The organism is Cellulosimicrobium sp. GQ32 (assembly GCF_059758455.1).
The window spans coordinates 171,393-286,735 of sequence record NZ_JCAXEP010000003.1 but is presented as its reverse complement, the minus strand read 5'-3'; the positions used below and the strand labels follow the sequence as shown (position 1 = coordinate 286,735).

Genomic DNA, 115,343 nt, shown 5'->3' with positions numbered 1-115,343 from the left:
ATCACGCCGGGCGAGTCGCTCGCCGGCATCACCCCGCACACCATCACGGGCAAGGGCCCGGTCGGTCTCGTGTCGAAGTCGGGCACGCTGACCTACCAGATGATGTACGAGCTCAAGGACCTCGGGTTCTCGACCGCCATCGGCATCGGCGGCGACCCGATCGTCGGCACCACGCACATCGACGCGCTCGAGGCGTTCGAGAACGACCCCGAGACCAAGGCGATCGTCATGATCGGCGAGATCGGCGGCGACGCCGAGGAGCGTGCCGCGGCGTACATCAAGGAGCACGTCACGAAGCCGGTCGTCGGCTACGTCGCGGGCTTCACCGCCCCCGAGGGCAAGACGATGGGCCACGCCGGCGCGATCGTCTCCGGCTCCGCGGGCACCGCGCAGGCCAAGAAGGAGGCCCTCGAGGCCGTCGGCGTCAAGGTCGGCAAGACGCCGTCCGAGACCGCCGCGCTCCTGCGCGAGGTCCTCGCCTGACCCTGGCTCCACCGCAGGACCGATGACCCGGGTCCTCGCACCCGAAGCCCCGCGACCGGTCCGCCGGTCGCGGGGCGTCGTGCGTCCGGGCCGGTGCGGAGGTCAGGTGGCCGGGTCACGGTCGCCGCTCGGGACCGTCGGCGCTCCCGAGGCGGCCAGCCACGCGTCGAGGCGCACCCACTGCGCGTAGAGCCACGCGGCGCGCTCCTCGTCGCCCGCCGGGAGCGCCTCGCGGGGCGTCGCCCAGATCTTGAGCGTGAGGCGCTTGTCCATCGGCAGCTCGCGCCAGATGTCGCGCACCGTGACCAGTCGCTCGAGACCCGTGTGCGCGACGACGGCGACGCCCGTCGTCGGCGTCGCGTCGAGAGCGGCGAGGAACCCGCCGACGTGCGGCGCCATGACGTGCGGCATCCCCTCGGCGAGCGCGGCGAGGTCGTCCTCGCCGGAGGAGCGCAGCGCCGCGATGCGCGCGTCGCGGCGGCGCGGCGTGACGTTCCCGCCCTCGGGGAAGAGCAGCACGGCGGAGTCCGGGGCGAGGTCGGTGGCGAGAGCGGCGACCGCCTCGCTGCCCGACGGTGCACCGTGCCGCCGACGCGAGCGCGGCACCACGAAGTACGCGGGGACGCGGTGGAGCAGGACGTCGATCGCCGGGTCCCACTGCAGCGTGTCCTTGAGCACGACGCGCGGCTCGCGGCCCGCCGCGTTGACGATGCGGTCCATGAGGACGAACGAGTCGCCCGGACCGGCGTGCCGGCTCACCACGAGCACCGGTGCCCCGTCGAGCCCGTCGGCCTCGCTGAGGTCGAGGTCGATCCGCAGCCGCAGCGTCCAGCGCACCTGCCAGAACAGCACCGAGAGCATCGTGCCCGCGAGACGGACGTGCGCGCGCCGGAACGCCGGGCGGCGCAGTGCCCACCCGAACCCCGAGCCCACCCAGAGGCCGAACAGCGCGACGATCGCGGCGGCGTCCCACACCACGTAGAAGCTCGCGAGCCACAGCACGCGCGGCGCGCGCAGGCGGCCGGGCAGCGCCCAGCTCACGATGCCGCCGACGAGCAGGACGAGCATGATGCTCGTCGGGACGAGCAGGACCGCGAGGACGACGACGGCCGGCGCGACCAGCAGCCGGCGGACCCACCGAGGCGGGGGCGGGACGTTCACGCCCCACCGCCCAGCTCGTCGAGGTAGCGACGAGACGCGGCGTACGACGACGCGGCGCGGGCGCGCGTCGTGTCGAGGCGCCGCGACGACGAGAGCCGCTCGTCGCCGGGGAGCGGCCCGCCGCTCGGCAGGACGTGGACGGTCACGTCGTCGGGGACCTCGGCGAGCTCGCGCGCGAACCGGTGCCGTCGGGAGATCTCGAACGTCACCTTCGCGACCTCGACCGCGGTCCGCGGAGGTCGCAGCGGCTCCTCGATCCGGCCGACCTGGAGCACCCAGACCGTCCGGGCGCCGCGGCGCACGGCTTCGCCCAGCGGGATCGAGGAGACCACGCCGCCGTCGACGTAGTGCTCGTCCCCGATGCGCGTGGGCGGCAGCGCGCCCGGGACGGAGGCCGAGGCGAGCACGGCCTCGATCAGCGGCCCGTCGCTGAACCAGCGCTCGGCCGCCCGCTCGATCGACGCCGCGGCGACGACGAGCGGCACGGCGAGGTCGGCGAACGTCGTGCGCTCGCCGAGCACCTGTCGCAGGAGCGCGCGCAAGGGTGCGGGGCTGGCGAGGTGGGTGCGCGTCGTCGCGAGCCGATGCACCTGCCGGTACCACGCCTCGCCGTAGACCTGCGCGGCCGCGGGCGACGACCAGGCGGACTCGAGGCGGGGGACGACGGCGGGCGTCGGGTCCGCCGCGAGCGCCGCCCCGTTGATCGCGCCGATCGACGTCCCCACCACCAGGTCGGGCGTGATGCCGCGTTCCAGCAGCGCGCGCAGCATGCCGATCTGGACCGCGCCGCGCACGCCACCGCCACCCAGGACGAACGCGGTGGGGGCGGGCGCCGTCGTCATGGACCGATCGTAGGCGCGGGTAGGCTGGCGCGCCGGGGCGAATGCCACGGACCGACCACTCGATCGACGACGATGGGCACCATGAGCACCACCAGCACGACGCGTGGTGCGCGCACGCGCACCGTGGACGGCAGCCCGGCCCCTGTACCGGTCGTGGTCCGGCGCGGGCCGTCGGGCGTGCTCGCCGCGCTCCAGGCGCTCGCGCTGTCCCTCGCGGTCGTCGTCCTGCCGGGCGTCGTGGCCTTCCTCGCGTCGTCCACCGGCGCCTCCGAGGGCACGGGGTGGGGCCAGTCCGTGACGATCGCCGCGGGCTTCTGGCTCCTCGGCCACGGGGTCCCGCTCGTCGCGAGCGGGACGACCGTCACTCTGGTGCCCCTCGGGCTCACCGCGCTCGCGCTGTTCTGCTGCTTCGCGTCCGCGCGCCGCTCCGCGCACACGACGACGTCCGCCTGGGTCGCGGGCACCGTGACCTACGCGCTCGCGACGCTGGGCGTCGCGCTCCTCGCCGGGTCCACCCCGCCCTGGGGCCTCGCGGTCGCGGTCGTCGGGGGAGGGCTCGTCGGCGGGCTTGGCCTCGGCGCCGGGATCCTCGCGCGGCCGGACGCCCCGTTCGTCGGCGACCTCACGCAGCGGTTCGACGGGTGGCTCCCGCCGTCGGTGCGGCTGGGACTGCGCGGCGGGTTGCTCGGCACCAGCCTGCTGGCCGGCGTCTCGGCCGTCGTCGTCGGGGCGTGGCTCGTCGCCGGGCGCGCGACGTCGGGCGACATCGTGGCCGGGCTCGTGCCCGGGACCGTCGGCGGCATCGTGCTCGCGCTCGCGCAGCTCGCCGTCCTGCCGAACGTCGTCGCCTGGGCGGGAGCCTGGCTCGTCGGGCCGGGCTTCGCCGTGGGCGAGGGCAGCACGTTCGCCCCGACCGGCTCCGAGCCCGGCGCGCTCCCGGCGATCCCGCTGCTCGGCGCGCTGCCCGGGGACGACTGGACCAACCCGCTGACGCCCTGGGTGCCGGCTGTCGTCGTCACGCTCGGCGTCGTGGCCGGGGCCTTCGTGTGGCGCCGCCTGCGCGACGTGACCGGGACGCACCCGGACGACGACGTCCGGTGGCTCGACGTCGGCCTCGCCGTCGGCGGCGTCGCGCTCGGCGCCGGACTGCTCGCCGGCGTCGTGAGCTGGCTCGCGGGCGGGGCGGTCGGGCCCGGGCGGCTCGAGGTCGTCGGCGCCGACGCGCTCGTCGTCGGCGCGCTCGCCGCGGCCGAGATCGGCGGCGGCGCCGCGCTCGCGATCCTCTGGGCGCGGCTCGACGTCCTGGGCCGCCGCCACGGCGACCCCCTCGACGACGAGGCCTGACCTGCCGAGGTAGAGCGTGGTTGGCCGAGGTAGAACCGTGGTCAGGTCTCAGACCCGCCGGGTTGGGTCCGCGGCGCGGGCGGCCTCGGTGCTCGGGGCTGCGGCGCCGTCGCCCCGGTCCTTCGGCCGTGGGTTCGAGGAGCGCCGCTCTGACGCCCCTTCGCATCCGAGCCCACCCCCACCGCTCAGCCGTCGTCTCACCTTGTCCCGGCGGCGAGCCGGCCGAGCGGTCCTGAGGCCGAACAGCGGATCGCGGATCGTCAGACGACCAAGACGAGCTGAGTTCACCTGCTCGGCGTGACCTCGCGACGACTCGGCGCGACGTCGCGGCGACCGGTACGCGTCGCGACCGTGGCGCGACCTACGACGCTCAGTCGCGGTGCGGCGGTGCGGGAAGTGTCGCACCGAGATCGGATGCGGCGAACCGGGCTCGCGAGTCCGACACGCGGGTGGTAGCCCGGGGTGAGCGGCGACCAGGGCGAGACGAGATACGGGCGGGGTGGGTGGTGGTGCCGCGTCGTGGCGGGCCTGGCGGGAGCCGCGAGGAACGAGCGGCGGATGGTAGACGCGGCGCCACCACCCACCCCGCCCACCCCGCCCACCCCGCCCACCCCGCCCACCCCACGCAACCACACGCCGTCGGGCAGAAGAACCGGCGTTCTACCTCGCGCGACCACGGTTCTGTCTCGGCAGACCAGCGTTCTACTTCGGCGGTCTGCGGTTCCCCCTCGGCCGTGCGCGCGTGCTGTCTCGATGGGTTCAGGCGGTCGGCGACGTCATGGTGGGAGCGCCCTCGACGGGGGCCGCGGCGGCGGGGTCGGTGAAGGCCTGGCGCGGGACGACGACGAGCAGGAGGACGGCCGCGACGAGCGCCGTCGTGCCGCACACGACCCAGACGGTGACGTACCCGCCGAACGAGCCGGCCGTGCTCCCGGTGGCGCCGCCCTGGAGTGCCGCGCCCGCGAGCGCGATGCCGAAGACGCAGGACGCGATCGCGCCGCCGACGGTCTTCACGGAGTTGGTGAGGCCGGTCGCGACGCCGGTGAGCGTCGGGGGCGCAGCAGCCGCGGCGGCTGCGGGGAGCGCGGCGACCAGAGCGCCGGAGCCGAGCCCGACGATCACCATGTTGGTGAGTACGTTCGCGTACGTCCCGTGGAACGGCAGGAAGAGCAGGAAGCCCACACCCACGAGGGTGGACGCACCGACCAGGGTGAGGCGCGGCGTCGAGCGGCGGGCGACCCGGGGGTAGGACAGCGCGCCGACGATCATGCCGATCAGGTAGACGCCGATGAGCAGGGACGTCTGGAAGCCGCTCGTGCCGAGCCCGTACCCGTGCTCGGCGGGGTCGGTGCGCGCGAACGTCGACAGCGGGGCCTGGGCACCGAGCACGGAGACGCCGAACAGGCCGGCGGTGAGGAACACCGGGCCGAGCGTGGGGGACCGGAACATGCGCACGTCGACGAGCGGGTCGTCCTGGCGCAGCTCCCACCGGGCGAACGGCCACAGCAGCGCGGCGCCGAGCACGACGAGCGCCCACGGCGCGAACGCGACGACGCCCTCGAGGCGGAGCAGGCTGAGGCCGCCCGTGAGCGCGAGGAGCGCGAGCGAGACGAGCACGAGGCCGACGGTGTCGAAGCGTCCGCCCGCAGGGTCGGGCGACTCCTTCACGCCGAGCAGCACGACGACGAAGCACACGACGACGAGCAGCGCCGGGACGAGGAGCACGACGCGCAGCGGGAGCGCGACGACGAGCGCCCCACCGGCGAGCGCGCCGACGATGGCGCCGACCTCGAGGGCCGCGACGAGGACGCCCGCGGCCCGCGCGGTGACGGCGGCGGGGTTCGCGAGGCGTCGGGCGCGCGACCAGACGAGCGCGATCTCCAGCGGCAGCCACACGACGTAGAACCCCTGCACGGCCCATGCCACGAGGAACACCGCGAACGAGTCCGTGAACGGCAGGGCGAGGGACGCGGCCGCGGTGACCGCCGTCGACCAGAGGAGGATGCGCCGGTGGCCGACCATGTCGCCGAGCTTGGCCAGCGCGGGCACGACGAGGGCGGACAGCATGAGCTGGGAGCCCTCGAGCCAGTTCACGTCGGCGTCGTGCACGCCGAGGTGTCGCGCGATGTCCGTGAGCATCGGCGTGTAGTAGCCCTGGAGGACGCCGCTCGTCAGCTCGACGAAGGCGAGGAACCCGACGACGCCGGCGAGGGTCGAACCCGCGAGGCGCCCGGTGAGCGAGCGAGCCATCGCTGCTCCTTCTGCGTGGGGAGGCGCGCGTCGTCGCGCGCCCCGGAGGTGGGGAGCGTCAGGGTAGCCGCTCGAGGAGCGCGCGGTGGAACCGCTCGCCCCGCTCGAGCTCCGCGACCTCGACGCGCTCGTCGACGCCGTGGATGGTGGCGCGCAGCTCGGCGGACATCGCGAGCGGCGCGAACCGGTACACGGCCGGCGCGAACCGGTGGAAGTGCCGCGCGTCGGTCGCCTGCATCGTGATGTACGGGGCGGGCAGCGCGTCGGGGTGCGAGACGCCGACGCATGCGGCGAGAAGGGCGAACCGCTCGTCGTCGACGGGGGACTCGGGGGAGGGCTCGCTGCCCTCGACGACCTCGATCTGGACCTGCGGGTCGTCGACGCGCCGCCGGACGCGCCCGACGGTGCCCGCGACGGTCTCGCCGAGCGCGATCCGCAGGTTGACGGTCGCGGACGCCTGCGACGGCAGCACGTTCGCGGCCGTGCCGCCGGAGAGCATCGTCGGCGCGACGGTCGTGCGGACGATCGCCGCGGCCTCGCCCCCCATCGCGGCGAAGGCCTGCGCGGACACGGGTGGCGCGGCGGCCAGGGCGCGCAGCGCGGTGCGGGCCGGTCCGGTCGCGCGGTCGGAGAAGAGCCGGAGCATGCGCGAGATCGCGACGGGTGTGCGCGCGGGGAAGGTGCGCGGGCCGAGGCGCTCGACGGCGCGCGCGACCCGCCGGACCGCCGTCGTCGTGGGCGGGGCGGAGGCGTGCCCGCCCTCGCCGCGGGCGGTGAGGCGCAGCGTCAGCACGCCCTTCTCGCCGACGCCGATCATCGCGGCGCTCCCGGGGACGAGGGGGAGCGGGGAGTCCGTGACCGCGCCGCCCTCGTCGAGCACGAGCCACGGGACCACGCCGCGGTCGCGCAGCGTCGTCGCGATCGCGGCGGCCGCCGCGCCGTGCGACTCCTCGTCGCCGCCGAACGACAGGTAGACGTCCCGCGCGGGCGTGAAGCCCGCGGCGAGCAGGTTCTCGACCGCCTCGAGGACGACGACGAGCGGCCCCTTGTCGTCGAGCGCGCCGCGCCCGTGGACCCAGCCGTCGGCGACGCGCCCCTCGAAGGGCGGGTAGGTCCAGTCGTCGCTCTCGTCGACCGGGACGACGTCGTAGTGCGCCATGAGCACCATCGGCGGCTCGTCGGAGCGCCCGCGCCAGCGGTAGAGCAGGCCGAGGTCGGTGATGCGCTCGCGGTCGAGGCGCCCGTGGACCAGAGGGTAGAGCTCGGGCAGGAGGTCGACGAGCTCGTCGAAGGGCGCGAGGCCTCGTTCCTCCAGCTCGGCGGACACCGTGGGGATCCGGATGAGGCGGGCGAGCCGCTCGTCTGCGCCCGGCCGAGGGGTCACGGTCGTGGTCGTCATGAGCACACCCTAGAGACTCGATATCACGAGCGGGCGACAGGGATCTCCGCACCGCGGCTCCATCGTGCCTGTACCGATTTAGCGAGACGGTCGCGATCCTCTGGAGGGAATCTCTGCGGAGAGCGCGCGCCTCACGCCGGGGCGGAGAGACCCTGGCGAATCTGGCGATGCTGCGGGTTCCGGAGGCCCACGTGGCATCTTGACTGCGCTGTCAAGAACCGGTTTACTAACGGCACGTCACCGTCGGCATAGGGGAGGCGCCACCCGTGGGCGCACGGCCGGCGACCTCGCCACAAGGAGGCGAGGCAGGACGTGGCCCGCCTGGCGCCTCGCCCGGCGGCCGAACCGTCCGTCAGAGGCCGGCACGGGCCCGCCTCGCCGTGAGGGAGCACCTGCGCGATGACGCGTCAGAAGTCCGGCACCGCCGTCGGTGCCCGTGCCGAGGGGCGACCTGTCCCGCGCTGCTCTCGACGGACGACGACCGAGGTCGGCCTGCGCCGCCCCGACCGCACCGTGCGTGCGCCACGGACCACCACAAGGGAGCCCCCCATGAGAAGCGTCAGAGCCCTGATCTCCGCCTTCCTGGCACTCGTGCTGAGCGCTGTCGGACTCGTCGTCGCGCCCGCGGGCGCGGCACCGCCCGGCGACGACGTCGACACGATCACGTCACGGCTGCGGGACTACTACCTGGGGCAGGGGGACGACATCATCATCGCGAACGGCATCTACCTGGCGCGCACCTCCGAGGCTCTCGACTACGTCGCGTCACAACGCGCCGACGGCTCGTGGCCGGACGTCGACTACGCCGACCGGACGAGCTCGGCGAACGGCGCGACCTGGTCGGCGTACATCGCGCTCTACCGGATGCTCGCGCTCGCCCAGGCGTACCGAGACCCGGCCGCTGCGGGCTTCGAGGACCCCGCCGTCCTCGCCGCGGTCGAGCGCGCGCTCGTGCACTGGGACGCCGTCGATCCGGGCAACACGAACTGGTGGGAGACCGAGATCGGCGAGTCCATGGCGATGGGGCGCCTCACCGTCTTCCTTGGCGACGACCTGAGTCCCGAGGCGAAGGCGGTGGCGCTCGAGCACAACACCGGCAGGCTCGACCCGGTGGGCGCCAACGGTGCGTGGCGCACGACGAACTACCTCTTCGAGGCGCTCGCGACCCGTGACCACGAGAAGATCGTGTCCGGCTTCGACACCATGGTGCAGACCGTCGCTGTCGACCGCTCCGGGGGGACCAACGAGGCGGTGCAGCCCGACGGGAGCTTCTGGGCGCACGGGGCGCAGCTGTACAGCGAGGGGTACGGCATGGCGCTCTTCACGAACGTGGCGCTGTGGGCCGACGCGGCGCGCGGCACGGGCCTCGCGTTCACCCGGGAGCACCTGGACACGATCGCGTTCTACGTCGTCAACGGCACGCGGTGGATGATCCGCGGCGAGGTCGGCATGCTGTACCTCGGCTACAGGGAGCCGAAGACCGTGGACGGCGTCACGGGGTACGCATCCGAGTTCCTCGAGCCGCTCGCCAAGATGGAACGTACGGACCCGCTCTACGCGACCGACTACCAGGAGCTGATCGACAGCATCAGGGGCACGACCCGGACCAACGGCGTCACCGGGAACAAGTACTTCTGGCGGTCGGAGTTCTCGTCCCACCTGCGCGACGGGTACGGGATCTTCACGCGGCTCAACTCGAGCCGCACCGTCGGCAGCGAGTACCGCTCCACCTTCCGACCGGAGGTCGGCAACGAGATCGTGTGGAACGCAGCGGGCGCCACAGCGATCCAGGTCAACAATCGGGAGTACCTCGACCTCGGTCCGGCGTTCGACTGGTTCCACTACCCCGGCGTCACCGCTCCCTACGTCAAGGAGCAGACGCGCGGGACGGCCGGTCGCACGGGCAACGGAGGCAGCTTCACGGGCGGCGTCTCGGACGGCACCTACGGCGTGAGCGTGCACAGCCTCGACCGTGCCGACACCCAGGGCAGGAAGAGCTACTTCTACCTCGACGACGAGATGGTCGCGCTCGGCGCCGGCATCCGCTCGGGGTCTGACGCGCCGGTGCACACGACGGTGAATCAGGCCGTCGCGAAGGACAACGCCTCGGCAGGTGGCCGACCCGTCGCGCCGGGGACCGTCAGCGCCTCGGTGGAGGGCCCGGCGTGGGCCTACAACGACGAGGTCGGCTACGTCTTCCCGGCCGGTCAGCGCGTGCTCGTCTCGAACACGGCGCAGACGGGGAGCTGGGTCGGTCAGGACCCGGTGAGCCGAAGTGCCTTCACGCTGTACGTCGACCACGGCGTGCGCCCGAGCGACGCCGGCTACGAGTACGTCGTGCTCCCCGCGGCCTCCCCGCAGGAGGTCGAGGCCTATGCCGCGGCACCCGCGGTCCAGGTGCTCCGCAACGACGCCGCGGTGCAGGCGGTGCGGCACGCCGGGCTCGGGCGGACGATGGCGACGTTCTACCAGGCAGGGACCCTCGACCTCGGTGCGGGTCGGACGCTCGAGGTGAGCCAGCCCGCGATCGTCCTCGTGGACGAGTCGGGCGAGGTCCCGGTGGCGAGCGTCGCCAACCCCGACCGGCCGGGCCTCGTCGTCTCCGTCGCGCTCCACGACCCGGACGGCGAGCACCGCGGCACGTTCGCCCTGGGTTCCGGCGCGAGCCTGGGCAAGACCGTCACGGCACCCCTCTCGTCGGACGTCGGGACGGACTCGGACCTCACCGCGAGCAGCGCGCTGGAGGGTCACGGCGCGGTGCTCGCAGGCGACGGGGACGATGCCACCGCCTGGCGCTCCGACGGAGACGGGACGGCCTGGCTGACGAAGCGTCTGGCACCGGGGTCGTTCGTCACCGGCGCAACGGTGTCGTGGGGCGAGCAGCACGCGTCACGCTTCCTGCTGCAGACGTCGCTCGACGGCGCGACCTGGACCGACCACAAGTTCGTGCAGGACGGCGCCGGGGAGCGCACCCGGCTCGGCCTGACACCGACCGCCGCTTCCTTCGTCCGTCTCGTGATGCTGGACGGCCCGGGCGACGACGGATACGCCGTCCGGGAGCTCGACGTCGACTCCAGCGTGAACCTCGCCCTCGGTCGGCCGGTGACCGCCTCCGGCTCGTCGGGCGGGGCCGCCGCGAGCATCACGGACGGCAACATGGACACACGCTGGAGCGGGAACCTCTCGGACAGCGCCTGGGCGCAGGTCGACCTCGGCTCCGTGCAGCGGATCGGCGCCGTGCGGCTGTGGTGGGAAGCATCCTTCGCCCGCCAGTACCGCATCCAGGTCTCCGACGACGGCACGGCCTGGCGCGACGCCTACGCCACGACGGGCGCGGGCAGCGACGGAGGGAGGGACGCCGTCGCGGTCGACGAGCGGGCGCGCTACGTGCGCATGCAGACGGTCCAGCGCAGCACGACCCAGTACGGCGTCTCGCTGTGGGAGCTCGAGGTGTTCGCCGACGACGTGGTCGTCGACGCGCCGACCGTGCCGGCGGGCCGGGAGAACCTGGCCCTCGCCCGACCGGTCCAGGCCGACTCGACCTACAACGCCACCGCCGACGCCCGCAACGCCAACGACGGCAACCTCACGACGCGCTGGTCCTCCCAGCGCCAGGACGCGCCGTACACGATCGAGCGCTGGCTCCAGGTCGACCTCGAGGCAACCCGCAGCATCAACCAGGTCGTCGTCACCTGGGAGGCGGCGACGTCGAACGACTTCCGCGTCGAAGGGTCGCTCGACGGCCGGACCTGGGAGCAGCTGGCCCGGGTCGAGAAGACCTCGGCAGAGCTGCGGAACGTCGTGGACCTGCCCGAGTCCGACGTGCGTTACGTCCGGGTGATCGGCCTGCCCGTCACGAAGTACGGGCTCTCGATCTTCGAGCTCGAGGTGTACGGCGGGTACAACCTGCGGTGCGAGGCGTCGCCCGTGGCCGCGGATCCCGCGTCCAGCGCGGTGGCGACGGCCAGCGTCACGCCCCTCGAACCGGACGACGAGTTCACCGCGTTCTCGCTCGACGAGTCGGTGGCGTCGGTCGTGGGCGACCCTCGCGTCGGCGACGGGCGCGTCGAGCTCGACCTGGCCACCGGCCAGGCCGGGAGGACCGCCGTCCTGGTCACGCACGCGAAGGGTGACGAGATCGCGTGGTGCGACGTGGTCGTCGCGGTCGACACGGCTGAGCTCGACCGGCTCGTGGCGGAGGCCGACGCGCTGGACAGCAGGCAGTACACGCCCGCGAGCTGGGCGCCCCTGCTGCCCGCACTCGAGGCAGCGAAGGCCGCGGCCCGCGCGGAGGGCGCCACGCAGGGTGACGTCGACGAGAAGACGACGGCCCTCGCGGCGGCGCTCGAGGGTCTCGTGGAGCGGGTCCCGGGGACCACGGCGCCGACCGTCGAGGTGACGGCCCGCTGCCTGGCCGGCACGGGCTACGTGGCGGTGCGCGCGACGAACACGGACGAGCAGACAGCGAAGATCGTGCTGTCGACACGGTTCGGCGACCGGACGTACGCCGCGGTCGCGCCGGGAGGGAACGCCTACCAGTCGTTCAGTTCCCGAGCGGCCGTGGTGGAAGCCGGAGCGGTGAGCGTCGTGGCCACCGCACCCGGTCGCGAGCCGGTGACGGTCCAGGCACCGTACGAGGCCAAGCGCTGCGGCTGAGCCGCGGCGGCCGGAGCCGGGCCGTCGTGGCGGTGTCGGAGGACACCGCCGCGACGGCCCGGTCCGCTCCGTCAGAGGTCCCCGACCGCGTCGTCGCGGTCACCCGTCCCGAGAGGAACCACCGATGCTTCCCCATCTGACACGAATCCGTCGCCGAGCCACGGCGGCGGTCACCGGCGCTGCGCTCGTGGCGCTCACCGTCACCCCGGCGGCTGCGGCAGCCGAGCCCTCGCTCCGCCTCGACACCCCGCGGATCACGGCCGACGGGTCCGTGACGATCACCTATGCCGCCGGCACGGCGGTCCACGCGAAGAACTGGCTCGGCGTGTACCGCGACGGCGTGCGGCCGGGCGGGCCACCCTCGCTCGACTGGCGCTACGTGCCGGAGGCGTCCGGCAGCGTGACCTGGGGGCCGGAGCGCCGCGTGGGCTGGACGCGCGGTGCTGCGTCGATCGGTCCGGGCGACTACGACGTCTACCTGCTCGCCGACGACGGGTACGACGTGCTCGCCGGGCCGGTCGACCTCACCGTGGAGGCGGTCAGGCCGGTGGAGCCCGCCGAGCCCAAGCCCGAGGTCGACGGCGTCAGCGAGCTGAACGTGCTCACCTTCAACCTCTGGCACGGTGGCTCGCAGATCCCGGACGGTGCGCGCGAGATCGCCGACGTCCTCCGGGAGACCGATGCGGACGTGACGTTCATGCCGGAACGCAACGACACCCCGGCGGACGTGGCGGCGCTGCTGGGGTACGACCATCTTCTCGCGACCGGCACCGGCATCGTGTCGCGCTACCCGATCCTCGAGACCGGGACGGTCGGTGATCGGTGGTCGAAGGCCGTGCTCGACGTCAACGGCACAGAGGTGGTGGCCTACGGCGGTCACCTCGAGTACCGCTGGTACACGACGTACCTGCCGCGCGGGTACGGCGGGGCGGTCCTCGGCGACTGGCCCGCCGGGTGGGGCACGTGGGACCGGCTCGACGCGCCCGTGACGGACGTCGGCGCGATCCTCGCGGCGAACCTCCAGTCGGGTCGCCCCGCCTCGGCGGCCGCGCTCGTCGAGGACGTCCGGGCGGAGCGCGCGGCCGGTCGCCTGGTCGTCGTGGGCGGCGACTTCAACGAGCCGTCGGCGCAGGACTGGACCGAGGCGACGGCCGACCTGTTCGACCACCACGGCGTCGTCGTCCCGTGGCAGACGACGCAGACCCTGCTCGACGGCGGGCTCGTGGACGTGTTCCGCGAGGTCCACCCCGACCCCGTGTCGAACCCGGGCTTCACGTGGCCGGCGGACAACGCGCTGTTCCCCACGTCGGAGCTGACGTGGGCGCCGGAGGCCGACGAGCGGGACCGGATCGACTACGTCTTCGTGGCACCCGACGACCGGGTGGCGGTTCACGGGGCCCAGGTCGTGGGTCCGCAGTCGACGATCGTGCGCGACGAGCGCGTCGACGACGACAGCGCCGACGTGATCCTCACGCCGGACGCCGTCTGGCCTTCCGACCACAAGGCCGTCCTGGCGTCGCTGCGGGTCTGCGACGAGGCGTGCCTGCCGAGCGGGGCGCCGGAGGTCGAAGCGGTCGTGCGGTGCATGGCCGGAACCGCGCACGTGGCCGTGCGGGCGACGAACACGGGCGACGCCGCGGCGGCCGTCGTGCTGTCGACCGTGTTCGGCGAGCGCACCAGCGCGGACGTCGCGCCGGGACGCCACGCGTACCAGTCGTTCAGCACACGGGCCGCACGGGCCGATGCCGGCACCGCGACGGTCACGGCGACCGTGGCCGGTCGGGCACCGGTGACGGTTCAGGAGGAGTACGCGGCGAAGAGCTGCGGCTGACGCGCGCCCACCGGCGCCCGGCTCAGGACGGGCGCCGGTGCCGCGTCGGCCCGGTGCTGCCCCGCACGACGAACTCGACGGACGGCAACCGGATCTCCGGCGGTTCCTTCCCCTCGACGAGCGCCACCAGCGTCTGGGCCGCGGCCGTGCCCCAGGCGACGACGTTCTGCCGGACCGTCGTCAGCGGCGGCACGATGTACGGGGCGAGCGGGATGTCGTCGAAGCCGACGACCGAGAGGTCCTCCGGGACACGGATGCCGCGGTCGGTGGCCGCGGAGATCCCGGCGATCGCCATGAGGTCGTTGCCGTAGACGATCGCGCTCGGGGGCCGCGGCAGGTCGAGGAGCTCGTGCGTCGCGCGCGCACCGGAGCTGCCCGTGAAGTCGGCGGTCACGACGGGGCCCACGGGCAGGCCGAGCTCGTCGAGCGTGTCCTCCCATGCTCGGCGCCGCGCCTCGGTGTGGACGTAGCCCGGCACACCCATGACGTGGCCGATGTGCCGGTGACCGAGCGAGTGCAGGTGGTGGACCGCGCGGCGGACCCCGGCTGCGTCGTCCATCCCGATGACGACGTCCGCCTCGGTGTCCGCTTCCTCGGGCGCGACGACGACGACGCTCAGCCCGAGCGCGCCGACGTCCCGGGGGCGGGTGTCCCCGGCCCGGACGTCGGTGAGGAACACGCCGTCGACGCGCGACTCGCGCGCGAGCCGCTCGTAGGCGTCGCGCTCGCCGTGCTGGTCCTTGACCACCTGGAGGACCAGCGAGTAGTTCTGCTCGGACAGGCCGATCTCGACGCCCGCCATGAAGAGCGGGAAGAAGGGGTCGGTGCTGAGGAGCTCGGGCTCGCGCCGGATCACGAGGCCCACGGCCTGCGTGCGCGACCGGGAGAGAGCGCGCGCACGGGCGCTGGGCTGCCAGCCGAGGTCGTCGGCGGCGCGCAGGATGCGCTCGCGGGCCGCTGCGCTGACGCCGGGTCGGTTGTTGAACACGAACGAGACGGCGCTCTTCGAGACCCCGGCGCGGGCCGCGACGTCACCGATCGTCACGCGCTTGGCGCCGACTGTCCGGGTGGTCCGGTCGCCGGGGGTGAGGGTCGAGTGCTCCGCTGCGTTCACCTCGTCAGGATAGCGCACGGTTTGACCCGCTGTTTAGTAGTCGTCGCGCGTGCCTCGTCGGGGCGGGTATTGACCGCACCGCGGCCGAGAGGCACTGGGAACGGTGCAACTCCAAGCATCCGTGGGAATCGACCGCGGGCAGCTGCCCGCCGTGCGCGCTTGTCTCGCCTGGATCTCCGCGTGATCTTGACGTGCCTTGTTCAAACCGGTTTAATCGTCGCGTCGGTGCCGTCTGGACGACGGCGTCGACGGGCCGCCGTGCGGGGGACCGAGGGGCGGGGGCCAGAGCGACGAGCGGGTGACGAGCCCGGATGAGGAGTTGGGCGCAATGAAGCGTGGCGCACGGATGACAGCGCTGGCGACGACGGCTGCGGTGGTCCTGCCGCTCGCGGCGTGCGGGTCGGGCGGCGACGGTGGTACCGGCGGGTCCGAAGGTGACCTCACGAGCGGACCGATCGACGTCTGGTACTCGACCAACGAGCAGGAGGTCGCCTGGGGCGAGCAGGTGGTCGAGGCGTGGAACGCTGAGCACCCGGACGAGAAGGTGAGCGCTCAGGCGATCCCCGCGGGGAGCTCGTCCGAGGACGTCATCGCCGCCTCGATCACGGCGGGGAACACGCCGTGCCTCGTGTTCAACACCGCCCCGGCGGCCGTGCCCGCGTTCCAGAAGCAGGGTGGCCTGGTGAACCTGTCGACGACGTTCGAGGACGCGGAGGACTACGTCACGGGTCGTTCGGGCGCCGCTGCGGACGGGTTCCGCAGCGCGGACGGGGACCTGTACCAGCTTCCCTGGAAGACGAACCCCTTCATGCTCTACTACAACAAGGACGTGTTCACCGCCGCCGGCCTCGACCCCGAGGACCCGCAGCTCGAGACGTACGACGACGTGCTCGCGGCGGCCCAGGCGATCAAGGACGCCGGGGCGGCAGACTTCGCGATCTACCCGCCGGCGACCGCGGACTACACGAACGTCAACTTCGACTTCTACCCGTTCTTCCTCGCCAACTCCGGTGGCACGCAGCTCATCGAGGACGGGAAGGCGACGTTCACGAGCGACGAGGGCCTCGAGACCCTGGAGTTCTGGCAGACGCTCTACGCCGAGGGCTTCTCCTCCGCGGAGGCGTACAGCGGGGACATGTGGGCCGGCCCGTTCGCCGACGGCGTCGCCGCGATGGGCGTCGCCGGACCCTGGGGCAAGGGGCAGTTCGACGGCAAGGTGGACTTCGGCGTCGTCCCGCTGCCGACCGCCGACGGCGTGCCCGCCGACGAGACGTCGACCTTCGCCGACTCGAAGAACGTCGGGCTGTACTCCTCGTGCAAGAACCAGCAGACCGCGTGGGACTTCCTCAAGTTCGCGACGAACGACGAGAACGACCTCGCGCTCCTCGAGGTCACCGGCCAGTTCCCGACGCGCACGGACGTGCCCGAGCTCGCCGCCGACTTCCTGACGGAGAACCCCTTCTTCGAGCCGTTCGCGGCGTCCGTGCCGCTCGCGGTCGACGTCCCGACGGTGGACGGGCTCGCCGAGAAGATGCAGGTCTTCCGCGACACGTGGAGCGGGTCCGTGCAGTCGGGGTCCGGCGACCTCGAGACGACGTTCGGCGAGGCCGCGACGACGATCGACGGCCTGTCGGGCTGATCCCAGGACGAGGCGAAGCACTCATGGTCACCCTCCACGACGAGGACGTGCAGCCGTCCGCGCGGGCCACGGTGAGCCGTGGCCCGCGCCAGGACCGGCCGCGTCCCCGCGGCCGGCGACTCCAGCGTTGGCTCGGGGAGAACCCCCTCGGCATCCTTCTCAGCGCCCCGTACGTGGCGTTCGTCGTCGTGGTGTTCCTCGTGCCGTTCGGGTTCGGCGTGTGGATGTCGTTCCACGATTTCTTCTTCACGGCACCCGGCGTACAGGTCCCACACCCTTTCGTCGGGCTCGACAACTTCCGGCAGGTCCTCGCGGACCCGGCGGTACGGCAGGCGTTCGGCAACCTCGCGGTGTTCGGCCTCATCAACGTGCCCCTTACGGTGGTGCTCGGTCTCCTCCTGTCCTCCGGCCTCGATGCCGTCGTGCACTGGAAGGGCTTCTTCCGGGTCTCGTACTACGTCCCGTACGTGACCGCGTCGGTCGCGACGCTCGCGGTGTGGATCTTCATGTTCAACGGCAACGGGGTCGTGAACAGGCTCCTGGGGAGCCTTGCCCCAGAGCCGACCTGGCTCGCGAACCCGAGCCTGATCATGCCCTTGATCGCGGTCTACGTGACCTGGAAGAACCTCGGGTTCTACGTCCTGCTGTACCTCGCCGCGCTGCAGAACGTGCCGAAGGAGCTGCACGAGGCCGCCGCGATGGACGGCGCCGGGCCCTGGCGCCGGTTCCGGGCCGTCACGCTGCCCGCGGTACGGCCGGTCACCTCGCTCGTGGTGCTGCTCTCTGTCATCACCACCGGCCAGATCTTCACCGAGCCGTACCTCCTCACCGGGGGAGGACCGAACGGCGCCTCGATGACCCCGGCGCTGCTCATGTACCAGAAGGGCATCCAGCAGGGGCAGCCGGACATCGCCGCGGCGATCGGCATGATCCTCGTGCTCGCGGTCATGCTCCTGTCGCTGGCCTCGCGACGGCTCACGGAGAGGAAGGGCTGATGACCACGACGACCTCGACCACGCGGCGGGAGGCCACCCGGGCCCGCGGCTCCGGTGAGGGCCGACTGCTGCGCGTGCTGCGCTTCGCGGTGCTGCTCCTCGGTGCGTTCCTCGCGCTCGTGCCGTTCTACTACATGCTCCTCGGGGCGCTGCAGAAGGAGCGGGACACGAGCGTCCTCGGACTGCTCCCGCTGCCACGGAACCTCACCCTCGACAACTTCGTGGGTGTCAACGAGTCCATCGACCTCGCCCGGTCGCTGCTCAACTCGTTGATCATGACGGCGGGCGTCGTGGGCTGCACGCTCGTGTTCGGGCTGCTCGTCGGGTACGCGCTGTCGGTGCTGTCCTTCCGAGGCCAGGGGCTCGTGTTCGCGCTCGTCCTGCTCGTCCAGGCGATCCCGTTCCAGCTGCTCATGATCCCGCTCTACGTCATGGTCGTGCGGTACTTCGACCTCGCGGACAACTACCTCGGCATGATCCTGCCGTTCGCCGTGAACTCGGTCGCCGTCCTGATCTTCCGGCAGTACTTCCTGCAGATCCCGCGCGACGTGTTCGACGCGGCGCGCATCGACGGCGCGAGCGAGCTGCGGATCCTGCGCTCGATCGCCGTGCCACTGGTCCGCCCCGCGGTCCTCACCGCGATGCTCGTGACGTTCATCGGCCCGTGGAACGAGTTCCTGTGGCCGTTCCTCGTGACGAAGGACGCGTCGATGCAGCCGCTCGCGGTGAGCCTCGCCAACTTCTCGCAGGCGAACTCCTCGTTCCAGGCGAACCCGATGGGCGCGGTCCTGGCAGGCGCGTGCGTCCTCGCCGTGCCCGCCGTCGTCCTGTTCCTCCTGTTCCAGCGGCACTTCACGTCCGCGAACCTCGGCTCGGCCGTCAAGGGCTGACCCGTCACCACGCGGGGGCGGCGCGAGCCTGCGCCGCCCCGACCTCCTAAGGCAAGGTAATGACCCAGGTGAACCACTCTCAGTCCCTCAAGACGGTCCCGTACACCCTGCGTCGGCTCGGGACGATCATGTCGCCCCTGCCCGGCGAGCCCCTCGAGGTCGAGGGCGTGCTCAATCCCGGCACCGCATGGGGGCTGGACGACGAGCTGTACCTCTACCCCCGCCTCGTGGCCGAGGGCAACGTCTCGCGCATCGGCCGGGCGCGCGTCGTCCTCGAGGACGGGGTCCCCGTGGGCGTCGAGCGGCTCGGCGTGGTGCTCGCCCCCGACGAGGGCTGGGAGCACGGGCGGCAGAACGCGGGTGTCGAGGACCCCCGCATCACGTTCGTCGAGCCGCTGGACCTGCATGTCATGACCTATGTCGCGTACGGGCCGCTGGGCCCGAAGCCCGCGCTGGCCGTCTCCTCGGACACCGTGTCGTGGCGACGGCTCGGGCCGCTACGGTTCGCCTACCAGCCCGAGCTGGAGACCGACCTCAACCTCTTCCCCAACAAGGACGTCGTGTTCTTCCCCGAGGTCGTCCCCGGCCCCGACGGACGACCCGCACTCGCGCTGCTGCACCGGCCGATGTGGGACCTCGACTGGCTGCGCCCCGGCGAGGGGTCCCGACCGCCAGCAGGGATCGACGACCCGCGACCTTCGATCTGGATCGGCTACGTCGACCTCGAGGCTGTCACGCGCGACCTCGCGGGGCTCACGTACGTCGAGCACTCCGCACCGGTCGCCGCGCCGGAGATGGCGTACGAGTCGTCGAAGATCGGGGGCGGCCCGGCACCCGTGCGCGTCCCGGAGGGCTGGCTCGTCCTCCATCACGGCGTCACGGGCGCCGACTTCTCCGGGTTCGCCCTGGCGCACGGTGCCCGGTACACGGCGGGCGCGATGATCCTGGACCCGGCTGACCCGCGCCGGGTCCTCGCGCGGACGCCCGAGCCGCTGCTCGTCCCGGAGACCGCCGCGGAGCTGGAAGGCACGCTCGGCAACGTCGTGTTCCCCACGGCCGTCGAGGAGATCCATGGACGCCGGTTCGTCTTCTACGGCATGGCAGACTCCCGGATCGGCGTCGCCGAGCTCGTGCGCCACGATGGCTGAGAACCCGTCCGCAGATCCGCGCGAGGCGCTCCGGCGCGTCGTCAAGGCCTACGACGTTCGCGGCGTCGTCCCCGACGAGCTGAGCCCCGACGTCGTTCGCGCTCTGGGCGCGGCGTTCGTCGAGACCGTCGTCCGATCCGACGCCGACGGCCCGGCCCGGGTCGTGGTGGGCCGCGACATGCGTGACAGCGGCCGCGGGCTCGTCGCCGTCTTCGTCGAAGGGGCCCGCGACGCCGGAGCGCACGTGTTCGACGCCGGCCTGTGCTCGACCGACGAGCTCTACCTGGCATCGGGTCACCTCGAAGCCGCGGGCGCGATGTTCACCGCCAGCCACAACCCCGCCCGGTACAACGGCATCAAGCTGTGCCTGCCCGGCGCACGCCCGGTCGGCCAGGACTCGGGCCTGCGCGCCGTCCGGGACCGGGCCATGGAGCTTCTCGCGGGAGATCGCGTCGGGGCAGGGCCGCGCGGCGGTTACGAGACCGTGGATGTCCTGCGCCCCTACGCGGAGCGCCTGCGCTCGCTCGTCGACCTGTCCGGGGGCCGCCGTCTTCGTGTGGTCGTCGACGCTGGCAACGGCATGGCGGGGCTCACGGTCCCCGCCGTCCTGGGGATGGCGGCGGGCCTGCCGGCGCTCCCGCTCGGGATCGTCCCGCTGTTCTTCGAGCTCGACGGGTCGTTCCCGCACCACGAGGCCAACCCGCTCGTGCCTGCGAACACGGCGATGCTCCAGGCAGAGGTCGTGCGCCGGCGCGCGGACCTCGGGCTCGCGTTCGACGGCGACGCCGACCGGTGCTTCGTCGTCGATGAACGGGGCCGGAGGGTGGACCCCTCGGTGCTCACGACGCTCGTCGGGCTCCGAGAGGCACGCCGGGTGCGGGAGGAGGGCGGCGTGCCGGTCGTGCTGCACAACACGATCACGTCGCGCGCGGTACCCGAGATCCTGGGCGCCGAAGGGGTGCGGACGGTTTGCACACGGGTGGGCCATTCGTTCATCAAGGCACTCATGGCGTCCGAGGGTGCCGTCTTCGGGGGCGAGCACAGCGGGCACTTCTACTTCCGTGACTTCCTGGGCGCCGACTCGGGCCTCCTGGCCGCGATGCACGTCCTGGCGGCGCTCTCGGAGCAGGACCGCCCACTCTCGGACCTGGTCGGTGGCCTCGACCCCTACGTGCGCTCGGGCGAGGTCGATGTCCCCGCGGCAGACCCAGCGGCTGCGCGGGCCGCTGTGCTCAAGGCGCTCGGAACCGCCGACGGTGCCGCGTCGCTCGAGGTCGACGAGATGGACGAGCTCGACGGGCTGACCGTCGCCCGCTGGCGCGGCGACGACCCGTGGTGGTTCAACCTGCGGGCCTCGAACACCGAGCCCGTCCTGCGGCTGAACGTCGAGGCCGCCCACGCCGGGACGATGCGCACGCTTCGGGACCGGGTCCTCGACGCGCTCGCGGGGATGCCCGCAGAGGTCGGTGGGCCGCCGAGCGGCGGCGCGACGGCCGGGGGAGGGCGGCGCTGACGATGTACCTCCTCGACAACCCCGTGCGCCGCTACCCGTGGGGCTCGACCACGCTCGTGCAGCAGCTCCTCGGTCGTCCCGTCGACGGTCGTCCCGTCGCCGAGGTCTGGATGGGAGCCCACCCCGACGACCCGTCCACCGCCGACGGTGGTGGACGCCGTGTCGCTCTCGACGCGCTCGTGGCCTCCCAGCCCGAGGCGATGCTGGGACCCCGCGTGCTGGCCGGGGCCGGCCCGCGCCTGCCGTTCCTCGCCAAGATCCTGGCCGCCGCCCGCGCGCTGTCGGTCCAGGTGCATCCGACGACCGCCCAGGCCGAGGCGGGCTTCTCTGCCGAGGACGAGCGCGGCGTCCCGCGCACCGACCCGGTGCGGACGTACCGAGACCGCTCGGCCAAGCCGGAGATCGTGTACGCCCTCACGCCGTTCGAGCTCCTCAGCGGGCTCCGGGAGCCGGAGCAGGCGGCGAAGCTCGTCGCCGAGCTCGAGGTGCCCGCGCTCGACCCCCTCGTCGTGCTGCTGCGTGAGCAGCGCGTCGACGCCCACCGGGGCGCGCTCACGTGGCTCCTCGGCCAGCGGGACAGCGCGGCGCCGTGGGTGGAGACCGTCGCCGAGACCGCGCGTGACGCCGTGGGTGCTCGGCCCGAGCTGGCCGTCGTGCACGACCTCGCGCAGGAGTTCCCCGGCGACCCCGGGCTCCTCGCTCCGCTCCTGCTCAACCACGAGCGGCTCGAGCCCGGCCAGGCCCTCTACACCGCCCCCGGAACGCTGCACGCCTACCTGCGGGGCATGGCCGTCGAGGTGATGGCTGCGTCCGACAACGTCCTGCGCGCCGGCCTGACGACCAAGCACGTGGACGTGGCGGAACTGCTGGCGATCACGGACTTCACACCGCGGCTCACCGGCTTCCTGCGTCCGGTGCGCGTCGCGCCGGGCGTCGTGGACTACGTCGCGCCGGCCGCCGACCTGGGCATGCGCGTCGCCACCCCGCGGGCCGGGGACGAGTTGCCGGGGCCGGAGGACGGCCCGCGGATCGTCCTGTGCGTCGAGGGAGAGGTGCGCGTCGTCGCGGCGGACGCGCGACGCCTCCTGCCCGGCGACTCCGTCTTCGTCCCGCACGTGGACGGACCGCTCGTCGTGTCAGGGCACGGGACGGCCGTCGTGGCGCGGGCGTGAAGTCAGGCCGTCGTCACGACGACGCGGGGGCCGGCGTGGGGAACCAGCGGGCGAACTTCTCCTCGAGCGCCTGGGTCCGTTCGACGTCGCAGCGCTTCTCGGCCGAGACGGTGATCGCGCCGTCGAGGCACTGCTGGTGCGCCAGCGCGACGTCCCACGTGACGAGGGTCGAGACCATCTGGAGCGCGAGCATGGCCGAGAGGCCGACCCCGATGCCCAGCGCCGGGACGAGCGCACCGCGCACCCGTGCCCGCCAGACGGCCACGAGCGCGCGGATGCCCACGACGATCGCCCCGAGCGCGAGCGCGAGGCTCACGGCCTGCCACGGGAACGGCATCGTGCTCACGACGATCACCGCGAGCAGGAGCAGGCCGAAGTGGAGCACGCGTCGTGTCGCCTGCCGCGCGAGCTCCGGGTCCGGCTCCGACGGCTCGGGCGGCGCCGGAGACCGGCGGTCGGCGGCCGCGTGCAGGTCCGGCCACCCCGGCGGGGGAGGGGGGAGCGGGGCACCTGGGCCCGGGCCGGCACCGGGCGGGACCGGCGCGTCCGGACGCGCACCCTCCTCCGGCGGCTGCGGCGGCTCGGGGCGAGGCTGCTGCGGCGCGTCGGGACGGGGCGGTGCGTACGGGTTGCCCACGGGCAGCTCCTCGGTCGGTCGGGCGGCTCGCGGTACATTCTCCCATCGGAGGCCGGGTGCCCGGGAGGGTACCCAGCGCCTCCCGCCGAGCCCGACGCTCGAGCCACCCTGAGCCACCCCGACACCCGCAGGAGCACCGTGCAGACGCCGTCCGGCCACCCCGTCGAGTCCACCTCCGCCGCCCGCGTCGTCGTCCTCGTCTCGGGCGCCGGCAGCAACCTCGCTGCGATCCTCGCCGCGCACGACGACGCCGCCTACGGCGCGCGCGTCGTGGGCGTCGTGTCGGACAAGGCCGACGCGGGCGGCCTCGACCTCGCCCGCGAGGCCGGGATCGCCGCCGTCGTCGTGGCCCCGGGGGACTTCGACGACCGGGCCGCGTGGAACGAGGCGGTCGCGCAGGCGGTCGACGTCTTCCGGCCGGACCTCGTGGTGCTCGCCGGCTTCATGCGCATCCTCGGGCCGGCGTTCGTCGGGCGCTTCGCGGGCCGCACGATCAACACGCACCCGGCGCTCCTGCCGTCCTTCCCCGGGGCGCACGGCGTGCGGGACGCGCTCGCGTACGGGGTGCGGGTGAGCGGGTGCACCGTCCACGTGGTCGACGACGGCGTCGACACCGGGCCGATCATCGCCCAGGTCGCCGTCCCGGTCGAGGACGGCGACGACGAGTCGTCCCTCCACGAGCGCATCAAGGTCGCGGAGCGCGCGCTGCTCGTCGAGACGGTCGGCCGCGTCGCGCGCGAGGGGCTGCGCGTCGAGGGCCGCCGAGCCCTGCTCGGCTAGGCGCCGGGCTCCTCCGTGCCCTCGCCGGTGGCCTCGTCGGCGGGCGGGAGGTCGCGCGGCGCGAGGACGGCGAGGGCCTGGTAGGTCTCACGGCGCTCCTGGGGCGTCGCCCGCCCCTCCTCGAGCGAGCGCGCGGTCCAGCGCTCGAGCAGCTCCGCGAGCTCGCGGGACATCGTCGCCGCCTGCTCGGCGGTGAGCACGAGCGTGCTGAGCGCGAGGATCCGGTCCTCGCGCGCCCCGGTCTCGCTCCCGCGCCGGAACGTCTCCTCGGCCCAGGCCAGGGCCGGACGCACCACGTGGCGCACCGCGTCGGGCGTCCCTGGCTCGACGGCGTAGCTCTGCGCCACGTTCTTCCACACCCGGTCGCGGCGGTCGCGCGCGTGCTCGGGGGCCTCGACGATCATCCCGGCCTTGGCGAGCACGCGGAGGTGGAAGCTCACCGAGTTCGCGGGCTCTCCGGTCGCCTGGGCGAGGTCCGCGGCGCGCGCGTGCCCGCGGACGGCGAGCTCCATGAGGATGCGCTGCCGCAGCGGGTGCGCGATGGCCCGCAGCGCTGCGGGGTCCTGGACGCGGAAGGTCTCGAGCACAGGCCGAGGCTAGCAACGCCCGAGGCGGTGCTCGCGGAGGGCCGCACGAGAAGGTGTGCAACGACTATTGCGCAATGACAGTTGCGCACCTAGGTTCGTCCCATGACGAACCCGCCTGCCGCCTCGGTCGAGGAGCACCCACCCACCGTCCCGCCGTCGCTCCTGCGCAACCGGTCGTACATGCTCCTCATGACGGGGATGACGGCGGAGTCGCTCGGTGCGGGCGTCGCGCTCTTCGCCGTGCCGCTCGTCGCCTACGGGATCACCGGCTCGGTCGTGCAGGCGGGCGTCGTCGCCGCCGTCGGCCAGCTCGGCGCGCTCCTCGCGACGCTGCCGGCCGGGGTCGTCGCGGACCGGGTCGACCGGCGCCGGCTCGTCGTCGCGTCCGCAGGCGTCGGTGCCGTTCTCTGGGCGACCGTCGCGCTCGCCGCGGGGCTCGGGACGCTCACCGCCTGGCACCTCGCGGCCGTGCTCTTCGGGGCCTCGGTCGTCGGGGCGCTCGTCGACCCGGCCACCAGCGGGGCGTTCCGGTCGGTCGTACCCGTGCCGCAGCTGCCGACGGCGCTCGCGGCCGTGCAGGGCCGGGACGCCGTCGCGAGCCTCCTGGCCGGGCCCCTCGGCGGCGTGCTCTACGCCGTCGCGCACGCCGTCCCGCTCGCCGCGGCGGCGGTCGGGCACCTGGCGACCGCGGTCTGCACGGGGTTCGTACGCGAGCCGCTCAACGGCGACGTCGCCGCGGCGCGCGCGACCCGCCCCGCGGAGGCCCTGCGCGAAGGGCTCCGGTTCGTGTGGTCCGTGCCGCTGTTCCGCGCTCTCCTCGGCCTGTTCGTCGTCATCAACGTCGCGTTCGGCGGCCTCATGGTCGGCATCAACCTCGAGCTCGTGCGCACGGGCACGGCGCCGCTCCTCATCGGCCTCGTCGACCTCGCGGTCGGTCTGGGTGTGCTCGTCGGCGCGGTCCTCGCGCCGCGGCTCGTCGCGCGGTTCCGGGCCGGCGTCCTCGTGGTCGGCTCGCTCGGCACGCTGGCGGCGGGCGCCGTCGCGATGGCGGCGCTGAACACGTACGTCGGGTACGTCCTCCTGCTCCCGCCGGCCCTCCTGCTGGTCCCCGCGGCGAACGCCTGCCTGTCCGGGTACGCGGCCGCGATCACGCCGCCGCAGCTCCAGGGGAGGCTCTCGTCCGTCCTGGGGCTCACCGGCCTCGCCGCCGGTCCCCTCGTGCCGCTCGTCGGGAGCGGGCTCCTCGAACGCTTCGGGCTCGGGACGGCGCTCGTGGTGCTCGCGGGGCTCCTCGTCGTCACCGTCGCGGTCCTCAGCACGGTCAGGTCGCTCTGGCGGGTCGGCACCCCCGACACCTGGGCCGACGACGCGACCGCCCTCGCCGCGTCGGGCGTCGTGCCGGGCGAGCCGGTGCCGGCCGGGCCAGGCCGGTAGACTCGTCCCGGCCGCGACTGGCGAGGGTGGGAACGACCACCGGGGAGCGGCCGGATCAACCTGCTGGTGCGTCGACCGCCTGGGCGCCTGGGTTCAGCCACTCGGTACCGGTGCACCGCCGGACCGCGACCGCGACCCAGAGGAGCCCCTCGTCATGTCCCACCCGGCCCCGCACGTGCCCGCCGCCCCCGACGTCCAGCTCGCCGACGACTCCCAGCGCCCCGTGCGGCGCGCGCTCCTGAGCGTCTATGACAAGACCGGCCTCGTCGAGCTCGCCACGGCTCTCCACGCGGCGGGCGTCGAGCTCGTCTCCACGGGCTCCACCGCCTCGACGATCGCCGGCGCGGGCGTGCCCGTGACGAAGGTCGAGGACCTCACCGGGTTCCCGGAGTGCCTCGAGGGCCGGGTCAAGACGCTGCACCCGCGCGTGCACGCCGGCATCCTCGCGGACTCGCGCAAGGCCGACCACCTCGCGCAGCTCGACGAGCTCGGCATCGCGCCGTTCGAGCTCGTCGTCGTCAACCTCTACCCGTTCGCCGCCACCGTCGCGTCGGGTGCCGGGCCGGACGAGGTCGTCGAGCAGATCGACATCGGCGGGCCCTCGATGGTCCGCGCGGCCGCGAAGAACCACCCGAGCGTCGCCGTCGTCGTCGACCCGGCCCGGTACGACGACGTCGTCGCGGCCGTGCAGGCGGGCGGCTTCACCTACGCGCAGCGCAAGGCGCTCGCGGCCGCCGCGTTCGTGCACACCGCGACGTACGACGTCGCCGTCGCGTCGTGGATGGGCAACGTGGTCGCGCCGACGGACGCCGTCCCGGTCGAGGACGGCGCCGACGGCGAGACCGTGAGCACGGGCTTCCCCGCCTGGATCGGCGCCACGTGGGACCGCGCCGACGTGCTGCGCTACGGCGAGAACCCGCACCAGCGTGCCGCGCTCTACACCAACGGCCACGGCGCGAGCGGCCTCGCCCAGGCCACGCAGCTCCACGGCAAGGCGATGAGCTACAACAACTACGTCGACGCCGACGCCGCCTGGCGCGCCGCGCACGACCACGACGCACCCGCCGTCGCGATCATCAAGCACGCCAACCCCTGCGGCATCGCCGTCGGCACCGACATCGCCGAGGCGCACGCCCGCGCCCACGCGACCGACCCCGTCTCGGCCTACGGTGGCGTCATCGCGGCGAACCGCGTCGTCACCAAGGCCGCCGCAGAGCAGATCGCGCCCGTGTTCACCGAGGTCGTCGTCGCGCCCGGCTTCGAGCCCGACGCGCTGGAGGTCCTCCAGGCGAAGAAGAACATCCGGCTCCTCGTCGTCGACACCCCGCCGACGACGACCGTCGAGACCCGCCCCGTGAGCGGCGGGCTGCTCGTGCAGAGCACCGACCGGGTCGACGCCGTCGTGACCGACGCCGACGGGAACGTCACCGGCGGGGACGACCCGCAGCACTGGAACCTCGTCACCGGCGAGGCCGCGGACGACGCGACGATCGCCGACCTCGCGTTCGCGTGGCGCGCGATCCGCGCCGCGAAGTCGAACGCGATCCTCCTCGCGCACGGCGGCGCGGCCGTCGGGGTCGGGATGGGCCAGGTCAACCGCGTCGACTCGTGCCGCCTCGCGGTCGAGCGCGCCAACACCCTCGCCGACGGCGAGGAGCGTGCGCGCGGCGCCGTCGCGGCGTCGGACGCGTTCTTCCCCTTCGCCGACGGCCTCCAGATCCTGCTCGACGCGGGTGTGCGCGCCGTCGTCGCCCCGGGCGGGTCGATCCGCGACGCCGAGGTCGTCGAGGCGGCGCAGGCGGCGGGCGTGACGATGTACTTCACGGGGACGCGCCACTTCGCGCACTGACACGACCCTCGCTCGACGGCCCGGCCGGTCCGAGGACCGGCGGGGCCGTCGCGTGCCGGGTGTCAGGCGAGTGCGTCGCGCAGGCGTTGGGTCGGGTCGAGCGCGACGTCGAGGTGGACGCGCAGGCGTCCGGTGCGGTTCATCGCCTTGCGGACCGGGCCGACGTCGCGCGGCGAGTCGACCAGGAGGACCGCCCGAACCTCGGTGAGCCGACCGTCGGGGCCGTCGTCCGCCGTCGCGCCGACGCGCGAGCCCGGGGCGAGGTAGAACGCGGCCCAGCCCTCGTGGCCGGTGGACCCACCTGACGGGTCGCCGCGGAAGAGCACGTCGTCTGCCTCGTCGGGCACGCCGAACAGGGCGAGGTCGTGGCCGAGCTGCTGGGAGAACACGTACGGCGCGTGCCCCGGGCCCGCGTCGTCGTCGCCGAGCATCGCGGCGACCGTCGCGTCGGGGTCGTGGAGCGCGGCCGACCAGTGGCCGCCGGGGACGGCGCCGAGCACGGGGTGCTCGCGGGTCGCGCAGTCGCCGACGGCCCAGAGGCCGTCCAGCCCGCGCACGGCGCCGGTCGCGTCGACGGGGACGCTGCCGCGCACGTCGCGCGGGACCGCGCCGTCGAGCCAGTCCGTCGCGGGCCGGGCGCCCACGGCCACCAGCACGAGGTCGGCCGGCACCTCGCGCCCGTCGGCGAGCCGGACGCCGTCGGGACGGACCTCCGCGACCGCGGCGCCGGTCACGAGCTCCGAGCCGACGGCGGCGTACCAGGGCGCGAGGCGCGCGCCGACGCCCGGTCCGAGCTGGCGCCGGAGCGGGGTCGGCGCCGCCTCGAGGACCGTGACGCGCGCGCCCCCGCCGGTCGCGACCCCGGCCAGCTCGGCACCGATCCAGCCTGCGCCGACGATCACGAGGCGGAGCCCCGGCCTCAGCGCGCCGCGCAGGTCCTCGGCGTCCCGCGCGGTGTGCAGGACGCGGGCGCGCTCCCAGCCGACGGGCCGCACGGGAGTGGAACCGACCGCGAGCACGACGGCGTCGGCGACGCGGCGCTCGCCGGACGTGGTCGTGACCTCCCACGGGCCGCCCTCGGTCGCGGAGCGGCGCTCGAGCCGTGCCGCCGGGTCGGCGAGGCGGACCTCGTCGGCGAGGGTCTCGACGTCCACGCCGAGGTCCTCGGCGAGCCACGCCGGGCTGGGGCGGCTCAGGAGCTCCTTCGACAGCGGGGGGCGGTCGTAGGGAGGTACACCCTCGGCGCCGAGGAGCGTCACCCGCCCGGCGTACCCCCGACGGCGGAGCGCGCCGACCGTCTGGGCGCCGGCGAGGCCGGCGCCCACGACGACGACCGACGAGGGCGGCGCTGGGGCCGTGGCATGGCGGTCCCCACGGTGCGCAGACGGTGATGGGAGGACCGGCGGCTCGGCGGACGACATGCACGTCACGCTAGGCCACGACGGTAGGCTTCCGGGCGTGGAAGGTGCAGCAGCGTGACAGACGTCACCGCGGACGGGGGGACGCGCCACCGGCCGCCGCCGACGCTCGTTCCGGCGTGGCACCACGTCGAGGACGCGCCGGGCGACGGAGAGCCCCCGGCGGGTGCCCGGCCCGACGGCGAGGCCCGGCCGCCGGTCCCGGAGCCTCCCGCGAGCCTGGCCCCGTCTCGCCAGCCCGCGATGTGGCTCGTGCTCGCGGGGGTCGCGGTATCGACGCTCGTCGCGGTGCTCGTCGGTGCCCGCGCCGGCTGCTTCACGCTCGCCGGGCTGCTCGCGGTGGCCGGGGTGTGCCGCGCGGCCATCCCTGGCCCCGGCCCCGTCGGGATCACCGTGCGCTCGCGCGGCCTGGACGTGTTCTTCTTCCTCGCGCCCGCCGTGGTCATGGCGTTCCTCGCGCTGACCCTCGACCAGGGCGAGATCTGACTCTGCTGACGGCAGACGACGACGGGCCCGGACCGCGGTCGCGGTCCGGGCCCGTCGGGCATCGAGGACGTCAGGCCTTGGGGGCCTCGTCCGTGCCGGGAGCCTCGCTCGCCTCGGGCTCGTCCGCCTCGACGACCTCGACGACCTCCTCGACCGCGACGACGTCGCCGTTCTCGTTCGTGACGACGACCTCCTCCTCGACCACGGCGGCGACGGCACCCGCACCCGCGGCACCCGCGGCGCCGGCCGTCGCGCCGTACGCGGCGGCGGCCTCGTCGTCGGCGTCGGTCAGCGGGACGACGCGGTCCTCGCCGAGCAGGTCGTCCTGCTTCGGGGCGAACGCGAAGGCGCGGTAGAAGAGGCCGGCGATCGCGGCGCCGAGGAGCGGCGCGACCCAGAAGACCCACTGCTGCTTCCACAGGTCGCCGTCGCCCGCGAAGACCGCCGACGCCATCGAGCGGGCCGGGTTGAGCGACGCGTTGGTGATCGGCGCGGCGACGAGGATGAGCGCGGTCAGCGTGAGGCCGATGACGACGGGCGCGTACTGGACGCTCGCGCGCTTGTCGGTGACGCCGAGGATCACGCCCACGAACACGGCGGTGGCGATGGTCTCGATGAGCAGCGCCTGCACGAGGCCGAACTCGGTGCCGCCCTGCGACGCCGTCGCGAGCGAGGAGAAGCTGCCGTACCCGTTGGCGGTCGCGACGAACACGCCGCCCCGACCGTCCTGGCCGAGGAGCTGCGGGAGCGTCGAGGGCACGGTCGCGAGCAGGACGAGCCCGGCGAGGATCGCGCCCACGAGCTGGGCGACCCAGTAGGGGAGGACGTCGCGCCAGGCGGTCCGGCCACCGATCGCGGCGCCGAGCGTCACGGCGGGGTTGAAGTGGCCGCCGGACACGTTGCCCACGGCCGCGGCGCCTGCGATCACCGCGATGCCGCCGGCGAGGCCGACGGCCAGGGCGTTCTGCTGGCTGACGAACGTGTAGAGCGCCACGCCCACGATCGCGAGGACGAGGAAGAACGTGCCGAAGACCTCGGCGCCGAGGCGCGCGAGGAGGCTCGGCTGGACGACGGCGACGGTCTCCGTCGGCGCGAGGCGCGGGTCGTCGACGAAGCCCTCCGGTGCGCCGGGAGCGGTGGTGTCCTGGGACATGATCATCCTGTCTGGTTCGGTGGGTACTTCGGGCAGTCCCGGCCCGGCCGCCACGGTGCGGCACCGGGAGGCGGTCGGGACGACGGCACGATGCCTGACCGAGTGCCCGGCCATTCCGGCATCTGGGGGCATCTTGCCACCACCACCCGGGAGATGCGTGGAAATCTGCGGTGCTCCACCTGAGAACGGACGTCCCGTCTCACGATGCGGTCGGTTCGCCGGGACCCGCGAAAGTATCTTGACGTCGAGAAGTCGAGTACCCTGGACCGCGGTCAGCAACGCCCCTGTGTGCGACGGACCGGGCCCGACGGGCCGCACGGTCGCCGTCCGGCTCCCGGGGGCACCAGTCCCCGACAGTTGGAGCGATCTGCGCATGGGCAAGATCAAGGTCGTCAACCCGGTCGTCGAGCTCGACGGCGACGAGATGACGCGCATCATCTGGCAGTTCATCAAGGACCGCCTCATCCACCCGTACCTCGACGTGGACCTCAAGTACTACGACCTGTCGATCCAGAACCGCGACGCGACGGACGACCAGGTCACCGTCGACGCGGCGAACGCGATCAAGCAGTACAACGTGGGCGTCAAGTGCGCGACGATCACGCCCGACGAGGCGCGCGTCGAGGAGTTCGGCCTCAAGAAGATGTGGGTCTCGCCCAACGGCACGATCCGCAACATCCTCGGCGGCGTCGTCTTCCGCGAGCCGATCATCATCTCGAACATCCCGCGCCTCGTGCCCGGCTGGAACAAGCCGATCATCATCGGCCGTCACGCCCACGGCGACCAGTACAAGTCGACGAACTTCAAGGTCCCGGGCCCCGGCAAGATCACGATGACGTTCGAGCCGGCCGACGGCTCCGAGCCGCAGAAGTTCGAGGTCGTGACCATGCCCGAGGAGGGCGGCGTCGCGATGGGCATGTACAACTTCAACGAGTCGATCCGCGACTTCGCGCGCGCCTCGTTCGCATACGGCCTCCAGCGCGAGTACCCCGTGTACCTCTCGACGAAGAACACGATCCTCAAGGCCTACGACGGCGCCTTCAAGGACATCTTCCAGGAGGTGTTCGACGCCGAGTTCGCCGAGGCGTTCGCCGCGAAGGGCCTCACCTACGAGCACCGCCTCATCGACGACATGGTCGCCTCGGCCATGAAGTGGGAGGGCGGGTACGTCTGGGCCTGCAAGAACTACGACGGCGACGTCCAGTCCGACACCGTCGCGCAGGGCTTCGGCTCGCTCGGCCTCATGACGTCGGTCCTCATGACCCCGGACGGCCAGACCGTCGAGGCCGAGGCCGCGCACGGCACGGTGACGCGCCACTACCGCCAGCACCAGCAGGGCAAGCCGACGTCGACCAACCCGATCGCGTCGATCTTCGCCTGGACGCGTGGCCTCATGCACCGCGGCAAGCTGGACGGCACGCCCGAGGTCACCGAGTTCGCGCAGACGCTCGAGGACGTCGTCATCAAGACCGTCGAGGCCGGCCAGATGACGAAGGACCTCGCGCTCCTCGTCGGCCCGGACCAGGAGTGGCTGACGACCGAGGACTTCCTCGCCGCGCTCGACGAGAACCTCAAGGCGCGCCTGGGCTGATCGCCCCACCCGCACGCCCGACGGCGGCGCCCCGCTTCGCAGGGGCGTCGCCGTCGTCGTCTTCCGGTCGCCGTCGGGCTTCCGAGCGGTTCGCGTTGTGGGAGAGTGAGCGCATGACTTCCCCCGTGAACGTGACGGTGACCGGCGCGGCCGGTCAGATCGGCTACGCACTGCTCTTCCGTATCGCGTCGGGCCAGATGCTCGGCACCGACACCCCCGTGCGCCTGCGCCTCCTGGAGATCCCGCAGGGCGTCAAGGCCGCGGAGGGCACCGCGATGGAGCTCGACGACTGCGCCTTCCCGCTGCTCGCGGGCATCGACATCTTCGACGACCCGACCGCCGCGTTCGAGGGGACGAACGTCGCGCTGCTCGTGGGCGCACGCCCGCGCGGGCCGGGCATGGAGCGCGGCGACCTGCTGGAGGCCAACGGCGGGATCTTCAAGCCGCAGGGCCAGGCGATCAACGCGGGTGCGGCGGACGACGTCCGCGTCCTGGTAGTCGGCAACCCGGCGAACACGAACGCGCTCATCGCCGCGTCGAACGCTCCGGACGTGCCGAAGGACCGGTTCACCGCGATGACGCGGCTCGACCACAACCGCGCGCTCACGCAGGTCGCGAAGCGTGCGGGCGTCCCGGTGTCCGAGGTGCGCAAGGTGACCATCTGGGGCAACCACTCGGCGACGCAGTACCCCGACCTCTTCCACGCGGACGTCGCGGGCACGCCGGGCGCGCGGCTCGCCGAGGACCGCGAGTGGCTGGAGGGCACGTTCATCCCGACGGTCGCCAAGCGCGGCGCGGCGATCATCGACGCGCGCGGCGCGTCGTCCGCGGCGTCGGCGGCGAACGCAGCCATCGACCACGTGCACGACTGGGTCCTCGGCACGCCCGAGGGCGACTGGACGAGCGCGGGCGTCGTGTCGGACGGGTCGTACGGCGTCCCGACCGGCCTCATCTCGTCGTTCCCGGTGGTCTCGCGCGGCGGGTCCTGGGAGATCGTCCAGGGCCTGGAGCTCTCGGACTTCTCGCGCGGGCGCGTCGACGCGTCGGTCGCGGAGCTCCAGGAGGAGCGTCAGGCCGTCGAGGAGCTCGGCCTGGTCTGATCCTCACCGCCGCGGCCCGGGTCCCCGAGGGACCCGGGCCGCGCTGCGTCCCGGGGCGACTCCCGCGCCCGACCGGGCCGGGCAGGGGCTGCGGGGAACGAAAATCCTTGCGTCGGCGGGGGCGGGCCGCCGTAGGGTCGTGGGGCCATGATCGACGCCTCCCTGCCGACCGAGCAGCCCACGAACCCCCCGACCGCCCCCGAGACCACCACGCCGGCCGGTGCCTCACGCGCGCCCGTCGACCCGGCGCGCCGCCTGGACTGGCGACGGCTGCGCGGGCCGCTGGCCGTCGTCGCGCTCCTCGCGCTCACGCTCGGTGCGGTCGGTGCCGCGCTCGGGACCGTCATCGCGGGCTGGCTCGCCGACGACCCGACGACGGCGACCCTCCAGCTCCTCGCGGTGTGCGTCGTCGGCGCGGCGCTGCTCGACACCGCCGGACAGGTCGTGTGGGCAGGGGTCGTGGACCGGGCCGAGGGCCGACTGCGCGGCGACCTGCTCACGGCGGCCCTGCACCAGCCGCTCGCCACGCTCACGGAGCAGGCGGTCGGCGAGGTGCTCGACCGCGTCGACGACGACACGCACGCCGTCGGCACGCTCGTGCGCCGCCAGCTGTGGGGCGCGGGCCGCACGGTCGTGGGCGTGCTGCCGATGTGGGTCGTCGCGGGCCTGACCTGGTGGCCGGCCTGGATCCTGTTCCCGGTCCTCGGGGCCGTCGCGTGGTTCATCGTGCGCCCGATGCTGGGCGAGATCGCGCGTCGCAAGGTCATCGAGGAGATGGCGTGGACGGACCACGCCGCGGCGTTCGAGGAGTCCGTCGCGGCGCGGGACGACCTGCGCACGAGCCTCGGGCAGTCGTTCGCGATCCGCCGCCTCGCCGAGCGCTCCGCCCGGGTGCACCGGAAGTTCGAGGCCGTGCTCGTCGTCGAGGCGCGCATGCTCCGCCGCGCCGGTCTCGTGCTCGCCTCGCTGCTCGCGGGCGTGGCCGTGGCGGGCGCCGCGCTCGCCGCGGACGGCGACCTGGGCGTCGACCGGCTCGTCACCCTGTTCCTCGTCACCGCGCTCTTCGTCGGGCAGGTGGACAACCTGGTCCACCACCTCCCGGACATCCAGGAGGGCCTGGGCGCGCTCACGCGCATCCGGCAGATGCTCGCCGTCGAGCCCGAGCCGACGGGCGGGCGCACGCTGCCCGCCGGGCCGGTCGGGATCGAGGTGCGCGACCTGCACTTCTCCTACGCCGAGGGAACGTTCGCGCTCGACGGGGTAGACCTGCACGTGCCCGCGGGGGAGACGGTCGCGCTCGTCGGGCGCACCGGCTCGGGCAAGTCGACCCTGGCGTCGCTGCTGTCGCGCGCCGTCGAGCCGCCGCGCGGCGCCGTCCTCGTCGGCGGCGTCGACGTGCGCGACCTCGACCTCCAGGCGCTGCGCGCGGCGGTCGGCGTCGTCACGCAGCGCACCGAGATCCTCGCGGGCACGCTCGCGGAGAACGTCGCGCTGTTCGCGGACGTGCCGCGGTCCGACGTCGAGGCGGCCGTGCGTGAGCTACGGCTCGACGACTGGGTCGCGGGCCTGCCCGACGGCCTGGACACGCTGCTCGGGCCCGGCGGGACGTCGCTCTCGGCAGGGGAGGAGCAGCTCGTCGCGTTCGCCCGCCTGCTGGTGCGCGACGTCCAGGTCGTCGTGCTCGACGAGGCGACGGCGCGCATGGACCCGCTCACGGAGGCGCGCGTCGTCGCCGCGTCGGAGCGCCTGCTCGCGGGGCGCACGGGCGTGCTCGTCGCGCACCGGCTCACCACGATCGAGCGCGCCGGGCTGCTGGCGGTCCTCGACCACGGCCGCGTCGTGCAGCAGGGCGAGCGCGCCGCGCTCGCCCAGGCGCCCGGTCCCTACCGCGACCTGCTCGCGGCGAGCGTCGCGCAGGACGGCGGCCCGCGCGCCGACGACGTCGACGACCTCGCTCCCGGCGAGACGGCGCCCGCCCTCGTGCCCGGCCCGTCGGTCCGCGCGACGGAGGGGCACGACGAGGACGGGACCAGGGCGTCCGCGGCCGCCCCGGCCTCGGACGCGGTCGGTGGCCGCCGACGGCGCGGCGAGCCGCCGGTCCTCGACGACCCGGGCGACGGGCCGAGCCTCGCGCGCGGCGTCGCGCACGCCCTGTTCGTCCGTCCGGCGTGGGGCGTGGTCGGCGCGGTCCTGTTCCTCGTCACCAGCCTGGTGTCGGCCCAGGGCGCCGTCACCGGCTTCCTCTGGGGCCAGGCGGTCCAGGACCTCGACTCCGGCTTCCCGGCGCGGCAGCTCGTGCTGCTCGCCGTGCTCCTCGTGGTCGCGCCGCTCTGCCTCGCGTGGGCGCTGTACGTCTACCCGCGCTGGTGGGTCGAGGTGCTGCTGCGCGTACGCATGGCGGTCATGGCTGGCCAGACCCGCCAGCACCGGCTCACGGCCACGCCGCCCGGCGAGGTCGTCGCCCGTGCCATGGACGCCGACCGGTTCGTCCGGTACGCCGACCGCTGGGTCGACTTCGTCAACGGCCTCGTCATCGCGGGCGTCACCGCGCTGCTCAGCCGGTCGTGGCTCGCCGGCGCCGTGCTCCTCGCGGTCATGGTCGTGTCCGCGGCGGCGTCGGCTCTCGGACGGCCGATCGCGGGCCGGTCGGCGACGCGATCGTCGGCCGCGCGCGCCCGGTTCGGACGCGCGCTCGTCTCGGCGCTCGACTCCGCGCGGACGGTGAAGCTCGCCGCCCGCACGCCCCAGGTGCACGCGCACCTGCGCGAGGTGGACGACGGGCGCGTGCGCGCCGCCGTGTTCGAGCACCGCGTGCAGGCCGCGCTCGACGGCGTCCCGCTCGTCATGATCCAGCTCGGCGTCGTCGCGGCCTGGGCCGGGCTGCTCACCGGGACGTGGGACCTCGCGACGGCGCTCCTCGTCGCGAACGCCGTCACCGGCTTCGGCTGGTTCGGCGTCGTCGCGGGCGCCGTCGTGACCGAGGCGCCCGGCACCCGCTCGTGGCAGCGCGCGACGAGCCGGTTCGCCGCCGGGACGGACCTCATGGACCTGCCCCCCGGCGTCGACCTGCTCACGGGCGCCGCCCCCACGCCCGACCCGGGGCCCCGACGGCCGCTCGAGCGGATCGACCTGGACGGCGTGACCGCGCTGCACGACGACGGCACGATCGGCGTCCAGGACGTCGACCTGTCCGTCGCGCGCGGCGAGCTCGTCCTGCTGCTCGGGCAGGTCGGCGCGGGCAAGTCGAGCCTGCTCTCGGCGCTCGCGGGCCTCATGGAGCACACGGGCCGCATCCGCTGGAACGGCGCGGACGTCGTCGACGCCCAGACGTTCCTGCGGCCGGGCCAGGTCGCGCACGTCGCGCAGGTGCCGCGCGTGCTCTCCGGGACGTTCGCCGACAACGTGCGGCTCGGCCACGAGCGCGACGTCCACGGGCCCGTCGCGGCCGCGCGCCTCGAGCGGGACGTCGTCGAGGCCGGCGGGCACGAGGCGCTCGTCGGGCACCGCGGCGTGCGCCTCTCGGGCGGCCAGGTCCAGCGGCTCGCCCTGGCGCGGGCGCTCGCGACCGACGCCGAGCTCCTGCTGGCCGACGACGTCTCCAGCGCGCTCGACGCGGCGACGGAGATCGAGCTGTGGGAGTCGCTGCGCGAACGGGGGACCACCGTCGTCGGCTCGACCTCCAAGCGGGCCGCGCTCGCGCGGGCGGACCGCGTCGTCGTGCTCGACGAGGGCCGGGTCGCCGCCGTCGGGCCGTGGGCCGAGCTCGCCTCGCGCTGGGGTCACCTGGCGGGCTGAGCGCCGCGCCCTCCCGGACCCGGGGCCGTCCTCGTCAGGTCTTCCTGACCGGGACGGTCCCGGGTTCGTCGTGTCCCGGGTGGGTGGGGAGCGGTGTGTCGGCGGGTTGCTTGCCGAACCTTGCTGCAACTTTCTGCAACCAGTACAGTTCGGCTCAGCCGTACGCTGAGAAAGCCGCGGTCGACGTCGCCCGCTGCTGGTCCCGTCGTCCGCGTCCTTGCCGGCACCTGCCTGCTCACGCCTGCGGTCCCGCACCAGCCACCGGACGAGGGAGTCCTCATGACCTCCACGCCGCGACGTCGCCGCGTTCCGCGCACACCGTCGCCCCACCCATCCGACCCGTCGGCCCGTCGCTCGCGCGGGTCCCGCACGACGGCGTCGGTCACCGCCGTCGCGCTCGCCACCTCCGGCCTGGCGGGCGTCACGCTCGCCGCGCTCGCTGCCCCCGCGGCGGGGGCGGACGAGCGCACGGTCGCCCTCGTGGGCGACCTCCAGTCCGAGCTCGGTTGCGCGGCCGACTGGGACCCCGCGTGCGACGCGACCGAGCTCGCACCCACCGACGCCGCGGGCGTGTGGTCCGCCGACTTCGACGTGCCCGCCGGGACGTACCAGTACAAGGTGGCGTTCGACGACGCCTGGGACGAGGCGTACGGGCGCGACGGCGGCCAGGAGAACGCGCCCCTCGTGCTCGGCGGCGACGCGACGGTCCGCGTCACGTTCGACGAGTCGACGCACCGCATCGCCCTCACGCCGCTCGGGCTCGCCGGCGGGTACGACGCGGCGCAGGACGCCGACCTCGTGGTGCCCCCCGTGCGTCAGCCCGGGTCGGACGAGCGCTTCTACTTCGTCATGACCGACCGGTTCGCGAACGGCGACCCGTCGAACGACACGGCGGGGCTCGGCGACGACCCGCTCGTCTCCGGGTTCGACCCGACGGACAAGGGCTTCTACCAGGGCGGCGACATCGCGGGCCTGCGGCAGAACCTCGACTACGTCGAGGGCCTCGGCACGACGGCGATCTGGCTCACGCCGTCGTTCAAGAACCGGCCGGTCCAGGGCACGGGCGCCGACGCCTCGGCGGGCTACCACGGATACTGGATCACGGACTTCACGCAGATCGACCCGCACCTCGGCACCAACGCCGAGCTCGAGGCGCTCATCGACGAGGCGCACGACCGCGGGATCAAGGTCTACTTCGACATCATCACGAACCACACGGCCGACGTGATCGACTACGAGGAGAAGCAGTACTCGTACGTCGACCAGGCCACGTCGCCGTACCGCGACGCCGAGGGCACCGTGTTCGACCCGGCGGACCACGCGGGCACCGGCGACTTCCCGGCGCTGGACGCCGCGACGTCGTTCCCCTACACGCCGGTCGTCCCCGCGGGCAAGGAGAACCTCAAGGTTCCCGCCTGGCTCAACGACCCGACGCTCTACCACAACCGCGGCAACTCGACGTGGACCGGGGAGTCCGTGACGTACGGGGACTTCGACGGCCTCGACGACCTCATGACGGAGCACCCGACGGTCGTCGACGGGTTCGTCGACGTCTACCAGGACTGGATCGACCTCGGCATCGACGGCTTCCGCATCGACACCGTCAAGCACGTGAACTTCGAGTTCTGGGAGACGTGGACCACCGAGGTCCTCGACTACGCGCACGCGCAGGGCAAGGACGACTTCTTCATGTTCGGCGAGGTGTACGACGCCGACGCGGCGAAGCTCTCGCCCTACGTGCGCAAGACCGACATGAGCTCGACGCTCGACTTCACGTTCCAGTCCGCCGCGACGAGCTTCGCGAGCGGCAACAGCGCCAAGGGCCTCGCGTCGCTTTTCGCGAGCGACGACATGTACACGACGCCCACGACGAACGCGCAGGCGCTGCCGACGTTCCTCGGCAACCACGACATGGGCCGCGTCGGGTACATGCTCGCGAGCACCGACGACCCGCTCGCGCGCGACGAGCTCGCGCACGACCTCATGTACCTGACCCGCGGGCAGCCGGTCGTGTACTACGGCGACGAGCAGGGCTTCGCCGGGAAGGGCGGCGACAAGGACGCGCGCCAGACCCTGTTCGCGACCCAGGTCGACGAGTACGCCGACCAGCCGCTCGTGACGGGGGAGCAGGCGGGCAGCGTCGACCGCTTCGGCACCGACGCTCCGCTCTACGCGCACATCGCCGAGCTCGCCGCGCTGCGCGAGGCGCACCCGGCGCTGGCCGACGGCGCCCAGGTGGAGCGCTACGTCGAGAACGGCGCAGGCGTGTACGCCTTCAGCCGCGTCGACCGCACGGAGAAGGTCGAGCACCTCGTCGCGCTGAACAACGCGACGGAGGACCGGACGGCGACGTTCACGACCCTCACGCCCGGCGCCTCGTACGAGGTGCTCTACGGCGAGCCGGCCGCGCCCGTCACCGCCGACGCCGACGGCGTCGTCACGTTGACCGTCCCCGCGACGGGCACCGTCGTGCTGCGGGCCGACCGCCAGGTCGGCGCGGACTCGTCGGGCGAGATCGCCCTCGCGGCGCCGCGCGCCGGGGGAGCGGTCACGGGCGTCGCGCCCGTGACGGCCACGGTCGACGCGGACGCGTGGGCGGAGACGTCCTTCGCATGGCGCGAGGTCGGGAGCACCGAGTGGCACCCGCTCGGTACCGCCGAGGACACGGCGCCGCGCGTCTTCCACGACGTCGCGGGCCTGGCCGAGGGCACGCTCGTCGAGTACCGCGCCGTGACGACCGACGCCGACGGCGACCGTGCCGCCGCGTCCACGTTCGCGAGCGTCGGGGTCGACGTGAGCGGGGTCGTGGGCGAGGAGCCCGAGCCCGAGATCGACCTCGTGACCGTGCCCGGGAGCCACAACGCGGCCATGGGCTGCGCGGGCGACTGGGCCCCGGGCTGTGAGGCCGCGAAGCTCACGAAGCGCGCGGACGGCGTCTACGCGGGGACGTTCGACGTCCCGGCCGGGACGTACGAGTACAAGGTCGCGATCAACGGGTCGTGGACCGTGAACTACGGCGTCGGTGGTGTACAGGACGGCGGCAACGCGACGTACACAACCTCCGGCGGGCCCGTGACGTTCTACTGGGACCCGGTGAGCAAGGACTTCTCGAGCACCGCGCAGGGCCCGATCGTCACCCTGCCGGGCTCGTTCCAGGACCAGGTCGGCTGCCCCGCCTCGTGGGCGCCCGACTGCCTCGCGTCCTGGCTCAAGGACCCCGACGGCGACGGCACCTACACCTGGTCGACCGACCGCCTCGCGGCCGGCGCGTACGAGGGCAAGGTCGCGCACGGCCTGAGCTGGGCCGAGAACTACGGCGTGGGCGGCGCGCCCGACGGGGCGAACTACCAGTTCTCCGTGGGCGACGGCGAGAACGTCACGTTCTCCTACGACCTCGCGACGCACGTCCTGACCATCGAGGTGGCGAACCCGCCGCTCCCCGGCACCGGCCAGCAGGCCGCGCACTGGGTCCGCGAGGACCTGGTCGCCTGGCCGGGCGACCTCGGCACGGGCGACGAGTGGACCCTGTGGGCTGCGCCGGACGGCGGGATCTCCGTCGCCCCGGGCAGCGCGGAGGGTGAGGTGCAGGCTCCGGAGGGCACGGCGTCGTACACGCTCGAGGTGGACCCGACGGGCCTGCCCGACGACGTCGCCGCGGAGCTCCCGGCGCTCGCCGGGCACACCGCGCTGCGCGTGCTCGACGACGGCGAGCCGCTCGACCGTGCCGCGGCCGAGGCCGCGCTCACCGGCCAGCTCCTCGTGACCCGGGCCGACGACGGCGTCCTCACGGCCGCGACCGGCGTGCAGGTGCCGGGCGTCGTCGACGACCTGTTCGCGCAGGACGCGGCCGAGCGCGAGCTCGGCGTCTCGTGGCACGCCAACGGCAAGTGGGCGTCGTTCGCGCTGTGGGCGCCGACGGCGAAGGCCGTCTCGGTGCTCGCCTGGCCGGCGGGGGCGTCGCTCGACGACGACCCGCGCCGGTTCGAGGCCGCGCGCCAGTCCGACGGCACGTGGACGCTCGACGGCAAGGCGGCCGACAAGAAGCTCGGCGGCGCGGACGTCGGGTGGAAGGGCGCGCGCTACCTCTACGAGGTGCGCGTCTACGTCCCGAGCACCGGAAAGGTCGAGACGAACGTCGTCACCGACCCCTACTCGGTGGGACTCACGCTCGACTCCACGCACTCGGTGGCCGTCGACCTCGACGACCCCGCGTTCCGCCCGAGCGTCTGGGAGGGCACTCCGGCGCCGGTCGTCGAGCGGGCGGTGGACCAGACGATCTACGAGCTCCACGTGCGCGACTTCTCGATCTCCGACGAGACGGTCCCGGCGGAGCGGCGCGGCACCTACCTCGCCTTCGCCGAGGAGGACTCGGCCGGGATGACGCACCTGCGCGAGCTCGCGGACGCGGGCCTCACCACGGTGCACCTGCTCCCGACGTTCGACATCGCGTCGATCCCGGAGGACCGTGCCGCTCAGAAGACGACGGCGGACCTCTCGGGGTTCGCTCCCGACTCGACCGAGCAGCAGGCCGCGGTCGCAGCGGTGCAGGCGCAGGACGGCTTCAACTGGGGCTACGACCCGTGGCACTTCAGCACCCCGGAGGGGTCGTACGCCCTCGACGCGGACGGTGGCGCGCGCGTGGCCGAGTTCCGCACCATGGTCGGGTCGCTCCACGGCGCCGGGCTCCAGGTCGTGCTCGACCAGGTGTTCAACCACACCGCGGCGAGCGGGCAGGACGCGAAGTCGGTCCTCGACAAGGTCGTGCCGGGCTACTACCACCGGCAGAACCCGACCACGGGCTCCGTCGAGACGAGCACGTGCTGCCAGAACGTCGCGACCGAGCACGCGATGGCGGGCAAGCTCATGGTCGACTCGGTCGTGACGTGGGCGAAGGACTACCGCGTCGACGGGTTCCGGTTCGACCTCATGGGTCACCACTCGAAGCAGAACATGCTCGACGTCCGGGCCGCGCTCGACGAGCTCACGCTCGCCGAGGACGGCGTCGACGGGAAGTCCGTCTACCTGTACGGCGAAGGCTGGGACTTCGGCGAGGTCGCGGGCAACGCGCTGTTCGAGCAGGCCACGCAGGGCCAGCTCGGCGGCACGGGCATCGGGACCTTCTCGGACCGGCTGCGCGACGCCGTGCACGGCGGCTCGCCCGTCGACGGCGCGTCCACGTTCACGCAGGGCTTCGGCACCGGCCTGGCCACCGACCCGAACGGGCAGCCCGCCCGGGCGGGGGAGCCGGGCACCGTCAACGACGGCTCCGCGGACGAGCTCGCCGACCTCGGTCACCAGACGGACCTCGTGCGACTCGGCCTCGCGGGCAACCTGCGCGATTACACGCTCGTCACGTCGACGGGCGAGGAGAAGCGCGGCGACGAGATCGACTATCGCGGTGCGCCGGCGGGGTACGCCGACTCGCCCGAGGAGGTCGTGACCTACGTCGACGCGCACGACAACGAGACGCTGTTCGACCTGCTCACGCTCAAGCTCCCGGCCGACACGCCGATGGACGAGCGCGTGCGCATGAACACGGTCTCGCTCGCGACCGCGGCGCTCTCCCAGACGCCGTCGTTCTGGCACGCGGGCACGGACCTGTTGCGGTCGAAGTCGCTCGACCGCAACAGCTACGACTCGGGCGACTGGTTCAACGCGATCGACTGGACCGGTCAGGACAACGGGTTCGGCAAGGGCCTGCCGATGGCGGCGGACAACGAGGACAAGTGGCCGCTCATGGCCCCGCTCCTCGCGGACCCGGCGCTCAAGCCGTCGCCCGACGACATCGCCATCGCGTCGGCGCAGGCGCAGGACCTCCTGCGGCTGCGGCACTCGACCGAGCTCTTCCGGCTCGGCGACGCGGACCTCATCCGGGAGAAGGTCACCTTCCCGGGCGCCGGGACGGACCAGGTCCCGGGGGTCGTCGCGATGTCGGTGGACGACACGGTGGGCACGGACGTCGACCCCGCGCTCGACGGCCTGCTCGCGGTGTTCAACGCCTCGCCGGACGAGGTCACCGTCCCGCTGTCCGCGCTCGCGGGCCGCGAGTACGTGCTCTCGCCGGTCCAGGCCGAGGGGAGCGACGCCGTCGTGCAGGGCACCACGTGGGACGCGGCCTCCGGGACCGTCACGGTCCCGGCGCGCACCGTCGCGGTGCTCGTCGAGCCGCAGGCGGGCGGCGAGCTGCCCGTCACGGTCGAGGTCCAGCCCCGCTGCCTCGCGGGCAAGGCCTACGTCGCCGTCCGCGCGACGAACGACGGCGCCGTCCCGGTCGACCTGACGCTCTCCACGCCGTTCGGCGAGAAGGCGTTCTCGAAGGTCGCGGCCGGGAAGAACGCCTACCAGTCGTTCGCGACGCGCCAGAAGGCGCTCGCGGCCGGCGAGGCCACGGTGACCGCGACCGCGGTGGTCGACGGCGAGGAGGTCACCTCGACCGTCACCGTCGCCCACGAGGAGCTCACCTGTTCCTGACCCGACCGTCGAGGTAGAACCCTGGTCCGCCGAGGTAGAGCCCTGGTCTTCACCAGGGCTCTACCTCGGCAGACCCCGGCTCTACCTCGGCAGGACCTGGTTCTGCCTCGGCAGGCGAGGTGCTACGGTCGCTGGCCGTGACCACCTCGTCCTCGCCCGCCGTCGGCCCGACGGCGGGCCTCGCGTTCCGCACGGCGGTCGCCGCCGACCTGCCGCAGGTCGTCGCGCTCATCGCGGACGACGCCATCGCCCGGTCCCGGACGGGGGAGGTCGGGCCCGCGCACGAGGCGGCGTTCGCCGCTGTCGACGCCGACCCGAACAACGCGCTCGTCGTCGTCGAGCTCGACGGCGAGGTCGTCGGCACGATGCAGCTCACCGTGATCCCGGGGATCTCCCGGAACGGCGCGTCGCGGCTCCTCGTCGAGGCGGTGCGCGTGGACCGCCGGCTCCGTGGGCAGGGCGTCGGCCGCGCCATGATGGCGTGGGCGCACGCCTGGGGTGTCGTGCGAGGCTGCACGCTCGCCCAGCTCACGTCCGACAAGCAGAGGACCGACGCCCACAGGTTCTACCGGTCGCTCGGCTACGAGCAGTCGCACGAGGGCTTCAAGCGCCCGCTCCCGCCCCGCTAGTCCCGGGTTCGTCCGGCACCCCGGGGGCCGGCGACCCCATGCTCGACCGGGGTGCCTACGGCAAACCCTTGGAGCGCTCTCACGTCTTCAGATCCTGATCGATTGGGAGCGTTCTCGCGTGTTGACGCTCACATCGCCGGTCCAATGTCTGCGCTGTCATGGGACCAAGGTCGCTGTTTGGTCACGGTTCTGCCGATCCTTGCGTTCAGGAGTTGACGCCAAGAACGCGACCGGCATAACGTCAGGCCCGCTCGGACGGCGCTGAGGGTGTCCGGGTCCGCGGCGCGTCGGTGCGCTGCGAGCTGTCCTCGGCAGGAGGAGGTCCGATGGCGGACGAGCGCGTGATCCTCGAGATGCGAGGTATCACCAAGGAGTTCCCGGGCGTGCGCGCCCTCGACGACGTGAACCTGCGGGTGCGTGCGGGAGAGATCCACGCGATCTGCGGGGAGAACGGCGCCGGCAAGTCGACGCTCATGAAGGTGCTCTCGGGCGTGTACCCGCACGGGACGTACTCGGGAGACATCTACTACGACGGCGCGGAGGTCCAGTTCAAGGACATCCGGTCGAGCGAGCACGCGGGGATCGTCATCATCCACCAGGAGCTCGCCCTCATCCCCGAGCTCTCGATCACCGAGAACATCTTCCTCGGCAACGAGGTCAAGGGTGCGTTCGGCATCGACTGGGACGCGGCCCGCCGTCGGGCCGAGGAGCTCATGGCGCGTGTCGGACTTCAGGAATCACCCGACGCGCAGATCAAGAGCATCGGCGTCGGCAAGCAGCAGCTCGTCGAGATCGCCCGCGCGCTCGCCAAGGACGTCCGCCTGCTCATCCTCGACGAGCCGACGTCCGCGCTCAACGAGGAGGACTCGGAGCACCTGCTCGACCTGCTGCGCGGCCTGCGGTCCAAGGGCCTGACGAGCATCATGATCTCCCACAAGCTCAACGAGATCGAGGAGATCGCCGACTCGATCACGATCATCCGCGACGGCCGCTCGATCGAGACGCTCGACGTCCAGGGCGACGCCGTCGACGAGGACCGCATCATCCGCGGCATGGTCGGCCGCTCGCTCGAGTCGCGGTTCCCGGCCCACACGCCGTCCATCGGCGAGACGTTCTTCGAGGTCGAGGGCTGGACCGTGGAGCACCCCGAGGTGCCGGGCCGGTACGTGTGCAAGGGCTCGACGTTCCACGTCCGCCGCGGCGAGATCGTCGGCTTCGCCGGGATCATGGGCGCAGGGCGCACCGAGCTCGCGCGGTCGATCTTCGGCCGCTCGTACGGACGCTACAAGTCCGGCGTCGTGCGCATCGACGGCCGCGAGGTGTCCATGCCGACCGTGCTCTCGGCGATCGAGAACCGGATCGCGTACGTCCCCGAGGACCGCAAGTCGCTCGGCCTGAACCTGCTCGACACCATCCTCGGCACGATCCAGGCGGCCAACCTGCCGCGCATCGCGAAGGCGGGCGTCATCGACCAGGACGCGGCGTTCGTCGCGGCGGAGTCCTACCGCAAGGCGTTCTCGATCAAGGCCCCGAGCGTGCACGAGGGCGTCGCGAAGCTCTCGGGCGGCAACCAGCAGAAGGTCCTGCTCGCCAAGTGGATGTACACCGAGCCGGAGCTTCTCATCCTTGACGAGCCGACACGCGGCATCGACGTGGGCGCCAAGTACGAGATCTACGGCCTCGTCCAGAAGCTCGCGGACGCGGGCCGCGGCGTCGTGGTCATCTCGTCCGAGCTGCCCGAGCTCCTCGGTCTGTGCGACCGCATCTACACCGTCTTCGAGGGGCGGATCACGGGCGAGGTCCCCGGGTCGGAGGCGACCCAGGAGGGGCTCATGCGCCTCATGACCGGAACGCCCGGCGACGCACCCTCCGACGCCGCCGCCTGAGCGCGTCCCCCACCCCAGCCACCGCATCTCGACCGAGAAGGAACCACCGACGATGTCGTCCATCAAGCAGCTGCTGAGCGGGGGAGCGCGCCAGTTCGGCATGCTCTTCGCGCTCCTCGCCCTGGTCATCTTCTTCCAGATCGCCACGGGCGGACGGGTCCTCACGCCGAGCAACGCGCAGAACCTGCTCAACGGCAACTCCTACATCCTCATCCTCGCCATCGGCATGGTGCTCGTCATCATCGCGGGCCACATCGACCTGTCCGTGGGCTCCGTGGCCGCCGTGACCGGCATTATCGTGGCCCTCGCGATCCGCGACTGGGGCATCCCGTGGTGGCTCGGGATCCTGCTCGGGCTGAGCGTCGGCGCGATCATCGGCGCGTGGCAGGGTTTCTGGGTCGCGTACGTCGGCATCCCCGGCTTCATCACGACGCTCGCCGGCATGATGCTGTTCCGCGGCCTCAACCAGTTCATCGGTGACTCGAACACGGTCCCTGTTCCGCAGGAGCTCCAGACGCTCGGCGGTGGCTACCTGCCCGAGTGGGGTCCGAACACGGGCCTCAACAACTCGACGCTGCTGCTCGGGATCGTCGCGATCGCGTTCGTCGTGTGGTCCGAGTTCCGCCGCCGCGCGAGCGCCCGCAAGCTCGGCGCCGAGCCGGTCCCGACCTCGGTCGCCGTGACGCGCGTCGTCCTCTTCAGCGCCGTGATCGCCTACCTCACGTACCTCTACGGGTCGGGCCGCGTCGGCACGTCGTTCCCGGTGCCCGCGCTCGTCCTGGTGCTCCTCGTCGTCGTCTACCAGTTCGTCGCGTCGCGGACCATCACCGGTCGCCACGTGTACGCAGTGGGCGGCAACCGGGCCGCGGCGGCGCTGTCCGGCGTGAACATCAAGCGCACCAACTTCTTCGTGATGATGAACATGTCGATCCTCGCGTCGCTCGCCGGGATGATCTTCATCGGCCGCTCGACCGCGTCCGGCCCCTTCGACGGCAACATGTGGGAGCTCGACGCGATCGCGGCCGTCTTCATCGGCGGGGCTGCCGTCTCCGGCGGTGTCGGCACGGTCGTCGGGTCCGTCATCGGTGGTCTGGTCATGGCCGTCCTCAACAACGGCCTCCAGCTCATGGGCGTCGGTTCCGACCTCACCCAGATCATCAAGGGCCTTGTGCTGCTCGCCGCCGTGGCGTTCGACGTCTACAACAAGGTGCAGGGCCGCCCGTCGATCATCGCCCTGATCTTCCCGTCACGGCGCGACAAGGGCACCGGGGCCGTCACGGGCGCCGACGACGCGCGGCCCGAGGTCCCCGTCGAGGCCGGGGCCACGGCCGCCAAGGGCTGACCCGAGCACCTCTCACGTCCCATCCACCGCACGACCCCCCTGACCGCATCCGACGACGGATGCCCGACAAGAAAGTGGTACCCATGAAGAAGCTCACCACGACGCTCCTGGCGCTCACCGCCGCGAGTGCGCTCGTGCTCAGCGGCTGCTCCTCCGACCGCGGGGGCGACGCCGGTGGCGACTCCACCGGTGGAGGCGAGTCCGCCGCGGCCGGCTTCGAGGAGGGCGCGACGATCGGCGTGGCGCTCCCGCAGAAGACGTCGGAGAACTGGGTGCTCGCCGAGCAGCTGTTCAACGACGGCCTGACCGAGGCCGGCTTCAAGCCGATCGTGCAGTTCGCCAACGGTGGCGTCTCGGAGCAGCAGAGCCAGATCGACGCCATGGTCGAGCAGGGCGCGAAGGTCATCATCGTCGGCGCCGTCGACGGCTCGCAGCTCGGCAGCCAGCTCAAGAACGCCAAGGACAACGGCGCGACCGTGATCGCCTACGACCGTCTCGTGAAGAACACGGACGCCGTCGACGAGTACATCGCGTTCGACAACTTCCAGGTCGGCGTCCTGCAGGGCGAGGCGCTGCTCCAGGGGCTCGCCGAGCGCAAGGGCGAGGGCCCCTACAACATCGAGCTCATCGCCGGCTCGTCCGACGACGCGAACTCGACGCCGTTCTTCGAGGGCGCCATGAGCGTGCTCGACCCGAAGATCGAGGACGGCACGCTCGTCATCCCGTCCGGCCAGACCTCGTTCGAGCAGGTGTCGACGCAGGGCTGGAAGGCCGAGAACGCGCAGAAGCGCATGGACACCGTCCTCTCGGGCAGCTACTCCGACAAGGAGCTCGACGGCGTCCTGTCGCCGAACGACACCCTCGCCCGCGCGGCGCTCACGTCGGCCAAGCAGGCTGGTAAGGAGACCCCGGTCATCACCGGCCAGGACTCCGAGGTCGAGTCGGTCAAGTCGATCGTCGCGGGCGAGCAGTACTCGACGATCTACAAGGACACCCGCAAGCTCGTCGAGGAGTCGATCAACGCGGTGAAGGCGCTCCAGGCGGGCGAGGAGCCGGAGATCAACGACACCGAGTCCTACGACAACGGCGTGATCACGGTGCCGGCCTTCCTGCTCGAGCCGATCATCGTCACGCAGGAGAACGCGGCCGAGGTCTACGCGGGTGACCCCACCCTCGAGGAGCTCACCAAGTGACCCGTTCGCTCTGAGCGACCGGGAGGCGGCGGCGTACCGGCACGCCGCCGCACGACGGCCCCCGTCACGTCCTCGGACGTGGCGGGGGCCGCCGTCGTGCAGGGGGAGTCGCCGGCGCCGGAGCCAGCCGGCGGGAGCCGCGGCTCAGCGGAAGACGACGGTGCGGTGCCCGTCCAGGAGCACGCGGTGCTCCGCGTGCCAGCGCACGGCGCGCGCGAGCGTCTGGCGCTCCACGTCCTCGCCGATCGCGACGAGGTCCTCGACGCGGCGCGAGTGGTCGACGCGCTCGACGTCCTGCTCGATGATCGGGCCCTCGTCGAGGTCGCCCGTCACGTAGTGCGACGTCGCGCCGATGAGCTTGACGCCGCGGTCGTGCGCCTGGGCGTACGGGCGGGCGCCCTTGAAGCTCGGCAGGAACGAATGGTGGATGTTGATGATGCGCCCGGGCATCTCGCGGCACAGCTCGTCCGAGAGGATCTGCATGTAGCGCGCGAGGACGACGAGCTCGACGTCGAGCTCGGCGACGAGCCCGCGCAGGCGCGCCTCGGCGTCGGCCTTGGTGTCGCGCGTGACGGGCACGTGGTGGAACGGCTTTCCGTAGAACGTCGCGATGTCCTCGAGGTCGCGGTGGTTGCCGACGACGCCGACGACCTCGATCGGCATGCCCTGGGAGCGCTCGCGGTACAGCAGGTCGACGAGGCAGTGCGGCGCCTTGGACACCATGAGCAGCGTGCGGACCCGGCGCCCGACGACGTCGAGCTGCCACGTCATGGCGAACCGGGCCGCGACCTCCTCGACCGCGCGCTCCAGCTCGGCGCGCTCCGCGGCCGCCGTGACCTGCACACGCATGAAGAACAGCCCCGAGAGCGGGTCGCCGAACTGCTGCGACTCCGTGATGTTGCCGCCGAGCCGCGCGAGGGCCCCGGCGACGGCGTGCACGATCCCCGGCCCGTCCGGGCACGAGAGCGTGAGGACCCAGTGCGTGGGGTCGCCTGTCGAGGGCTGCGCGGTGCGGAGCGCCGAGGTGTCGGGGACGTCGGCGCCACGGGGATCTGTCGTGGACACCCCTCAGAGGGTAGCCGCGTCCCGGCGGTGCCGAGGCCGCCGTCCGGCAGCCTGACATCACCCGGACACGCGCGGTCGCGCCGCGCGATGTCTGACACGATGTCTTCATGAACGACGCGCAGATCACGACCCGCCTCGTCGACGACGCCGAGGCCGGTGAGCTCCTGACCCTGCGGCGGGCGGCGTTCGTCACCGAGGCGCAGCTCTACCAGGACCCCAACATCCCTCCGCTGACCCAGACCCTCCACGAGCTGCGCGAGGACCTCGCGCGCGAGGACGTCGTGACGATCGGCGCGTGGCTCGGCCCGCGCCTGGTCGGCTCGGTGCGGGTCGAGATCGAGGACAGCAAGGCGACGCTCGGCCGGCTCGCGGTCGCGCCGGACATGCAGGGCCGCGGCATCGGGACGCAGATGCTCTTCGAGGTGCTGCCGTACCTGCCGGAGCAGACCACCGAGATCTGGGTGTTCACCGGCAAGGACTCCAAGCAGAACCTCGCGATGTACACCAAGCACGGCTACGAGGAGCAGTACGACAAGGCCGCCGGCGACCTCACCTACACCTACCTGCGCCGCATCCTCGGCGAGGCCGAGGCGCGCAACGAGACCGACGCCGTCGGGCAGGAGTAGCAGGGCGACGGGTCCCCGGGCGACGGCCCGGGACCCGCCGACGGGCCGTGCGCTAGGATCGACGCGTCGCGACTGGCGCCGCCCGGTGGATCTCCGCCCGGGCAGGGTGGATCACCACCGGGGAGCGACACGCTGTGCAGACGACGGGTCGTTCGCCTGGGCCCCGGGTCACCCCCTGGTGGGGCGTACCCGGCGAGCCGGGAACGTGACCACCGACGACACACTGCCAAGCACCCGCGGAGGAGACGCCATGAGCGCCCAGCCAGCCGACAACGTCCTCGACACCCCGCTCGCCGAGCTCGACCCCGAGATCGCGGCCGTCCTCGACGGGGAGCTCGCGCGCCAGCGCGACACCCTCGAGATGATCGCGTCCGAGAACTTCGTCCCGCGCGCCGTCCTGCAGGCGCAGGGCTCCGTGCTCACCAACAAGTACGCCGAGGGCTACCCGGGCCGCCGCTACTACGGCGGCTGCGAGCAGGTCGACGTCGCGGAGAACCTCGCGATCGCCCGCGCCAAGGACCTGTTCGGCGCCGAGCACGCCAACGTCCAGCCGCACTCGGGCGCCACGGCCAACGCCGCCGTGCTGCACGCGCTCATCAACAAGGGCGACAAGATCCTCGGCCTCGAGCTGGCGCACGGCGGCCACCTCACGCACGGCATGAAGATCAACTTCTCCGGCAAGCTGTACGACGTCGCCGCGTACGGCGTGGACCCGCAGTCGTACCGCATCGAGATGGACGAGGTGCGCAAGCAGGCCCTCGAGACGCGCCCCGACGTCATCATCGGCGGCTGGTCCGCCTACCCGCGCCACCTCGACTTCGCCGCGTTCCGCGAGATCGCGGACGAGGTCGGCGCGAAGCTCTGGGTGGACATGGCGCACTTCGCGGGCCTCGTGGCCGCGGGCCTGCACCCGTCCCCGGTGCCCTACGCGGACGTCGTGTCCTCCACGGTGCACAAGACGATCGGCGGCCCGCGCTCCGGCTTCATCCTGAGCAAGGAGGAGTACGCCAAGAAGATCGACTCCGCCGTGTTCCCCGGCCAGCAGGGCGGCCCGCTCATGCACGTCGTGGCTGCCAAGGCCGTGTCGTTCAAGATCGCGGGCTCGGACGACTTCCGCGACCGCCAGGAGCGCACGCTGCGCGGCGCCAGCATCATCGCCGACCGCCTCGCCCAGGCCGATGTGGCCGAGGCCGGCGTCTCCGTCCTCACGGGCGGCACCGACGTCCACCTCGTGCTCGTCGACCTGCGCCACTCCGCGCTCGACGGCCAGCAGGCCGAGGACCTCCTGCACGAGGTCGGCATCACCGTGAACCGCAACGCGGTGCCGTTCGACCCGCGCCCCCCGCGCGTCACGTCCGGCCTGCGCATCGGCACGCCCGCGCTCGCGACGCGGGGCTTCGGCGACGCAGAGTTCACCGAGGTCGCCGAGATCATCGCGACCGCGCTGCGCGAGGGCGCCGCGACCGACGCCGACGCGCTGCGCGCCCGCGTGCAGAAGCTCACGGCCGACTTCCCGCTGTACCCGGGCCTCCAGCAGTGACCGCCCGGATCCTCGACGGCAAGGCCACCGCCGCCGCCATCAAGGCCGAGCTCAAGGACCGCCTCGCGGTCCTCGCGGAGAAGGGCGTCGTGCCCGGGCTGGGCACGCTCCTCGTCGGCGACGACCCGGGCTCGCAGTGGTACGTCGCGGGCAAGCACCGCGACTGCGCCGAGGTCGGGCTGTCCTCGATCCGCGAGGACCTGCCCGGCGACGCGACGCAGGAGGAGATCGAGGCCGCCGTCCGCCGCCTGAACGAGGACCCGGCCTGCACGGGGTACATCGTGCAGCTCCCGCTCCCGAAGGGCATCGACACCAACCGCGTGCTCGAGCTCATCGACCCGGCCAAGGACGCCGACGGCCTGCACCCGACGAACCTCGGGCGCCTCGTGCTGCGCGTCAACGAGGAGGTCACCTCGCCGCTCCCGTGCACGCCGCGCGGGATCATCGAGCTCATCGAGCGGCACGGCATCTCCCTCGCGGGCAAGGAGGTCGTGGTCGTGGGCCGCGGCGTGACGGTCGGCCGCTCGATCGGCCTGCTGCTCACGCGCCGCGCGGTCAACGCGACCGTGACGCTCACGCACACCGGGACGACGGACCTCGCGGAGCTCGTGCGCCGCGCGGACGTCGTCGTCGCGGCCGCGGGCGTCCAGGGCATCATCACGCGCGACATGGTCAAGCCGGGCGCCGTCGTCATCGACGTCGGCGTCTCGCGCGAGGTCGACCCCGAGACCGGCAAGAGCCGCGTCGTGGGGGACGCCGCGCCCGACGTCGCCGAGGTCGCGGGCTGGATCTCGCCCAACCCCGGCGGGGTCGGGCCCATGACGCGCGCGATGCTCCTCGCGAACGTCGTCGACGCGGCGGAGCGCGCCTCCGCCTGACCTCGTCCCAGGGCGCGGCCGTGGATCACCACGGCCGCGCCCTGCGGCGTTCCCGGAGCGTTGCGCAGGCGCTAGTCTGCGCGGGTGACGAGGGCGCGCATCGCGACGACGGCGGCGTACGCCGTGCAGGGCTTCGGGTTCGCCGTGGTGCTCACCAGCATCCCCGGGTACAAGGACCGGCTCGGCATGGGCGACGACGTCGTCACCCTCGTCGTGCTGGGCGTGTGCGTCCTCGCGGGGCTCGGCAGCGCGCTCTCCGGCGTCGTGGCGGCTCTCCGCGGCGCGCGCGTCGTGGTCGTGGGCGGCCTGCTGCTCGCGGCGCTCGCGGTCGCGGGCATCGGGCTCGCGCCGTCGTGGCCGGTCTTCTTCGTGGCGATCGGGCTCTACGGGCTCGCGCTCGGCGCGGTCGACGCCGCGATGAACATGCTGGGGATCGACGTCGAGCGCGCGCACGGCCGCAGCCTGCTCGCGTCGTTCTACGCGGCCAACGCCGCCGGTGGCGTGCTGGGCGCGCTCGCCGTCTCGGGCAGCGCGCTCGTCGGGCTCGGCCAGCCGGTCGCGCTCCCGCTCGTGGCGCTGCTCGTGGCCGCGGGCGCCGTCGGGCTCTCACTGCGGCTGCCCGACGGCGGCACGACCGTCCCGGGTGTCGTGGCCCCGGGCGGGGCTCCGGGCACGGCGCGGCCGACCGAGGCGGACCCGGTGGGGGTGGGGCTGACGGGCGACGGTCGGGGGGCGGCGCCGCTCGGGACCGTGACCTGGGTCGCGGCGGGCACGATCGCGCTGCTCGGCGCGGGGATGCTCGCGTTCCCCGTCGCGGACTCCGCCGTGTCCAGCTGGAGCGCGACGTTCCTGCGCGACGTCCTCGCGGCGAGCGCCGCGGCCGCACCCCTGGGGTACGCGGCCTACCAGGCGGCCCTCATCGTGTCGCGGCTCGTCGGGGACGGACTCGTCGAGCGTCTCGGCCGGGTGCGGGTCGTGCGCTGGGGCGGCACGCTCGGCGCCCTCGGGTTCGTCGCGGTGGCCACGGCCCCCGCCTGGCCCGTCGCGGTGCTCGGGCTGGCGGCGACCGGGCTCGGGCTCGGCGTCGTCGCGCCGCTCGCGTTCTCCGCGATCGGGGACCGCGCCCGCGAGGCGGTGGCGGCAGGTACGGGCACGGGGTCGGCGGAGCCGCCGGGCGAGATCGTCGCGACCGTCACGGACCGCGCGGTCGCGCGCCTCAACGTCTTCACCTACGCGGGCGCCGTGCTCGGCGGCGTGCTCACGGGCGTGTTCGCGACCGCCCACCACCTCCGGGTCGGGTTCGTCGTCCTCGCCGTGCTCGCCGCCGTGTCGGCGGTGCTCGCCGGCGCGTTCCGCCCCGCTCGCGTCGCCCTCGTGAGCGTGAGCGAGGCCACGCCGCCCGTGTGACGCCGAGGACCCGTCCTGTCGGTGGCGTGTGATGGGATGGCCGGCGTGCCGCGACCGTCTGGCGGCCACGCGCGACCGTCATCGAGGGAGGACGAGCCCACTTGCTCACCATCGCCACCGCCAACGTCAACGGCATCCGCGCCGCGTATCGCCGCGGGATGGACGCCTGGATCGCGTCCCGCACGCCCGACGTCCTGCTGCTCCAGGAGGTCCGTGCCCCCGACGCGGTCGTGAACGACCTCCTCGACGGGTGGCACGTCGCGCACCAGGCGTGCGACCTCAAGGGCCGCGCCGGCGTCGCCGTCGCGTCCCGGCTGCCCGTCTCGGCCGTGCGCGTCGGGCTGGGCGCCGGCGAGCCGGAGCCGCCCGTCGACACGGGCCGCTGGGTGGAGGCGGACCTCGAGCTGCCCGACGGCGGCCGCGTCACCGTGGTCTCCGCGTACATCCACTCCGGCACCGTGAGCCAGCCGGAGACGATGGTCGCGAAGTACGCCTACCTCGAGAAGGTCACCGCGCGCCTGCGCGAGCTCGCGGCCACGGGGGAGAAGGTCGTGCTCGCGGGCGACCTCAACATCGCCCACCACAACGTCGACATCAAGAACTGGAAGGGCAACCTCAAGAGCGCCGGCTTCCTGCCCGAGGAGCGCGCGTACGTCGACGTCTGGCTCGACCAGGTCGGCCTCGTCGACCTCGGCCGCGTCCACGGCGGTGAGGGCCCCGGCCCGTTCACGTGGTGGTCGTGGCGCGGGCGCGCGTTCGACAACGACTCGGGCTGGCGCATCGACTACCAGCTCGCCACGCCGTCGCTCGCGGAGCGCGCCGTCAAGGTCGAGGTCGACCGCGCGCCGACGCACGACGAGCGCTGGAGCGACCACGCGCCGCTCGTCGTCACGTACGACGTCTGAGACGGTCCGCCCCCGCCGAGCACGACACGAGGGTCGCCATGTGCGGCACAGCGACCCTCGTGTCGTGTTCGGCGGCGTGTGAGGTCGTGCTCGGGTCAGGCGACGCGCGCTGCCGGTGCGGACGGGGTCGCGAGGAGGAAGCCGGGGGCGCCGAGGCCCTCGCGCTCGAACGCCGCGCGGACGGCGTCGGCGACGGCCTCCACCTGGTCGGCGCGGACGAGCGCGATCGCGGAGCCGCCGAACCCGCCGCCGGTCATCCGCGCGCCGAGGGCGCCGGCGACGCGCGCGGCGTCCACGGCGACGTCGAGCTCGACGCTCGACACCTCGTAGTCGTCGCGCAGCGACGCGTGCGAGGCGTTCATGAGCGGCCCGACCGCGTCGGGCCGGCCGGCGCGCAGGAGCGCGACGAGGTCGCGCACCCGACCGATCTCCGTGACGACGTGACGCACGCGTCGGCGCGCGACGTCGTCGGGCAGCTTCTCCAGCGCGACGGCGAGCGCTCCGGCAGGGTCGTCGCTCGCGGCGACGTCGTCCGCGAGCTCGCGCAGGGAGTCCAGCCCGAGCGTGCGGGCGGCGTCCTCGCACGTGGCGCGCCGTGCCGCGTACTGGCCGTCGACGAGCCGGTGCTCGGCGCGCGTGTCGACGACGAGCAGGGACAGTCCCGCGGCGTCGAGGTCGAACGGTACCTGCTCGGCGGACTCGACGGGGTCGAGACCGGGGCGGCAGTCGAGGAGCAGCGCGTGGCCGGCGTGCGCGCGCAGGGACGCGGACTGGTCCATCCCGCCCGTCGGGGCGCCCGCGATCTCGTTCTCGGCGCGGATGCTCGCGGCGGCCAGGGCGGCGCGGCCGGCGTCGGTCGCGGCCAGGCCCAGCCCGGCGACGTCGTCGAGCGCGACCGCGACCGCGCACTCGAGCGCGGCCGAGGAGGAGAGCCCGGCACCGAACGGGACGCTCGAGTCGACCGCCGCGTCGAAGCCCGTGACGGCGCCGGGGTCGGCGCCCTGCGCGGCGAGGTGCTCGCGCAGCGCCCACGCGACGCCGGCGACGTACGACCCCCACCCGGAGACCGTGCCCGGGGCGACGTCCTCCAGCGTCGTCGTCCACGTCTCGCCCGGTGCCTGGGCCGACGCGAGCCGCACGATGGAGTCCGCGCGCGGGCGCAGCGCGACGTACGTGCGGTGGGGGAGGGCGATCGGCAGGCACAGTCCCGCGTTGTAGTCGGTGTGCTCGCCGATGAGGTTGACGCGGCCGGGCGCCGCCCAGACGTGGACCTCGCCCTCGGGGACGTCGTCACCCTCGTCGCCGGACCCCTGACCGAACGCCGCGGCAAGGACCGCGCGCGCCCGGGCCGCGCCGTCGGCGTCGGCCCACGAACGGACCCAGCCGCGCGCGACGCTCGACGGGGCGAGCTCCTGGAGGCGCGCCGCGATCCGCTCGGGCGTCGTGTCGCTGATCCACGCGCCCATGCCGGACTCCGAGCCGGCGAGGTACTTGAGCTTGCCCGGTGCGCGCAGCACGGAGAAGACCTGGAGGTGGAGCCGGGCGAGGGTGACGTCGTCCGTGCCGCCGTCCGCGACGGAGCGGCCCTCGCGCGCCGGGGCCTGGTGCCACGCGGCGATGTAGGGGAGCGGGATGGGGTCGCCGTCGGCCGTCTCGAAGAACCGGTCGAGGCGGCGCAGGAGCTCGAGGTAGGCCGTGGCGAGGTCGTCGCGCTCGGCGTCCGTGAGCGCGGGGAGGTCGGGGACGTCGCGTCGCGGCGCGAGGTGGACCTCGACGGGCCAGCGCGCCGCGAACGGCACGTACGCGACCCAGTGCTCGGTCTCGAGCACGACGCGGCGCCCGTCCGCCAGCTCGGAGTCGAGCACGTCGCGCAGCAGGTTGCGGCCCGTGCGGCGGTGGTGCTCGCGCGCCTCGTCGAGCAGCGCGCGCGTGCGCGGCGTGACGTAGGGGTAGCCGTAGATCTGTCCGTGCGGGTGGTGCAGCGTGACGCCGATCTCCTGACCGCGGTTCTCGAAGCAGAAGACCTGCTCCACGCCCGGCTCCGCCCCGAGGGCGGCGGTGCGGTCGGCCCACGCGTCGATGATCGTGCGGACACGCTGCGGCGAGAGCGCGCCGAACGACGTGCGGTGGTCGCTCGAGAAGCACACGACCTCGCACCGGCCCGCGGCCGGTGCGTGGAGCTGGAGCGGCGCGTCCTCGACGACGGCGTCGGGAACGCCGGGTACCCGTTGGAGCGACGGGAAGCGGTTCTCGAACACGACCACGTCGTAGTCGGTGTCGGGGACCTCGCCGTCCGAGTAGGCGGCGCCAGGACGCGCGGGGCACAGCGGGCACGAGTCCGCCGCCGGGAGGAACGTGCGGTTCATCCGGTGCGCGGCGAGCGGGACCCAGTCACCCGTGAGCGGGTCGCGGCGCATCTCCGGCCCGACGTACGGGTGCGGCGTCCCGTCGGGGCCGGGCACCGGGGCGAACCGGTCGGGCAGCGGGCGCGGGTCGTCGAGCCGACGTGAGCGCTCACCCGAGACGTACGCGGGCGAGTCGTCGAAGTAGACGAGCTCGCGGCCGTCGGCGAGGCGGGTCGAGGTGCGGCGCAGGTGCGGGTTCATGCGTGCGGTGTTCCGATCGCGGTGCGGTGGGAGGCGACGGCTGCGGTCCGCCGTCAGGCGACGACGAGCTGCTCGACGAGGTCCTGGACCCGGGCGCGCTCGTCCTCCGCGAGCCCGGCGTCGGTGACGAGGACGTCCACGTCCGCGAACGTCGCGAAGACGCGCAGACCGGTCGTGTGCCACTTCGTGTGGTCGGCGAGGACGACGGTGCGGCCCGCGGACTCGATGAGCGCGCGGTTGGTCGCGGCCTCGTCCAGGTTCGGGGTCGTGAGCCCGATCTCCGGGTCCACGCCGTGCGCGCCGACGAACGCGAGGTCGACGCGCAGGCCCGCGAGCGCGGCCTCCGCGAGCGGCCCGACGAGCGCGTCGGACGGGGTGCGGCTGCCGCCGGTGAGGATCGTCTCCAGGCGCGGGTCGTTCGCGCGGTGCAGGACCTCGGCGACCGGGAGGGAGTTCGTGACGACCGTCAGCGGGCGCAGCGCGGGGTCCGCGGCGATGCGGGCGGCGAGCAGGTGGGTCGTCGTCCCGGCGCTCAGCGCGACCGACGCGTTCGCGGTGATGAGGCGGGCGGCGGCCGTCGCGATGGCCTCCTTCTCCGCGGCCTCGCGCGAGCTCTTGGCGGCGAAGCCCGGCTCGTGCGCGGTCGTGTGCGGCGCGACGGCGCCCCCGTGGACCTTGCGGACGAGGCCCTGGTCGGCGAGCTCGACGAGGTCGCGCCGGATCGTCATGTCCGAGACGCCGAGCTCCCGGGTCAGGTCCCCGATGCGGACCGCACCGTGGTCCCGGATCTCCGCGAGGATGCGCTCCTGGCGCTGTGAGGCGAGCATGCGAACAGTATTGTCCACATCGCCGAGAAATCCAACATGATCGAACATGACCGAACATCGACGGTGGTGACCGGCCCGGCGGGTGCCGGACCGACCACCAGGGTCAGTAGCGGATCGCGTCGATGACCTTGACCCGGACGGCGACGAGCGCCGGGAGGAGGCCGGCGAGGGCTCCGATCCCGACGGCGGCGAGCATGCCCGTCACCGCGGCGGAGAACGGGAAGCCGGGGGCGTCCTGGACCGCAGAGCCCATGAGCGCGTCGAGCGGGACGTTGTGCAGGGCGACGACCGCGACGGTCACGCCCAGCACGCCCGCGACGGTCGTCGCCACGACGCTCTCCATCATCACGGAGAAGAAGACGCGTCCCGAGCTCGCGCCGAAGCTCCTGCGGATCCCGATCTCGCGGATGCGGTACCGCACGGTGACGAGCGCGATGTTGACGAGCCCGAGCCCGCCGAGCAGGAGCGCGATCACGCTGACGCCGAGCACGACCCAGCGGATCGCGCCGTCGACGACGGCGTAGCTCGCGGAGTCCGACCGGTAGACGTCGGCCTGGGTACCGCTGAGCGCCCCGGCGACGTCGCGCTGGATCGCCTCGACGAGCCCGTCGGCGAGGTCGTCGGGGACCCACAGCTCCAGTCGTGGAGGGCCGGTCATCTCCAGCGACTCGGGCGTGACCCAGGCCGACTGGGCGTCCACGAGGACGTAGGCCTGCGGCTCGGCCTGCGGCCAGTCGTCCGGGAACGCCCCGACGACGGTCGCGACCACCGGGTTGTCGCCCCCGATCGTCACGGTCGGGTGCTCGGCCACGCTCACGCCGCCGAGCGCGTCGAGGAACGCCTGGTTGACGACGAGCGCGGGGGCGAGGCGGTCGGCGTCGGCGTCGGTGAACCAGCGGCCCGACGTCACCTCGAAGCGGTGCATCGTGGCCCAGTCGGCCTCGACGCCGGTCGTGTAGACCTCGCGCGTGCCGTCGGGGAAGCGGACGGGAGCGGGCGCGTCGCGCAGCATCGACGAGTAGCCGATCGCGTAGCGCTCGACGACCTCGTCGAACACGCGCTCGTACTCCTCGGGTGCGGGCATGACGCTCCCGCCCTCGCCCGTCGGCCAGGCCGACACCTGGAGCGTCGCCGCGCGCCCGTTCCACCGGTCGTTCTGCTCGGCGGAGACCTGGCGCAGCATCTCGCCGGCCGCGGAGATCGCGGTGATCGCGCAGACCGCGACGGCGACGCCGACGAGCGCGAGCAGGACGCGCACCTTGTGGACGCGGAGCTCGTCCCACGCCTCGAGGACGGCGCCGACGATCCCGGTCATGCGGCGTCCCCCGCCCGCGGGGAGGCACCCTGCGAGGCGACCAGCGGGCGGGCGACGTGCTCCGCCTGGTCGTCGCCGGCCTCGAGACCGTGCGGCGCGGTGTCGTCGTGCGGCGCCGGACCGTAGGGCCCGACGCCACCTGCGCCCGGGCTCGCGCCGTCCCCGCTCGTCGCCTCGAGCGCGGCGAGCGACCCCGCGCTGCGCGCGCTGATGGCGATCGGTGCCAGCACGCCGTCGGCGAGCCGGAACTGCCGGGCCGCGCGCGACGCGACGGCGAGGTCGTGCGTGATGGCGATGAGCGCCGACCCGTTCTCGCGCGCGATCGTGTCGAGCAGGTCCATGACCTCGCTGCCGGTGTCGACGTCGAGCGCGCCCGTGGGCTCGTCGGCGAGGATCACGCGGGGCACGCGCACGAGTGCGCGCGCGATGGCGACGCGCTGCTGCTCCCCGCCCGAGAGCTTCTCCGGCCGCGTATCGAGGCGGTCGCCGAGGCCGACCCGTTCCAGCATCTGCGCGGCGAGCGTCCGGCGCTGCCAGAACTGCCGTCCGCGCGCGTACAGCAGCGGCGCGACGACGTTCTCGAGCGCCGTGCGGCCCTGGAGGAGGTTGAACTGCTGGAACACGAACCCGAAGTCCGTGCCGCGGCGCCGCGCCCGGGCGCGGCCGGAGAGCCGGCCGATGGGGACGCCGTCGAGCAGGTACTCCCCGCCCGTCGGGGTGTCGAGGAGGCCGAGGATGTTGAGGAGGGTGGACTTGCCGGTGCCCGACCGCCCGACGATCGAGACGTGCTCTCCGGCGGCGACCGTGAGGTCGATGCCGCGCAGGATCTCGAGCTCCCGATCGTCCGGGAGGAGAACCGAGCGAGCGACCCCGTTGAGCTCCAGGAGGCTCATCAGTAGCCGGCCTCTCCGCTGTCGTCCGTGCCCACCATGCCGTCCATGACCGGCACGACGTCCTGGCCCGGCACGAACTCGAGGACCTCGTCGCCCTCGGCGAGCCCCTCGGTGACCTGGACGACGCTGCCGTCCGTGAGGCCGAGCGTGACGGCGCGCTCCTCGGGCTCGCCGTCCGCGCCGACGACCCACACCTTGCCCTGCTCGACCCGGCCCAGGACCGCGGTCACGGGGACGACGAGGGCGCCCTCGACCGAGCCTGCGGTGATCTCGAGCTCGGCCGCGAGGCCGGCGAAGACGGTGACCTCACCCGGCACCGCGCACGTGACGCTCGCGGACGAGGCTCCGGCAGGGTCGGGCGCGCCCTCCTCGGGCGTCCCGGTGGGAGCAGCGGCCGTGCCCATGCGCAGGTTGGTGCAGGTGAACGGGGCCGGCCCGCCGGTCACCGTGACGGTCGCCTCGGTCGGGATCTGGAGCAGGCGGAACTGCTGCTCGGCGACCATGCTGCCCGTGACGGAGAGCGTCCCGGGGGAGATCGACGCGAAGTCCTCCCCGACCGCCACCTCCTGGTCCTGGAGAGCCGTGAACGTCGCGATCGTGCCCGCGGTGGTGGCTTCCACCGTCTCCCTCGTCACCTTCGGCCGGCGCTCCGTGACCGTGACCTCGCCAGTCTCCGGGTCGGTCTCGGTCAGGGGCTCGCGGGGCTCCTCGAGGGTGACCTCGAGGAGGGGCGCTCCCGCCTCGACGACGTCGCCCGGCGTGGCGTGCACCGCCGTGACGACGCCGCGCTGCGTGACCTTCTGCGGCGCCGCCGGGTCGGCGACGATCTGCCCGGTCAGGGTCACGGTGTTCGTGACGTCGCCCGTGGTCACGGCCACGCGGGGCTCGACGAGCTCCGCGGAGGGGACCGCCGGGTCGGCGGGCGGCTCGGGAGCGGAGCGGAAGGCGATCACGGCGAGCGCGGTGGCGATGACCCCCCAGATGACGATGCGGAGGGCGGGGAAGACGATCCGGCGGGTGATACCCACGTGCGGGCTCCTGGGACGACGGTGGCGGACGGCGAGCGGGCGGGCGCTGCGCGGCGGGCGGGACGCCCGGCCCCGAGGCTAGGGGGACGGGCGTGCGGGCGTCGTCATCCCTGGGGAGGAGTTCTACCGTGATCTCTCCACCGAGCAGTCACCGTCCGGTAACGGGTGGAGGCGCCCCGGCGCGAGGGCCGGGCGCGTTCGAGGCGCACGAGGGCAGGGCGGAGCAGCAACGACGCCACAGCTCGATCCCCCTCACCGGCCCGACGGCCGTCCCCCTGACGAGACGCGGGCGAGACTATACCGTGGCACGAGGAAAAGACAGGGGCGTCGCCAGGAGCCCCGCAGGAGCCCGGTGGCGGCCTCCGCGCCGACGGCCCGCGGGCCAGGTCCACCGGGCTCGGTCAGACCACCGTGACGCCGAGCGAGCGGCCCGCGAGACCGCGCGGCCGACGCGCGAGGCCGAGCGCGACGTCGTGCAGCGCCAGTGCCGCGGGGGAGCCGGGGTCGGCGAGCACCACCGGGGTGCCGCCGTCGCCGGCCTCGCGCAGCGACACGTCGAGCGGGACCTGGCCGAGGAGCGGGACGGTGGTGCCCGTGGCGCGCGACAGGTTCGCGGCGACGCGCTCGCCGCCGCCGGACCCGAACACCTCCAGCCGCGACCCGTCCGGCTGCTCGAGCCACGACATGTTCTCGACGACGCCGACCACGCCCTGCTGCGTCTGCGTGGCGACCGACCCCGCGCGCTCCGCGACCTCGGCGGCCGCGACCTGCGGCGTCGTGACCACGACGATCTCGCTGCCAGGGAGGAGCTGCGCCACGGAGATCGCGATGTCGCCCGTCCCCGGCGGCAGGTCGAGCAGCAGCACGTCGAGGTCGCCCCAGAAGACGTCCGCGAGGAACTGCTGGAGGGCGCGGTGCAGCATCGGGCCTCGCCACACGACCGGCTGCCCGGGCGGGACGAACATGCCGATCGAGACGACCTTCACGCCGTGCGCGATCGGGGGCAGGAGCATGTTGTCGACCCGCGTGGGCTGCCGGTCGACCCCGAGCATGCGCGGGATGGAGAACCCGTAGATGTCCGCGTCGACGACGCCGACCTCGAGACCCTGGGCTGCGAGCGCGACGGCGAGGTTCGCCGTGACGGACGACTTGCCCACCCCGCCCTTGCCCGACGCGATCGCGTAGACCTTCGTCAGCGACTCCGGCTTCGCGAACGGGATCTCGGGCTCGCCCACGCCGCCGCGCAGCATCGTGCGCAGCTCTGCGCGCTGCTCCGCGCTCATGACGCCCAGGTCCACCCGCACGTCCGCGACGCCGTCGACCGCGCGGACGGCGGCGTCGACGTCGCGCGTGAGGGTGTCGCGCATGGGGCACGTCGCGACCGTGAGGTCGACGCCCACCGTCACGACCGCGCCGGGCGCACCGGGCTCGACCGCGACCGAGCGGATCATGCCGAGGTCCGTGACGGGACGGCGGATCTCCGGGTCGAGGACCGCGGTGAGGGCCTGCCGGACGGCGTGCTCGAGCTGGTCTGCGGCGGGGTCGGGCATGGACCCATCGTAGGCGTGCATGCGGCACCGTCCGCCGGGCCCTAGGTCCCGGGGCGGACGTGAGCCGCATCGCAGGCCGTGGTGCGTCGAACGGGTCTACCGTGCACGGATGGACGTCCTGGCCTCCCTCGCGCGGGACAGCGAGCTGTTCGGCGACGCCGTGCGGAGCGCGCCCCCGGACGCGCGCGTCCCGTCGTGCCCCGACTGGACGGGGGCCGACCTGCTCTACCACCTCGCGGAGGTGCAGGACTTCTGGGCGCGCGTCGTCGGGCCGGGGCCCGGGCAGGGCCGCGACGGCGACGACGTCGACCCGCTCGCCCGCCCGTCGTCGGACGCCGAGCTGCCCGCGCTGCTCCAGCGCTCGACGAGCCGCCTCGTCGCCGCGCTCACCGGCCGCGACCCCGAGGAGCCCTGCTGGTCGTGGCACGAGGAGGGCCGGCACGTCGGCTGGGTCCTGCGCCGACAGGCGCACGAGGCGCTGATCCACCGCGCGGACGCGGAGCTCACGGCCGGACGGGACGTGACGCCCGCCGACCCGGACGTCGCGGCGGACGGCGTCGACGAGGTGCTGTCGGTCATGGTCGACGGCGTCCCCGGCTGGGGCGTGTTCACGCCCGACGGCGCGACCGTGTCGGTCGTCGTGGACGGGTTCGGGGAGCGACCCCGGAGCTGGGAGCTCGCGTTCGGGCGCTTCACGGGGACGGGCCCGGAGTCGGGCACCCGGTACGACCTCGACGTCGCACAGCTCGTCGACCTGCCCGGCTCGACCACGACCCAGGTCGCCGGTCCCGCGTGGGCGCTCGACCTGTGGCTGTGGGGCCGGGGCCCGGCCGACGGCCTGGCAGTCGACGGTGACCCGGCGCTCGCCGAGCGCCTGCGCCGCGTGGCGGCCGAGGGGACGCAGTAGCGGCTCTCGAGATCGACCCGAGCGGCCGAGATCGGCCCTCGGGAGGCCGGTCTGGAGACGGGCGGGTCGATCCCGTGTCAGCGGTCGACGGTCTCGTCGTCGGCCGGGCGGGCCGACTTCTCCTCCAGCTCCTCCAGCAGGTTGCGGATCTCCGAGCGGACGAAGTCGCGCGTGGCCACCTCGCTCAGCGCGATGCGCAGGGCCGCCATCTCGCGCGCGAGGTACTCGGTGTCGGCGAGGTTGCGCTCCGCGCGCTGGCGGTCCTGCTCGGCGGTGACGCGGTCGCGGTCGTCCTGGCGGTTCTGCGCGAGCAGGATGAGCGGCGCGGCGTACGACGCCTGGAGCGAGAGCATGAGCGTGAGCGCGGTGAACCCGAACTCCGCGGAGTCGAACCGCAGGCCCTCCGGCCCCCACGAGTTCCAGATGATCCACACCGCGCAGAACACGGTCAGGTAGACGAGGAACCGGGGCGTGCCGAGGAACCGGGCGATGCCCTCGGTCGCGCGGCCGACCGCGTCCTGGTCGACCTTGACCCGCGGGATGAGGGAGCGCCGCGCGCTCTTCGGCGTGTCGAGGCGGTCAGCCACGGGTCACCCCCGTCGCGCCGCCGCGACCGGCGGGGCGGGCCGGCAACGACCCGGGCGCGAGCGCGGCGCGCGCCTGGTCCGTGTCCACGTCGTCGTCGGTCTCGCGCCAGTCGTCCGGGAGCATGTGGTCGAGCACGTCGTCGACGCTGATCGCGCCGAGCAGGCGCTTCTCCGCGTCGAGCACGGGCACGCACAGGAGGTCGTACGTCGCGAGGATGCGCGTGACGCGGCCCAGCGGGGCGTCGGGCGCGACGCCCTCGACGTCGGAGTCGAGCACCGAGCCGACGGCGGCGTGCGGGGGCTCGCGCAGCAGCCGCTGGAAGTGCGCGACGCCGAGGAACCGGCCTGTCGGCGTCTCGAGCGGGGGGCGCGCGACGAACACCATCGACGCGAGCGCGGGGGCGAGGTCCTTGCGCCGGATCTGCGCGAGCGCCGTGGCGATCGTCGTCTCCGGGCCGAGCACGACCGGCTCGGAGGTCATGAGACCGCCTGCGGTGTCCTCCGCGTAGGCGAGCAGGCGGCGCACGTCGCGCGCCTCCTCCGGCTCCATGAGCTCGAGGAGCTGGGCCGCCTGCGCCTCGGGGAGCTCGTGCAGCAGGTCCGCCGCGTCGTCGGGCTGCATGGCCTCGAGGACGTCCGCGGCGCGGTCGGTGTCGAGGCCGGAGAGGATCGCGACCTGGTCGTCCTCGGGCAGCTCCTCCAGGACGTCGGCGAGCCGCTCGTTGTCGAGCGCGCCCGCGACCTCGAGCCGGCGCGTGTCGCCCAGGTCGTGGATGACGTCCGCGAGGTCGGCAGGCTTGAGGTCGTCGTAGGCGGCGAGCAGCATCGCGGCGCCCTGGGCCTCGGTGCCGCCCGCGAGACCCGTGACCGCGTCGACGTCCACGACGATCGCGTCGCCCCGCCGACGCAGCCCGAGCGTGCCCTTGTGCTGGGACCGGCGCCGCACGTACAGCTTGGTGACGAGCCAGTCCCCGGTGCGCTGCCGCTCGATGGCGAGGTCCTCGATCGTCGCCGAGCCCGAGCCGTCGACGAGCTCGACCGTGCGCTCCAGCAGCTCGCTCACCGCGAGCGTCTCCATCGCGCGCTGCTCGAACCGCCGCATGTTCACCAGGCCCGTGGAGATCACCTGCCCGGCGTCGATGCTCGTCACACGCGTGAGCGGGAGGAAGACCCGCCGCCGCCCCGGCACCTCGACGACGAGCCCCACGGCGCGGGGCGCGCCCTTGGGCCGGATGAGCACGACGACGTCCCGCACCCGTCCGACCTGGTCGCCGATGGGGTCGAACACGCTGGTCCCGGCCAGGCGCGCGACGAAGACGGTGGTGGCTGCGCTCACGCGGCCAGCCTACGCACGCGCCCGGGTCGCCGCGCGTTCCTCCGGTGGGTGGCGCCCCCGGGCGGCCCCGAGCCGCCGGCGCGCACGAGCGCGGGCCTCGCGCCGGCAGCACGAGTAGGACAGACTGGGCGAATGAGCATGTCACGCCCGGGTGCCGTCCCCCGTGTCCCCACCCCGCCCCGTGGTGAGGAGATCGCGTCGTACGCGACCTACCTCGAGGCGCAGAAGGCGGTCGACTTCCTCTCGGACAACAAGTTCGCGGTCGAGCTCGTGACGATCGTCGGCACCGACCTCAAGATGGTCGAGCGCGTGACGGGCCGGCTCACCTACGGGCGCGTCGCGATCGCCGGCGCGGCGTCGGGCGCGTGGTTCGGCCTCTTCGTCGGCCTGCTGCTCTTCATGTTCTCCGGGCAGGGGGGCTTCGTCCTCACGGCCATCGGGATCGGCGCCGGGTTCGGGCTGCTCTTCTCGGTGCTGTCGTACGCGCTCACGCAGGGCAAGCGCGACTTCACGTCGCAGAGCCAGATCGTCGCGTCGTCGTACGGGATCCTCTGCGCGCCCGAGCGTGCGGGCGATGCGCGCCAGCTCCTGTCGCGGATGCCGGAGGGCGCGGGCGGGGTCCGCGCGCCGGCCGCCCCCGCGAACCCGACGTGGGGCACGCCCGGAGCGACCCCGCCTCCCGCGCCGTCCGCGCCGGCACCCGAGCCGCCGACGGGCGCCGCGCCCACGCCCCCGGTCGCGCCGCCGGCCCGGACCCCCGACCCTCGCTGGACCACGCCGACCGGGGAGCCGCGCTACGGCGCCATGCGCCCGGCGTCGGACCAGCCTGCCGACGCGCAGCCCGACGCCCAGCCCGCACCCGGACCGCAGCAGCCCGACCAGCCCGAACGCCCCGCCTGACGGACGGCGCCGCCCGCAGGCTCAGCCGCGCAGGCGCGCCATCCAGGCCTCGACGTCCTCGGGGCGGCGGGGGAGCGCGGCCGAGAGGTTCTCGTTGCCGTCGGCGGTCACGAGCACGTCGTCCTCGATGCGGACGCCGATGCCTCGGTACTCCTCCGGGACGGCCAGGTCGTCCGCCTTGAAGTACAGCCCCGGCTCGATCGTGAAGACCATCCCGGGCTCCAGGATGCCGTCGAGGTAGAGCTCGCGGCGCGCCTGGGCGCAGTCGTGCACGTCCAGGCCGAGGTGGTGGCTCGTCCCGTGCACCATCCAGCGGCGGTGCTGCTGTCCCTCGGGCGAGAGCGACTCGGCCGCGCTCACGGGGAGCAGCCCCCACTCCTCGAGGCGGGCGGCGATGACCTCCATCGCGGCGGCGTGCACGTCGCGGAAGCGCGCGCCCGGCACGGCGACGGCGAACGCGGCGTCCGCGGCGTCGAGCACCGCCTGGTACACGCGCCGCTGGACCTCGGTGTACTCGCCGTCCACGGGCAACGTGCGCGTGACGTCCGCGGTGTAGAGCGAGTCGACCTCGACGCCCGCGTCGAGCAGCACGAGCTCGCCCGTGCGCACGACGCCGTCGTTGCGGATCCAGTGCAGCGTCGTGGCGTGCTCGCCCGCCGCGGCGATCGTCTCGTAGCCGACCGTGTTGCCCTCGAGGCGCGCGTGCGCGTCGAACGTCGTCTCGATGACGCGCTCGCCGCGCCAGTGCTCGACGGCGCGCGGGAGGTTCCGCACGACCTCCTCGAAGCCCGCGATCGTCGCGGCGACGGCCTCGCGCATCTGCTCGACCTCGTGCGCGTCCTTGACGAGCCGCAGCTCGGAGACGGCCTCGACGAGCGCGGCGTCCGTGCGCCGGTAGGCGGCCTGCGCGCGCGCGAGCCACTCGGCCTCGGTGAGCTGCTCGTCCTGGGCGGCCCCGGCCGCCTCGGCGTCGTCCAGCCCGGCCTCGGCGCGGATCGCCTCGACGAGCGCCTCGACGGCCTCGTCGGCGCCCGCGACGACGAGCAGCGTCACCCCGCCCGGGCCGACGTCCTTCGCGAGCGCGTCGCGCAGCTCGTCCACGTGACGAGCCTCGACGCCGGTGGCGGTCGTGACGTCGTCGAGCGACGGGCGTGCGCCCACCCAGAACTCGCCGTAGCGCGAGTCCGCGTAGAACTCCTCGGTGTCGCGCGCGGCGAGCGGGCGCACGTAGAGCACGGCGTGATGGTCGGAACCGCCGTCGCCGGTGCCCGGCTCCACGGGGTGCAGCACGAGCACCGCGTCGGGCTCCTGGTCCGTGCCGTAGCCCGTGAGGTGCGCGAACGCCGAGTGCGGGCGGAACCGGTAGTCGGTGTCGTTCGAGCGCGTCTTCAGCGGGCCGGCGGGCACCACGAGACGCGCGCCCGGGAACCGGGCGGACAACGCGGCGCGGCGGGCGACGGTGAACGGGGCCGCCGGGAGGGGCTCGACGGCGAGCTCCGTGCGCGGCGCCCAGCCGCTCGTGATGAAGGCCTTGAACGCGTCGGAGTCGGGGCGCTGCGAGCGGTTGCTCCCGCGCGCGGCCAGGTCCTGGCCGTCGCCGGCGTTCTCGGGGGCCTGGTCGGGCGTCTCGGAGGTGGGCTCGGGCGTGACGGGGGTGGCGTCGGTCATGCCCCCAGTCTCGCACCGCGTACGCGGCCGAAGTCCGCGAGCGCGCGTCCGAGCACGCGGTTGAACGCCTCGGGGGCCTCGCTGTTGACGTCGTGACCCGCGCGCGGCACGACGACGAGCGCGGCGTCCGCGGCCGCGGCGAGGTAGCGCTGCTCGTCGAGCCGCATGTGGTCGCGGGCGCCGTTGACGAGCCAGACCGGCACGTCGACGTCGCGCACGTGGGCCAGCCACGAGCGGCCCGCGAGCTGGGTGAGGGCGTCGGTGACGACGTGCCAGCCGGGCGCGGCCGGGGTCGGGGCGCCCGCGTCGGCCGGGCCGGCGAGCGCGTGGGACGACGCCGCACCGCCCGGGAGCGAGCGCCCGCCCCGGACGATCGTGCCCCACGCGGCCGCGCTCGTGCGCGCGGCCCAGCGGGCGCCGCGCCCGACGGCGCCCCCGCCCGCGACGACGAGGCGCGCGACGTCGCGGTAGAGCGCGACGGGCTTGCCCTTGGGGTCGGACGTGCAGGCCGCGGCGACGACGCCCGCGAGGTGGGTCGGGCGGCGGGCCGCCCAGGCGAGCGACGTGTAGCCGCCGAGCGAGAGCCCGACCAGGACGATCCGGCGGTCCGGGCCGAACGAGGCGGCGGCCTCGTCGATCACCTCGAAGGACCGGTCGAGCGTGAAGCGCTCGTGCGCGCGGGCGCCGTGCGCGGGCAGGTCCACGGCGACGGCGTCGTGCCCCAGCGCGCTCACGTGCTCGACCTGGCGGTCCCAGATCGCGCCGGACGTGCGCATGCCGTGCACGAAGACGACGGCGGGCGGGTGCTCCGTGCCGTCGGCGGACGCGTCGGTACGGCGGCCGGGCGGGGTGCGGGGGGCGGTGGGGGCGGGGGCGTGCGTCGTGAGGGTCATCGCTCCCGACTGTGGCACCACAGCCTGGGACGGCCGTGGGGAGTGGCCGCGCCCCGTGTGCACATCCTGTGGGGGTCCCGTGCCGCCGACCCGGTGTCCCGTCACTATCCTGGGTCCCGTGCGCATCGACCTCCACACCCACTCGACCGCGTCGGACGGCACGGACGCGCCGGGGGAGGTCGTCGGGGCCGCGGCCGCGGCCGGGCTCGACGTCGTCGCGCTCACGGACCACGACACGACCGCCGGCTGGGCGCAGGCCACGGACGCCGCGCTGCGCCACGGCGTCGCCCTCGTGCGTGGCGCGGAGATCTCCGCCCGCTCGGGCGGCATCAGCGTGCACCTGCTCTCCTACCTGCACGACCCGGCGCACGCGGCGCTCCTCGCGGAGCTCGACCGCACGCGCGACGCCCGCACCAGCCGGGCCCGGCGGATGGTCGACCTCATCGCCGAGGACTACCCGATCACGTGGGATGATGTGCTCGCGCAGACCGTCGAGGGCACGACGATCGGGCGGCCGCACATCGCGGACGCGCTCGTCGCCGCAGGGCTCTCGCCCGACCGCTCGGCGGCGTTCGCGACGATCCTCGCCACCGACACCCCGTACTACGTGCCCCACTACGCGCCCGACGCCGTCGCGGCGGTGCGGGGGATCCGTGCCGCGGGGGGCGTCCCCGTCTTCGCCCACCCGGGCGCGGACGGTCGAGGGCGCGTCGTGTCCGACGCGGTGATCGAGGAGATGACCGCGGCGGGCCTCGCCGGGCTCGAGGTGTTCCACCGCGACCACGACGAGCGTCAGCGCGCACGGCTCGAGGACCTGGCCCGCACCCTGGGCCTGTTCGTCACCGGGTCGAGCGACTACCACGGGGCCGGCAAACCGAACCGGCTCGGGGAGAACACGACAGCACGGACCGTGCTGGAGCAGATCGAGGAGCTGGGACAGTTGGACGTGATCCGATGATCGGACGATGAACGAGCTCTTCGACGTCCGGCTCTTCACGGAGGTCTTCGTCACCCTGTTCGTCATCATGGACCCGCCCGGCACGGTGCCGGTGTTCCTGGGCCTGACGAGCGCGATGGGTGCCAAGCAGCGCAACCAGGCGGCGCGCACCGCCATCCTCGTCGCCTTCGGCGTGATCGTGGCGTTCGCGGCGTTCGGCCAGCAGATCCTCAGCTACATGCACATCTCGCTGCCCGCGCTCCAGACCGCTGGCGGTCTGCTGCTGCTCCTCGTCGCGATGGAGCTCCTCACGGGCAAGATGGAGGAGCCGCAGCCGTCGGGCAACAAGGGCGTCAACGTCGCGCTCGTGCCGCTCGGGACCCCCCTGCTCGCGGGCCCCGGTGCCATCGTCGCGACCATGGTCTTCGTCCAGCGCGCGGGGGAGCGCGGGGGCGGCGTCGCGGAGTGGGTCGCCATCGTCGCGGGGGTCGTCGCGGTGCACGTGTGCCTCTGGCTCTCCATGCGCTTCGCGAACGTCATCAACCGCGTGCTCGGCGACTCCGGGACCATCCTCGTCACGCGCATCGCCGGGCTCCTGCTCGCCGCCATCGCGGTCCAGCTCGTGGCCGACGCCGTCACGCAGTTCGTCCAGGCGGCCTGACGCCCGCTGCGCCGCGGGTCGTGCCGGGGCGCGGCTCCTGACGCGGCGCCCCGGAGCGCTGCGCAAGGCCTCGCGGAGGCCGGCGGGGGAGCGCTAGGGTCGGCAGCGGTGCGGACGACGGCCGTCCGCGCGACGAGTTCGGCAGGGGTCCTCATGAACGCTGGCACGCCCTCGACGCGCCGCACGCTCGGCGTGCTCACCGTGGTCGGGGTGAGCGGGGTCGTGGTGCTCTCCGGCTGCACGTCCGCCCCCGGCGGGGCGCCGACCGCGCAGGAGCTCGGGCTCGTCCCCCTCCCGGCGTCGGTCGAGGTCTCGGACGCCGCGCCCTTCGTGCTCGACGACGCGACCCGGGTCGTCGTCGACGCGGCGGCGGGCAGCGTCGTCGGGCAGGAGGGCGCGGTCCGCGTGGGTGAGATGCTGGCCGAGGAGCTGCGGACGCCCACGGCGCTCGACCTCCCGGTCGAGCCGGTCGTCCGGGCCACCGGAGACGAGCCTGCCGACGAGGCGTCGTCCGTGGTGCTCCGGCTCGAGCCGGGCGGCGGGTCCTGGGACCCCCACGGCCTGCTCGACGACCCCGCGGCCGAGGCGTACACCCTGGAGACCGGGGAGGACGGCGTCGTGCTCGCCAGCACGACGCCCGCGGGCCTGTACCGCGGCACGCGCACGCTGCTCCAGCTCCTGCCCCCCGAGGTCGAGGCGTCCGCGCCCGTCGACGGCGTCGCGTGGGAGGTGCCGGCGGTCGAGATCGCGGACGAGCCGCGCTACGCGTACCGCGGCGCGATGCTCGACGTCGCGCGGCGCTTCGCCCCGGTCGAGGACGTCCAGCGGTTCGTCGACCACCTCGCGGACTACCGCCTCAACGTGCTGCACCTGCACCTGTCCGACGACCAGGGCTGGCGGCTCACGGTCGACGGCCTGCCGGGGCTCACCGAGGTGGGCGGCCGGACGCAGGAGGGCTGGCCGCCGGGGACCGGCGGTCCGTGGTTCTACACGCCCGAGGAGTACGCGGAGATCGTCGCGTACGCGGCCGATCGGTACGTGACCGTCGTCCCCGAGATCGACGGGCCGGGGCACACGCTCGCCGCGCAGTCCGTCCTGGGGTCGCTGCGCTGCGACGGGACGACCGGGGAGCCGTACTGGGGGCCGGAGGTGAACAACCCCATGATCTGCTCGAGCGACGAGAACTTGTCGGCGGTCCAGGAGTACCTCGACACCGTCCTCGCCGCCGTGGTCGCGCAGAACCCCGGTCCGTACGTGCACCTGGGCGGGGACGAGGCCCCCAGCCCCGCGGAGGGCTGGTACGAGAACTACACCGCGGCGGCGAACGAGATCGTCGCGGGGCACGGGCGCACGGTCGTGGGCTGGCACCAGTGGGCACAGGGCACGACCCTGCCGGAAGGCAGCCTGATCCAGTACTGGGGCGTGGGCGAGCGCAACCGGGGCCTCATCGGGACCGAGCGGGAGACCGCGGACGTCCAGGAGGTGCGCGCGGCGCTCGCCGCGGGCGCCGACCTGGTCATGTCTCCCGCGGACCGCACGTACCTGGACATGAAGTACGACGACCTCACCCCGTACGGGCTCGAGTGGGCCGCACGGATCGACCTCGAGCGCGCGTACTCGTGGGACCCCGAGACCGAGCTCACGTCGACCCTCGACCCGGAGCGGAAGGTCGACGTCGCGGGACGCGTCGCCGGGGTCGAGGCCCCGCTGTGGTCGGACCGCTCCTACCCGGACAGCCTCACACACCTGCCGACGAGCACCGACGAGTTCGTCGACGTCGATGTCTACGTGGACTCCATGACCTTCCCTCGCCTGCCCGCGCTCGCCGAGGTGGCGTGGACCGCCCAGGCCGATCGCGACTACGAGGACTTCGAGGCGCGGATCGTGCGGCAGGCCCCCCGCTGGGACGCCGCCGGCATCGGGTGGAACCGCGTGCACGACGTGCGCTGGGACGACTGAGGCGGACGACCGGCGTCCGGGGGCCGCGGTCCCCGGACGCCGGTCCGTCATGGTCGGTTCGTCGCGGCTGGTTCGTCGCGTCCGGTCGTCACGGCCAGTAGGCGTCGAAGTTCCGGGAGAACTCCCAGCCGTTGTAGCGGTCCCAGTTGATCGACCACGTCATGAGGCCGCGCAGCCCGGGCCAACGCCCGTGGGTCTGGTAGGACCCGCAGCCCGTGCCCTTCGTGAGGCAGTCCAGGGCCTGGTTGACCTGGGCGGGCGCGGTGTGGCCGTTGCCCGCGTGCGTGCTCGCCGGCAGGCCGATCGCGACCTGGTCCGGGCGCAGCGCGGGGAACGCCTTGGTCGTGTCGCGCGCGACCGGGAAGCCGGTGAGCAGCATGTCCGTCATGGCGATGTGGAAGTCCGCGCCGCCCATGGTGTGGTACTGGTCGTCGAGCCCCATGATCGGGCCCGAGTTGTAGTCCTGGACGTGCAGGAGCGTCAGGTCGTCGCGCAGCGCATGGATCACGGGCAGGTACGCGCCGCACCGCGGGTCCTGACCGCCCCACGGGCCGGAGCCGTAGAACTGGTAGCCGTTCTGGACGAAGAACGTCTCCGGCGCCATGGTGAGCACGAAGTCGTCGCCGTAGCGCGCCGCGAGCGTCTTGAGCGCGGAGATGAGGTTGACGATCACCGGCGTGGTCGGGTTGCGGAAGTCCGTGTCGCCCGTGTTCAGGTAGAGCGAGTGACCCTCGAAGTCGATGTCGACCCCGTCCAGCCCGTAGGTGTCGATGATCGAGCTCACCGACGTGACGAACGCGTCGCGCGCGGCCGTCGTAGTCAGCTGCACCTGACCGTTCTGCCCGCCGATCGACAGGAGCACCTTCTTGCCCTCCGCGCGCTTCGCGGCGACGGCGGCCTTGAACTCCGCGACCGGCTCGACGTTCGGGCACTCGGTCTGCGGGCACAGGCTGAACCGGATGTCCCCGGACGTGACGGACGTCGGCTCGCCGAACGCGAGGTTGATGACGTCCCACGAGTCCGGGACGTCCGCCATGCGGGTGTAGCCCGAGCCGTTGGCGAACGACGCGTGCAGGTAGCCCACGAGCGCGTGCGGCGGGAGGTCGCCCCCGGTGCCGCCGCCGTCGGCCGTCGTGACCGTGACGGCGGTGGAGCGGGCGGACTCGCCGGCGCTGCTGGTGGCGGTGACCTGGAAGGAGTAGGCGGTGGCGGCGGTCAGCCCGGTCACGGTCGCGGACGGGGTCGTGGTGGTCGCGACCTTCGTGCCGTCGCGGTAGACGGCGTAGCCGGTGGCTCCGGTCACGGCACCCCAGGTGAGGGGCACGCTGCTCGCGGTGGGGGTTCCGGCCGTGAGTCCGGTGGGGGTGGCGGGCGGCTGCGTCGTGCCGCCGCCCGGGCCGACGAGGCTGACGTCGTCGACGACGTAGGCCGGCTGGCCGTACCAGCCGTGCAGGTAGATCGTCGCCGAGGTGGCCGTCGCCGACGTGGTGAACGTCAGGCTGAGACGCTGCCAGGTCGAGGCCGAGGGCGTCCAGGTGGAGACGTCCTGCGCGGTCGCGCCGCTCGCCCCGAGGTACACGTACGCACCCTGGACCCATGCGCTGAGCGTGTACGTCGAGGAGGGTCGCACGGTCACGGGCTGCGCGCAGCGCGCGTTGTCCGCGCCCGCGGGGGCGGCCCGCAGCGCACCGCTGCCGGTGCGGACCGGGCTCGCGGTCGCCTGACCCGTCGAGCCCGAGCAGGTCCAGCCGGACAGCCCCGACTCGAACCCGCCGTTGACGGCGAGCTCGGTGTCCGCGGCGGTGGCGGTCCCGGTGAGCAGCGTCCCGACGAGCGTCGCCGAGGCGACGAGCGCGAGGAGCCTGCGCAGCCGTCGGCGTCGTGGGGTGGTGGGGTCCATGGCGGATCTCGCTTTCGTCGTCGAGGAGCGGTCCCGCGCAAGGTCCTCCTGGCGCCGCGCGCTGGTCAATCCCCGTACGAGAGACCCCGTACCGCCTGCCGTGATCGCTGCGACCAAACAGGGGATGTTAGGTTCTTTCGGTGAACCAGCCGATCGTCCCGCCCCGCAAGGTGTCCGAGCTCGTCGTCGAACGGCTCAGCGAGCGCATCGCTCGGGGGGAGTGGCCGGTGGGCTCCCGGATCCCGCCGGAGCCGGAGCTCGTGGCCGAGCTGGGCGTGGGCCGCAACACCGTGCGCGAGGCGGTGCGGGCCCTCGAGCACGCCGGCGTCCTCGAGCCCCGGCGCGGCGACGGCACCTACGTCCGCGCGGCCGACGGCCTCGACGCCGCCCTGGCCCGCCGCGCGCGGACCGCCGACGCCTTCCACGTGCTCGACGTGCGCGGCGTCCTCGAGCGGGGTGCGGCGCGGGCGGCGGCGGGGCGGCACGACGCGGGCGCGCTCGCCCGGCTCGACGCCGCGCTCGCGGCGCAGGTCGCGGCCCGCGACGCCGACGAGGACACGTTCCAGGCCGCCGACGTCGCGTTCCACGCCGAGGTCGTGCGCGCGGCCGGCAACCCGCTGCTCGCCGACCTCTACGACGGCCTCGACCACGCGCTCGTCCGGACCTTCCCGTCGGGGGAGCGGCGCCGCCACCACCGCGACGTCCCCGGTCACGAGGAGGTCGTGGCCGCGATCCGGGCCGGCGACGCCGACGCGGCCGAGGGCGCGGTGACCGCGACGATCGACGCCGTGCGCGCGCAGCTCGTGGAGGCTGCCGGGGACCGCCCCGGTCGTGCGGGAGCCGGGGAGGTCCCCGCGTGAGCGGGCTGCGCCGCCCGCTGGGGGTGGGGGCGGTCGTCGCGATCGTCCTCGCCTCGCTCAACCTGCGCCCCGCCGTCGTCTCGATCTCGCCCGTGCTCGGCGAGATCCGCGCCGACCTGGGGCTCAGCGCGACGGCGGCGGGCGTGCTCACGACGCTGCCCGTCCTGTGCTTCGGCCTCCTCGCGCCGCTCGCCCCCGTCCTTGCGCGGCGGTGGGGGCTGGAGCGTGCGCTCTTCGTGAGCCTCGTCGTGCTGTGCGTCGGCTTCGCGCTCCGGCTCGTCCCCGAGACCTGGGGGCTCTTCGCCGGGACCGTGGTCGCCGGGTGCGCGATCGGCCTCGGGAACGTCCTGCTGCCCGCACTCATCAAGCGCGACTTCGCCGACCGCATCGGCCTCATGACCGGGCTGTACTCGATGGCGCTGTCCGGCGGCGCCGCGCTCGCGGCCGGGCTGACGCTCCCGGTCGCGACCGCGGCCGGTCTCGACTGGCGCGGCGCGCTCGCGACGTGGGGCCTGCTCGCCGTCCTCGGCGTGCTCGTGTGGGTGCCGCGCGCGCTGCGGCCCGACCCGGCCGGCGCGACGGCGTTCGGCCCCGGCGCCGGAGCCGGGGTCGCCCGCTCCGCGGTGTGGCGCAGCCCGCTCGCCTGGGCGGTCACCGTCGTCATGGGCATGCAGTCGCTGTCCTTCTACGCCGTCAACGCCTGGCTCCCGGAGATCATGGTCGCGCTCGGCAGGACGCCGGAGGCGGGCGGCTGGCTCCTCGCGCTGTGCAACCTCGCGGGCATCCTCGGGTCGTTCGTGACCCCGGTCCTCGCCGGCCGCATGCGCCGCCAGCGGGGCATCGGCATCGTGCTCGTCGTGCTCGTCGGGTCCGGGCTGCTCGGGCTCGCGCTCGCCCCCGGCGCCGCGGCGCTCTGGGTCGTGCTCGTGGGCCTCGGCCAGGGCGGCGGCATCAGCCTCGCGCTCACCCTCATGGCCCTGCGGGCCCGCGACGCCGCCCACACGTCCGAGCTCTCCGGCATGGCGCAGAGCGCCGGGTACCTGCTCGCCGCGACCGGACCGCTCGGCCTCGGGCTCGCGCACGACGCCACCGGCGCGTGGACGCTGCCGCTCTTCCTCCTCGTCGCCGCGGCCGCCGTCCAGGGCGTCGCCGTGTGGTTCGCGGGTCGGGACGCGCACGTGCACTGACCGGGCCCCGGACGCGACGAACCCCGGGTCTCTCCCGCGGCGTGGTGACCGTGAGGAGGGACCCGGGGTTCGTCGTCGGGCTGCGGAACGCTCCGGGCTACTCCGCGGGCTGGGCCGTCGCGTCGGCGCCGCCCTGCTGCTCGACGGGGCGGCCGCCGCGCGTGCGGCGACGGTTCCGGGACCGACGACGGCGCTCGCCTCCCTCGGACGGCGCGTCGCCGGACGGCGTGCCCGCGGTGGCGTCGGTCTGCTCGCCCTCGGGACGGCTGCCCGAGCGCTCGCCCTCGGCGCGACGCCCGCCCGAACGGCCCTGGCCGCCGGACCGGCCCCGCTCGCCCTCGGAGCGGCCACGGCCGCCGTCGGCCCGGCCGCCCTGGCGCCCGCGCGACCCGCCCGCGGGCGTGTGCCGCTTGCCGGTCTCGCCGAGGTCCTCGATCTCCTCCGCGTCGAGCCCGGCGAGCGTCCGCCGGTCCTTGGGGAGGCGGCCCTTGGTGCCCTCGGGGATGTGCAGGTCCGTGTACAGGTGCGGGGAGCTCGAGTACGTCTCGACCGGCTCGGGGATGCCGAGGTCGAGGGCCTTGTCGATGAGCGACCAGCGGGGGATGTCGTCCCAGTCGACGAACGTCACCGCGGTGCCCTTGTTGCCCGCGCGGCCGGTGCGGCCGGTGCGGTGCAGGTACGTCTTCTCGTCCTCGGGGCACTGGTAGTTCACGACGTGCGTGACGTCCTCGACGTCGATGCCGCGCGCGGCGACGTCGGTCGCGACGAGCACGTCGATCTTGCCGTTGCGGAACGCGCGCAGCGCCTGCTCGCGCGCGCCCTGGCCCAGGTCGCCGTGGATCGAGCCGGCCGCGAAGCCGCGGTCGACGAGCTCGTCCGCGACCTTCGCCGCGGTCCGCTTGGTCCGCGCGAACACGATCGTGCGCCCGCGGCCCTCGGCCTGGAGGATGCGCGCGAGCATCTCGACCTTGTCGAGCGCGTGCGCGCGGTAGACGACCTGCTCGATGTTCTTGACCGTCTGGCCGCCGTCGTCCGGGTCGTTCGCGCGGATGTGCGTCGGCTGCTTCATGTAGCGGCGCGCCATCGAGACGACGGCGCCCGGCATGGTCGCCGAGAAGAGCATCGTGTGCCGCTGCGCGGGCGTGCGCGCCAGGATCTTCTCGACGTCCGGCAGGAACCCGAGGTCGAGCATCTCGTCCGCCTCGTCGAGGACCACGGTCGCGGCGCGCGTGAGGTTGAGGTGACCCTGGTTCATGAGGTCGATCATGCGGCCGGGGGTGCCGACGACGACCTCGACACCGCGCGTCAGCGCCTCGACCTGCGGCTCGTAGGCGCGGCCGCCGTAGAGCTGGACGATGCGCACCGAGCGGCGCTTCGAGGCCGTGGTGAGGTCGTTCGCGACCTGGACGGCGAGCTCGCGCGTCGGGACGACGACGAGCGCCTGCGGCTTGCCGGGGGAGGGCAGCTCGTCGAAGCCGGGCTCGCCCGGGGCGACGACGCGGTGCAGCAGCGGCACGCCGAACCCGAGGGTCTTGCCCGTGCCGGTCTTGGCCTGGCCGATGATGTCGTGCCCCGACATGGCGACCGGCAGGGTCATCGCCTGGATGGGGAAGGGCTGGACGATCCCCGCGTCGGAGAGCGCGTCGACGATCTCCTGGCGCACGCCGAAGTCGGCGAAGGTGGTGTTGTCCGCGTGGACGCTCGCCGCGACGGTCGTCGCGTCGGCGCTCACGTCAGGGGTCGCGTCGGTGCTGGTCGCGTCTGTGGTGGTCACTGGTGCCTCTGTCTCGTTCGGGCACGCGCGACCGTCCGCGGGCCCTGTCGTGGGCCCGGCACCGGGAAGGGCTCCCGGTCGCGGTCGTACGCGCCTCGTGGCCGGCAGCCGATCGTGAATGTCGTGGCAGGCCCGCGCTGCGGACCGTGCCGTGCCGTCGTCGTTCGCGTGACGAGCGTGAGGTCTGGACGACCGGGCAACCGATGTACGCCCGCCATGATATCGGAGAACTATCCTGGCCCGATGAGCGACGCCGAGCACGCGAGCCCCCTGACCTTGCCCACGGCGGACCACGCGGACGCGGTCGAGCTGCTCGGCCTCGTCGCCTACACCGAGCTCGCGAGCTTCGGCCGCCTCGCGGGCGACGCCGCGCACGCGCCCACGCTCCGCCAGCGGCAGGCCCTCTCGCGGCTCGCGGCGGCCATGCTCGACCGGCAGGAGCGCGTCCTCGTCCGCGTGGACGAGCTGGGCGGGGACCCCGCCGACTGCATGACCGCCTTCGACGGCCTGTTCGACGACTTCGACGCGCGCACCCGTCCCAGCACGTGGTGGGAGGGGATCCTCAAGGGGTACGTGGGCCAGGGCGTCGCCGACGACTTCTGCCTGCTCGCCGCACAGGGCCTCGACGAGCGCTCGCGCGACGTCGTCGTGGAGGCGCTCACGCAGGACACGCCGTCGCAGCGCTACGCCCCGGTCATCGCGGACGCCGCCGCCGCGGACCCGGTGCTCGCGTCCCGGCTCGCGCTGTGGGGTCGGCGCCTCGTCGGCGAGGCGCTGGGCGTCGTCGGCGTCGTCCTCGCCCAGCGGCCCGCGCTCGCACGCCTCGTCGCCGCGGGGACCGACGGGACGGCCGAGGTCGGGGCGACCGGTCCGGCGCCCGCGACCCAGTCGTGGGTCTTCTCGCGCCTCACGGCGGAGCACTCCCGGCGCATGGACCGCCTGGGTCTGGCGGCATGACGAAGCCGCCGCCGCGCCCGGGGCGCGACGGCGGTAGGTGACCGTCAGGTCGTGGCGGTCAGAGCGAGCCGAAACCGACCTTGCGCTGCTCCTCCGTGCCGATCTCGACGTAGCCGAGCGACGCCGTCGGGATGATCACGCGGCGACCGCGCGAGTCGGTCAGCTCGAGGGCGGGGGCGCCGCCGAGCGCGTCCGCGACCGCGGTCGCCACGGCCTCGGCGGACAGGTCCGTGTCGACGACGAGCTCACGGGCCAGGTTCTGCACACCGATCGTGACTTCCACTCACATCTCCTCACAGCGGCTGCGCAGGCGCAGCGACGACGGGCCTCGGTCCGCCTGTGGGCGTCCCACCGGCGACAACGCGTCCGATAGTAGTCAGATTCCCGCGGTCGAGCCGTCGAGCGCCGCGTCCGGTCCGGGAGCGACGTCGGCGGACGGCGCCCCCGCGGCGCCCGTCGCTCCGGCCCGCGGACGGCGCAGCATCCCGTGCACGCCGCGCCAGACGAGGCGCGGGACGAGCCGGGTGACGTCGTCGGCCGACGCGGTCCCGTCCGGACGGACGGCCTCGGTCGCCGCCGCCCGACCCACGGCCGTGCAGGTCCGTGAGACGACGAGCGCCTCGTCGGCGTCGAGGTCGGTGATCCGGACGAGCACGTCGGCGAACGCCCCCGCGATGCGGGCGTCGGGGGCGAGCACGCGCGCCCGCACCACCGGGTCGCGCATGACGTCGGACTCGAAGAGCAGCGCCGCGGACCTGCCGGCCGTGCGCGCGTAGGCGACGTACGCCCGGACGATGCCCTCGATGACGGCGAGACCGTCGACCGCGAGGGCGTCGAGGTCGCTCGCGGAGATCCCGGGGGCCGGCTCGCGGAACGGGTCGAGCGTGACGTGGACGGCGCGGACGAGGCGGTCGCCCTGGTCGTCGATGAGCGCGAGGTAGAGGTCGAGCTTCGAGGGGAAGTGCCGGTAGAGCACGGGCTTGCCGACCCCGGCGCGGTCCGCGATGTCGTCCATCGAGATGTGGTGGTAGCCGTGGGAGGCGAAGAGCTCCTCGGCGATCGTCAGGAGCTGCGTCCGCCGCTCGTCCCGGGGCATCCGGGTGCGCGCGGCGACGGGCGGCCCGGTCGTGCCGCGCCCGCGTCCCTCGCTGGCTCCGGTCATGGGGGGAGGATACGGAAACGGCGCCTCGTGTCGACCGGGCGTCGCGAGGAGTGGGACGATGGGCGGGTGCCCGACAGACATACCCCCCCGAACCGGCCGTCGACAGCGCGCGTGAAGCGCTCCTCGCGGGGCGTGCGGCACGGTGCGGCGGTCGCCGCCTGCCTCGTGGTCGGGTTCGGCGGCGGCGCCGCGACGGCGGAGGTGTGGGACGTCCCGCGCGTGACCGCGCCCGTCGCGGCGGACCGGGAGGACCCGCCTGCTCCGGCCCGCGACGAGGCCGACGCGGCGAGCCGGTCCGGCGCGGAGCGCGCGGGCGACGTGGTGCAGGGGCCGGAGCTCCGCGAGCGCGTCGCGCCGCGCCCGGACGTGGTCGTGCCGCTCGCGCCTGCGGACCCGCCGCCGCCGGCGGCCGAGGCGGAGCCGGTGCCCGAACCCACGCCGACGACGCCCGCGGCGCCTGTCGCGGAGCAGGGCTCCGGGCTCGTGGGCGAGGTCGTCGTCGCGCCCGACCTCGGGGGCACGCTCGACGTCGTCCCGGGCGAGGCCCCGGCCCCCGGGACCGGCACCGTGCGGTCCGTGCGGGTCGAGGTCGAGCAGGGCCTGCCCGTGGACGGCGAGGTCCTTGCGACGGCGGTGCTCGCCACCCTCAACGACCCGCGCGGGTGGTCCGGCCCCGACGGCGTGACGTTCTCCCGGACGGCTGCCGACGACGCGTCGATCCGCGTCGTGCTCGCGAGCCCCGCGACGACCGACCGGATGTGCGCCCCGCTCGCGACCGAGGGGAAGTACTCGTGCGGCAACTCCGTGTCCGGCGTCGCGGTGCTCAACTTCGAGCGCTGGGTGCTCGGCGCCCCCGACTTCGGTGACGACGTCGCGACGTACCGCCAGTACCTGGTGAACCACGAGGTGGGTCACGTGCTCGGGCACGGCCACGAGGACTGCCCGGCCCCGGGTGCCGTCGCGCCGGTGATGGTGCAGCAGTCGATCTCCGCCCAGGGGTGCCTGACCAACGGGTGGCCCGTGCCCTAGCGGCGTCCTCGCCGCGCCGTGGGGGATGCCGGCGCTGTGGGTGGCACGTGATGGGATCGGGTCCGTGCCCCGGACGACCGCCCCTCGCCTCGTCGCGCGGCCTCGCGACCACGAGGCCGACGTCACGCTCGACGACTCCCAGCGCGCGGCGCTCGCCGCGGCGGCCGGGCCGGGCGCGACGCTCGTCGTCGGGGCGCCCGGCACCGGGAAGACGCTCGTGGCGCAGGAGGTCGTGCTGGCGGCGCTCGCCGACGGCCTCGCCCCGGAGCGCGTGCTGCTCCTCGCCTCGTCCCGGCGTGCCGCCGCGTCGCTCCGCGACCGCCTGTCGGCCCGCGCCCGCCGCACGGTCGGGGCGCCGATGGTGCGCACCGCCGCCTCGGCGGCCTTCGCGGTGCTGCGCGAGCGCGCGGCCGCGCTGGGAGAACCCGTCCCGACGCTCATCTCCGGACCGGAGCAGGACCTCGTCCTCTCCGAGCTGCTGGAGGGCCACCTGGAGGGCGACCTCGCGCACCTGGGCTCGCCCCTGGTCCTGCCGCCCGGCCTGCCCGAGGAGGCGCTCGGGCTCCGGGGCCTGCGCCAGGAGCTCCGCGACCTCCTCATGCGTGCGGCGGAGCGCGGCCTGACGCCCGCGGACCTCGCCGCGCTGGGCGACCGCTACGAGCGGCCGGAGTGGTCGCTGGGCGCCCAGCTCTTCGCGGAGTACCTCGACGTGACCGCGCTGCGCGCGGGGACGCCGGACGCGGGCGCCCGGTTCGACCCCGCGATCGTGGTCGACGAGGCGGCCGAGGCCCTGCTCGCGTGGGACGACGAGGTGCCCGACGCCTCCCGGCCGCGCTGGGACCTCGTCGTCGTCGACGACTACCAGGAGGCCACGGTCGCGACGGCGCGGCTCCTGCACGTGCTGCACGACGACGGGGCGCGCCTCGTGCTGCTCGGCGACCCCGACGCCGCCGTCCAGACGTTCCGCGGGGCGAGCCCGGGCCTCGTGGGCCGCGCGTCCGCGCCCGTCCGCAGGGACGGGGCCCGGCGCGGTGAGCTGGGCGCGCGGGTGGCCGTGCTCGCTACGGCGTGGCGGCAGCCCGGCCCCCTGCGCGAGGTCACGCGGCGTGTCGCCGCGCAGGTGGGGACCGTGGCCGGCGCCGTGCACCGTGGTGCCGTGCCCCGGCACGCGCCGGCCGCCGCGCCAGGGGCGGACGACGCGGCGGGTGCGGGCGGCGCCTCTGGCGCGGACGACGCGCCGGAGGGAGCAGGCTCGGGAGGCGGGGTGGGCTCCGGTGCGCCGCCCGTGCAGGTCGTCGTGCTGTCCGCCGTGGCGCAGGAGGCCGCGTTCGTGGCGCGCGAGCTGCGGGCCGAGCACCTGCTGCACGGCACCCCGTGGCACCGGATGGCGGTCGTCGCCCGCACCGGGACCCGCCTCGCGGCGCTCCGCCGCGAGCTCGTGGCCGCCTCCGTACCGGTCACGCTGCTCGGCTCCGACGTCCCGCTGCGCGACGAGCCGGCCGTCGCGCCGCTGCTCGCCGCGGTCCGTGTGTGCGTCGCGGACGCGGACGACGTCGAGGCCCTCGACCCGTTCACCGCCGCAGCCCTGCTCACGTCCCCGGTCGGCGCACTGGACGTCGTCGCGCTCCGCCGGCTGCGGCGCGCGCTGCGAGCGGAGGAGCTCGAGGGCGGGGGCGGGCGCTCGTCGGACGCGTTGCTCGTCGAGCTGCTGCTGGACCCGGCACGCGCGGCGACGCTGCCGCCCACCGTGCGCCGCGGGCCGGTCGCCGTCGCGCGGGCGCTCGCCGCGGGCCGGGCGGCGGCGGCCGAGCCCGGCGCGACGGCGCAGACCGTGCTGTGGGCGGTGTGGGCGGCGACCGGGCTCGCGGAGCGGTGGCGGGCGGCGGCGCTCGACGGCGGCCCGGCCGGGGCGCGCGCGGACCGCGACCTCGACGCGGTGCTCGCCCTGTTCCGCGCCGCGGAGACCTTCGTCGACCGCATGCCCGGCGCGCCGGCCGAGGCGTTCGTCGAGTACCTCGCGTCGCAGGACCTGCCGGCCGACTCGCTCGCGGCGAGCGCGAGCGGCGCCGATGCCGTTGCGGCGCTGACGCCCGCGGGCGCCGCGGGGCGCGAATGGGACGTCGTCGTGGTCGCGGGCGTGCAGGACGGCGTGTGGCCGGACCTGCGCCTGCGCGACTCGCTGCTCGGGTCGCAGGCGCTCGTCGAGCTCCTCGCGGGCCGCGCGCACGACGCGCACGGCGTCGGGGCCCAGGCGCGCGCCCAGGTGCTCGCCGACGAGCTGCGGGCGTTCGTCGTCGCGACGTCGCGGGCGAGCCGGCGGCTCGTGGTGACGGCGGTCCAGGACGCGGAGGAGGCGCCGTCGGTGTTCTGCGACCTCGTCGTCCCGCCCGCCGCTCCCGAGGGGCCGGACGCAGGCCCGGGCGGCACCGACGGACCCGACGACGGGTCCCCGCGGCCGACGGCGACGGGCGGGCCGGGCGCCGCCGCCCCGGCACTCGGCGCGGACCCCGACGCGCGCCGGACCGTGCGCGTCGGTGCCCCGCTCGACCTGCGCGGGCTCGTCGCCGCCGCGCGCGGCGTGCTCGTCGAGGCGGCGGCTCGCGAGCCCCGCGCGGGCGGGCTCGCCGAGGAGGGCTCGCCGGACGCGCGCGCGGTCGCCGCGGCCACGCTCCTGGCCGACCTGGGCGAGCTCGGTGTCGCGGAGGCGCGGCCCGAGACCTGGTACGGCGTCGCGGGCGTGTCGAGCGCCGCACCCCTGCGCGGCGCGGAGGAGATCGTCACGGTGTCGCCGTCGAAGGTCGAGACCGTCTCGACCTGCCCGCTGCGGTGGTCGCTCGAGGCCGCGGGCGGCACGGCGCCGGACGCGACGCACCAGAGCCTCGGCACGCTCGTGCACTCGATCGCGGAGACCCACCCGTCGGGCTCGCTCGCCGAGCTGCGCGCGGAGCTCGACCGCCGCTGGGCGGAGCTCGCGCTGCCGGAGGGCTGGCCGACGCGCCAGCTCCGCCGTCGCGCGGAGCGCATGATCGAGAAGCTCGCGGCCTACGTGGCGCAGGCGGGCGAGCCGCTCCTCGTCGAGCCGACGTTCGACGTCACCGTCGGACGCGCGTGCCTGCGCGGGACGATCGACCGGGTCGAGGCCGCGGGGGACGGCGAGGTCCGGGTCGTCGACCTCAAGACGGGGCGCCGTACGGCGACCAAGGCGGAGGGCGCGGAGCACCCCCAGCTCGGCGCCTACCAGCTCGCGGTCGAGGCGGGCGCGCTCGACGTGCCCGAGGGGACGCGGAGCGCGGGGGCGCAGCTCGTCTACGTGGGGAGCACGCACGTCGGCCCTGCCGTCGTCCCGCAGCCCGCCCTCGACCCGGCGCCGGACGGCTCGAGCTGGGCGCGCGACCTCGTCGAGGAGGCCGCCGGGACGATGTCGGCGGCGACGTTCACGGCCCGCCAGAACGGGCTGTGCGAGATGTGCCCGGTGCGGCGCGCGTGCCCGGTGCAGCCCGAGGGCAGGAGGGTGGTCGCGTGAGCAGCGAGCTGTTCGAGCTCCCGGAGCCGACGCCGTCGGTCCGGCTGGTCGCCGCCGACGGCGTCGTGGTCGCGCCGCCCGAGGCCGCGGCACCCGCGGTCGAGCCGCCACCCCCGACGCTGTCCGCGACCCGGATCGCGGACCTGCTGGGGCGGCCCCGCCCGACCCCGGAGCAGGTCGAGGTGATCGAGGCACCGCTCGAGCCGACGCTCGTCGTCGCCGGGGCGGGCTCGGGCAAGACGGAGACCATGGCGGCGCGCGTCGTCTGGCTCATCGCGAACGAGCTCGTCGCGCCGGACGCGGTGCTCGGCCTGACCTTCACGCGCAAGGCGGCGGGCGAGCTGTCCGAGCGCGTCCAGGTGCGGCTCGCGCAGCTCGCGCGCGCCCGCGGCGGCGCGTCGTCCGCCCTCTCGCTGCTCGACCGGCCGACGGTCGCCACCTACAACGCGTACGCCGCCTCGCTCGTCGGCGACCACGGCCTGCGCGTGGGCGTCGAGCCCGGCGCGCGGCTCCTCGGCGAGGCGCAGCAGTGGCAGCTCGCGTCCGAGGTCGTGGAGGGGTGGGACGACGACCTCGGCACCGACCGCGCGCTCAGCACGGTCGTCGCGGCCGTCCTCGGCCTGTCCGGCGCGCTCGGCGAGCACCTCCTCGAGCCGGGCGAGGCCCGGGACCGTCTCGCCGACATCGTCGAGCAGCTCGACGCGCTGCCGCTCGGGCCGCGGCAGAAGTCCCGGACCAAGGAGGTCGAGAAGCTCGTCGGCGACGTCGCCGAGCGCGTCCGGCTGCTCGACGTGGTCGCGGAGTACCGGCGTCGCAAGCGCGCCACGGACTCCCTCGACTTCGGCGACCAGGTGGCGCTCGCGGCCCGCCTCGCCCGCGAGGTCCCGGTCGTGGGGGAGACGGAACGGGCGCGGTTCCGCGTCGTCCTTCTCGACGAGTACCAGGACACGTCGCACGCGCAGGTCGAGCTCCTCGCAGGCCTGTTCGGCGGCGGGCACCCGGTGACGGCCGTCGGCGACCCGCACCAGTCGATCTACGGCTGGCGCGGTGCGAGCGCGGGCGGCCTCGCCCGGTTCCCCGAGCGGTTCCCGCGGGCGGCGGGCGACCGGTCGGCCGTGCGCTTCCTGTCGACGTCCTGGCGCAACGACGCCGCCGTGCTCGCCGCAGCGAACGTCACCGCCGGCCCGCTGCGTGGAGCCGGGGGCGCGGGCGCTGGTGACCGCGTCGAGGTGCCGCCGCTCGCGCTGCGGCCCGACGCCGGGACCGGCACGGTGTCCGCGCACGTCGCGGCCACCGCGGAGGAGGAGGCCGCCGCGGTCGCGGAGCTCGTCGCGGCTCGGTGGCGGCCGGCGGGTGCGCCGGGCGGGCGGGTCACCGCCGCGGTCCTGTGCCGCAAGCGCAGCCAGTTCGCGGCGATCGAGGTCGCGCTGCGACGGAGGGGACTGCCCGTGGAGGTCGTCGGCCTCGGCGGTCTGCTCACGACGCCGGAGGTCGTCGACGTCGTCGCGCTCCTCGAGGCGGTGCACGACCCGTCACGCGGCGACGCGCTCGTCCGGCTCCTCACGGGACCTCGGCTCAACCTCGGGTCGGCGGACCTGCACGCCCTGGGGAGCCGCGCCGCGGACCTCGCGCGCCACGAGGGCGCGCTCGGGTCGCGCCGGCGCGCGGCGGCGCCGGCTGGCGACGACGGCACCGACCTCGTGGTCGTGGAAGGCGACGTCGCCGACCACCGCTCGATCGTCGACGCCCTGGACGACCTGCCGGACCCGGGCGAGCCCGCCGCCGACGGCCGCACGCTCACGGCGGCGGGGCACGCTCGCCTCGCGGCGCTGTCGCGCACCCTGCGGGCACTGCGCGGGCTGACCTACCTGTCCCTGCCGGAGCTCGTGGTCGAGGCGGAGCGCGCGCTCGGTCTCGACGTCGAGGCCGTGACGAACGAGGCGCTGCTCGCGTCACGCCGGCTCGTGGACCCCGAGGCCGTGAGCGACCGGGCGCGCGAGCACCTCGACGCCTTCCGCGACGTCGCCGCGACGTTCACCCAGACGGCGGACGTCGTGACCCTCGGCGCGTTCCTCGCGTGGCTCGGGGTCGCCTCGACGCGCGAGAACGGGCTGGACCTGCCCGTGCGCGAGCCGGACCCGGACGCCGTGCAGGTCATCACCGCGCACGCCGCGAAGGGGCTCGAGTGGGACGTCGTCGTCGTCCCCGGGCTCGTCGACGGCGTGTTCCCGACGACGGCGCAGTCGTCCTCGGGAGTGCGCGCAGACAGCGGGTGGCTCACCGACGTGAGCCAGCTCCCGTACCCGCTGCGCGGCGACGCCGCCGACCTGCCGGAGTTCCGGTTCGACCTCGCGTCGGACACCAAGGAGCTCGTGGCGCGGCGCGACGAGTTCCGCGCGGCGAGCGGCGAGCACCAGCTCGCGGAGGAGCGCCGGCTCGCCTACGTCGCGTTCACCCGGGCGCGCCGCGAGCTGTACCTCACGGCGTCGTGGTGGCAGACGGGCTCGCGCCCGCGCGTGCTCTCGCCGTTCCTCCTCGAGCTCGTGGAGTCCGGTGTCGTGGCGGCGGACGGCTGGTCGGCACCGCCCGGACCCGACGACACCAACCCGCTCGAGGACGTCGAGGTGACCGGCGAGTGGCCGGTACCCGACGATGCCCCCGTCGGCTCGGCCCGCGCGGTCCTGCGTCGCACCGCCGCTGCCGTCGAGCGCGCCCGCGAGGCGCGCGCGCGACGTCCCGACGGCGAGACGCGCGGTGGCTCCGATCCCGACCTCGGTGCGGCCGGCCCGACGTCGGCCGCGCCCGCTCCTGTCTCCGCGTCCGACCCCGCGGCCGACGAGGCCGAGAAGGGCCCGGCCGGGCTCACCGCCCCCACGGGCGTCCTCGTCGACGCCGAGGGGCGCGATCTCGTCGCGCTCGCCCGGGTCCTGCTCGCCGAGCGGGCCGAGCGCTCCGGCCGCGAGGTCGCGCTCCCGGCGCATGTGTCGGCGTCGAGCCTGGTCAGGCTCGCGGCCGACCGCGACGAGTACGCGCTGCACCTGCGGCGCCCCGTCCCGGTCGAGCCCACCGTGCACGCCCGCCGGGGCACGCGGTTCCACCTGTGGGCCGAGCGCTACTTCACGACGTCGTCGCTCCTGGACGTCGAGGACCTCCCCGGCGCGGACGACGACGACCTCGACCCGGACGCGGACCTCGAGACCTTGCAGCGGACGTTCCTCTCGTCCGAGTGGGCCACCAGGACCCCCGTCGCCGTCGAGGTCGACGTCGAGACCCCGGTCGGCGACACGGTGCTGCGCTCGCGCATCGACGCGGTGTTCCCCGAGCGGCCGGAGCACGCCGGAGGCGCGCGCGACGCCGTCGTGGTCGTCGACTGGAAGACGGGACGGGCGCCGAAGGACGCCGCCGCGCGCAGCGTGCGCGAGGTGCAGCTCGCGGTCTACCGGCTCGCGTGGTCGCGGTGGACGGGGCTGCCGCTGGAGAAGGTGAATGCCGCGTTCTACTACGTCGCGTCCGACGAGACCGTGCGCCCGCGCCGGCTTCTCGGCGAGGCGGAGATCGAGGCGCTGCTCGCGGGCTGACCCGCGGACCGGACCCGTGCGCGGGCGACCCGGGACCTCTCGCGACGGGGACGCCGAGCCGGGGGTCAGTCGTCGGCGTCCTGCGTGGCCTCGTCGAGGTCGGCCAGCATGTCGAGCGCGTCGGCGACGACGTCGTCGAGCCCGTGCCGCACCCCGTGCAGGAGCCAGCGCGCGAGCGCGAGCTCGCCGACGAGGAGCGCGCGGTCCACGAGGTGCGTGTCGGTGAGCTCGGTGCGGCGCAGCTGGTACGCCTCCATGATCGAGTCGATCGCCTCGGGTGGCGCGGAGACGAGCAGCCACGCGAGGTCGTCCGCGGGGTCGGCGACGCGCGCGCTCGCCCAGTCCGTCACGGCGACGACGCGGCCGCGCGCGACGAGCACCTGCTCCGGGCCGAGGTCCCCGTGCACGACGACCGGCTGGAACCGCCACAGCGACACGTTCTCGAGCGCGGTCTCCCAGCGGCGCAGGAGGGCCGTCGGCACCCTCCCGGTCGCGGCGGCCTCGTCGAGCTCCGCCATCCGACGGGTGCGGTACTCCTCGACGTCGTACCCGGGCAGTCCGGCGTCGTCGACGATCGTGCGGGGCAGCTCGTGGATCGACGCCAGCACGCGGCCGAGGTCGGCGGCGAGCCCGGGCCCGGGGCGCAGCGCGTCGACGTCGAGCGTCGTCCCGTCGAGCGCGGGGTGCACGACCGCGCGCCCACCCTCGGGCAGGAGCGCGGTGCCGCTGATCCGGGGCACCGCGAAGGACAGCACGCCGGTGTCGGCGTAGAGCTGGAGCGAGGTGAGGAGCTCCGCCTCGGCCTCGAGCGCCGCCCCCGCCTGGAGGCTGCGCGGGGCGCGCACGGTCCACCGGGCGCCCTCGGCGTCGGTCACGACGGCGGTGTCGTAGTCGCCCGGGTCCTCGACGGCCAGCGCGCTGCGGGCGTCGAGACCCGGCACGGCGGCGGTCGCGAGCGCGGCGAGGGTCAGCGGTGAGCGAGGCACCCGACCACGGTAGTCGGTCCCCGCCCGCCGCCAGGGGCACCCACGCCGGTCGCGTGGCCTACGGTCGGAGGGTGACCACCCCCGCCCCCCGACCGTCGTCGGGCACGCTTCCCAGGACCACCCTCCGCGACCTCCCGCTGCCGCTCGACGCGCCGGTCCTGGACCGCGCGGCTCACCGCCGCGGCGAGCCCGACCTCGTGGGGAGGCTCCGCGGCGAGGCCACCACCCGCGTCGTCCTCGTCCACCGCGGCCGCCTCGCGCTCGCCGGGCCGAGCCCGGCGGACGGCGTGGCGCTGCTCGACCCGGCGACCCTGGCCGACGTCGGTGCCGCCGCCGACGAGGACCAGCCGCGCTGGCTCTTCCTCGGGGAGGGGGACGGCATCGCGTACGTGGCACTCGTCCTGCCCGACGACGCGGACGCGGAGGAGGTCGACATCGAGGGCGTCGACGCCTCCGACCCGTTCGCGGTGCTCGCGCGCGAGCGGTCGTGGTCGGGGCTGCGCGAGCTCGTCGGCGGGCTCGAGGGGTCGCTGGCGGGGCTCGCGACCGAGGCCGTCGCCCTCGCGGCGTGGCACGCGAACCACACCCGGTGCCCGCGCTGCGGGGGCCGGACGACGGTCGAGAACGGGGGCTGGACGCGGCGCTGCGTCGCGCAGGGCGTGGAGCTGTACCCGCGCACGGACCCGGCGGTCATCATGACGGTCGTGCACGGCCAGGGTGACGACGAGCGGCTGCTGCTCGGCCACGCCGCGCACTGGCCCGAGCGGCGCTTCTCGACGCTCGCCGGGTACGTCGAGCCGGGCGAGTCCCTCGAGAGCGCGGTCCGGCGGGAGGTCGCGGAGGAGGCGGGCGTCGTCGTCGGCGAGGTCGCCTACCGCGGCAGCCAGCCGTGGCCCTTCCCGGCGTCGCTCATGCTCGGGTTCGCCGCGCGGGCGCTGACGACCGAGCTGCACGTCGACGGCGTCGAGCTCACCGACGCACGCTGGTTCACGCGCCCTGAGCTCGCCGCCGCGGTCCGGGCGGGCGACGTGCTGCTCCCGGGCCGCGCGTCCATCGCGCGCTCGCTCGTCGAGGACTGGTTCGGCGACCGCCTCCCCGACGCCTGAGCCCCCCGAGACGTTTGTGGGCATGAGATGGGCCCGGTTCGGGCGTCCGAACCGGGCCCATCTCATGCCCACGACCGGGGGGTCAGACGGCGAGGCGCTGCTTGACCTCGGCGAGCGACGGGTTGGTCGCCGCGGAGCCGTCGGGGAAGACGACGGTCGGGACCGTCTGGTTGCCGCCGTTGACCGACTCCACGAACTCCGCGGTCCCCGGGGTCTCCTCGATGTTCACCTCGGTGTAGCCGATGCCCTCGGAGTCGAGCTGCGTCTTGAGGCGGCGGCAGTACCCGCACCAGCTCGTCGAGTACATGACGATCGAGCCGGCGTCGGGAAGGGTCGGGGCGGTGCTCATCGAGGGCTCTCCAGGTGCGGGTCCGGGCGGCGCGTGCCGCGGGCGATCGGTCGTGACGGTAACACCGGCGGCCGGTGCGCTGTTCCCGCCGGGCTCCCGTGCCGCGCACCTCCCGCGCCGGCTCCGTGCCCGGTCCTGCGGTCTCGGACGCGTCCGGGACCGCAGGCACCCCCGTGTCACCGGCGCCTGAGAGAATCGCGGGTGATGTCCACGCCACCGGTCTCACGTCCGCCGTCCCTGCGTACCGCCGACGAGATCCTCGACGCGCTCGACCCCGACCAGCGCGACGTCGCGGTCGCGCTGCGCGGTCCGGTGTGCGTGCTCGCCGGTGCCGGGACGGGCAAGACGCGCGCGATCACGCACCGCATCGCCTACGGCGTCCGCACCGGCGTGTACGCGCCGACGAGCGTGCTGGCCGTGACGTTCACGGCACGGGCCGCGGGCGAGATGCGCACGCGCCTGCGCGAGCTGGGCGCGACGGGCGTCCAGGCACGCACCTTCCACGCCGCGGCGCTGCGGCAGCTCGGCTACTTCTGGCCCAAGGTGGTCGGCGGGGCGCCGCCGCGCATCCTCGAGCACAAGGCCCCGGTCATCGCCGAGTCCGCGCGCCGCCTCGGGGTCGGCGTCGACCGCGTCGCGGTGCGCGACCTGTCGTCCGAGGTCGAGTGGGCCAAGGTCTCGCTCGTCACCGCCGACGACTACGTCCGGGCGTGCGAGGCGATCGACCGCGAGCCTCCCGCGGGGTACGACCACCAGACGGTCGCGCGCCTCATCACGGCGTACGAGGACGTCAAGACCGAGCGGTCGGTGATCGACTTCGAGGACGTGCTCCTCATGCTGGGGGACATGCTCGCGACGCAGGGCGGGGTCGCGGACGAGGTGCGACGCCAGTACCGGCACTTCGTCGTCGACGAGTACCAGGACGTCTCACCGCTCCAGCAGTTCGTCCTCGACCAGTGGCTCGGGGGACGCGAGGAGCTGTGCGTCGTCGGGGACCCGTCGCAGACGATCTACTCGTTCACGGGCGCGACGCCGCACCACCTCCTCACGTTCTCCCGCACGCACCCGGGCGCACAGGTCATCCGGCTCGTGCGCGACTACCGCTCGACGCCGCAGGTCGTGAACCTCGCGAACCAGCTTCTCGCGCGCGCAGGGCGCGCGGGCGGTGCGCACCAGGCGCTCGAGCTCGTCGCCCAGCGGCCCGCGGGCCCACCGGTCGCGTTCACCGCGTACGACGACGACGAGGCGGAGGCCACCGGCATCGCCCAGCGGATCTCGCGGCTCCTCGCTGCGGGGACGCGCGCGAGCGAGATCGCGGTCCTGTACCGGACCAACGCCCAGTCGGAGGCGTTCGAGTCGGCGCTCGCCGACGCGGGCATCGGGTACCTCGTGCGAGGCGGCGAGCGCTTCTTCCAGCGCAAGGAGGTGCGCGACGCGATCGTGCTCCTGCGCGGCGCCGCCCGGTCTGCAGATCCGGACGTCGCGATGCCGGAGACGGTGCGCGACGTCCTCGCCGCCGCCGGGTGGGCGCCTGAGCCTCCCGCCGCGCGTGGTGCGGCGCGTGAGCGGTGGGAGTCCACGCAGGCGCTCGTCGCGCTCGCCGACGACGTCGCGGCGCTCGCGGAGGCGGCCGAGGGGCCGGCCCCGACGGTCGCGACGTTCGTCGCCGAGCTCGACGAGCGCGCCGCCGCGCAGCACGCACCGACCGTGGAGGGCGTGACGCTGGCGTCGCTGCACGCGGCCAAGGGCCTCGAGTGGGACGCGGTGTTCCTCGCCGGTGTGAGCGAGGGCCTCATGCCGATCTCGCTCGCGGAGACGGACGAGGCGATCGCGGAGGAGCGCCGGCTGCTCTACGTGGGGATCACGCGCGCGCGCGAGCACCTCGAGCTGTCGTTCGCGCGGTCGCGCAACCCGGGTGGTCGTGCGACACGCCGCCGGACCCGCTTCCTCGACGGGCTGTGGCCCGACGAGCCGGGAGCCCAGCGGACGCGTCGTCCGCGCGCCGGGCAGGCGCGGCCGCTGCTGACGGGGGAGTACGACCGCGAGCTGTTCGACAATCTGCGCGAGTGGCGGCGCCAGGTCGCGCAGGAGACCGACAAGCCGGCGTTCACGGTGCTCGTGGACACGACGCTCGCAGCGATCGCGGAGACGCGTCCCACCAGCACGGCCGCGCTGGCCCGCATCGACGGGCTCGGTCCGGCGAAGATCGAGCGGTACGGCGCGACGATCCTGGACATCGTGAGCCGCGCGGAGCGGTGACACGGAGCCGTTCTCGGGCTCCGAGGAGGGTTCGAAAAACTCGTCGAGGAAATTCCCGTAAATAAGTTGTGCGTCCCGCGACGCGCGACATATGGTCGACGAGTCCTGTTGGAGAGGGGCGCGCCGGGAGGCGGGCCTCGAACGGAGAGAGGGGGTGGGAAAGCTGATGAAGAACCAGATCGCCATGGCGAACCTGCTGGATAACGCGTCCGTCTACACGGGCACGCCAGGAGGACTCCGTCCGCGTGCAACCGCGCACCGCGGCGGCACCTTCGTCACCCGCCCCGCTCCCGACTCCGCCTCCAGGACACGTCTGGTCTGACCGACCAGAACCTTCCAGGCCGCGGAGTCCGTCTCGGACCCGTGGCCTTCGTGTTCTCCAGAGCACGTCTGCCGATGAGGATCACCGGTCTGTCCCGTCATTCCCATGACGGGGACCGCTGTCCTCGGGTCCTGTGACGACGACGTTCACACCCACGACAGGACATCACTGGAGGACATCGTGCGGCTCACCGCGCTGCTCGACAACATCACTGCCCAGGGCGGATCCGGCCCCTGGGTCCCCCACCAACCGCTGGCCACGCCCCTCGGCGAGAAGGACTCCGCGGAGTTCGACCGTCTCCTCGCGGGTCTGCTGCCCTGCCGCACCAACGACCCGGAGCTCTGGTTCGCCGAGCGGTCCGCCGAGGTCGAGGAGGCCAAGGCCCTGTGCCGCACATGCCCCCTCGTCGAGGGCTGCCTCGCCGGCGCGATCGAGCGTCGCGAGCCCTGGGGCGTCTGGGGTGGCGAGGTCTTCGTGGACGGCGTCGTCGTCGCGCGCAAGCGCGGCCGCGGCCGTCCGAGCAAGGCCGAGGTGCTCGCCCGCGAGGCCGAGCGCCAGGCGCAGGAGGCCGGTCGCGTCGAGGCCGGGGCGTCAGTCGGCGCCTCGACGGCGGCCTGACATGGTGAGCGACGCCCCGTCCGGGGGCGTGCGCGCCAGCTCGTCGCACCCGCAGCGCGGGTGGCGACCCGTCTCGCGCAGCCGCGGCACCGCATCGGGAGCAGGGATCTCGATGCGGGCCGTGGCTGCGCGGGGCACCAGCCCGTCGAGGGCTGCCAGGACCTGACCGAGCGTGACCGCGGCCGCCGACGCCGCGAGCGACGACTCCTCGACCGCGCGCACGGCACGGGCGCGCAGCTGCCGCGCGAGCTGAGGCCAGCACGGGTCAGCGTCCGCGTGGTGCAGGTCCGCGCACGTCAGGCACGGGTCGAGCCCCGGCCGGACGAACGGTCCGACGACGACGTCGGCCTCACGGACCACGACCGACAGGTGCGCCACTCCCTCTCCCACGATCCTCCCGACCCGTTCCGGGTCCGCCGCGCCGTGCTCGACCACGACCACGACGTCCGGTAGCGGGCCCGGTGGCCCCGCCGCCGCGGCGACGTCGGCCGACACGCGCGCGTCCGTGCCCGAGGTGACGACGACGCCGGGGGCTACCTCCTCGACGAGCCGCCGGACCGCGGCGTCGCGGGGCGCGCCGACGTCGCGCAGCCGGTACGCGCCCACCCCGACGTCCGTGGTGAGGACCGTGCCACGGTCCTCGAGGACGAGCGTGCCCACGCCGGCCGTCGCCAGGTGCACGGCGAGCGAGGCCCCGACCCGCCCCAGCCCGACGACGGCGACGGTCGCCCGGGCGCGGGCCGCGAGCACGCGGTGCCCGGCGCCGTCGGGCCGCAGCGCCGAGAGCACGCCCACGTCCGCCTCGCCGTGGCCCGGAGCGAGCGAGACCGTGCGTCGTCGGCGGGCGGGGACGAGCAGGTGCGCCTCCTCGAGGAGCCGGACGAGCGCGGCCCGGCGACCGGGCGACGGCGACCCGGTCTCGACGCCCTCGCCGCGCCGGGCCGACGGCGCGGCGAGCGAGCGCAGCCACTCCTCCTCGGCGGGCTCGAGCCCGGTGAGCCGGACCGACCAGCGTGGGTCGGTGCCGACCTGCACCTCGCCCGGGGCGCGCCGGAGCAGCGGAGCCTCGGGTCGCAGCACGCGTCGTCGCTGCACGTGTCCTCCGCGGGTCGTGGGACGGCGGCACGGTCGGCCGCCCGCCACGAGCGTGGCACGACGGGGCACTCCGACCCGAGTTGTCCACAGGCAGACCTCGACGACGGTTCGCGGGCGGTTCCTTGACCGGGAGCACAGCTCCCCGCGACGTCCGCTCGACCGGCTGGCGCGGAAATCCCCACCACGCGGCGTGGGGCCCTGCCTTTTCGTGGCCAGAACCACTACGGTCTGAGCGTGGTCCGGGAGACGATCGTGGAGGTTCGGCGCAGCCGCCGACGCAAGAGCACGGTGAGCGCCTACCGCGACGGCGAGCGCACCATCGTGGCGATCCCGGCGCGCTTCACCCGCGCCCAGGAGCGCGAGTGGGTCCAGCGCATGCTCGACCGCCTGGCCGACTCCGAGCGTCGGCGACGCCCCTCCGACGACGAGCTCGAGCGTCGCGCCGTCGAGCTGTCCGAGAAGTACCTCGACGGCCGCGCGCACCCGACGAGCGTGCGCTGGTCCGGGAACCAGGACCGGCGGTGGGGATCGTGCACCCTCATCGACGGGACGATCCGGATCTCGACCCGGGTGCGGGGGATGCCCCCGTGGGTGCTCGACTACGTGCTGCTCCACGAGCTGGCCCACCTGCTCCACGCCGGTCACGGCCCGGGGTTCTGGAAGCTGCTCGAGTCGTACCCGCGGACGGACCGGGCGCGTGGCTTCCTGGAGGGCGTCTCGTTCGCGCGCGACGCGGACCTGGAGCCCGACGGCGACGAGCCCGGCGCCCCCGTGGAGGACGCCGGGCTCGCCGCCGACGCGAGGTCGGAAGGTCCCTGAGCGGCGGGACGCCCGGGCTCAGCGCGCGGTGCCGCCCGCGTCCGTCGGTCCGTCGTCGGTGGCGTCGTCCGTCGTCCCGGTCGGGGGCTCCGTGCTGCCCGACCCCTCGGCGGCGCGGAAGATCTCCTCGAGCGCGCGGTCGACGTCGGCCTCCTCGATGCGGGTCACGGCCCTCCTGCTCTCGTAGCCCGCGGGGTCGTCGAGGTCCGTGGCGTCGGGCAGGAGGTCGGGGTGGTCCCAGACGCCGTCGCGCGCGCTCGCGCCGGACTGCCCGGCGATGAGCGCCCACAGCGCCGCCGCGTCGCGCGAGCGTCGGGGACGCAGCTCCAGGCCGACCAGGGTGGCGAAGGTGTGCTCGGCGGGGCCGCCCGCGGCACGACGGCGGCGCAGCATCTCGCGCAGCGGGACCGCGTGGGGCAGGTGGGGGAGGGCGGCGGTGGCCGTCACCTCGTCCACCCAGCCCTCGACGAGCGCGAGCGTCGTCTCGAGCCGCAGGAGCGTGGCCTGCTGCTCGGGAGTGTTCTGGAGCCCGAAGACGCCGCCGGACAGGGCACGCTGGAGGGCGTCCGTGTCGGTGAGGTCGACGTCCGAGAGCTGCGACTCGAGCGCCGACAGGTCGATGGTGATGCCGCGTGCGTACGCGTCGACGAGGCCGCGCAGGTGGCCGCGCAGCCACGCCACGTGCGTGAAGAGGCGTGCGTGGGCCGCCTCGCGGAGCGCGAGGAACAGGCGGACCTCGTCGGCGGGAGCGTCCAGACCCTCGGCGAACGCCTCGACGTTCGTCGGCAGGAGGACCGTCCCGGGCTGGTCGAGCAGGGGCAGCCCCACGTCGGTGGCACCGAAGACCTCGCGCGACAGCGTGCCCGCCGCCTGGCCCACCTGCATGCCGAAGACGGCCGCGCCGAGGCGACGCATGAGCGCCGCGGGGTCGCCCGGCATCCCGAGCGCGCCGGCGGGGAGCCCGGGCACCTGGCCCGGGAGCGTGAACCCGACGCCGGGCAGCGCCGACGGGTCGTCGCCGAGGCCCTCCGGGAGCTGGTCGCGCAGGACCGTCGCGAGCGCGTCGGCGACGGACGCCGCGACGGGCGCGACGAGCTCGTTCCAGGCCGGGAGCGTGTGCTCGACCCACTCCGAGCGGCTCCAGGCCTGGGCGCGCCCGCCCGAGGGCGGGAGGTCGGTGACGGCGTCGAGCCACAGCTCGGCGACGGACAGCGCCTCGGTCACCGCCCGCTGCTGCGCCGTCGTGACGGAGGGGTCGCCCTCGGCGACCGCGACCTGGCGCGCGACGTCGTGCGAGACGTCCGTGTTCACCGGGCCGTCGCTCGGCGTCGACAGCAGCCGCTGGACCTGCGCGAGGACGTGCTGGAAGAGCTGGGGGTCCGCCGCGCCCCCGGCGGCGAGCGACTGGGGGTCGAGGCCGCGGGCACGGAGCTCGCGCAGCGCCTCGTCCGCGTCGGGTCCGAGCATCGAGCGGAGGAGCTCCTCGAACCGCGGGTCGAAGGGCGTGTCGTCGTCCGGTCCGGGCGTGCGGTCGGGGGGAAGGCTGCTCATGGCGACTCCTCACGGTAGCGTCGGTGATCACCGTAACCACGATCGACCGCCGAGAACGGGGGCTGGGCCATGTCCGAGGGCCGGGTTCGCTCACGGCGCAGCGAGGCGGTCCCCGCCGGGGGACAGCCCCCGGGCGAGCCGGGGGAAGACCCCGTGGTCGGGCCCGTCACGCCTCCGCGCGACCCCGTCGTGGTCGTCGGGGTCGGTCAGGTCGCGGACGCGGTCCGCCGGGGGCTGGGCGCCGCCGAGGCGTCGCCCGTGGACGCGGACGGGTGGCCCGACGGCGCGCGCCGGCTCGTCGTGGTCGCTCCGGCAGGGGAGTTCGGGGCGCCGCGAGCGAAGACCGACGCCGAGCAGCGCGCCCGGCTCGCGCTCCTCGGCCGGCGCGCGGGCGAGGCCGCGGTCGCCGCGGGGATCGAGCACGTCGTCGCGGTGACCACTGCCGCCGTGCACGGCGCGACGCCGGGCCGCGCGGTGATCGAGGACGACGACCCGGTCGCCGTCGACGACGGACCCGGCTTCGCGGGGGACGTGGCCGCGTTCGAGGACGCGCTGCGCGACGCGCTCCACGGGGTGCCGCTCGCGCTCGTGCGGCCGGCGGTCGTCGTCGGTCCCGGGATCGACACGCTCCTCACGCGGCACTTCGAGGCCCCGCGCCTGCTCACGGTCCGCGGCGGGGAGCGCACGTGGCACCTCGTGCACGTCGAGGACGTCGTCGCGGCGGTCGGCGTCGCGCTCGACGGCGGCCTCGTCGGCGGGCTGACGGCCGGTCCGCTGCGCGACGGGCTCCCGGACGCGCTCGACTCCGAGACGGTGGCCGCGGCGGCGGGCCTGCGCACGGTCCAGCTCCCGTCGGCGACGGCGTTCGGCGCGGCCGAGCGGCTGCACCGGGTCGGGGTGCTGCCGTCCCCGGCGAGCGACCTGGCGTTCGTCGTGCACCCGTGGTCGGTCGCGGCCGAGCGCCTGCACGACGCGGGGTGGTCGCCGACGTGGTCGGGCGCCGCGGCGCTGGAGGTGCTGCTCGCGGAGGTCCGCGGCCGGGTGGGCGTCGTGGGGCTGCGGTTCGGCGGTCGTGACGCCGCGGCGCTCGGTGCCGCGGGAGCGGCCGTCGCGGTGCTCGGGACCGCGGCCGTGTGGCGGCAGGCGCGGTCGCGACGCCCCTGACCGCTGGTAGGTCGGGAGCGTCAGCGGCGCGCGGGCGCGGTCGGCAGGGAGATCCCAGCATCCTCGGGGATGATGTCCCGGTGAGCGACGCCCCCTCCTTCGACGCCCTCCTCGCCGAGGACGAGCACGTCCCGCCGCCCGTGACCCGGCGGTCCCTGACGTTCGGCATCTCCCTCCTCGCGACGACGCTGCTCGTCGCGGGCCTCGCGATCCTGCCCGCGCCGTACGCGGTGCGGTCGCCGGGGCCGACGGAGGACACGCTCGGCGAGCAGGACGGCACGCCGCTCATCTCCATCACGGGGGCCGAGACCTTCGACTCGACAGGCGAGCTGCGCCTGACCACCGTCTCCGTCGCGGGGGGCCCCGGCTACCCCGTCAACCTCGCCCAGGTCGTGCAGGGGTGGCTCGACCGGTCGCGCAGCGTGCGCCCCGTCGAGGAGGTCTTCCCGACCGGCCGCACCAAGGAGGAGACGGAGCAGCAGGGCCAGGCCGAGATGATCTCCTCGCAGGAGAACGCCACGGTCGCGGCCCTCACCGAGCTCGGGTACGAGGTCCCGGCCACGCTCACGGTCGAGGCCGCGGTCCCGGACAGCGGGTCGGACGGCGTCGTCGAGCCGGGCGACGTCATCGTCGCGCTCGACGGCGCGCCGGTCCCGACGTACCAGGACCTCATCGACGGCCTCGAGGCGGTCGAACCGGGCGCGGACGTGACCCTGGGCGTCCTGCGGGACGGTGCCGAGACCGACCTCACGGTGACGACGACGGACGGCGGCGACACGGCGCTGCTCGGGGTGTTCATCGACCCGACGTTCGACTTCCCGGTCGACGTGTCGATCCAGATCGAGGACATCGGCGGCCCGAGCGCGGGCACGATGTTCGCGCTCGGCATCGTCGACCAGCTCACGCCCGAGGACGAGGCGAACGGCGTCGTCATCGCGGGGACGGGCACCATGAGCGTCGAGGGCGACGTCGGCCCGATCGGCGGCATCCAGCAGAAGCTGTACGGTGCCCTGCGCGACGGCGCCACGTGGTTCCTCGCGCCGCAGGCCAACTGCCCGGAGGTCGTGGGCAACGTGCCCGAGGGCCTGCACGTCGCCGCGGTCTCGACGCTGGCCGACGCCCGCGCGGCCATGGAGGCGATCGGCGCGGGCGAGGGCGACTCGCTCGCGACGTGCGAGGCGCGCTGACGACGGCCGCTCGCGTCAGTCCTCGAGCGTCGCGCGCAGCGCGGTGACGAGGCCGGGGACGAGGTCGGGTCCGCCCGCGACGTCGCTGGCCGCGTCGTGCGCGCGCGACCGGACGGCGCACCAGGCGGGACCGTCGCGCAGCACGCCGACGGCGAGGCGGACGTCCTGCCGGTCGGGGTGGGACGTGAGGTAGTCGAGCGCCGCGTCAGGGTCGTCGGGCACGCCCTCCTCGGCGGCCGGGGGCAGGACGATCCGCTCGACGACGAGCGCGGCGCCGTCGACCGTCGCGGGCCAGGCGACGCGCGCGAGCCCGTCCTCGAGGTCGCCGTCCACGGCGAAGCCCTCCTGCTCGATCGAGAGGAGGTGGTGCGGGTCCGCCGTGGCCGCCGCGACGACGTCGGGCGGCAGGCGGTCCGCGAGCGTCGGGTCGGCCGCGAGCGCCCCGGCCGTCGCGACGAGCGCGAAGAGCCGCGGCGGGGCGTCCCAGCCGGCGTCCGCCGCGTGCGCCTCGATCTCGTGGACGGCGAGCGCGAGCGCGTGCTGCGGCGTCGGGCCGCCGGGCGCCACCGGGTCGGGGCCGGAGCCGGAGCCGGAGCCGGGTGCGGGAGCGGGGGAGGGAGCGGCGTCGTCAGGCTGGGGCATGCCCCCATGGTCCCCCATCGCGCGCCGGCCGGCGGCGGACGGGCGACGACCTGGTCGTGACGTCCCCCACGAGGCCGCGGGCCGTGGGAACCTTGGGGGAGGACCGGGCGTTGACCCCGGTGCACGCCCGAGCCACGACCGAAGAGGTATACCCACCGTGTCATTCGCCGCAGCGCCCCGCCGGCCGTCCTCCGGGGGGCGGCCCGCCCGGCGCCGGAGCCCGATCGGGATCGCGATCGCCGTCGTCGGCGCCCTCGTGGTCCTCCTGCTCCTGCTCGCCCAGTTCTGGACCGAGGTGCTGTGGTTCCGGCAGCTCGACTTCGCGAACGTCCTGTGGACGCAGTGGGGCGCGCGCATCGCCCTGTTCGTCGGCGGGTTCCTCGTGATGGGCGGGCTCGTCTTCCTGTCGTTCTCGATCGCGTACCGGTCCCGGCCGATCTACGCGCCGTCGACGCCCGAGCAGGCGACGCTCGACCAGTACCGCGAGGCGATCGAGCCGCTGCGCAAGGTCGTCATGATCGTCGCGCCCGCGCTCGTCGGCTTCTTCGCCGGCGCGGCGGCGGCGTCGCAGTGGCAGACCGTCCTGCTGGCGATGAACTCGGTGCCGTTCGGCACGACGGACCCGCAGTGGGGCATCGACCTGTCGTTCTACGTCTTCACGCTGCCCGCCCTGCGGTTCGTCGTGAGCTTCCTCATGGCGGTCGTCATCATCGCGGGCATCGCCGCGGTCGCGACGCACTACCTGTACGGCGGGCTGCGCATCGGCGGCGGCTCCGACGCGGGCCCGCGCACCACGACGGCGGCGCGCGTCCAGCTCTCGGTGACTGCCGCGCTCCTCCTGGTCCTCATCGGGGCCAACTACTGGCTCGACCGGTACTCGATCCTCACCTCGGGCGGCGCGAAGTTCGACGGTGCGTCCTACGCGGACGTGCACGCGGTCATCCCTTCGAAGGCGATCCTCACGCTCGTCGCGCTGTTCGTCGCGGCGCTCTTCGTCGTCACGGCGGTGCGCGGCAACTGGCGCCTGCCCGCGATCGGCGTGGGGCTCATGGTCGTCTCGGCCATCGCCATCGGCGGCATCTACCCGAGCGTCGTGCAGCGCTTCCAGGTCACGCCGAACGCGCAGGACTTCGAGGAGGAGTACATCCAGCGCAACATCGACGCGACGAAGGCCGCGTACGGGATCGACGACGTGCAGACGGAGCAGTACAACGCGAAGACCGAGGCGGAGGCCGGCGCGCTGCGCGAGGACGCCGACACCACCGCGTCGATCCGCCTGCTCGACCCGGAGATCGTCAGCCCCTCGTTCAGCCAGCTCCAGCAGAACAAGCAGTACTACCAGTTCTCGCCGTCGCTGTCGGTCGACCGGTACACGATCGACGACGAGAGCCGCGACACCGTCATCGCGGTCCGCGAGCTCAACCAGGACGGCCTGGGCGCCGACCAGCGCAACTGGGTCAACGACCACACGGTCTACACGCACGGGTTCGGCGTCGTCGCCGCGTACGGCAACCAGATCGGCCCGGACGGCCGCCCCGCGTTCTACGAGGGCTCGATCCCGTCGACGGGCGCGTTCACCGACGCGGGCGGCTACGAGCCGCGCATCTACTTCTCGCCCGAGGCGCCGCAGTACTCGATCGTCGGCGCGCCCGAGGGCCGTGACCCGTGGGAGCTCGACTACCCCGTCGACGACGAGGGCGGCCAGGTCAACAACACGTTCCCCACGCAGGAGATCGAGGGCGGCCCGAGCGTCGGGTCGTTCATGAACAAGGTGCTCTACGCGCTGAAGTTCGGCTCCGAGCAGATCCTCTTCTCCGACCGTGTCACCGAGGAGTCGCAGATCCTCTACGACCGCAGCCCGCGCGACCGCGTCGCGAAGGTCGCGCCGTACCTGACGCTCGACGGGCGCGTGTACCCGGCGGTCGTGGACGGCCGGGTCAAGTGGATCGTCGACGGCTACACGACCTCGAACGCGTACCCGTACTCGACGTCCGAGTCGCTCGAGGACTCGACGCGGGACTCGCTCGTCGCGGCGAACTCCGTCGAGGCGCTCGCGCCGCAGCAGGTGAACTACATCCGCAACTCGGTCAAGGCGACCGTGGACGCGTACGACGGATCCGTGGACCTGTACGCGTGGGACGCCGAGGACCCGGTGCTCAAGGCGTGGACCCAGGTGTTTCCGAGCTCGGTCCAGCCGATCTCGGAGATCTCCGGCGACCTCATGAGCCACCTGCGCTACCCCGAGGACCTGTTCAAGGTGCAGCGCACGCTGCTCGCGAGCTACCACGTGGACGACGCGAACGAGTTCTTCTCGGGTCAGGACTTCTGGCGCAGCCCGGAGGACCCGACGGCGAGCGGGCAGGTCAAGCCGCTGCAGCCGCCGTACTACCTCACGCTGCAGATGCCGAGCCAGGAGGCGCCGACGTTCTCGCTCATGTCGACGTACATCCCGGGCGGTGGCTCGGACCGCAACATCCTCACCGGGTTCCTCGCGGTCGACGCGGAGCCGGGCAACGAGGCGGGCGTGCGGTCGGAGGACTACGGCACGCTGCGGCTGCTCGAGCTGCCGCGCAACGCGACGGTCCCCGGACCGGGTCAGGTGCAGAACAACTTCAACACCGACCCGACCGCCGCGGACGGCCTCCTCGCGCTGCGTCGTGGTGACTCGACGGTCATCAACGGCAACCTCCTCACGCTCCCGGTGGGCGGCGGCCTGCTGTACGTCCAGCCGGTCTACGTGCAGTCGACGGAGGGCACGCGGTTCCCGCTGCTGCGCAAGGTGCTCGTGTCGTTCGGCGACGAGATCGGCTTCGCGGACACGCTCGACGAGGCGCTGGACCAGGTGTTCGGCGGCGACTCGGGCGCGAACGCGGGCGACGCCGACGGCGGGGTCGAGACCGAGGTCCCGGACCAGCCGGCCGACGGCGAGACCGCCGACCCCGGGACGACGGACCCCGGCACCGAGCCGCCCGCCACCGAGGAGCCGGCGCCGCCGGCCGACGGCGGCACGGTCGACGGCGGCGCCCGCGCCGAGCTCGACCAGGCGCTGCGCCAGGCGCAGCAGGCCATCGAGGACGGCCAGGCGGCGCTCGCGGAGGGCGACTTCGCCGCCTACGGCGAGGCGCAGGACCGGCTCCAGCAGGCGCTCGAGGCGGCGCTGGCGGCCGAGCAGTCGCTCGACACGGAGTCCTCGGCCGGCTGACGGCCGCAGCAGGACGAACGCACGCCACGGACGGGCGGGGACACCAGCAGGTGTCCCCGCCCGTCGGGCGTCCTACCGGAGTTGTCTTTTCGTCCGCCGGGCGGGAGGATCGCTCCTCGTGACTTCTGCAACGGTTTGCAGCAACGCTTTCAGCGCGGCGAGCGAGGCGACGCCGGCCGTCCCCGCCGCGCGCCTGCACCACCCGTCCGGGGCCGAGCTCGTCGTGGCGCTGCGCGGTGCCGCCGTGCTCGCCTGGCGTGCGCCGTGGCGCGGGGCGGACGGGGTCGAGCGCGTCGAGGACCTCGTCGACGGGTACGCGGACGAGGCGGAGGTCGCCGCGCACGACGCCGCGCGGTCCGCGCTCATGGCACCGTTCGTCAACCGTCTCGCGGGCGGGCAGTACGTGTTCGACGGCGTCCGGCACCAGGTGCCGCCCGTCCTGCCGTGGGAGCCCCTCACCATGCACGGGTTCGCCCGCACGCTCGACTGGACGGTCGTCGAGGGCGCGGGGGAGGGCGGTGGCGCCGCGCGCGCCACGGCGGCCGCCGACGGAGAAGGGCGCGAGTCCGTGACGCTCCGGACGGTCGTCCACGCCGACGCGCACGCCGGCTACCCGTTCGCGCTCGTCCTGGAGGTCCGGTACGCCCTCGGCGCGGGCTCCCTCGACGCGACGCTGCGCGCCCGTAACGTCGGGACGTCCGCGGCCCCTGTCTCGCTCGGCTGGCACCCCTACCTCCGGGTCCCCGGGCACGGCACGGTCGACGCGCTGGAGCTCACGGTGCCGGCCCGCCGCGCCGTCGTGACCGACGCCGGGATGCTCCCGCTCGCGGGTGAGGCCGCGTTCGGGGCGATCGACGGCGTCGGGCCGCTGCCGCTCGCCGGCGTGCGGCTCGACCACGCGTTCGGCGACCTGCGCACCGACGCCGACGGCCGCGCGCGGACGCTCGTGCGCGACCCCGCGACGGGGCAGGGGCTCGCCGTGTGGCAGGACCGCGGGCTCGTCCACGTCTACACGGGCGACGGTCTGGCGCGGCGCGAGCGGGCCGCCGTCGCGATCGAGCCCGTGGAGACGCTGACCGACGCGTTCAACCGCGCCGACTGCGCTGCGGACGTGCGGCTCGAGCCCGGGGCCGCGCGCGAGTTCGCGTTCGGGGTCGAGGTCCTGGCGTGACCCACGTCTCGTCCACCCGATTTGGCCTGGTCCGGAACCTCACGTAGAGTAGTGATCACCGACGCGGGGTGGAGCAGCTCGGTAGCTCGCTGGGCTCATAACCCAGAGGTCGCAGGTTCAAATCCTGCCCCCGCTACTCAGAAGGCGAAGGCCCTCGATCTGATGATCGAGGGCCTTCGTCGTGTCCGGGGGCGTCCGCCTCGGTGGCGTCGTCGCGCAGCAACCGTGTCTCCGCTGTGACGCGCCCCACCCGGCCGAGGTGCGGCCGGGGGAAGCCACGGCCCACGGCCCGGCGTTATCGTCAGTGGCCGGCGCCCACCACTCCCGCGGGCGCCCGACACCCGGAAGGTCACCATGCGCCGTCTGCGTCCCCGTCCCGCCCTCCTCACCGCTGTCACGGCGGTCGCCGCGCTCACGCTGACGGCCTGCTCGTCGGGAGGCGCCGGCGACGACACCGCGAGCCCGAGCGGCAGCGCCTCGGGCGACGCCGCGCAGTGCGAGCCCGGCGCGCTCCCGACGCTCACCGACGGCGTGCTGACCGTCGGCGCGGGCGAGGCGTACGCTCCGTGGTACATCGGCGAGCACGACTCGGGCGAGGGCTTCGAGTCGGCGCTGATCTACGCCGTCGCGGACCGCCTCGGCTACGCGGCCGACGACGTGGTGTGGGAGACCGTGACGTTCGAGCAGATCATCAGCCCGGCCGTGAAGCCGTTCGACGTCGCCGCCTACCAGACGTCGATCACCGACGAGCGCAAGCAGGCCGTCGACTTCTCCAGCCCGTACCTCACGACGCGCCAGGGCGTCATCGTCATGGAGGACGGCCCCTACGCGGGTGCGACGACGCTCGCCGAGCTCGACGGCGCGCGCATCGGCGTGACGGCCGCGCAGACGAGCCTCACGCTCGCGGAGGCGGCGTGGGGCGAGGACGCGGACATCTCCCCGTACAACGCGGCGGGCGACGGCATGCAGGCGCTCCAGTCCGGCACGATCGACGCGATGGTCATGGACGTGGACCAGGGCGTCGCGGCCTCGACCGAGTACTTCCCCGACTCCGTCGTCATCGGGACGCTGCCCGACCAGGGCGTCGTCGAGCAGTACGGGCTCGTGCTCGACCTGGACTCCGCGCTGACCGACTGCGTGACGCAGGCCGTCGACGAGCTCGAGGCCGACGGCACGCTCGCCGAGCTCCGCACGACGTGGCTCAAGTCGGACGACATCCCCGTCCTCGAGTGACCCGGCCGTGAGCGTGCCCGACGACGCGCGCCCGCCCGGGCGCAGCGACGAGCCCGACGGAGCCCCGACCACCGCGTGGTCGCCGTCGCCGCTCGCGCTCGACCGCGCGGCGTTCCGGCGTGCGCAGCGTCGCCGCTCGCTGCTGGTCGCGCTCGTGAGCACGGTCCTCGTCGTCGCGGCGGTCGTGCTCGTCGTCGTCAACGCGCCCGGCTGGGAGCGTGCGCGGACCGCGTTCTTCGACCCGGCGATGGCGTGGGAGTCGCTGCCCGCGATCCTCGAGGGGCTGTGGCTCAACCTGCGCGTGTGGGTCGTGGCGGGCGTCGTCGGGACGCTGCTCGGTCTCGGGCTGGCGATCGCGCGCACGAGCCGTATCCCGGCGCTCTTCCCGCTGCGTGCGTTCGCGACCGCGTACGTCGACCTCTTCCGCGGGGTGCCGCTCCTGCTCGTCCTGCTGCTCGTCGGCTTCGGGCTGCCCGCGCTGCGCCTGGAGTGGCTGCCGACGTCGGGCGCCTTCCTCGGAGCGCTCGCGATCGTCCTCACGTACACCGCGTACCTGGCCGAGGTGTTCCGCGCGGGCATCGAGTCGGTGCACCCGTCGCAGGTCGCCGCCGCGCGCTCGCTCGGGCTCACGCGCGCCCAGACGACCCGCCGCGTCGTGCTGCCGCAGGCCGTGCGCAACGTCACCGCCCCGCTCGCGAACAACCTCGTCTCGCTCCAGAAAGACTCGGGTCTCATCTCCGTGCTCGGCGCGGTCGACGCGATCCGCGCCGCGCAGATCGCGACCACGGGGAGCTACAACTTCACGCCGTACGTCGTCGCGGGGATCCTGTTCTTCCTCGTGTCGTTCCCGCTGACCCGCGCGGTCGACGCGTACCAGGCGCGCCGCGGCTGGGGCCGGTCGCTGGCGACCGTGAGCGGGGCGGGGGACATCCGATGAGCGCGTCCGTCGTCCCCTCCGGCGCGACCCCGCGGGCTGCGGGCGCGGACCACCTGCTCTCGCTGCGCGGCGTCCGCAAGACCTTCCCTGCACCCGGCGTCCCGGGTGGGCGGCGGGTCGTGCTCGACGGCATCGACCTCGACGTCGACGCGCACCGGTGCGTCGTCCTCGTCGGGTCGTCCGGCTCGGGCAAGTCCACGCTCCTGCGCGTGGTCAACCTCCTCGACGAGGTCGACGACGGGCAGATCCTGCTCGACGGCGAGGACGTCGCGGACCCACGGCTCGACGCCGACCGGGTCCGCGCCCGCATGGGCATGGTCTTCCAGGCGTACAACCTGTTCCCGCACCTCACCGTGCTCGACAACGTGACGCTCGCGCCGCGCCTCGTCCACCGGCGGGCGCGTGCGGAGGCGGAGGCGGCGGCCGTCGAGATGCTGGGCCGGGTCGGCCTGGGTCACAAGGTGAGGGCGTACCCCGACCAGCTCTCGGGCGGCGAGCAGCAGCGCGCCGCGATCGCGCGCGCCCTCGTCAACGGGCCTGAGCTGCTCCTGCTCGACGAGGTGACATCCGCGCTCGACCCGGAGCTCGTCGGCGAGGTGCTCGACCTGCTCGCCGAGCTGCGTGCCGAGGGCCGCACGATGCTCGTCGCGACGCACGAGATGGGCTTCGCCCGCCGCATCGCCGACGAGGTCTGCTTCCTCCACGAGGGCCGCGTCCACGAGCGCGGCACCCCCGAACAGGTTCTCGGCGACCCGCAGCAAGAGCGCACGCGCACGTTCCTCCGCCGCCTCCACGCCTGACCCCCGTCCCCCGGGACTGCGCCGAACACGACATGAGCGTCGTTCTGAGCCGTTTCGCGGCGCTCAGGTCGTGTTCGACGGCGCGTGGAACCCCCGGAGCGGGCTGGTAGGGTCGCGCGCAGCGTCGCGTGCCGGTGGCGGACCACGTCAGGCATGGAGGCGCCGAACCCGGAAGGGGGAGCCGTGACCTCACGGGCCCTTTCCTCGCTCCTCACCGATGAGTGAGGGCGAGAAGGCCAGGCTCGCGGCCTGGTACGACGAGATGCAGGCGGTGCACGGCCGGCTGCGACGCGCGCTGGAGCTGGTGCGGGACGCCGTGCGCGACGACGATCCGGACCCCAGCGATCCGGTCACCGATCTGCTGGTGTACTGCCGGGGCTTCTGCACTGCCCTGACCCGGCACCACACCGCCGAGGACGCGGTGCTCTTCCCCGAGCTCGAGCGGCGTCACCCCGACCTCGCCGACGTCCTGCGGCGGCTGCGCCAGGACCACGGGATGATCGCGTACCTCGTCGCCGACCTCGAGCGCGCGCTCGACCGGGCGGCGGATCCCGAGGCGTCGCGCGACGCCGTCGGGCGTCACCTGGACGGGGTGGGGGCGATCATGGAGTCGCACTTCCGGTACGAGGAGCGAGCGCTCGCCGGCGTCCTGGCCGCGCTCGATCTCGTGGCGCCGCGCGACGACGTGCTCGGCCCGCTCTGAGGGCACGGTCGGGCGGCACCGCGCGGTGCGGCCCGACGGCCGCCCGACGGCAGCCCGACGGTTGCCGGCGGCATCCGGTCGGGTCGCCATCGACCGCCGCTCAGCCGCGCAGGACGAGCACCACCGTGGCGATGACGGACGCGGACGCGAGGAGCGTGTACGGCCAGACCCACGTCCGCCGCCCGGCGACGCGTAGCACCACGGCCACCGCGAGCGCCGCCAGGGCGAGCACGGGGCCGTCCACGAGCGGAGCCAGGTCGACCGAGACGCGCAGGGTCTCCAGGAGCTGCGGCGGCAGCGGGACGAACGGCTCGCTCTGCCGGGCCGCGCCGTCGGGCACGAGCCACAGCGTGCGCAGCACGGCCAGGACCGCGAGCAGGCGCGGCAGCGCGCGCAGGAACGCGCCCCCGACCCGGGACCGGTCCACGGGTGATGACGCCGCTGACCGTGACGACGCCCCGGCCGTCGGCGCCGCGGGCTGCTGCGGGGGCGCGGGGAACGCGGGGGCGGTCTGCTGCGCGATGGAGGGCTGCGGGGCCGGGGCGCTCGTGACGGCCGCGCCGGTGATCCGCGGCCGAGCCGACCGCGGTGTGGGCCCCAGGTGCTGGACCGGGCTCCGGCGCGGCGGGACGGACGGCGGGACCGGGCGCCCGACCTGGGTGGCGACGAGGTCGGGGGAGTCGAGCACCCGGGTCCCCGCGACGGCCGCGGGCGCAGGCTCCGCGGGGCCCGCCCCCGACGGCGGTCGGCCCAGCGTGGAGACCCGCCGTACGGCTCCCGGCCAGGTACGCCCGCCCGGCGTGCCGCGCGCCGGGACGCCGTCGGGCTCGTCGGTGCGCAGCCGGGCGACGCGGACCACGGGCTCGGGCCGGGCGGGCGTCACGTGCGGCGGGCGACGGTACGCCCGCCACCCGCGCAGGGTGTCCGCGTGCCCGGCCGGCGGGGTGGCGGCCTGCCACTGCATCGCCTGCCAGAGCCAGTCCTTGAGCTCGGCGGGGGTGCGGCCGTCGGCGACGTGCGCCCCGATGCTCGCCACGTGGTCGGCGATGACCTCGGAGGCCGCGCCGTCGAACCCGTCGCCGTGCACCTCGGAGAGCACGCTCATGAGCGTGGCGTCGTACACGAGGGCGTGCCACGGCTCCCGGGCGCGGGTGGTGTCCCGCCCGGCGACCGCGCCGGGGTCTGCCCCGGGGTCCGTGCCGACCGCGACGGCGTCGGCCGGCCGCGCGCCCCGGACGGGAGCCCCGGTCGCGGCGCCCAGTCCGGCGACGGGTCCGAGGGCCCGCTCGGCCGCCGTGGCGCCGTCGGCCACGATCCGGTGCGTGAGGAGCAGGGTGTCGTCGGCGGCCTCCCCGGCGAGCCGTGCGCGCAGCACCGTGACGACGCTCTCGAGCGCGGGGCGGTGGTTCGGCTGGTAGCGGGTCATCGACAGGATCAGGTCCTGCAGGTGGGGGTCGATCTCCGGCAGCTCGGCGGGGGACGGGGCCGGCTCCATCCCGGCCGGCACCCCGACCAGGTCGTCCGGCGCCTCTCGGACGAGATCGTCGGCCTCGAGGTCGCGACCGAGGAAGTTGAGGTCCGCCGGGACGACTCCCGTGGTGGCGAAGATCAGGAGCAGGCCGAGGGCGTACACGTCCGAGCGGGGGTGCACGCGGCGGGCGAACAGCTCCGGCGCCATGTACGCGAGCGTCCCGACCGGCTGCGTGGACGTCGCGGTGTCGAACAGCTTGGCGATGCCGAGGTCGATGAGGACCGCGCGGTCGTCGTCGACCATGATGTTGGCGGGCTTCAGGTCGCGGTGCACGCAGTGCTGCTCCTGCAGCACGAGCAGCGCCTCCGCGACCTGCGAGGCCAGACGGAGCGCCTGCCGCCCGTCCAGCGGGCCCGACGCGCGGACCTGCTCGCGCAGCGTCGTGCCCGGCACGAGCTCCATGGCGAACCAGGGCTGCTCGTCGTCCAGACCCGAGCGCACGAACGCGGGGAAGCCGCGCCCGTCGACGGCCTCCAGCAGCCGCGCCTCCTGCGTGAAGCGCTCGCGGGAGCCCTCCTGCAGGCCCGTGAGCACCTTCACGGCCACCTCCGCGCCGTCCGCGTCCGTCGCGCGGTAGACGTGCGCGAACCCGCCGTGCCCGAGCACCTCGCCCAGGGTGAACGGGCCTCGGCGGTCACCGCTCGCGGGCACCTGACGGACGGGTCGCCGGGGCAGCGGTGCGGGCTTCGGCGGGCTCGGGTGGGTGTCGTCGTCGGTCGCCGCCGGGAGGACGGACTGCTCGGGGCCGGGCATGGGCGCAACGTTACAAGCGCGCACGTCCTGGACGTAGCAGACAAACCCGTTCTGGACTCCGGTCGCCGCGGCGCCGCCACCTGGCAGGCTGGGACGCATGGTCAACCGCCTCGCCGACGCCGTGAGCCCGTACCTGCGGCAGCACGCAGGCAACCCCGTCGACTGGTACCCGTGGGGCGCCGAGGCGTTCGCCGAGGCACGGCGACGTGCCGTGCCGGTCATGGTGTCGGTCGGGTACGCGACGTGCCACTGGTGCCACGTCATGGCGCGCGAGAGCTTCTCCGACCCCGAGATCGGCGCGCGGCTCGCGCGCGGGTTCGTCGCGGTGAAGGTCGACCGTGAGGAGCACCCCGACGTCGACGCGAGCCTGCTCGCCGCCGCGAGCGCGTTCACACCCGACCTCGGCTGGCCGCTCACGGTGTTCACGACGCCGGACGGCGCCCCGTTCTACGCCGGCACGTACTGGCCGCCGGTCCCCGTGGCGGGGCGGCCCGCGTTCCGGGACGTGCTCGACGCCGTCGCCCAGGCCTGGGAGCAACGGCGCGACCAGGTGGTCGACACCGGGGAGACGATCCGCGCGGCGCTGCGCGACGCGGCGGCGGGGCGGCGGACGGGGGTCCCGCGCGCCGCGGCGACGACGGTCGCCGCCCCCGGGGAGCCGGGCGCTCCCGGTGCGACCGACGACGGGCCGGTCGGCCGGCTCGCCGACCATGCGCGGACCGTCGTCGACCGGCTGGAGGCGGCGGAGGACCGCGTGCACGGCGGGTTCGGCGGCGCGCCGAAGTTCCCCGTCGCGCCCACTCTCGAGCTCCTGCTCGACGTCGCCGCGTCGTCGGTCGTGGACCCCGAGGTCGCGCGGCGCGCGCTCGTCCTCGCCGGGCGCACGGTCGACGCCATGTCGGCGAGCCCCCTGCGCGACGTCGACGGCGGGTTCTTCCGCTACGCGACCCGGCCCGACTGGTCGGAGCCGCACTACGAGCGGATGCTCTACGACAACGCCCAGCTCCTCTCCGCCGCGACGACCCTCGCCGTGCTGCGGCGCACCGGGCCGGTGGACGGCCCGCTCCGCACGCCGGCGCCTGCCCCCGGGGACCCGGGCGAGGGCGCCGCGCGGGTCGCGGCCGACGTCGGGCGCTTCCTCCTGCGCGTGCTGCGCCTCGCCGACGGCGCGTTCGCGAGCGCGCAGGACTCGGAGTCCGTCGTCGGCGGCGAGCGTGTCGAGGGCGGCTACTACCTGCTCCCGCCCGCCGAGCGCGCGCACCACGAGCCGCCCCCGCTCGACACCAAGGTGCTCACCGGCTGGAACGGCCTCGCGATCGAGGCTCTGGCGCGTGCCGGCCACCACCTCGGCCTCCCCGACCTCACCGACGCCGCGCGCGCGGCTGCCGACCGGCTGCTGACCACGCACGTGCGGTCCGACGGGACGCTCGTGCGCGCGTCGGAGGGCGGCGTCGCCTCGGACGCCGTCGCCACGCTCGAGGACCACGGCGCCCTCGCGACCGCCCTCCTCGTGCTCGGTGGGCTGACGGGAGAGGCCCGGTACGTGCGCGAGGGCCTGCGGCTCGTCGACGCGACCGTCGGCGCGGACGGCGAGCTGCGGCCCCCGCAGGGCACCGACCCCGTGCTCACCGACCTCGGGCTCGCGGCCGGTGCCGCCACGGACGCGTCGGAGGGCGCCGTGCCGTCGGGCACGACGGCGGCCGCGCGGGCGGCGCTGCTGGCCCACCTGGCGACGGGCGAGCCGCGCTACCGGGACGCCGCCCGCGCGCACGTCGCCGCGTCCCCGACGGCGAGCGAGCACCCGCTCGGCGCGGCCGGGGTGCTCCGCGTCGCCGTCGGGCTCGCCGAGCCGCCCCACCAGCTCGTGCTCGTGGCCGACCCGGACCTGCGCGAGGCGTTCCGGGAGGCCGCGCGCGACTGGTACCACCCGGACGGCCTGCTGCTCGGCGCGACGCCCCGCGACGCCGCCGCGCTCGCGGTCGACGGCGTCGGCCTGCTCGCCGGTCGCGGCCCGGGCGCGTACTTGTGCGCCGACTTCGTGTGCCGGCTCCCGGCGCACGACCCCGAGGCGCTGCGGGCCCAGCTCGACGCGTAGCCCATGCCCGGCCCGGGGGTGCACGGCGCACGCGCCGGTCGCATGATGGAAGAGCGGTGCGGCACGAGGAGGAGCCATGAGGGCATCGGTCGGGGACAGGATCGTGACCGCCTCGGGGGTCGTCGGCGGAGCGGTGCGCGACGGGGTGGTGGTCGAGCTGCGGCACGAGGACGGGTCGCCCCCGTACCTCGTGGAGTGGGCGGACACCGGCGAGCGCACGCTCGTCTACCCGGGGTCGGACAGCTACGTCGAGCACGTGCCGGGGGCGGAGAGAGGCGGTGGGACCGACACGACGAAGGTGTGGCGTGTACAGGTCAGCGTCGTCGAGTCTCAGGGCCGCACGACGGCGGAGGCGGTGCTCGTCGCGGAGACGCCGGAGCACCTGCGGACCGTAGGGCGCGCGCGCCGCGACCCGCACGACCTGGACGTCCCGCTCATCGGCGACGAGATCGCCGTCGGGCGCGCGCTGCGGCGGCTCGCGGACCGGCTGCTCGACGACGCCGAGTCGGACATCGAGTCGTCCACGGGCGTCCCGGCGCACGTGCACCTGTGACGGAGTCTCCCGACGCGCCGGTCGCCCTGCGGGCCGTCGTGCACGGGCGTGTGCAGGGCGTCGGCTTCCGCTGGGCGACGCGCGAGCGGCTCGTCGCGCTGGGGCTCGACGGCGCCGCGACGAACCGTCCCGACGGCACCGTCGAGGTGGTCGCGACCGGGCCGCGGAGCGCGGTCGACCGGCTCGTGGCGTGGTTGCGCGACGGCCCGACGCCGGGGCACGTCACCCGGGTGGACGTCGACCTGGGCGCGGGCCCGGGGGCATGGTCTCCCTGAGTCCCGCCCCCGGCTCAGTCGTCCGCGCGGGCCAGCACGGACTCCCAGTGCCACGGCTCGGGCACGCGCCCGTCGGGCTCGGCGAAGTCGGGATGGGTCCAGCCGTAGGTCTCGGCGTTCTGCTTGAGCCACTCGTACTGCGGCGTGCCGAACGCCTGCACGCCCCCGCCCAGGTCGACGGCGAACCCCAGGCCGTGGTTCGAGCAGCCGGGAGGGGCCGCGATCGGCGACGACGGGTCGTAGAGGCCCGCCTGCTCCTCGTACGTGCGGTAGGAGGAGTTGATCGTCAGGTGCACGCCGAACCGCTCCAGGTAGGCGGCGTCCAGGGCGACGAGCCCGTCGAGCACGTCGGCGCGCACGCGGTCCGACGGCGACCACGGGATCGCGGCCAGGGCGGAGTCGGGCACGCGACCGCCGTCGGGGTCCCACACCTGGTCCGGAGCGGGGCAGGAGACGGCGTCCTGCGCGGTCGACATCTCCTCCGTCGACGTGGCGACGGTCGCCAGTCCTGCCTCCAGGTCGACCACGGCCTGCTCGAGCGCGGCGAGGTCGTCCGCGGACGCACCGCTCCCGGCGCTCTCCGACGTCGTCGCGGCCGCGTCGAGAGCCTCCCGGAGCCGGGCGCGCACCGCCTCGTCGGCGCCCAGGCCCTCCGTGGCGGCGTAGATCTTCTCGCCCTGCTCCTGGACGGGCGCGAGGCTCGTCCGGGCCGCCTCGACCTCGGCACGCGCGTGGTCAAGCATCGA

84 protein-coding genes, 1 tRNA gene, 2 pseudogenes and 2 riboswitches (2 of these 89 cut by a window edge) are annotated in these 115,343 nt (G+C 74.4%); of the genes and pseudogenes, 55 read left to right on the top strand and 32 right to left on the bottom strand.

The window, feature by feature from the left end:
• On the top strand, positions 1 to 483 hold the 3' portion of the coding sequence (sucD, locus tag AC6CH9_RS07355; protein ID WP_047233084.1) for a succinate--CoA ligase subunit alpha. Its footprint begins 408 nt before the window's first position; 483 of the gene's 891 nt are visible here — the last part of the coding sequence; the start codon falls outside the window, past its left edge; the stop codon is at positions 481 to 483.
• Between the two features lie 102 nt (positions 484 to 585).
• Here sucD and AC6CH9_RS07350 read toward each other — a convergent pair whose 3' ends face one another.
• Positions 586 to 1,644: a 1-acyl-sn-glycerol-3-phosphate acyltransferase gene (locus tag AC6CH9_RS07350; protein ID WP_498154322.1), complete on the bottom strand. Its 1,059-nt coding sequence runs from the start codon at positions 1,642 to 1,644 to the stop codon at positions 586 to 588.
• Positions 1,641 to 2,486, bottom strand: coding sequence for a patatin-like phospholipase family protein (locus AC6CH9_RS07345; protein WP_498154321.1), 846 nt, complete (start codon positions 2,484 to 2,486; stop codon positions 1,641 to 1,643). The genes AC6CH9_RS07350 and AC6CH9_RS07345 overlap by 4 nt, the downstream gene beginning before the upstream one ends.
• An 81-nt stretch (positions 2,487 to 2,567) precedes the next feature.
• Between AC6CH9_RS07345 and AC6CH9_RS07340 the strand changes: the two genes are divergently transcribed.
• On the top strand, positions 2,568 to 3,830 hold the full coding sequence (locus AC6CH9_RS07340) for a cell division protein PerM (RefSeq protein WP_498154320.1): 1,263 nt from the start codon (positions 2,568 to 2,570) through the stop codon (positions 3,828 to 3,830).
• A 759-nt stretch (positions 3,831 to 4,589) separates the two neighbouring features.
• Here AC6CH9_RS07340 and AC6CH9_RS07335 read toward each other — a convergent pair.
• Both AC6CH9_RS07335 and AC6CH9_RS07330 read right to left on the bottom strand, forming a co-directional pair.
• On the bottom strand, positions 4,590 to 6,080 hold the full coding sequence (locus tag AC6CH9_RS07335) for an MFS transporter (protein WP_498154319.1): 1,491 nt from the start codon (positions 6,078 to 6,080) through the stop codon (positions 4,590 to 4,592).
• A 58-nt stretch (positions 6,081 to 6,138) separates the two neighbouring features.
• Entirely contained in the window at positions 6,139 to 7,479 is a 1,341-nt protein-coding gene (locus AC6CH9_RS07330; protein WP_400554830.1) for a M20/M25/M40 family metallo-hydrolase, read from the bottom strand.
• A 549-nt stretch (positions 7,480 to 8,028) separates the two neighbouring features.
• Between AC6CH9_RS07330 and AC6CH9_RS07325 the strand changes: the two genes are divergently transcribed.
• Together AC6CH9_RS07325 and AC6CH9_RS07320 are read left to right on the top strand one after the other, a co-directional pair.
• On the top strand, positions 8,029 to 12,135 hold the full coding sequence (locus tag AC6CH9_RS07325; RefSeq protein ID WP_498154318.1) for a polysaccharide lyase family 8 super-sandwich domain-containing protein: 4,107 nt from the start codon (positions 8,029 to 8,031) through the stop codon (positions 12,133 to 12,135).
• 187 nt (positions 12,136 to 12,322) lie between these two features.
• A complete protein-coding gene (locus AC6CH9_RS07320; RefSeq protein WP_260665637.1) occupies positions 12,323 to 13,966 on the top strand; it encodes an endonuclease/exonuclease/phosphatase family protein in 1,644 nt (547 codons plus the stop codon).
• 22 nt (positions 13,967 to 13,988) lie between these two features.
• Here the strand turns inward: AC6CH9_RS07320 and AC6CH9_RS07315 are convergent, their stop codons facing one another.
• Positions 13,989 to 15,080 carry a LacI family DNA-binding transcriptional regulator gene (locus tag AC6CH9_RS07315; protein WP_144425449.1) on the bottom strand — a complete coding sequence of 364 codons (1,092 nt, stop codon included), beginning with the start codon at positions 15,078 to 15,080 and terminating at the stop codon, positions 13,989 to 13,991.
• A 346-nt stretch (positions 15,081 to 15,426) separates the two neighbouring features.
• Between AC6CH9_RS07315 and AC6CH9_RS07310 the strand changes: the two genes are divergently transcribed.
• The 6 genes from AC6CH9_RS07310 to manA all read left to right on the top strand — a co-directional run bounded on the left by AC6CH9_RS07310 (position 15,427) and on the right by manA (position 22,437).
• Complete coding sequence (locus AC6CH9_RS07310; RefSeq protein ID WP_260665638.1) at positions 15,427 to 16,719, top strand: ABC transporter substrate-binding protein; 1,293 nt, start codon at positions 15,427 to 15,429, stop codon at positions 16,717 to 16,719.
• A gap of 23 nt (positions 16,720 to 16,742) precedes the next feature.
• Entirely contained in the window at positions 16,743 to 17,714 is a 972-nt protein-coding gene (locus AC6CH9_RS07305; RefSeq protein ID WP_498154317.1) for a carbohydrate ABC transporter permease, read from the top strand.
• Positions 17,714 to 18,604: a carbohydrate ABC transporter permease gene (locus AC6CH9_RS07300; RefSeq protein WP_082379580.1), complete on the top strand. Its 891-nt coding sequence runs from the start codon at positions 17,714 to 17,716 to the stop codon at positions 18,602 to 18,604. Before AC6CH9_RS07305 ends, AC6CH9_RS07300 begins: the two co-directional genes overlap by 1 nt.
• Before the next feature lie 68 nt (positions 18,605 to 18,672).
• The gene (locus AC6CH9_RS07295; RefSeq protein ID WP_375809984.1) at positions 18,673 to 19,752 is read left to right on the top strand and encodes a glycoside hydrolase family 130 protein; all 1,080 of its coding nucleotides are present in this window, start codon (positions 18,673 to 18,675) and stop codon (positions 19,750 to 19,752) included.
• Positions 19,745 to 21,265, top strand: a complete 1,521-nt coding sequence (locus AC6CH9_RS07290; protein ID WP_498154316.1) for a phosphohexomutase domain-containing protein — start codon at positions 19,745 to 19,747, stop codon at positions 21,263 to 21,265. Before AC6CH9_RS07295 ends, AC6CH9_RS07290 begins: the two co-directional genes overlap by 8 nt.
• Positions 21,266 to 21,267: 2 nt before the next feature.
• Entirely contained in the window at positions 21,268 to 22,437 is a 1,170-nt protein-coding gene (gene manA, locus AC6CH9_RS07285) for a mannose-6-phosphate isomerase, class I (RefSeq protein ID WP_053369682.1), read from the top strand.
• A 13-nt stretch (positions 22,438 to 22,450) separates the two neighbouring features.
• On the opposite strand, the gene AC6CH9_RS07280 is transcribed toward manA, so the two are convergent.
• Positions 22,451 to 23,074 (bottom strand): hypothetical protein, encoded by a 624-nt coding sequence (locus AC6CH9_RS07280; protein ID WP_498154315.1) that lies wholly within the window; start codon positions 23,072 to 23,074, stop codon positions 22,451 to 22,453.
• Between the two features lie 138 nt (positions 23,075 to 23,212).
• Here AC6CH9_RS07280 and purN point away from each other — a divergent pair, with 138 nt between their 5' ends.
• Positions 23,213 to 23,854 carry a phosphoribosylglycinamide formyltransferase gene (purN, locus tag AC6CH9_RS07275; protein WP_313663483.1) on the top strand — a complete coding sequence of 214 codons (642 nt, stop codon included), beginning with the start codon at positions 23,213 to 23,215 and terminating at the stop codon, positions 23,852 to 23,854.
• On the opposite strand, the gene AC6CH9_RS07270 is transcribed toward purN, so the two are convergent.
• Positions 23,851 to 24,441, bottom strand: coding sequence for an ArsR/SmtB family transcription factor (locus AC6CH9_RS07270; protein WP_498154314.1), 591 nt, complete (start codon positions 24,439 to 24,441; stop codon positions 23,851 to 23,853). The genes purN and AC6CH9_RS07270 overlap by 4 nt on opposite strands.
• A 102-nt stretch (positions 24,442 to 24,543) precedes the next feature.
• On the opposite strand from AC6CH9_RS07270, the gene AC6CH9_RS07265 reads away from it, so the two are divergent.
• Both AC6CH9_RS07265 and purH read left to right on the top strand, forming a co-directional pair.
• A complete protein-coding gene (locus AC6CH9_RS07265; protein ID WP_498154313.1) occupies positions 24,544 to 25,875 on the top strand; it encodes an MFS transporter in 1,332 nt (443 codons plus the stop codon).
• A gap of 3 nt (positions 25,876 to 25,878) precedes the next feature.
• A riboswitch (ZMP/ZTP riboswitch) is annotated at positions 25,879 to 25,967 on the top strand.
• 62 nt (positions 25,968 to 26,029) lie between these two features.
• Positions 26,030 to 27,724, top strand: a complete 1,695-nt coding sequence (gene purH / locus AC6CH9_RS07260; protein WP_498154312.1) for a bifunctional phosphoribosylaminoimidazolecarboxamide formyltransferase/IMP cyclohydrolase — start codon at positions 26,030 to 26,032, stop codon at positions 27,722 to 27,724.
• A 62-nt stretch (positions 27,725 to 27,786) separates the two neighbouring features.
• On the opposite strand, the gene AC6CH9_RS07255 is transcribed toward purH, so the two are convergent.
• Positions 27,787 to 29,145, bottom strand: coding sequence for an NAD(P)/FAD-dependent oxidoreductase (locus AC6CH9_RS07255; protein ID WP_498154311.1), 1,359 nt, complete (start codon positions 29,143 to 29,145; stop codon positions 27,787 to 27,789).
• 54 nt (positions 29,146 to 29,199) lie between these two features.
• Here AC6CH9_RS07255 and AC6CH9_RS07250 point away from each other — a divergent pair, with 54 nt between their 5' ends.
• Complete coding sequence (locus AC6CH9_RS07250) at positions 29,200 to 29,628, top strand: DUF3017 domain-containing protein (RefSeq protein WP_498154310.1); 429 nt, start codon at positions 29,200 to 29,202, stop codon at positions 29,626 to 29,628.
• A gap of 70 nt (positions 29,629 to 29,698) precedes the next feature.
• On the opposite strand, the gene AC6CH9_RS07245 is transcribed toward AC6CH9_RS07250, so the two are convergent.
• The gene (locus AC6CH9_RS07245) at positions 29,699 to 30,781 is read right to left on the bottom strand and encodes an MIP/aquaporin family protein (RefSeq protein ID WP_498154309.1); all 1,083 of its coding nucleotides are present in this window, start codon (positions 30,779 to 30,781) and stop codon (positions 29,699 to 29,701) included.
• 373 nt (positions 30,782 to 31,154) lie between these two features.
• Here AC6CH9_RS07245 and AC6CH9_RS07240 point away from each other — a divergent pair, with 373 nt between their 5' ends.
• From AC6CH9_RS07240 to AC6CH9_RS07205, 8 genes are all read left to right on the top strand, one after another.
• Positions 31,155 to 32,372 (top strand): NADP-dependent isocitrate dehydrogenase, encoded by a 1,218-nt coding sequence (locus tag AC6CH9_RS07240; RefSeq protein ID WP_047234064.1) that lies wholly within the window; start codon positions 31,155 to 31,157, stop codon positions 32,370 to 32,372.
• Between the two features lie 113 nt (positions 32,373 to 32,485).
• Positions 32,486 to 33,472 carry a malate dehydrogenase gene (locus AC6CH9_RS07235; protein WP_498154308.1) on the top strand — a complete coding sequence of 329 codons (987 nt, stop codon included), beginning with the start codon at positions 32,486 to 32,488 and terminating at the stop codon, positions 33,470 to 33,472.
• A 147-nt stretch (positions 33,473 to 33,619) separates the two neighbouring features.
• Positions 33,620 to 37,267, top strand: a complete 3,648-nt coding sequence (locus AC6CH9_RS07230) for an ATP-binding cassette domain-containing protein (protein ID WP_498154307.1) — start codon at positions 33,620 to 33,622, stop codon at positions 37,265 to 37,267.
• Positions 37,268 to 37,546: 279 nt separating this feature from the next.
• Complete coding sequence (gene pulA / locus AC6CH9_RS07225) at positions 37,547 to 43,738, top strand: pullulanase-type alpha-1,6-glucosidase (protein WP_498154306.1); 6,192 nt, start codon at positions 37,547 to 37,549, stop codon at positions 43,736 to 43,738.
• 137 nt (positions 43,739 to 43,875) lie between these two features.
• The gene (locus AC6CH9_RS07220; RefSeq protein ID WP_498154305.1) at positions 43,876 to 44,367 is read left to right on the top strand and encodes a GNAT family N-acetyltransferase; all 492 of its coding nucleotides are present in this window, start codon (positions 43,876 to 43,878) and stop codon (positions 44,365 to 44,367) included.
• Between the two features lie 326 nt (positions 44,368 to 44,693).
• The gene (mmsA, locus tag AC6CH9_RS07215; protein WP_498154304.1) at positions 44,694 to 46,253 is read left to right on the top strand and encodes a multiple monosaccharide ABC transporter ATP-binding protein; all 1,560 of its coding nucleotides are present in this window, start codon (positions 44,694 to 44,696) and stop codon (positions 46,251 to 46,253) included.
• Between the two features lie 52 nt (positions 46,254 to 46,305).
• Positions 46,306 to 47,595 (top strand): multiple monosaccharide ABC transporter permease, encoded by a 1,290-nt coding sequence (gene mmsB, locus AC6CH9_RS07210; protein ID WP_498154303.1) that lies wholly within the window; start codon positions 46,306 to 46,308, stop codon positions 47,593 to 47,595.
• Positions 47,596 to 47,678: 83 nt separating this feature from the next.
• Positions 47,679 to 48,788, top strand: coding sequence for a substrate-binding domain-containing protein (locus tag AC6CH9_RS07205; protein ID WP_498154302.1), 1,110 nt, complete (start codon positions 47,679 to 47,681; stop codon positions 48,786 to 48,788).
• Between the two features lie 144 nt (positions 48,789 to 48,932).
• Here AC6CH9_RS07205 and purU read toward each other — a convergent pair whose 3' ends face one another.
• On the bottom strand, positions 48,933 to 49,853 hold the full coding sequence (gene purU / locus AC6CH9_RS07200; protein ID WP_378217629.1) for a formyltetrahydrofolate deformylase: 921 nt from the start codon (positions 49,851 to 49,853) through the stop codon (positions 48,933 to 48,935).
• 107 nt (positions 49,854 to 49,960) lie between these two features.
• Between purU and AC6CH9_RS07195 the strand changes: the two genes are divergently transcribed.
• The 5 genes from AC6CH9_RS07195 (at position 49,961) to AC6CH9_RS07175 (ending at position 55,209) form a co-directional block, all read left to right on the top strand.
• Positions 49,961 to 50,479: a GNAT family N-acetyltransferase gene (locus tag AC6CH9_RS07195; RefSeq protein ID WP_237842050.1), complete on the top strand. Its 519-nt coding sequence runs from the start codon at positions 49,961 to 49,963 to the stop codon at positions 50,477 to 50,479.
• Positions 50,480 to 50,537: 58 nt separating this feature from the next.
• Positions 50,538 to 50,648: riboswitch (ZMP/ZTP riboswitch) on the top strand.
• Between the two features lie 81 nt (positions 50,649 to 50,729).
• On the top strand, positions 50,730 to 52,019 hold the full coding sequence (gene glyA, locus AC6CH9_RS07190; protein ID WP_378234458.1) for a serine hydroxymethyltransferase: 1,290 nt from the start codon (positions 50,730 to 50,732) through the stop codon (positions 52,017 to 52,019).
• The gene (locus AC6CH9_RS07185) at positions 52,016 to 52,897 is read left to right on the top strand and encodes a bifunctional methylenetetrahydrofolate dehydrogenase/methenyltetrahydrofolate cyclohydrolase (protein ID WP_498154301.1); all 882 of its coding nucleotides are present in this window, start codon (positions 52,016 to 52,018) and stop codon (positions 52,895 to 52,897) included. Before glyA ends, AC6CH9_RS07185 begins: the two co-directional genes overlap by 4 nt.
• A gap of 84 nt (positions 52,898 to 52,981) precedes the next feature.
• Entirely contained in the window at positions 52,982 to 54,304 is a 1,323-nt protein-coding gene (locus AC6CH9_RS07180; protein WP_498154300.1) for an MFS transporter, read from the top strand.
• A 101-nt stretch (positions 54,305 to 54,405) separates the two neighbouring features.
• Positions 54,406 to 55,209: an exodeoxyribonuclease III gene (locus tag AC6CH9_RS07175; protein WP_498154299.1), complete on the top strand. Its 804-nt coding sequence runs from the start codon at positions 54,406 to 54,408 to the stop codon at positions 55,207 to 55,209.
• A gap of 95 nt (positions 55,210 to 55,304) precedes the next feature.
• Here AC6CH9_RS07175 and galK read toward each other — a convergent pair.
• The 7 genes and pseudogenes from galK to AC6CH9_RS07140 form a co-directional block, all read right to left on the bottom strand.
• Positions 55,305 to 56,471: pseudogene (gene galK / locus AC6CH9_RS07170) on the bottom strand (galactokinase); the annotation flags it as partial.
• A 141-nt stretch (positions 56,472 to 56,612) separates the two neighbouring features.
• A pseudogene (gene galT / locus AC6CH9_RS07165) lies at positions 56,613 to 57,815 on the bottom strand (galactose-1-phosphate uridylyltransferase); the annotation flags it as partial.
• Positions 57,816 to 57,868: 53 nt separating this feature from the next.
• Positions 57,869 to 58,642 (bottom strand): DeoR/GlpR family DNA-binding transcription regulator, encoded by a 774-nt coding sequence (locus AC6CH9_RS07160; RefSeq protein ID WP_498154298.1) that lies wholly within the window; start codon positions 58,640 to 58,642, stop codon positions 57,869 to 57,871.
• A gap of 103 nt (positions 58,643 to 58,745) precedes the next feature.
• On the bottom strand, positions 58,746 to 59,957 hold the full coding sequence (locus tag AC6CH9_RS07155; protein WP_498154297.1) for an ABC transporter permease: 1,212 nt from the start codon (positions 59,955 to 59,957) through the stop codon (positions 58,746 to 58,748).
• Positions 59,954 to 60,850 (bottom strand): ABC transporter ATP-binding protein, encoded by an 897-nt coding sequence (locus AC6CH9_RS07150; RefSeq protein WP_498154296.1) that lies wholly within the window; start codon positions 60,848 to 60,850, stop codon positions 59,954 to 59,956. Before AC6CH9_RS07150 ends, AC6CH9_RS07155 begins: the two co-directional genes overlap by 4 nt.
• Positions 60,850 to 61,878, bottom strand: coding sequence for an efflux RND transporter periplasmic adaptor subunit (locus AC6CH9_RS07145; RefSeq protein ID WP_498154295.1), 1,029 nt, complete (start codon positions 61,876 to 61,878; stop codon positions 60,850 to 60,852). Before AC6CH9_RS07145 ends, AC6CH9_RS07150 begins: the two co-directional genes overlap by 1 nt.
• Positions 61,879 to 62,279: 401 nt before the next feature.
• Positions 62,280 to 63,428: an Mrp/NBP35 family ATP-binding protein gene (locus AC6CH9_RS07140; protein WP_498154294.1), complete on the bottom strand. Its 1,149-nt coding sequence runs from the start codon at positions 63,426 to 63,428 to the stop codon at positions 62,280 to 62,282.
• A 109-nt stretch (positions 63,429 to 63,537) separates the two neighbouring features.
• Here AC6CH9_RS07140 and AC6CH9_RS07135 point away from each other — a divergent pair, with 109 nt between their 5' ends.
• Complete coding sequence (locus tag AC6CH9_RS07135; protein WP_498154293.1) at positions 63,538 to 64,335, top strand: maleylpyruvate isomerase family mycothiol-dependent enzyme; 798 nt, start codon at positions 63,538 to 63,540, stop codon at positions 64,333 to 64,335.
• Between the two features lie 77 nt (positions 64,336 to 64,412).
• Here AC6CH9_RS07135 and AC6CH9_RS07130 read toward each other — a convergent pair whose 3' ends face one another.
• On the bottom strand, positions 64,413 to 64,922 hold the full coding sequence (locus tag AC6CH9_RS07130) for a DUF1003 domain-containing protein (protein WP_498154292.1): 510 nt from the start codon (positions 64,920 to 64,922) through the stop codon (positions 64,413 to 64,415).
• On the bottom strand, positions 64,915 to 66,258 hold the full coding sequence (locus tag AC6CH9_RS07125; protein WP_498154291.1) for a magnesium transporter MgtE N-terminal domain-containing protein: 1,344 nt from the start codon (positions 66,256 to 66,258) through the stop codon (positions 64,915 to 64,917). Before AC6CH9_RS07125 ends, AC6CH9_RS07130 begins: the two co-directional genes overlap by 8 nt.
• A 132-nt stretch (positions 66,259 to 66,390) precedes the next feature.
• On the opposite strand from AC6CH9_RS07125, the gene AC6CH9_RS07120 reads away from it, so the two are divergent.
• On the top strand, positions 66,391 to 67,158 hold the full coding sequence (locus AC6CH9_RS07120; RefSeq protein ID WP_498154290.1) for a YflT domain-containing protein: 768 nt from the start codon (positions 66,391 to 66,393) through the stop codon (positions 67,156 to 67,158).
• A 21-nt stretch (positions 67,159 to 67,179) separates the two neighbouring features.
• Here the strand turns inward: AC6CH9_RS07120 and AC6CH9_RS07115 are convergent, their stop codons facing one another.
• Positions 67,180 to 68,826: an aminopeptidase P family protein gene (locus AC6CH9_RS07115; protein WP_498154289.1), complete on the bottom strand. Its 1,647-nt coding sequence runs from the start codon at positions 68,824 to 68,826 to the stop codon at positions 67,180 to 67,182.
• The gene (locus AC6CH9_RS07110) at positions 68,823 to 69,719 is read right to left on the bottom strand and encodes an alpha/beta fold hydrolase (protein WP_498154288.1); all 897 of its coding nucleotides are present in this window, start codon (positions 69,717 to 69,719) and stop codon (positions 68,823 to 68,825) included. The genes AC6CH9_RS07115 and AC6CH9_RS07110 overlap by 4 nt, the downstream gene beginning before the upstream one ends.
• A 118-nt stretch (positions 69,720 to 69,837) precedes the next feature.
• Here AC6CH9_RS07110 and AC6CH9_RS07105 point away from each other — a divergent pair, with 118 nt between their 5' ends.
• From AC6CH9_RS07105 to AC6CH9_RS07095, 3 genes are all read left to right on the top strand, one after another.
• Positions 69,838 to 70,677: a PHP domain-containing protein gene (locus AC6CH9_RS07105; protein ID WP_047234783.1), complete on the top strand. Its 840-nt coding sequence runs from the start codon at positions 69,838 to 69,840 to the stop codon at positions 70,675 to 70,677.
• A 7-nt stretch (positions 70,678 to 70,684) separates the two neighbouring features.
• Entirely contained in the window at positions 70,685 to 71,317 is a 633-nt protein-coding gene (locus tag AC6CH9_RS07100) for a MarC family protein (protein WP_047234782.1), read from the top strand.
• Positions 71,318 to 71,470: 153 nt separating this feature from the next.
• Positions 71,471 to 73,276, top strand: coding sequence for a beta-N-acetylhexosaminidase (locus tag AC6CH9_RS07095; protein ID WP_498154287.1), 1,806 nt, complete (start codon positions 71,471 to 71,473; stop codon positions 73,274 to 73,276).
• 88 nt (positions 73,277 to 73,364) lie between these two features.
• Here the strand turns inward: AC6CH9_RS07095 and AC6CH9_RS07090 are convergent, their stop codons facing one another.
• Complete coding sequence (locus tag AC6CH9_RS07090) at positions 73,365 to 75,176, bottom strand: chitinase (protein WP_498154286.1); 1,812 nt, start codon at positions 75,174 to 75,176, stop codon at positions 73,365 to 73,367.
• Between the two features lie 140 nt (positions 75,177 to 75,316).
• Between AC6CH9_RS07090 and AC6CH9_RS07085 the strand changes: the two genes are divergently transcribed.
• Together AC6CH9_RS07085 and AC6CH9_RS07080 are read left to right on the top strand one after the other, a co-directional pair.
• Entirely contained in the window at positions 75,317 to 76,036 is a 720-nt protein-coding gene (locus AC6CH9_RS07085) for a FadR/GntR family transcriptional regulator (protein WP_498154285.1), read from the top strand.
• Complete coding sequence (locus AC6CH9_RS07080; RefSeq protein ID WP_498154284.1) at positions 76,033 to 77,223, top strand: CynX/NimT family MFS transporter; 1,191 nt, start codon at positions 76,033 to 76,035, stop codon at positions 77,221 to 77,223. Before AC6CH9_RS07085 ends, AC6CH9_RS07080 begins: the two co-directional genes overlap by 4 nt.
• Positions 77,224 to 77,320: 97 nt before the next feature.
• On the opposite strand, the gene AC6CH9_RS07075 is transcribed toward AC6CH9_RS07080, so the two are convergent.
• Positions 77,321 to 78,997, bottom strand: a complete 1,677-nt coding sequence (locus tag AC6CH9_RS07075) for a DEAD/DEAH box helicase (protein ID WP_498154283.1) — start codon at positions 78,995 to 78,997, stop codon at positions 77,321 to 77,323.
• 243 nt (positions 78,998 to 79,240) lie between these two features.
• On the opposite strand from AC6CH9_RS07075, the gene AC6CH9_RS07070 reads away from it, so the two are divergent.
• Positions 79,241 to 79,954, top strand: a complete 714-nt coding sequence (locus AC6CH9_RS07070) for a ferritin-like fold-containing protein (protein WP_498154282.1) — start codon at positions 79,241 to 79,243, stop codon at positions 79,952 to 79,954.
• A 58-nt stretch (positions 79,955 to 80,012) separates the two neighbouring features.
• Here the strand turns inward: AC6CH9_RS07070 and AC6CH9_RS07065 are convergent, their stop codons facing one another.
• Together AC6CH9_RS07065 and AC6CH9_RS07060 are read right to left on the bottom strand one after the other, a co-directional pair.
• Complete coding sequence (locus tag AC6CH9_RS07065) at positions 80,013 to 80,237, bottom strand: DUF3107 domain-containing protein (RefSeq protein WP_047234756.1); 225 nt, start codon at positions 80,235 to 80,237, stop codon at positions 80,013 to 80,015.
• 93 nt (positions 80,238 to 80,330) lie between these two features.
• A complete protein-coding gene (locus tag AC6CH9_RS07060; protein WP_498154281.1) occupies positions 80,331 to 81,116 on the bottom strand; it encodes a TetR/AcrR family transcriptional regulator in 786 nt (261 codons plus the stop codon).
• 111 nt (positions 81,117 to 81,227) lie between these two features.
• On the opposite strand from AC6CH9_RS07060, the gene AC6CH9_RS07055 reads away from it, so the two are divergent.
• The 3 genes from AC6CH9_RS07055 to AC6CH9_RS07045 all read left to right on the top strand — a co-directional run bounded on the left by AC6CH9_RS07055 (position 81,228) and on the right by AC6CH9_RS07045 (position 89,246).
• Positions 81,228 to 82,145, top strand: coding sequence for a DUF3152 domain-containing protein (locus tag AC6CH9_RS07055; RefSeq protein ID WP_498154280.1), 918 nt, complete (start codon positions 81,228 to 81,230; stop codon positions 82,143 to 82,145).
• 64 nt (positions 82,146 to 82,209) lie between these two features.
• Positions 82,210 to 85,668, top strand: a complete 3,459-nt coding sequence (locus AC6CH9_RS07050; protein WP_498154279.1) for an ATP-dependent helicase — start codon at positions 82,210 to 82,212, stop codon at positions 85,666 to 85,668.
• Between the two features lie 65 nt (positions 85,669 to 85,733).
• Positions 85,734 to 89,246 (top strand): ATP-dependent helicase, encoded by a 3,513-nt coding sequence (locus tag AC6CH9_RS07045; RefSeq protein WP_498154434.1) that lies wholly within the window; start codon positions 85,734 to 85,736, stop codon positions 89,244 to 89,246.
• Positions 89,247 to 89,311: 65 nt separating this feature from the next.
• Here the strand turns inward: AC6CH9_RS07045 and AC6CH9_RS07040 are convergent, their stop codons facing one another.
• Positions 89,312 to 90,232 (bottom strand): phosphotransferase, encoded by a 921-nt coding sequence (locus AC6CH9_RS07040; protein ID WP_498154278.1) that lies wholly within the window; start codon positions 90,230 to 90,232, stop codon positions 89,312 to 89,314.
• A gap of 71 nt (positions 90,233 to 90,303) precedes the next feature.
• Between AC6CH9_RS07040 and nudC the strand changes: the two genes are divergently transcribed.
• Positions 90,304 to 91,338, top strand: a complete 1,035-nt coding sequence (nudC, locus tag AC6CH9_RS07035) for an NAD(+) diphosphatase (RefSeq protein WP_498154277.1) — start codon at positions 90,304 to 90,306, stop codon at positions 91,336 to 91,338.
• A gap of 82 nt (positions 91,339 to 91,420) precedes the next feature.
• Here the strand turns inward: nudC and AC6CH9_RS07030 are convergent, their stop codons facing one another.
• Positions 91,421 to 91,687: a mycoredoxin gene (locus AC6CH9_RS07030; protein WP_047233411.1), complete on the bottom strand. Its 267-nt coding sequence runs from the start codon at positions 91,685 to 91,687 to the stop codon at positions 91,421 to 91,423.
• A 204-nt stretch (positions 91,688 to 91,891) separates the two neighbouring features.
• On the opposite strand from AC6CH9_RS07030, the gene AC6CH9_RS07025 reads away from it, so the two are divergent.
• The 3 genes from AC6CH9_RS07025 (at position 91,892) to AC6CH9_RS07015 (ending at position 94,886) form a co-directional block, all read left to right on the top strand.
• Positions 91,892 to 93,946, top strand: coding sequence for an ATP-dependent helicase (locus AC6CH9_RS07025; protein WP_498154276.1), 2,055 nt, complete (start codon positions 91,892 to 91,894; stop codon positions 93,944 to 93,946).
• 154 nt (positions 93,947 to 94,100) lie between these two features.
• On the top strand, positions 94,101 to 94,268 hold the full coding sequence (locus AC6CH9_RS07020; protein ID WP_156186406.1) for a hypothetical protein: 168 nt from the start codon (positions 94,101 to 94,103) through the stop codon (positions 94,266 to 94,268).
• A 105-nt stretch (positions 94,269 to 94,373) separates the two neighbouring features.
• The gene (locus AC6CH9_RS07015) at positions 94,374 to 94,886 is read left to right on the top strand and encodes a WhiB family transcriptional regulator (protein WP_498154275.1); all 513 of its coding nucleotides are present in this window, start codon (positions 94,374 to 94,376) and stop codon (positions 94,884 to 94,886) included.
• On the opposite strand, the gene AC6CH9_RS07010 is transcribed toward AC6CH9_RS07015, so the two are convergent.
• Positions 94,860 to 95,981 (bottom strand): ThiF family adenylyltransferase, encoded by a 1,122-nt coding sequence (locus AC6CH9_RS07010; protein WP_498154274.1) that lies wholly within the window; start codon positions 95,979 to 95,981, stop codon positions 94,860 to 94,862. The genes AC6CH9_RS07015 and AC6CH9_RS07010 overlap by 27 nt on opposite strands.
• Before the next feature lie 228 nt (positions 95,982 to 96,209).
• Between AC6CH9_RS07010 and AC6CH9_RS07005 the strand changes: the two genes are divergently transcribed.
• Positions 96,210 to 96,800 (top strand): YgjP-like metallopeptidase domain-containing protein, encoded by a 591-nt coding sequence (locus AC6CH9_RS07005; RefSeq protein ID WP_498154433.1) that lies wholly within the window; start codon positions 96,210 to 96,212, stop codon positions 96,798 to 96,800.
• An 18-nt stretch (positions 96,801 to 96,818) separates the two neighbouring features.
• On the opposite strand, the gene AC6CH9_RS07000 is transcribed toward AC6CH9_RS07005, so the two are convergent.
• A complete protein-coding gene (locus AC6CH9_RS07000) occupies positions 96,819 to 98,351 on the bottom strand; it encodes a zinc-dependent metalloprotease (RefSeq protein WP_498154273.1) in 1,533 nt (510 codons plus the stop codon).
• Between the two features lie 153 nt (positions 98,352 to 98,504).
• Between AC6CH9_RS07000 and AC6CH9_RS06995 the strand changes: the two genes are divergently transcribed.
• Both AC6CH9_RS06995 and AC6CH9_RS06990 read left to right on the top strand, forming a co-directional pair.
• Positions 98,505 to 99,515, top strand: a complete 1,011-nt coding sequence (locus tag AC6CH9_RS06995; RefSeq protein ID WP_498154272.1) for an NAD-dependent epimerase/dehydratase family protein — start codon at positions 98,505 to 98,507, stop codon at positions 99,513 to 99,515.
• 80 nt (positions 99,516 to 99,595) lie between these two features.
• On the top strand, positions 99,596 to 100,702 hold the full coding sequence (locus AC6CH9_RS06990) for a YlbL family protein (protein WP_498154271.1): 1,107 nt from the start codon (positions 99,596 to 99,598) through the stop codon (positions 100,700 to 100,702).
• 15 nt (positions 100,703 to 100,717) lie between these two features.
• Here AC6CH9_RS06990 and AC6CH9_RS06985 read toward each other — a convergent pair whose 3' ends face one another.
• Positions 100,718 to 101,344 carry a PPA1309 family protein gene (locus AC6CH9_RS06985; RefSeq protein WP_498154270.1) on the bottom strand — a complete coding sequence of 209 codons (627 nt, stop codon included), beginning with the start codon at positions 101,342 to 101,344 and terminating at the stop codon, positions 100,718 to 100,720.
• 157 nt (positions 101,345 to 101,501) lie between these two features.
• Here AC6CH9_RS06985 and AC6CH9_RS06980 point away from each other — a divergent pair, with 157 nt between their 5' ends.
• The 7 genes from AC6CH9_RS06980 to AC6CH9_RS06950 all read left to right on the top strand — a co-directional run bounded on the left by AC6CH9_RS06980 (position 101,502) and on the right by AC6CH9_RS06950 (position 109,390).
• Positions 101,502 to 104,546, top strand: a complete 3,045-nt coding sequence (locus AC6CH9_RS06980; protein WP_498154269.1) for a UPF0182 family membrane protein — start codon at positions 101,502 to 101,504, stop codon at positions 104,544 to 104,546.
• Between the two features lie 118 nt (positions 104,547 to 104,664).
• The gene (locus AC6CH9_RS06975; protein WP_498154268.1) at positions 104,665 to 105,717 is read left to right on the top strand and encodes an aldose 1-epimerase; all 1,053 of its coding nucleotides are present in this window, start codon (positions 104,665 to 104,667) and stop codon (positions 105,715 to 105,717) included.
• Between the two features lie 62 nt (positions 105,718 to 105,779).
• Positions 105,780 to 105,853, top strand: a tRNA-Met gene (locus tag AC6CH9_RS06970).
• Positions 105,854 to 106,071: 218 nt separating this feature from the next.
• Positions 106,072 to 106,950 (top strand): ABC transporter substrate-binding protein, encoded by an 879-nt coding sequence (locus tag AC6CH9_RS06965; protein ID WP_498154267.1) that lies wholly within the window; start codon positions 106,072 to 106,074, stop codon positions 106,948 to 106,950.
• Between the two features lie 7 nt (positions 106,951 to 106,957).
• Complete coding sequence (locus AC6CH9_RS06960; protein ID WP_498154266.1) at positions 106,958 to 107,887, top strand: amino acid ABC transporter permease; 930 nt, start codon at positions 106,958 to 106,960, stop codon at positions 107,885 to 107,887.
• Positions 107,884 to 108,687, top strand: coding sequence for an amino acid ABC transporter ATP-binding protein (locus AC6CH9_RS06955; protein WP_498154265.1), 804 nt, complete (start codon positions 107,884 to 107,886; stop codon positions 108,685 to 108,687). Before AC6CH9_RS06960 ends, AC6CH9_RS06955 begins: the two co-directional genes overlap by 4 nt.
• A 217-nt stretch (positions 108,688 to 108,904) precedes the next feature.
• On the top strand, positions 108,905 to 109,390 hold the full coding sequence (locus AC6CH9_RS06950) for a hemerythrin domain-containing protein (protein ID WP_498154264.1): 486 nt from the start codon (positions 108,905 to 108,907) through the stop codon (positions 109,388 to 109,390).
• A gap of 100 nt (positions 109,391 to 109,490) precedes the next feature.
• Here AC6CH9_RS06950 and AC6CH9_RS06945 read toward each other — a convergent pair whose 3' ends face one another.
• The gene (locus AC6CH9_RS06945) at positions 109,491 to 111,674 is read right to left on the bottom strand and encodes a serine/threonine-protein kinase (RefSeq protein WP_498154263.1); all 2,184 of its coding nucleotides are present in this window, start codon (positions 111,672 to 111,674) and stop codon (positions 109,491 to 109,493) included.
• Positions 111,675 to 111,771: 97 nt separating this feature from the next.
• On the opposite strand from AC6CH9_RS06945, the gene AC6CH9_RS06940 reads away from it, so the two are divergent.
• The 3 genes from AC6CH9_RS06940 (at position 111,772) to AC6CH9_RS06930 (ending at position 114,597) form a co-directional block, all read left to right on the top strand.
• Positions 111,772 to 113,769 (top strand): thioredoxin domain-containing protein, encoded by a 1,998-nt coding sequence (locus AC6CH9_RS06940; protein WP_498154262.1) that lies wholly within the window; start codon positions 111,772 to 111,774, stop codon positions 113,767 to 113,769.
• A gap of 76 nt (positions 113,770 to 113,845) precedes the next feature.
• Positions 113,846 to 114,322, top strand: a complete 477-nt coding sequence (locus AC6CH9_RS06935; protein WP_498154261.1) for a dsRBD fold-containing protein — start codon at positions 113,846 to 113,848, stop codon at positions 114,320 to 114,322.
• On the top strand, positions 114,319 to 114,597 hold the full coding sequence (locus tag AC6CH9_RS06930; protein WP_498154260.1) for an acylphosphatase: 279 nt from the start codon (positions 114,319 to 114,321) through the stop codon (positions 114,595 to 114,597). The genes AC6CH9_RS06935 and AC6CH9_RS06930 overlap by 4 nt, the downstream gene beginning before the upstream one ends.
• Before the next feature lie 14 nt (positions 114,598 to 114,611).
• Here AC6CH9_RS06930 and AC6CH9_RS06925 read toward each other — a convergent pair whose 3' ends face one another.
• Positions 114,612 to 115,343: the 3' portion of a M15 family metallopeptidase gene (locus AC6CH9_RS06925; RefSeq protein ID WP_498154259.1), read on the bottom strand. The gene runs 387 nt beyond the window's last position; 732 of the gene's 1,119 nt are visible here — the last part of the coding sequence; the start codon falls outside the window, past its right edge; it ends in the stop codon at positions 114,612 to 114,614.

Bases quoted from the DNA above. Each gene is read 5' to 3' on its own strand.
- AC6CH9_RS07345 (WP_498154321.1), bottom strand. From the start codon at position 2,486: ATGACGACGGCGCCCGCCCCCACCGCGTTCGTCCTGGGTGGCGGTGGC.
- AC6CH9_RS07340 (WP_498154320.1), top strand. From the start codon at position 2,568: ATGAGCACCACCAGCACGACGCGTGGTGCGCGCACGCGCACCGTGGAC.
- AC6CH9_RS07335 (WP_498154319.1), bottom strand. From the start codon at position 6,080: ATGGCTCGCTCGCTCACCGGGCGCCTCGCGGGTTCGACCCTCGCCGGC.
- AC6CH9_RS07330 (WP_400554830.1), bottom strand. From the start codon at position 7,479: ATGACGACCACGACCGTGACCCCTCGGCCGGGCGCAGACGAGCGGCTC.
- AC6CH9_RS07325 (WP_498154318.1), top strand. From the start codon at position 8,029: ATGAGAAGCGTCAGAGCCCTGATCTCCGCCTTCCTGGCACTCGTGCTG.
- AC6CH9_RS07310 (WP_260665638.1), top strand. From the start codon at position 15,427: ATGACAGCGCTGGCGACGACGGCTGCGGTGGTCCTGCCGCTCGCGGCG.
- AC6CH9_RS07305 (WP_498154317.1), top strand. From the start codon at position 16,743: ATGGTCACCCTCCACGACGAGGACGTGCAGCCGTCCGCGCGGGCCACG.
- AC6CH9_RS07300 (WP_082379580.1), top strand. From the start codon at position 17,714: ATGACCACGACGACCTCGACCACGCGGCGGGAGGCCACCCGGGCCCGC.
- AC6CH9_RS07290 (WP_498154316.1), top strand. From the start codon at position 19,745: ATGGCTGAGAACCCGTCCGCAGATCCGCGCGAGGCGCTCCGGCGCGTC.
- manA (WP_053369682.1), top strand. From the start codon at position 21,268: ATGTACCTCCTCGACAACCCCGTGCGCCGCTACCCGTGGGGCTCGACC.
- AC6CH9_RS07265 (WP_498154313.1), top strand. From the start codon at position 24,544: ATGACGAACCCGCCTGCCGCCTCGGTCGAGGAGCACCCACCCACCGTC.
- purH (WP_498154312.1), top strand. From the start codon at position 26,030: ATGTCCCACCCGGCCCCGCACGTGCCCGCCGCCCCCGACGTCCAGCTC.
- AC6CH9_RS07255 (WP_498154311.1), bottom strand. From the start codon at position 29,145: ATGTCGTCCGCCGAGCCGCCGGTCCTCCCATCACCGTCTGCGCACCGT.
- AC6CH9_RS07245 (WP_498154309.1), bottom strand. From the start codon at position 30,781: ATGTCCCAGGACACCACCGCTCCCGGCGCACCGGAGGGCTTCGTCGAC.
- AC6CH9_RS07240 (WP_047234064.1), top strand. From the start codon at position 31,155: ATGGGCAAGATCAAGGTCGTCAACCCGGTCGTCGAGCTCGACGGCGAC.
- AC6CH9_RS07235 (WP_498154308.1), top strand. From the start codon at position 32,486: ATGACTTCCCCCGTGAACGTGACGGTGACCGGCGCGGCCGGTCAGATC.
- AC6CH9_RS07230 (WP_498154307.1), top strand. From the start codon at position 33,620: ATGATCGACGCCTCCCTGCCGACCGAGCAGCCCACGAACCCCCCGACC.
- pulA (WP_498154306.1), top strand. From the start codon at position 37,547: ATGACCTCCACGCCGCGACGTCGCCGCGTTCCGCGCACACCGTCGCCC.
- mmsA (WP_498154304.1), top strand. From the start codon at position 44,694: ATGGCGGACGAGCGCGTGATCCTCGAGATGCGAGGTATCACCAAGGAG.
- mmsB (WP_498154303.1), top strand. From the start codon at position 46,306: ATGTCGTCCATCAAGCAGCTGCTGAGCGGGGGAGCGCGCCAGTTCGGC.
- AC6CH9_RS07205 (WP_498154302.1), top strand. From the start codon at position 47,679: ATGAAGAAGCTCACCACGACGCTCCTGGCGCTCACCGCCGCGAGTGCG.
- AC6CH9_RS07195 (WP_237842050.1), top strand. From the start codon at position 49,961: ATGAACGACGCGCAGATCACGACCCGCCTCGTCGACGACGCCGAGGCC.
- glyA (WP_378234458.1), top strand. From the start codon at position 50,730: ATGAGCGCCCAGCCAGCCGACAACGTCCTCGACACCCCGCTCGCCGAG.
- AC6CH9_RS07160 (WP_498154298.1), bottom strand. From the start codon at position 58,642: ATGCTCGCCTCACAGCGCCAGGAGCGCATCCTCGCGGAGATCCGGGAC.
- AC6CH9_RS07155 (WP_498154297.1), bottom strand. From the start codon at position 59,957: ATGACCGGGATCGTCGGCGCCGTCCTCGAGGCGTGGGACGAGCTCCGC.
- AC6CH9_RS07150 (WP_498154296.1), bottom strand. From the start codon at position 60,850: ATGAGCCTCCTGGAGCTCAACGGGGTCGCTCGCTCGGTTCTCCTCCCG.
- AC6CH9_RS07140 (WP_498154294.1), bottom strand. From the start codon at position 63,428: ATGCCCGACCCCGCCGCAGACCAGCTCGAGCACGCCGTCCGGCAGGCC.
- AC6CH9_RS07135 (WP_498154293.1), top strand. From the start codon at position 63,538: ATGGACGTCCTGGCCTCCCTCGCGCGGGACAGCGAGCTGTTCGGCGAC.
- AC6CH9_RS07120 (WP_498154290.1), top strand. From the start codon at position 66,391: ATGAGCATGTCACGCCCGGGTGCCGTCCCCCGTGTCCCCACCCCGCCC.
- AC6CH9_RS07115 (WP_498154289.1), bottom strand. From the start codon at position 68,826: ATGACCGACGCCACCCCCGTCACGCCCGAGCCCACCTCCGAGACGCCC.
- AC6CH9_RS07110 (WP_498154288.1), bottom strand. From the start codon at position 69,719: ATGACCCTCACGACGCACGCCCCCGCCCCCACCGCCCCCCGCACCCCG.
- AC6CH9_RS07100 (WP_047234782.1), top strand. From the start codon at position 70,685: ATGAACGAGCTCTTCGACGTCCGGCTCTTCACGGAGGTCTTCGTCACC.
- AC6CH9_RS07095 (WP_498154287.1), top strand. From the start codon at position 71,471: ATGAACGCTGGCACGCCCTCGACGCGCCGCACGCTCGGCGTGCTCACC.
- AC6CH9_RS07090 (WP_498154286.1), bottom strand. From the start codon at position 75,176: ATGGACCCCACCACCCCACGACGCCGACGGCTGCGCAGGCTCCTCGCG.
- AC6CH9_RS07070 (WP_498154282.1), top strand. From the start codon at position 79,241: ATGAGCGACGCCGAGCACGCGAGCCCCCTGACCTTGCCCACGGCGGAC.
- AC6CH9_RS07060 (WP_498154281.1), bottom strand. From the start codon at position 81,116: ATGACCGGAGCCAGCGAGGGACGCGGGCGCGGCACGACCGGGCCGCCC.
- AC6CH9_RS07030 (WP_047233411.1), bottom strand. From the start codon at position 91,687: ATGAGCACCGCCCCGACCCTTCCCGACGCCGGCTCGATCGTCATGTAC.
- AC6CH9_RS07025 (WP_498154276.1), top strand. From the start codon at position 91,892: ATGTCCACGCCACCGGTCTCACGTCCGCCGTCCCTGCGTACCGCCGAC.
- AC6CH9_RS07015 (WP_498154275.1), top strand. From the start codon at position 94,374: ATGACGGGGACCGCTGTCCTCGGGTCCTGTGACGACGACGTTCACACC.
- AC6CH9_RS07000 (WP_498154273.1), bottom strand. From the start codon at position 98,351: ATGAGCAGCCTTCCCCCCGACCGCACGCCCGGACCGGACGACGACACG.
- AC6CH9_RS06985 (WP_498154270.1), bottom strand. From the start codon at position 101,344: ATGCCCCAGCCTGACGACGCCGCTCCCTCCCCCGCTCCCGCACCCGGC.
- AC6CH9_RS06965 (WP_498154267.1), top strand. From the start codon at position 106,072: ATGCGCCGTCTGCGTCCCCGTCCCGCCCTCCTCACCGCTGTCACGGCG.
- AC6CH9_RS06955 (WP_498154265.1), top strand. From the start codon at position 107,884: ATGAGCGCGTCCGTCGTCCCCTCCGGCGCGACCCCGCGGGCTGCGGGC.
- AC6CH9_RS06950 (WP_498154264.1), top strand. From the start codon at position 108,905: ATGAGTGAGGGCGAGAAGGCCAGGCTCGCGGCCTGGTACGACGAGATG.
- AC6CH9_RS06945 (WP_498154263.1), bottom strand. From the start codon at position 111,674: ATGCCCGGCCCCGAGCAGTCCGTCCTCCCGGCGGCGACCGACGACGAC.
- AC6CH9_RS06940 (WP_498154262.1), top strand. From the start codon at position 111,772: ATGGTCAACCGCCTCGCCGACGCCGTGAGCCCGTACCTGCGGCAGCAC.
- AC6CH9_RS06935 (WP_498154261.1), top strand. From the start codon at position 113,846: ATGAGGGCATCGGTCGGGGACAGGATCGTGACCGCCTCGGGGGTCGTC.